Source organism: Rosettibacter primus, assembly GCF_036860675.1.
In the GTDB taxonomy this organism is placed as follows: Bacteria; Bacteroidota; Ignavibacteria; order Ignavibacteriales; family Melioribacteraceae; genus Rosettibacter; species Rosettibacter primus.
Genome location: NZ_JAYKGK010000005.1, coordinates 173,014 through 279,500 on the forward strand (window position 1 = coordinate 173,014; position 106,487 = coordinate 279,500).

Here is a 106,487-nt window from a genome sequence, read left to right on the forward strand (position 1 = left end):
AGTTATAGAGATATGAATGAATGAATGAATGAATGAATTGATTGATTGATTGATTGTCTTATTGGTTTATTTGTATAAGTTGGTTTATTGGTTGGTTTGTCCTCCACTGCTTTTTCCCTCTTATTTTTTGAACAAATTTATTCTGTGTCCTCTTTTTTTGTCAAGTATTTTTTTATAAAATATATTGTCATCACTTTTTCTGTTCTTCTCTATCTTTTCTTTCAAGATATTCTTTATTCCACTCTACCATATTTTTCATTTCCCCCTCTCTGATTATTTCTCCTTTTTCTCTCGATTTTTGCTCTATATTTCTTATGTACTCTGTTATCTTTTCTTCGATCTTCTTTGAACCAAGTTTTTTCATCGCTTCTAAATACAAAGGTTTATTTCTTAATTCTTGTTTATCATATTCTTCTTCTATTATCCCTAATGCTTCTATTATGTTATTCTCTATTACCATTCCTACTGCTTTTATTCTTACTACTTCATCTTCACTTCTTAATTCTTTGAGTATCTTTCCCTTGTCAATTTCCTGACCCTTTATTACTACAGATGTTAGTAGTATTATCCCTATTATTAATAATTTATTCCTCATTTTTTTTTACCCTTAATTTTTGTTTATCATTCTTTATTCTTTCAAATGAGATTCTTCATTTCTCCCTTTTCTATTCAGTTTTGTAAACATTGTCTATGGAAATAATTACACCTTTTAATTTTAATATTATTAGACTTTGCATACCAATGAAACAGTCTTTAATGTGACAAAATTATAACGATTCAAGAATTTTAATTAATCACTATCCTAACACAACTTCAACTTTATGTGTTTTACCATCATTTAAGTCGGGAATTTTATTTCCACTCATCAACTTACCATCAAGATATAAACTCTTTACACCTTTATTAATTTTATCCGGATTAGAAATTGTTATTTGATAAATACTATTTCGATATTTTCTTGTTACAGAAAATTTTTCCCAATTTGCTGGAATACATGGGTCAACAATTAAACCATCAAAATCGGGACGAATGCCAAGAATATATTGAGAGATTGCCACAAAAGACCATGCAGCTGTTCCAGTTAACCATGAATTTTTTCCTTCACCATAAGTAGGAGCATCTTTTCCTGCAGTCATTTGGCTGTAGACATAAGGTTCTGCTCTATAAATTTCAATTTGTTCTTCTTTGGTTGGTGGACAAATACTTTTATAATATTCCATTGCCTGGTCACCTCTTCCAAGTATTGTTTCTGCAATTTGAATCCAGGTATTATTGTGTGTAAATATTCCGGCATTTTCTTTATATCCTGGAGGATAAGAACTAACCTCACCTAAATAAACATAATATTTTGAATATGCTGGCTGCTGAAGTATAATTCCATTTGGAGTTGCAAGATATTTTTTAACGCTGTTTAGAGCTTTAAGTGCATAACCATTTTCTAATCCAACTCCGCCTAAAACGCACCAACCCTGGCTTTCAATAAAAATTTTTCCTTCTTCATTTTCTTTCGAACCAATTTTTCTGCTGAATGCATCATAAGCTCTAAGAAACCATTCACCGTCCCAGCCGTGTTCATAAATTGTTTTTTTCATGTTCTCTGCGTGTGTTAGATATTCATTAGCTTCATCAGTTTTCCCTATGAATTTTAGTATCCCTGCCATTTCACTGCATGCTTTGCAAAACAATCCTGCAATCATAACAGATTCTGCTACTCTGTCATTTTCTATATGTCCAGCTGTTTGAAAGCTTTCACCAGGTGTTGTGGAAAAACAATTTAGATTAAGGCAATCATTCCAATCAGCATGACCAATTAACGGCAAACCATGTGGTCCGCGATTGTTCAAAGTATACTTTAATGATAAATGTAAATGGTCTAACAATGTTGCATTTGAATTTTGAACATCTGCGTAGCCGCATTTTTCATTCAATATACTAATGTCGCCTGTTTCTTTGATGTAAGCTGCAGTAGATAAAATCAACCAAAGTGGATCATCATTAAATCCGCCGCCAATTTCTGTATTTCCTTTTTTCGTCAATGGTTGATATTGATGATAGCAGGTTCCATCAGAGAGTTGCGTGGAAGCTAAATCTAAAATTCGCTGTCGTGCTCTCGATGGAATCATATGCACAAATCCAAGTATATCCTGATTACTGTCGCGGTATCCCATTCCTCTTCCAATTCCAGATTCAAATAACGAAGCCGAGCGCGACATATTAAATGTAACCATGCATTGATATTGATTCCAGATATTCACCATTCGATTTACAATTACGTCTGGTGTATCAGTTTTATAAGATGATAATAAATCTTCCCAATAATTTTTTAATGAATCGAATGCGGCTAATACATTCGATGTATTTAAGAATTTTGATTTTACTTCTTCAAATTCATCTTTTCTGATTTTTCCATTGTTTAGATATTTTTTCTCATCTGGATTTTCTGCATAACCTAAAATGAAATTAACATCTTTTGATTCCCCAGGTTGAATTTCTAAATCGATTTGATGAACTCCAATTGGAACCCAACCATATGCTGTACTATTTTTACAATTTCCTTCTAAAACTGCTAAAGGTGATTCTAATCCATAATGCAAACCAACAAATGCATCTCTGCTGCTGTCATAACCTGAAACTTTTTCACTGCATGCAAAAAAGCCGTAATGATTTCTTCGTTCTCGATATTCAGTTATATGAAAAATTGTTCCATCTTCAATTTCAACCTGACCTGTTGAATAATTCCTTTGAAAGTTTGTCATATCATCATAAGCTTCCCATAGGCACCATTCAATAAAGCTCCACATTCTAATTTTCTTAATTGATTTAGAATGATTTGTTAATTTCACATGCCAAACTTCATTCCTATATCCAATTGGAACAAAATATAGAACTGAAACTTCGAGTTCGTTTTTTTGTCCTGTAATTTTTGTATATGCCAAACCATGACGACATTCATACTTATCGAGTGCAACACGCATTGGCTTCCACATTGGATTCCAAACAACATCACCATCTTTGATATACAAATAACGACCATTGCTGTCCATTGGAATATTATTATAACGATAGCGAGTTAAACGCAATTTTCGAGCATCTTTATAAAAACAATATCCGCCTGCAGTGTTTGAAATTATACCAAAAAAATTTTCTGTTCCTAAATAATTAATCCACGGCAATGGAGTATCTGGTCTATTAATTACATATTCTTTTTGATTATCATCAAAATATCCGTATTTCATTTTTACTCCTGTATTAAAATTATTTTTTAATCTATTAAGGAATCAAAAATTGGTTTGTTCAGTGATTTTATTTTGTTCCTAATTAACAATCCAGATTCAGTAAGGTCTGATTCTTCCCAATTACCATTTGGTTTATTATCAACTTTTAATGCTGCTGATGTTTCCTTTTTATCGGCAATAGACCAATTGCACCAGCTCAATTTATTTTCTTCCATAAAGTTTATCCATTTTTCTACTTCTTCATAATCGAGATAACCGCTACCAGTATATTCGCAAGTTCCAAATTCACTTACAAAAATTGCAATCCCATTATCAAGAGCTTTTTTGGCTTTGTCCCTTAATTCTTGTTTATGACTTGCTGAATAAAAATGGAGTGCATATGCAATATTGTCGAAATTAAGCGGGTCTTCTGAAGCAATATCAACATCCTGCGACCAAGTAGTAGTGCCAACAATTATAAGATTGTCTGAATCAATTTCTCGAATACTTTTAATAACAGCTTCAGCATAAGGTTTTACATCATCTTTCCAGGATACTTTCATTGGTTCATTATAAATTTCATAAATCAAATTCGGTTTATCGCCGTATAGTTCAGCTATTTGTTTGAAAAATTTAATTGCAAGTTCAGGATGTTTATGAGCATTATGGTCGTGCCAATCAACAATCACATAAATACCTAAATCAATGCATGCTTCTATTACATTTTTAACTTTCTCAAATTCAATTTCTGGATTTTCAATGTATCCCATCTTTCCATCTGCTTCTTCAATTCCCATCGATGCTCTAACCACAGTGCAATTCCAATCATCACGCAGCCATTTGATGCAATCATAATTATAATATTTCCCCATTAATTGACTCCAGAATAAACTCATTCCTCTTAATATCAAAGGATTACCATCTTTATCCAGAATTTTATTTTCTTCAACACGAATTTGACCAAATTTATCTACAATTGTCTTTGAGGTTTGTGGATATAAATTCATTGAAAGAATTATTATCAGAAAAATTATTAAAAAAGATTTTTTTAATGTAAAATTATGTGACAAATAATTTTGGGTTGAAAATTTTTCTTTTGAAATATTCATATCATCACCATTTACATTTCTTATAAAAAATTTTATTTAACAAACTTAAGTAAAAGAATAATAAATAATTATCTGCATGTTTTTTTATCTCTCACAGATTTCACTGATTTATGCAGATTTCCCGCTGAATTGCCGGGTAACTATAAATTAATTCACTATTCAAAATTTTATTTTTCTTCAACCAAAGCAGGTTCGATAGCTGGTATAATTAATTCAGTATGTTGCTGACCATAATTTTCTTCAAGTTTATTCCACCAGTTTAGTTTTAATATCAAAGAAGTTATTAATAGAACAGACAAACTAATTAACATAGATTTGAATTCACGTATAACCAAAAATACTGGGGTACACATCAATGTAATTTGCCATGCCATTCCAACAAGGATATTGAACATATCACGTTTGAAATTTTTATTTGCTTCGAATTGCGGATCTATCTTTTTTACTTTTTCATAAATTGGTTTCCAAAAACCCCATGGACGAACATTATGATAAAATTTCATCAATACTGTATCATCTTCAGGTTTAGTCAATAATGTTGCTACTACACATCCAACTATTGAATTAAAAAATATAATCGGGAATGAGTTCATACTCGGATTGGCAGGCAAGGGCCAATTATTTATGAATGTAATTAATCCAATTTTTTCCAGTAATAATAAAATTAAAGATGTTGACATACCTGCAACCATTCCCCAGAAATAACCATATCCATTAAATCGCCACCAGTACCATTTCAAAACATTAGCAGCAGTATAACCACCCCACAGCGATGCGACTATCCAAAGTGCAATTTGATTTATTGATTCAACAAAAAATCCAATGCTAATACCAACTATAACAACTCCAAGCGAAGCAAGGTAGCTCATTTTTACATACTTTTTGGGTTCTGCATTTGGCTTAATATAACGTTTATAAATATCATTAACAATGTAAGCTGGTGCAGCATTTACTGTTGCAGCAAAGTTGCTCATGAATGCAGCTATGAATCCAGCCATTAAAAGGCCAAGTAATCCTGCAGGAACATAATTAGCTAAAACTTCCGGCAAGATTGCCTCAAAGTCAGGACTTGTAATTGAACTTTTATATAATGAATCAAAATTTGTTAAAGCAAGTACTGTTAATCCAGCTGCCATAAAATATCGAGTTGGGTTAAGCACAACACTGACAAGTGAATTCATCTTTGCTGCTTCTTTAGGACTTCTTGTAGAAAGTATTCGTTGCATGTCATAATTTGGTGCTGGTCCAGCAGCAGCAACAAAAAATCCTTTAAATAACATCATGCCAAAAAATAATCCAAAGAGCGAGTAACCATCATTTGCTATCCAGTTATTGAAAGCTTTTACTTTTGTAGCCACAGCAGAATTTACAGTTGACCAATCCAATCCCAGATTCCATCCAAAAGCCATACTTTTCCAGCCTTCTGGGATTACACTATTAATCATTTCAGGAGAAACATGATACATTGCAATAATTCCAATTGCTATAGCAGATACTGAAAGAATGCAGTATTGCAAAACTTCTGTTGCAACAACACTCATCATCCCGCCTTTAACAACATACAGAGTTGTTAATCCCATTAAAATTAGTGCATAGAGATTAGCATTTATTTGAGGGTATTGAACCAATGTTTCTGGATTTGTAATTATAGGCGGCAAAAATGCAGCAGCAAATTTTCCAATACCTTTAAAACCATATGATAAAAATCCGATTACACTAATTAAAGCATAAATCACTACAATAAAATGTGAAAGGGTAGCTCCTTTATCTGTGCCAAACCTTGTTTTAATCCATTCAGCTCCAGTCATTACATTAGATCTTCTCAACCACGGTGATAAATAAACCATCAAAAATATTTGATTAAAGACAGGCCATATCCAAGGAATCCACATACTTTTTAATCCATAAACAGAAAGCCAGTAAACTATAAGCATTGTTCCTGCAATATCAAACATACCTGATGCATCTGATACTCCAAGCATCCACCAGGGAAGGCGATTACCTCCAAGAAAATAATTATGTATATCCTTAGAAGCTCTTTTTGAAATATAAAATCCTATAAAAATTGTCGTTGTTAAATAAAGCAGTATGATTGTGATATCAATAATATGAAGGTGCATGTTGAATACTCCAAAGATTGAAAAATTAATATAAAAAAAGTCTGTGCCTTTGCTTTTGGCAACAGGCACAGACAAGTATGCATCAATAACTAATTATTTGAGAAGCATCATCTTTCTAGCAACAGTTATATTGCCAGCATTAAGTTGATAGAAATAAACACCACTTGAAAGATTTTGAGCATTAAATTTAACTGTGTAAGTTCCTGCATCTTTTGTTTCGTTTACTAATTCAGCTACTTGATTACCTAAAATATCATAAACTGCAAGTTTTACTTTTTCTGTCTTTGGGATTGAAAATGTAATCTGTGTAGTCGGGTTAAATGGATTGGGATAATTTTGTTCGAGTCTGTAATCTGTAACAATTGGGTGAGATTTTTCTTGCACACCTACTACTAATGGAGCCCCAAGAACTGCAGTTCCAAATAATCTAGGTTCGAGCCATGAATTATCACCATTTTCCAGCCACCATTTATTAATTGATTCACGATGGTCTCCATCATTATCGTTCTGTTGAACTTCAAGACCAATCACAGTGCCTTCAACAGCCGGGATTAATAAATTCTCTAATGGAATTTTAAATTCTACATTATAACCTAAGTCGGTATCAACAATCTTGAATTCAATTCCATCAAATTTTTTCAGTCCTGCTGCGTTTATGTTATTTAGATTCCCGGCTTCATTACCAATAAATTCATGACGGAATGCAAGATGAATATCATCTTTATTATCATAGCTTGCACCTTTACTATTATCTGCATCGAAATATAATTCAACAGCATCTCTTTCCCAGCTATTGTTATGAACATCAATAATGACATCATCATATGCAATGCAAATTCCATAAATATTTTCATCATCATAAGCTAGATAAGTTCTTACAAATGCATCGTGTAAATCATCAGGGAATTTTTCTCCATTGCCATGTGAGTTTTGAGTGATATTATTAAGTTGAGAATAAATTTCGTCCAATTCACCATCTATTGTAATTGTAGTGCCTGCAGGTAATTTTTGAATTTCAAATTTATCACTTACAACTCTATCACTGAGTACTGCAGTTCCAAACAGTCTTGGTTCTAACCATGAGTTATCGCCTTGTTGTAACCACCATTTACTTATGTGTTCACGATGGTCACCGTCATTGTCATTTTGCTGCCATTCAATACCAATTAATGTTCCTGCTACAGGAGGAATTAAAAGATTTTCTAATGGGATTTTAAACTCAAGCCAGTATCCTCCCATTGATGTTGTGTCATCCAGAATTTTAAATTCAATTCCATCAAATTTTGTTAATCCTGCAGCATTAATATTTTTGTTCTGAACATTGGCTGCTTCATTATCAATAAATTCATGACGGAATGCAAGATGAATGTCATCTTTATTATCATAGCTTGCACCTTTACTATTATCTGCATCAGTATAAAACTCTATTGCATCTCTTTCCCATGAATTATTATGCACATCGACAATGATATCATCTTGAGCGTAGAAAAGACCATATAGATTATCATCATCCCACATTAATTTAGAAGCACCAAATAAATCTGCCCAGCTATCTGGCAATTTTTCTCCATTGCCGTATGAGGTCTGTAAATTCCAATCAAGAGTTTTCCATACTGCATCCTGTTTGCCATCAATTACAGGTGCGATTGTTGTTTTAGGAATTTCATAAAGCCAGCCGCCTTTAACTTTTGCAAGCTGACCATTCTGTGCATGTAAAATTCCCGCAGTGAAAACTATAAGAACAAATAATTGTAATAGTTTTTTGATTAACATAAAATAACCTCCCTATTGTTTTTGATTATTTTTTTAATTCAGGATTTTGAATAAAAGATTAATTTCTTAACACTTTTCATTAATTAATTTTATCTTCCTAAATAAGGTGCTCCATTTCTATCCATTCCCATTTTGTAAACTCTAACAGAATCTTTTAAGAGAGTACCTCGATTTAAGTAAACAAACCTGCTATTACCCCAAATAATTTGATCAACTCTTTGAGGTAAAATATTGTCTACATAGAATGGCGTTATTGTATTATCCTTTTCTAAAACAAAGATTGAGTAACTTGGATGATTTTTTAAGCATAGATATATTGAACCATCATTGCTTATTGTAAATGAACTTATATCACAATTACTGAATTCTGGATAACTTTTAATATCAATTATTAATTGTACTTCGCCAAGGTTACCTTTTGAATCAATGATTGGAATTTTATAAAGTGCTGATGAACTTGCTGCATAAACAAAACCATTGTAAACTCGCAATTCAACAATTGTAATTCCGTTAAGCTTTTGTGTAGTAATTATATTTTTATCAGGATTGACTACATAAATTCCATTTGCTTTTGCAGTGTATAAATTCCCTTTATCATCAAAATCTAATCTTGAGGTTACGTTTGGTAGAGTTACATATTTTTCAGTTTTCCATGCAGAAACATCCATGCGGTGAATATCTGTTTTATCAATTGGAATATAGAGATATCCTCCGGGTCCAAATTTCAGGTCAGTAATTCTTGCAAAGTCGTTGCTTAATTGAGGTGACTGAGTAATTTCCCTTCCATCGAATTTAAGTACATATCGGCGTGTTGCGATAAATAAATTTTCTTGCTTATCAACTTCTACAGCAAATAAATTATAAATATAGTTACTGAAATTACCATAGCGAATTACAGGTTGTTCTAATTTATAATTAATAATTTTTGCAGTACCAAGTGCATTAGGATTAAGGACACTTATATGAATAGGTTTGCCATATTTATCATCTGCTAAAGCAGGTCTATAAATTACAATTCTATCAGAAGAAATATTTTTAATCTTAGCCGGTTTTCCACCTATATAAACCCATGTTGTATCGCCTCCGCCAGTCGCAAAATCACTTCCTGCAATAATAATTTCACGAACACCAGCAATAGCAGAATCTTTAGGAATAACTCCTGTTACAACAGGGCTTTTTGAATATGTTTTATTCGGGTCATTTATTAAGCTCGGTTCCTCGTACTTGGTGCAGGCAAATACAAATGATAAAACAAAAAATATAGTTAGATATTTGATAAAAAATTTTCTTTTCATGATTTCACCTTCTATTTACAATGAAAAACGTGCTGTAAATCTTTGAACATTATTAAATACCCCAAATGGTGTATAAGCATAATCGAACTGGATGCCGAACGAAGAAATTCCCACTCCAAATGATACATTATTTTCATAGTTGCCAAAGATATAACCACCACGAAGTGAAAAAACATTCATGAAGTTATATTCCATACCAATCTTTAACTGTTCAGGATGTGAACGAGGATGTGTTGAATCGAGAGTAATAATTAACGACTGATTTTTTGTACCAATGTCAACAAAATCAAACAGATTGGCTGAGATACCTACTGTAAAAATTAATGGTAATTGAAAACCTTCTTCTTCGAATTTTATTTCAGAAGAAAAATTTCGAACTGACATACCAAATGCAAGGCTCTTAAAGCCAGTTTTATAGACAGTGCCAAAATCATATGCAATTGCTTTGGCTTTATTTTCTTTTATCTTTGTTGAATTTCCATCCGGAACAATACTTTCACCTAAAGATTGAACTGCATACCTAATTTGTGCACCAACTCCAAATTTATCATTTAACATTTTCGCATAACCAATACCAACTGCATAGGCTGATGGTTTAAGTATTTTTGTATCAATATAACCTTGTTCATTATTGGCAACGATTGTCCCTTCTACTTCACCGTAATCAACTGATTGAAAACTCAATCCAATTACACCATAATCTCCATAAAAAGGAGATATAATTATACTTGCCGAAATATGCTGTATATCCGCAATCCACTTATTCACACTAAAATTAGAGCTGATGAAATTAGGCATTTCGGCCATACTTGCCGGATTATGAAACAATGCTCCAGAATATCCTGAAAAAGAATTTACAGCCTCTCCCATTGCACTTGAACGAGCATCAGAAGTGACATTGAGAAAATTAAAGCCTGTTTGAGCTAATTTTACCTGGCCGAAAGAGAGTGTTGTAATGAATAAACTAAAAAGTATTAAATATAATTTTCTCACGATTATTTCTCCTCTTCAAAATTTTATAATCATCTTATAACTATAAACTTTTTGTATGTGTTATCACCTCTTCTAAAAATTATATTGCCCGAATCATCATAAATATCCTCTGTGACCTCAAAGTGAGCAATATACAATCCGCTGACAACAAGTTGTCTTGATGATGTTAATGAATGCCAGAGTTCATCACCGCTTCCATTAACATGGTCGATAGTTTCAATTAAATCTCCTGATTCTGTATAGATTCTAATTTTGCATTTAGGTGGAAGCCCATAGAACGCAATTCGATCCGGTGTATCAAGACCAAATTGAAGTTCTCTTGCTCTAATATTGTAAGGATTAGGAACAATCCTGATTCCTGAAAGATTATTTCCTGGAGGACGAGTTAAAAATGCTTCTCGATTTGTCATTGTATAATATTTACTGCTTACGAGAGGGACCCCTGGTTGAATATTGTTTGTAGAGCCATCATCTTTAGTTTGAATATAATAGAAGTAATTGAAACCGCGCTTTGCTGTCTTATCTTCAAATGTATTTACAACATTGTTTTTATCACATTCAAAGATCAATGAAAATGTTGTGTCGGTTCTGCCTTCTGCACGATAAATTCTATAGCCGTTAAAGTTTGGCCAGGTCTCTGCACTCTTAGACCACTTAAGTATTATTCTATCTCCACCAGAGTAAACATAAAATTGGTCTGGCGGTGGAGGTGGTTGTGGTATATTGTAATTACTTTTGAAATTTGCTATTGCTCTTCTAAATGCTTGAAATAAAGAATCTTTGCCGGTAAATACCCATGTATTTTTGTAAACATTACGGTCTGAGGTCTCTGTACCATTTGGAAGAATATAAGGTGGAGTTCTATTAAACCATTTATTAACTACTTCTCTATTTTTTACTCTGTCAATACCAGCAACAGCCTCAGCAATAACAATTCTCACACTGTCACCTGGTGCAATATTATAAGGACCAAATCCTAATGTAGCTGAATAACCACCAGCATCACTGCCCCAAGTATTTGCGAATGCAGTAGGCCAGCCTGTTTGAGGGTCTTTTCCAATTTCTTCGGCATGAGTTTTAGGTGGATGCCCACCTTTCAAAAATTCATTATACTTTCTTGTCATTAAATTTTCATTGTATTGGTCTGCAGGTTGAACAGGACTGTCAGAACCAGTATATATTGTTGTGATAAGTTTATCGGGGTCATTAGATTTATCTTGTGGTGATTTATCGGCGTGCAATACAACTACTCCAGCAAAATTTGTCCCGGCCATAATAGAACCATCTGTATGCCGCGGCAATCCAATATCTTCAGCTATGCCTGGCGAGCCAGACATAGGACCATAATATGACCATATTGCTTTAAAACCTTCCGGGTTAGGATGATTTGGGTCATGACCTATTGCATCATTAATTGTATTTCTCCCCCATGATGTTGAACCTGGTGCCCAGCCATTTAAATATGATTCACCTGCAAAAGCATATCTAAATTCCCAGAAAAATATCACATCTGTTAATGTTTTAGGCTGGTCAACTTTAACCAATCTTGGTGTTGGTTGAGAATTGTCTACTACAATGCCTGTATTCTTAAAAACATATTCATATATGATATAGTTATCGTGATATTGTTGTGAAAATGAAAGAATTTTTCTTGAAATTGTAATTCCAATATCTGTATGAACTTTATTTACTATCATTCTGTCGCATGGTAAATCCGGGTCAATTTTATCTAATTCGTCATCATAATCTCTGTAAGAAGCACTTGCATCGTCAACATAAACTGCAGGATGATCATATTTCCCTATTAGAGAAAATTCTTCTGAATAAACATCACTTCCAAGATAAATTTCTCTTGGTCCAATACAGAGAACTTTATAAGGAAATGTTTTACCCTTCAAGTTATCTACCATTTCTGTAAAATTTGTTGTGCCAATCCATAATGCCTTTGAAACATTTACACCTTTATTTCGTGTGTATTCAGAAGGCCATATTAAGCCATCCATCTGGTCAACATTGAGGAAACCTGATCGGCCTCTTCTGCCATATTCTACCTCGGCACCTGCACTGGAAATCCAATGACGAAGTGATGATGTAGAAAGCCATTTAACTTCCTGTTGTTGAGGACCCTCAATTTGTGCATATGTCACTTTATTAAAAAACATCATGAATACTATGTAAAGTGACAATCTTATTAATGCAGTAACTAAATTTTTCTTTATCATAACTCTATCACCTCTGATTTTCAATTTTTATAGATTAAATGAAATATTAATACCAAAGAATACCTGTCGTGGATTCAAAAAGTTGAAGGAAGTATTATTAGGCATATCTATATATGCTTTATCATCAAGAATTTTTTTCATTCTTCCGCTGTCAACTTCGGACCAAGCACCATTTACAAAGTTCATATATTTTTTATTTGTTTTATCATAATAAATCACAGAAGGATTTGGGTCTTTTACATCAGCTAAGTTTCCTATTTGTTCAATTGGTTGATAGGGAACTCCTTCTTTGCGATAATCACCTACACGGTCATTTCCTGGAATGTTATCATATGCAGGACTTTCAGGTAAATGTAATGATTGTAAATAGAACATCTGGTCAAAGCCATCATAAAAACCTGCCCCAGATAATCTTTTTATATTAAACACATTTCTTACATCAAGTAATAATGTTATTCTGAATTGCTTGATATCAAAAGTTTTGCTCAACAATAAATCAACATTGTAATAATCTGTCACCTGAACATTATTAATAATTTCACGAATGTTGTTAGGATTATAAGTTATAAACTCACCAGCTCTCCATTCAGCTAAAATATTCAGTGTCAAATCTCCAAAAGGTTTTAAACCTGCAAAGTCTGGTCCAAAATCTTTTGGTGTAAAGAATGTTAAACTTGCATTTGCACGAGGTTGCGGAACGGGTTTTTGTTGATATAAAATAATTGTGTTCTGGTCAATTAATTTTTGCTGACTTGGGTCTTCATTTATAGTTTGTTTACCGAAAGCTCCTCTTGTATTAACTTGATAGGTGTAATTAATAAACCCACGAACCCAGTTGCCTCCTGTTTTCTTTAAAGAAACTTCTAGACCACGAATATCTTCATAGCTATTGTTATTCGCTCTAAAGTAACCAATTCCTTTTCTATCACTAACATATTGAGTATAGGCTTGTTGATTACTTATATCATTATAAAAAGCAGCAATCTGTAACAGATAGGACCCAAAAAGAACATGGTCATAACCTAATTCATATGAAATTGTTTTTGCTTGAGATAAATTTGGGTCTCCATAATTTAACATATTACCTGATGCTGCTCTGCCAATTCTAAATATTTCTTCATATGCCGGAATTTGTTTGAAATGACCATAATTGAAATACAATTTTGAATTCTCTGTAATTGGGTGAGATATACCTAAGCGTGGACTTAAAGCAATATCAATTTTTGCTTTCTTTTTTGGATAATCTTTATTTGGATTATAACTTGATGAGAAGAATGATTTATCGAATGGATCAACATCATACCACTCTGTATTGGGATTACTCAAATCCATTCTGACACCTACATTGGCAATAAATCCCAGCATTTCGATTTTATCCTGAACATAAGCAGATAAACGATATGGTTTCCATCTTTCTTTTACATAATTGATATCATTGAAAAATAAGTTTACTGAACCATAATCCAGATTTAAATTATAGTATGAAAATTCAATTCCTGTTTTAATTAAATGTTCTCTTGTAACTTGACTGCTCAGATCTGCTTTAACGACATAAGAATAAAGTTTACTTGAATCTCTGATTGTAGAAGAATGCCCACCGAAGAACATACCTGTCAAACCAGTCTTAGGTGCACTATCAAAACCAAATGGTGCTTCATCAACAAAATATCCCGGAACAATCTCATATTTTTTAGTAGTATCTCTTTGACGGATTGGTCCAGTTAAATAACGACGTGCAACATGTTCAAAACTAATTTCATAAAAAGTTGAAGAAGAAATAAAGTTTGTAAGTTTACCGGATAATGTAAAATGTCCAACAACGGCCTGACTATACCAGGAATCTGTAAAAATTCTGCTTGGCCTTTGTTCATTTGTAATTTCAGCAATTTTATATGGAGTTCTCATATAATCTGTAGGATTCCAGAACTGAACCCCATTAATTCCCCATTGAGGATTATTAAACTGATTATCATCCCTGTTTAACGCTACATTATAAGATTTACCAGTAGTAGCATTTATCATCAACTTAGAATTCTGAGATAAATCTGAATTAAGTTTTAGAGACCAGTTATATTCTAAATAGTCAGGACGACTAAGCGGTATCAATAACATTTCTCTTTCATATCTAAAACTTGTAAAGAATCTCAGATTGCCAAGTGATTTTCCTATTAATGGTACAGGTCCTCCAAAACTTCCATCTATATTATAATCTGGAGCAATGGTTGGTCTTCTTCTTCTTTCCCACATCCAAACTTTTTGTGCAGCTGCCGGTGATAAATCATTTGTTGGGTCATCATCACTAAGCAATTTTTGGGATATTGCATTCCAGCCTTCAAAACGCGGATATTGCCTTTGTGTATACAAATCCCAAGCTCCACTTTGTGTACCTGTCCAGCATACTGCTGGGTCAAGATATGGTTTGTTCCACATCGAATTGGGGTCAAAAACTGAAATGCCAAAATGTTTTGGAGTTGGCGGGCTATATTTAACCTGCATTGCTCCATAATAATTAGTTAAGCTGCCCTCTCTTGCAATTATGTTAATTATACCTGAACGAACCTGTCCATACTCTGCATTAAATCCTCCTCTTTCAATTGATACTTCTTGAATTGAACTTAAGGCTACTGATGCTATTGGTTTATTATTTCTCGGGTCTCTTAAAGTTACTCCATCAAGTTGAAAAAGCAATTGGTCAGCTGAACCACCTCTAACTACAAGACCTTCTTCAATACCAGCTTGTAATCCAATTACATCATTCAATGATGTAACAGGCAAAGTTTGAATTTCATCTGGACGAACTGCTACAACACTTGTAGATACATCTTGTTTGACTAATTTTCTTTCTGCTGTAATAGTAATGCTTCCAAGTTCAATTGCTTCTGAAGCCATTTCAATATCTACAGTAGATGTTTGATCTATACGAACTTCAATATCAGAAACCGTTACTGTAGCATACCCCACCATACTTGCTACAATTGTCTGATTGCCCGGCGGAACATGCAGTATTACATAATATCCATTCAAATCAGTTGTTGCACCTAATGTTGTTCCTTTAACTACTACATTTACTCCAACGAGAGGTTCTTTTGTTTCTTTATCAATTATTCGTCCTGTAATTTTTCCTGTGGTACCAGGAAATACAATTTGAACAGACATCAGAATTATTATTATTGTTATCAATATTCTGTATTTCTTTAATCTCATCTCTTAAACTCCTTTTTATTTATCTTTCTAAATACTTATTATTTCAAAGAATCCTATTATTGCCAAGTAAACTGGAAGAGCAAGCAATATTTTTTTATCAGGCTTGCTTTTAAGAATTTTATTGGAAACCAACCCCCAGTTGATTTTATTGAGGAAAAACAAAGCAGCTGTACAGAATAGAAAAATGATAATTGTAAACTGAAGAAAATTAAAAGCTGTAAACCACTTGAGTATTACGCTACTATTATCATTCTCATAAAATAATTCATTGATAAATTTATAAATGATTAAAAATGAACTTAAACACAATATTACAAAAGATGTTCTTCCATTTATTCTTTCTGCTAATAATCCAATTATTAAGAAAGCAGATACAATCGCTGAGATATAAAAAAGCAAGTGAATTAATTTAAAATAAAGTTGCAGACTATTCGGTTTTGATACTGGAATTAGTAAAATTGCAACTAGAAGCAAAATTATAATTGTTATTCTTCCGACTAATACAAGTTCTCTATCTGAGGTATCTTTCTTAATAGTTTTATAAAAATCATATGTTATTAAACTTGAAGTGCTATTGAAAAAATTGGCAAATGTAGATGTTAATGCAAAAACAAGAGATAAAATTATACTTGATTGAAGCAATTCTGGTACAATACCTTTGAAAAAATTTTTAAGTATATATTCATGAGTATAATCTTTCCAGACATCAAAAATTAAATATAGTGGCAAAGAAAAAATTAAGACTGGAACGAATTGAAATATAATTGAGACAAATGAAGATTTTTTCGCTTGATTGATATTTTTTGCACTTAATGATTTTTGAACTATAATCTGGTCTGAACATATAAACCAGAATCCGATAATTGCAATGCTGATTAATGCTTCAAATGAAATTAATGATTGATTGAATTTGGGTGCTGCTGATGCAATAAATTCACTTAAGTTAAATTTTGTTTGAGTTTGTGTGATAAGCCATATTGTAAAATAAACAGTAACTATAGTAATAAATAAAACATGAATGGCACTTACAATAATTTCTGTTTTCAAGCCCCCAATTATTAAATATATACTCGTTATTACTAAAAAGAAAAGAAGTGAAAAGTAGGGGTCTAATTCTGTAAGGGTAGAAATTAAAATACTACCAGCAATCAAAGATAAAATCAATCTAATTCCAACATTCGATAGAATTAACAGAAGTGAAATAAAGTATCTGCATGAGCGTCCATATATTCTCTCAAAAAATTCTGAGATTGTTTTGATTTTTAATTTACTATAAACCGGTATGATAAATTTGCCTAAGATGTAAAATAGTATTGATGAAATAATTCCATAAAGAAAAACTAATTTTATAGAAAATCCTTCTAAAGTATATCCAAGAGCATAAGGGCTTATTAATGCTGAAGTCAGAAAAGACAAACCGAGTATAAACCAATTAATATTTTTCTCAGCAAAGAAATATCGTGATGAACTCATTTCCTTGCTTATAGAAAGGTAAACACTTAAGGAGATGAGTATAAGCGGATAAAAAATAAATAAAATAAATCCTGTCATCGATAATTCTAACAAAAATTTTCCCTTAAATTTTGCCCGAAAGCTTATAAATAGGTTTCAATGATTATACCAGCAGGAATGACATGCTTAATTAGTTGACTAAAACGATTAACTATTGAGAAACTTATTTAAATTGATAAAACCACAATACATTAGTTAAATCAAATTGATAAAATATTTCATTTGATTAGTGCTTTATGAATAATTAAAAAATCAAATAGAAAATTTTATTTATTACATCTAAAATTTTTCATAAAGTATTTTTATCAGTTTTATATATCATGCGAATACAAACTTTATCAGATTGATATAATTATAAATTCTTATGCATAAAATTTCATAAATAATTTAGTTATAAAATCAGGCACAATCATTGCCAGTAAGTAAATCATCATGTGATCTATTATCTGATTCAATAAAAAAATACTTTCATGCACTCCCCAATCGCCTGTGACTAAAAAATGTAAATAAGAAATTAGTTGCAGGCGATTTATTTTTGTAAATTGTTACAGAGAATATTACTCGAGTGGAAAATGAAATATAGAAGCATATGGTTTGTACTTTTTTTCATAATAGTGATTTCAGAAAATTTTATCATTAGTTCATTTTTAAGAGCTCAAGAAATCAATCAACCAAAAAAGCCAGAGTTTTCAATTCCTCGTGGATTTTATGAAAAAAGTTTTGATGTTGTGGTCAGTTCTCCAGAATCCGGGACACAAATTAAATATACACTTGATGGTTCAGACCCCATAACCTCTTCAACTGCAATTACTAAAATTTCTCCCGTAACTATTCGAATAGACCCTGAAAGTACAGAAGGAAATCGCGGCAAAACACCTGGAGTTGTTCTAAGAGCTAATAGTTTTCGCAATAATTCTTTTAGTGAAACTGTTACACATACTTATTTGTTCATTAACAAAATTGCAGAACTATCACCCGAAGGAAAAAAACCTGGACCCAATTGGCCGGAACCTACTCGTTCGGCAAATCCACAATTTATAGATTATGGATTAGCATCAGATGTTCTTAATAATCCTAAATACAAAGATTTAATTGACGATGCTTTTTTATCAATTCCAACTATTTCTATTGTTACCGATTTATCAAATTTATTTGACCTACAAACTGGAATTTACATGAATGCAATGCAGGATGGAATAGATTGGGAAAGACCTGCTTCAATTGAGTTAATTTATCCAGATGGAACTAAAGGATTTCAAATTAATGCAGGGATTAGAATTCGTGGTGGATGGAGTCGTCACGGAGATAATCCTAAACATGCATTTCGATTATTTTTTAGAAAAGAATACGGCAAAGGGAAATTAGAATATCCATTATTCGATGATGAAGGTGCTGCAGAGTTTGATAAAATTGATTTGCGAACAAGCCAAAATTATTCATGGAGTTATCCAGGTCATTTAAGCCAATATAATACAATGAACCGAGATGTTTTTTCACGCGACCTTCAAAGAGAAACCGGCCAGCCTTATACCCGCAGCAGATATTATCATCTTTACTTTAATGGTGTGTATTGGGGATTATATCAATCTCAAGAAAGAGCAGAAGCAAACTTTGCTGAAAGTTATCTTGGAGGAAAAGAAGAAGATTATGATGTAATAAAACCAGGGGACAACAATCATCAAGTTGAAGCTACCGATGGAAATATGGATGCATACGAAGAAATATGGAAAATGTGTTTGAAAGGTTTTAGTGCTAATGAAAATTATTTTAAATTGCTCGGCAGAAATCCCGACGACAGTCGAAATCCATCATACAAAGTTTTAGTTGATGTTGATAACCTCATCGATTTCATGTTGAACATTTTTTATACCGGAAATTTTGACAGTCCCACTTCTAAGTTTGGCGGCGATAATTTGCCTAATAACTTTTTCTGCATTTATAATCGCAATGGTGAATCTGGCTTTAAATTTTTAATTCATGATGCAGAACATATATTAAGAACAACAGCTGGTGAAGGACCTGGCATTGGTCTTTATGAAAACCGTGTATCGATAAATATGAATGTAACAAGTCTTGGTGGATTTCATCCCCAATGGCTTCATTATAAACTTACAAGCAACAAAGAGTATCGAACTCGTTTTTCTGATCATGTTTATAAACATTTTTTTAATGAAGGATGTATGACTCCTCAAAAGGCAACTGATTTATTTCTTGTACGTGCTAAAGAAATTGAAATGGCAATAATTGCAGAATCTGCAAGGTGGGGAAATACAACTCGAACACCATCATACACAAAAGATGATTGGCAATGGGCTATTAATGACATTGTAAATAATTATTTTCCTTATCGCACCAATATAGTATTAAATCAATTAAAAGCTGCAAATCTATATCCTAATATTAATCCGCCTATTTTCAAAAATAATAACAATGAAATTACTTCAACTTATTTAACTGTAAAACCCAATTATAAAATAAAATTGTTGAACTCAAATAATTCAAAAGGAACGATTAAATATACACTCGACGGAAGCGATCCAAGATTAATTGGTGGAAATGTATCAGGCTCTGCAATTGATGGGGGCAACGAAGCAGAATTAGAAATAAACTCGACAACCGTAATTAAAGCTCGAATATTAGACGGCACAACATGGAGTGCTCTTCATGAACTTACATTGTTTGCTGACAATAATTTTAGTAATCTTAAATTAACTGAAATACATTATCATCCTATTGATAACGATACAATTAATGATGATGAATATGAATTTATCGAACTAAAAAATATTGGCACTGCACCAATCAATTTATCAAATGCTTATTTTTCTTCCGGGATAAATTACACTTTTCCTTCCAACTCTGTAATAGAACCAAATAAGTTTATTGTATTAGCTTCCAATCGAAAGGAATTTAATAATCGTTATGGTTTTTATCCTTATGATGAATACAAGGGAAAATTAGATAACGGCGGCGAAACTTTAACACTTTTATCAGCAGCAAATGATACAATTTTTTCTGTTACTTATGATGATGTTTATCCCTGGTCTGTTGAAGCCGATGGACAGGGTTACTCCCTTGTTGCAAATGAAATAAATTCATCAGGAAATATGAATAACCCTGCATACTGGAGAAAATCATATTCACTTCATGGCTCACCAGGAAAAGATGATTTGCCAACTTCAGTTAATGATTTTACAAACTCTATAAAATTTGACTTTGAACTTTATCAAAATTATCCAAATCCTTTTAATATGTCTACAAAAGTTGTGTATGAACTTCCAAAAGATGGAGTGGTTAAGCTTTGTGTTTATGATATCTTAGGAAGAGAAATAAAGGTATTGGCAAATAAATTTCAATATGCAGGGAAATACACTGTCAATTTATCAATGAATGAATTTGTTAGCGGAATATATTTTTATCAACTAAAATTTGAGAATAAAATTATCACTAAAAAAATGATGCTTATTAAATAAACTGTGGCATCGATGTGTTTTTTGTTTCTCGCAGATTTATGCTGGTTCTATCTGCTGTCATCTGCAATAATTTGCGTTTATCTTCGTGAAACTATTTCCCGCATATTATTTTTCACAACATCTTGTGTCCATAATTTTTTAGCACACCGATTACACTGATAAAACAAGATTTTCTCAGATTTTATCTGGCGGTCATCTGTCTAATCTGTGTCGTCTGTGTTCATATACCTATTTATTTTTTTTGCACACAAGACTTTTACAAAATTTGATTTGGTTCTACAATTTTTTATGAATTATGTCTATCAAAATACAAATTCAATTTTTGCAAACCCTTTATTTTCTGAAGTTCATCAATTATCAATTTACTGTCAATATTTTTTCTTACTAGAAGATAAAATGTATATTCAATTATTCCCTCTGGTGTTGAACGAATATTAATTGTCTCATAACTTCTGCAATATTTCAAAAGTATTTCAGAAAATTTTTCTCCTAATGGCTCTTCATTTGAATAAGAAAATTGAAGCATATATTGATTAGAAAGAAAGAACTTGAAGTTTGCCTTTGAAAATAAAATTAGAATAACTCCAATCATTAGTGTGCCAACAATTGCTAATTTATGATAACCAACCCCAGCTGCCATTCCAATAGCTAATCCCAAAAAAATATAAACTATATCAACAGTATCTTTAATTGCCGTTCTAAAACGAATTATTGATAACGCGCCAACCAATCCAAAAGCACGGGCAAGATTATTACCAATTACCATTATAACAACAGATGTAATAACAGACAAATAAATTATCGAATGAACAAAACTTTCTGAATAACCAGGACCTTTATATGTGAATCGATAAATTAATGATATAATAAAACTGCATATCAGGCTAATTAAAATATTGCTTATTATTTCTGCAAGTGTTGGTGAAAAAACACTTACAGATTGTAAATTTTCAAGCATTCCTCTCTCTCAAACAGAATGTATGTTAATTTTGTTTTTTAAATGATTATCAATTGATAAAGCATATTTTGAAATTGCTTCTTTCCTTAAATTATATTTATTAATAACTCTTGGTATCCAAATTGGTAATGTTTTAAAATATTTTATCTCCAGAATAAAATGCTCAGGAAAAATTAGCTCTGATTCATCATTATTAAATAAAGCATTAAAAGTATGTGTCAAAAAACTTCTTAAGTTCATATCAAAAGTAAGTCTTAAGCCTGAACCATATTTGCACTCAAATGCTTCTCTTTCATAAATAACATTGATTATTGGTTTTAATTTATTATTGGTATAATAGAAGAAAAAATTCTTTGCAGCTTCAATTCGTCTCTCGTATTCAATTGTATGATTTCCAATTCTGGATAAATCAAAGTAATTTAAAAAATCATTCAAATCAGAATAAAGAATCGGAACTCTATCTTTTGAAACATAATTTTCATTTTTTCTTTTTATTTCTATAAATACTTTTACATCTTCTGTTAATTCATTATATCCTCTAATTCTAAATTTATTACGAATTTTAATACCAGATAATTTTTCGTAATACGTTGTTAGTTCCGGAGTATCCAGATAAATACTTCTTACAGTATATTGTTTTAATGGTCTTTTTTCGGAATAATAATCATATCGAAGATATGGCAATATATCTTCTTTCAATTCTTCTTTTAATTTCAGCGGGACAAGATATTTAAATTCAACTCTTGGCATTTTATGAACTCAGCAATCTTTGAATGTATTCAATTAAAGATATTTCTTTTATTTGTAATAAAGTTTCAAGTACCATGCCAGACAAAAGCTTTCCATTTCTATTATCTAATTTAATTGAAATAAAAACAACCTGTTGATTATTAATTAATTTTATCTCTTTATTTATGAAAACTATTTGTCCCTCATAATAATTACTATCAATTTGAAGCTTAATTGTATTTCCATTTTTTAAAAACTGCAGGTCAGAAATTTTTACAGGTGTGTGAAGAATTACTTCTCTATCATTAATCAAGGTCATCAATGTATCTTGAGAAAAAGCATTTAGAAGAGCTCCTGAAATGGGCGAGGTTATTGTTAAATCATTTTTTCTTTTTTTAAGAAAGTTCAATCTTGATTCAAGTGCAGAAATCTGGGACTTAAGCAATTTTATATCTTCTAATTTTACTCCTGTAGAAATATTTTCAAGTTGTGCTTTATAAATTTTTTTTTCTATTTCAAGTAAGTCAAGAATCCATTTTTGTGTTTCATAATCCTGTTGTGATATTAAATATTTGTCGTATAAAGATTTACTTCTATTAAATAAAATTCTTTGTTCATTTATTTTTTCATCTACATAATTTAATCTACTTTGTGCTTCTTTAATTAAAGCTTCCTTCTGCCCTGTGCTTTGTGAAATTAAATTTGCTTTTGCAATATTTAATTCTCCTTCGACAGTTACTAATCTATCTTCAACTTCACTTGAATAGATTGATAAAATAGTATCTCCTTTATTAAAGAATTTCTTTTCTTTAGGATTAAAAAAATATTTCAAAGAAATGAACTCACCACGCTCAAATTGATTAAGATTATATTGAACAGTTAAGCCACTTTCATAATCAATCATGTTCGAAATTAATTGACCATTTGTACCTCTAATTAACAGCCATTTTTCTTTAGGAAATACTTCACTTAATGTTTTGATTGTTAAGTTTGGTTTTATTAATAAATTTAACAGAAAAAATGTTAGAATAGTAATTAGGATTATAGGAATTAGAAAATGTTTTTTAGAAGTGTAAATCATGTAATGTTCTTTATAATCTCGCAATAAATATTTTCACTCCAAAAATAGTCAATAATATTATTGTAAGCATAACATAATTTAATCCATTATCAAAATACTAAGTAAAAAATTTCCGAAATATTGTTTTAAGAAAATCAGACTCTACTTAGTGCAGTTATCAGGCTGTCTAAAAAAATTAGAACACTGATTTTACAGATTATCACAGATTATATAAAAATTATTTAATGAGTGTCATTTTCTTAATTAATAGATAATTCTCAAATTGCAATTTGTAGAAATAAACGCTGCTTGATAATCTGCTCCCGTCAAATTTAACTTCGTAGGTTCCTGGAGTTTTTGGTTCATTGACAAGTATAGCAACTTCATTACCTAAAACATCATATACTTTTAAAGAGATTGGGTTCAATACCTCAACATTTGATGGAATTGAATATCTTATTGTTGTAACTGGATTAAATGGATTAGGATAATTTTGATATAATTCAAAATCGGTAATTTTATAATTATCATATTCTTCTTTTACAGAAACATAATTTCCTGGTTCAATTAAAATATATTGAACTGAACGGCTTGGTGAAGTAAATTTAATTTCACCTGAAGAAGTATAAGCTAAAGCAGGAATGTCTTCGAGATTATCAAGAGGTCCCCATGCTGCTCCAGTTGGTCCATTGCCATTAACATAAACATATTGTGAAAAATCCGCATTATCAGTTCCACCTGTTAATGAATAGATATAATATTTTTCACCAAATCCATAATTATTTGGTAAAATATTTACAACATATTCGTTCTTTGTTTTATTAATCACAACAACGCCGAGATGACCGGAACTAAAAGTTGTAGCATAAGCAAGAACATCTTTACTTCCTGTTACTGATGTTTTAATTGAATGGTCGCCTGTAAACTTTTGCAGATAATAGATGTAATAAAAATCTGGTCGCGGATTCCACTTTGGTATTTGAGAATTATTTCCTCTATAAAACATTCCATCGCTTTCCCAGTTTACAAGAAGCCATCGACAGGTCATTCCATAATTTTGTTTAATCCATTCATTAAATAAAATAACTGCCTGCATCCCATTTATAATTGATGTTTTTCCCAAATCAGAGCCAGATTGGTCCATATTCCACTCAGTAATTGCAATTGGTTTAGGAAAAGCATTTTTCTTTGCAATATCTTGAGTAATAAAATCCATCATTTGTTTTGGAACAATAGATGCAACATCAAGGAGTGATTTAGCATTTGCTCCGCTTCCGAAATAATTGTGAATAACATAAAAATCTGCAGCATCTCCAACTTCCTTAAAAAATCCTTCGTTCCATTTTCTATCAGCAATATTCCAGCTATTAGTTCCATCGTAATGAAGAATTTGTCCCCCTATATAAATTGTATTATCTCTTTCAGCTGCAGCAGCTCTCATTGAATCTGCAAAGATTTTAAAGTGTTTCCCATATAATTCACCTGTTATAATTTCAGGTTGATTATCTTTATTTAATACTGTATCAATTTTCCATCCAGCTTCCCAGGGTCCTCCATTTTCGTTACCAATTTCCCAGAATTTTGTACGGCCGTCATCATATCTTACCCATTCAGCAGCATAATGAGCTGCTTGTGCAACCGGATCAGTTCCTGTTCCATAACGCGCATAACCATAATTTATTGTAATTAATCCTTCGGTTCCTAATTGGTCTCGTAAATTGTAATAATTATCAACTGTAGTTGGCCAACTATTTTTTCCAAACTGCGGTGTAAATGTAACCCATTTACTTTGATTTCCATCCCAGACAGTTGGTGGAATATTTTCAGCTTTTCCATCCCAGAAAAAAATATCAGACCAGCTTCCTCCAGGATAACGAATTAATGTTGGAGAAAGTAATTGCACATTTCTAATAAATACTGGATCTCTTAACGGGTCATTTCCAATCCATGCTGCAAGTGCATTTCCAAAAATATATTTTGAAACCTTGCCAATTGTATCTGCTGCATTTAATGTTATTGTTATCGAAGGTGATGATGACGGTTTCTCAGCATTTTCAAAGGGTGGAATTGATGCATATTTCAATTCAAAATCTTCAAGAAAACAGTTTGGACTTCGTTGTGCATTGATTAGTAATGATTGAAAAATTAATAGCAGATAAATTTTTTTTACTATATTCATTTTAATTCACTCCCCAAATATTTTTACTTTGCTTCGATTTCTATCGAAGCCGGCAGTAAATTTTCTGATTTTGCTGTTAATTTGATTTTTCCAGCTTTACCACTTGATTGAATTACAGCAAGACACATTCCATTAAATGCTTTTCTATAATTTGCTTTGAAAGGTTCATGACTTGTTTGAGAACCATTATCAACTCCAGCTATTTTCCCTTCACCGGTAATTTCGAAATTAATTAAGTTATCTGCATATGGAACTAATGTGCCATCTTTATCAAGAATTTTTACTGTAACAAATGATAAATCTTTTCCATCTGCATTTATGATGTTGCGGTCAGCTTCAAGATAAATTTTATAAGGTTTATCTGCGGTTTTAATTTGACGCGTTAAAATTTCTTTTCCATCTTTTCGACCAACAGCTTTTAAAATTCCAGGAATAAATTTCAATCTCCACATTAAATGAATGTCGTCACCAGATTTTCTTTTTATGCCCATTGAATTTCCATTTAAGAATAATTCAACTTCATCACAATTTGTATAAGCCCATACATCAATTATTTGACCTTCTTTCCAATTCCAGTGAGGAAATACATGAAGAATTGGTTTATCAGTCCATTCACTTTGATACATGTAATATACATCTTTTGGAAATCCTGCTAAGTCAACTATACCAAAATAAGAACTGCGGGATGGCCAAGAATAAGGAGTAGGCTCGCCAAGATAATCGAAACCTGTCCATATAAACATACCGGATAGGAAATCATGTTTTTTAATGATTCTCCATGTTTCTTCGTGAGTCGAACCCCAGGGTGCACTGCAATTATCATATGCTGAACATGTATTATCTGGATTACCATCTTCAAGTGGTAAATCCCATCTTTTAGGCCATCTTCTTATGCTGTCTGATGGCATATCATAATGACCTCTTGTAGCAAGCGCAGATGTTGTTTCTGTAGCAATGAATTTTTTATTTGGATATGTTTTGGGAAAATCTTCGAAAAGATGATGATGATAATTAAACCCGATTAAATCCAGAACTTCAGCTTTAATTAGGGGATTTTCTGGTTCAGGTCCATTACAAGCTGCAGTTACAGGACGAGTTGAATCAAGGCTCTTAACAATTTTTGTTAATTCTTTTGTAAGAACAATTCCTATGCTGTCATCTCTAATCCATTGTTCCATTACTTCATTGCCGATACTCCAGATAATCACCGAAGGATGATTTCTATCACGAAGAATCATATCTTCTAAATCTCTTTTATACCATTTATCCCAATCCAATGCATAATCAAATTCAGTCTTTTTTGTTTTCCACATATCAAAAGCTTCGTCCATAACAATAAATCCCATTCTATCACATAAATTTAGCAATTCTGGTGCAGGCGGATTATGAGATGTTCTTATTGCATTTACTCCCATGTTTTTCAAAATCTCGAGTTGACGTTCCAGAGCTCTTTCATTAATTGCAGCACCAAGACATCCTAAATCGTGATGATTGCATACACCTTTAATTTTTACTTGCTTACCATTCAAGAAAAATCCTTTTTCCGCATTAAACTCAAAAGTTCTAATCCCAAAAATTGTTTCATAATCATCACACTGTTTCCCTTCAGATTCTATGATTGAAATTGCCCTATATAAATTTGGTTTTTCAATTGACCATAACTTTGGATTTTTTATTTCTACCTCTTGATGAATTTCAATTAATGCATTAGCATTCAAATTACTTTGACTTTCAACTTCACCTACCTTTTTATTTTCGCTATCAAAGATTTCTGTTATAATTTTTATAGGAACTGCTTTATCAAATATGTTTCTTACTTTTATTTGAATAGAAACTTTCGCAAAATATTCATTTACAGTTGGAGTTGTAATGAAAGTGCCCCAGTGTTCAACATAAATTTTATTTGTTTTAGTAAGCCATACATTTCTATAAATTCCTGAACCTGAATACCATCTTGAATTTGGTTGTTGTGAATTATCGACTTTAACAGCAATTACATTTTTATCACCAAATTTAAGATAAGGAGTAAGCTCATAACGAAATGAAATATAGCCGTAAGGGCGTTTCCCCAAGTAATTTCCATTAATCCAGACTTCGCTGTTCCGATAGATGCCATCAAAGTCGATAAAAAATAATTTTTCTTTTTCGGATTCAGGGACAAAAAAAGATTTTCGATACCAGCCAATTCCGCCGGGCAATGCACCTCCGCCTGGAGTTGCCGGATGGTCTTTACTGAATTCACCTTCAATACTCCAATCGTGCGGTAAATCGAGCTTGCGCCACTCATCATCATTTAAGGCAGGATCATTCCCATTAGCAATATCACCTAAATGAAATTTCCAATCATTACAAAAATTTTCTACACTTCTTACTTTTAACGATTGGGCATTCATTGTAAAAGCTAATCCCAAATAAATAAGAACGAAAATTCTGGACAATTGAAATAAAAATTTGTTTTTCATGCTCTCCTCTTAATAAAATTATTTTCAATTAATGATTAGAAAATTTAATTAACTAACAAACAGCAAAACATAGATTATGATAAATACATCATTAGATTATAAGAGAATTATTCACTAATAACAATTTTTTCTAATTCATTCTGATTATTTTCCTCTTCCCATCATAAAGAATTTTTACATCTGGCTCTTTTTCAAAATTAATTCCATATGATTTTTCTTTGCTAATCCAGATAATTTCAAAAGTTCTTGTTTTCAACATTCCGGGAAATTTTCCTTTTCTTTTTTCGATTGTAAGAATTTTTTCTTTTTCGTTGTAATTAAAATCAATTGTAGAATAAAGACCCTTTTCATAATTATAATTAACATTTTCATCTTCATAAAGAGTAAAAGAAGCATTACGACCTGTGTAGACATACAATCTAATTGGGTCAGCAGGTTTTTCATCTGTATATTGAATTTCCGGTCCAAATGGAATTATAGAACCTTCCTTTACAAAAATTGGAATATCAATGTAAGGCGCATCAGCAATAATAGTTTGACCGCCTTCATAATATTTGCCGGATTTCAAATCATACCATCCGCAACCTTTTGGTAAATAAACATTTCTTGACCTTGCTTTATATTCGGTGACTGGATTGATAAGCAATGAAGGACCGAACATAAATTGGTCGCCAATATTCAGAACATTTTTATCGTAACCAAAATCCATAACCAATGCTCTCATAATTGTATAATCTTGATGAGTTACCATCCCAGTAAGAGAATAAATGTATGGCATTAATCGATAACGAAGTTTGTCATAATTTAACATTGATTGATAAGCAGGATGATTTTCGGGAGCGATATTAAACATTTCACGATAAGGATATTGACCATGCACTCTAAAGAGAGGACAAAAAGTTCCAAACTGAAACCAGCGGGTATTTAATTCCCGCCATTCATCTAAATCAGAATCATTTGGTTTTTCATATCGAGGCTCAACAGCAAATCCGCCAATATCTGTTGTCCAGTATGGAATTCCTGAAAGAGAAAAATTCAGTCCAGCAGAAATTTGATTCTTGAGGTCGAACCATCTTGCTGCAACATCACCGCTCCAAGTTGCTGCTGAATATCTTTGTTGCCCCGCAAAAGCAGAACGAGTTAAAATAAAAACTCGTTGATTTGGTTTTGTTTTTCTCTGTCCTTCATAAACTGCTTTTGAATTCATTAAAGAATAAGTATTAAGATATCGAGCAGAAGTTCCTAATGCAGTTGGTCCAATTCTCAAAAGCCATTCATTAAATGAAAGATTTGATTGAAGGTCAGGTTCAGTCGAATCAAGCCACCATGCATCAAAACCAAGCGAGAAAAGCTTTTCATTAATTTGTTTCCAATAAAGTTTTCGTGCACCTTCACTGTATGGGTCATAAAAAGTTGATACATAACCGGGACCAACCCAATCTTTCTGGCCTACTTCAACATTTCGCATATACAGCCAGCCATTCTTCTTAAATTCTTCAAAATGTTTTGTGCCCACATAAAATTTTGGCCAGACAGAAATCATAATCCGAGTATGCAGTTTATTATGAAGTTCTTTTACCATTCCTTCAGGGTCAGGAAAACGTTCCTTATCAAATTCATGACTTCCCCATTGGTCTTCTTTCCAGTAAAACCAATCTTGAACAATATTATCAAGAGGAATTTTTCTTTTTCTAAATTCTTTTACAATAGAAAGTAATTCATCTTGAGTTTTATAACGTTCGCGGCACTGCCATAATCCCATTGCCCATTTAGGCATCATTGGAGCTTTGCCAGTTAAAATTCGATATCCATGAATTACATCATCAAGATTTTCACCATAGATGAAATAATAATCTATCTGATCGCCCACCTCGGAATAAAGTGAGAATGAATTTATAAAATCTTCTTTTGATGGACATAATGCTTTTAATCCTATATAGCCACCAGAATGAATCCATTCGATTTTGATTTTATGTTTTTCACCGGGTTTCATATTGATTTTGGGAAGATGCGTCCACGGCAGCCAATTCTGTCTCCATGAATCAACGATTAAAGAATCATCAATCCACATTTTTGTATAACCCGAACAATACAATCTAAGTTTGTGAATTCCTGATTCATTACTTTCAATCTCGCCGCTCCATCTTACAGCTTTAACTTTCTCATTAAATCCTTCAGGGAAAGGGTCATTCACATCAAGAAATTCATGCTCAATTTTTGATTCTATTTGTATAGCAAATAAATTTTTGAAGTCAACATCCTCAAAGTATTCAGCTGTCAGTCCACCTTCATTTCCTTTTTTATCATAAAGTTTGAAAACATTATGGAGTGACTGATATTCTCTGATATCTCCAAATTTTGTGCGTGAATAATTATCCCAAAGTATTCCATAATTTTTACTTGAGACAAGAAAGGGAATTACATCAACAATATTATATTGCCAGAGGTCAACATCGTGACCTTTATAATTCATAATTCCATTTTGATGTGCGCCCAAACCATAAAAAGCTTCGTCTTCTGAAGCATTAAATATTTGTCTTATGTGATAAGTTTGTTCACCCATCACTGCTGAAGGAATAATAATTTTGCTATCGTTTGCACTCTCATTTAAAATTAATTTTTCATTATTATCATAAAATGCAACTTTGCCATTTTCTGAATTTACTCTAACAATTAATTTAGAAGTAATAATATCAACAAAATTATTTTTGTCTTTTACAGACCAGCGGATAGGTTTCCAATCAATTTTTTCTACCACTAAACTTTTACGAGTTGAAAATGAATTTGTTGGTGAAGCTATAATACGGATAATATTTTCAGTGATGATCTGAACTTTTAGTAATTGCGCATCGGTATCTTTTTGTTTTTTCAGTTCGAATAAAACACCATCCTTTTGTTTTTCAAAAGCATATATGATTTGAAAAATCAATAAGAAAAAAAACAAATACTGAAATTTTACTTTCATGAATTTCTCCCCATTTGTCTTCACTTAATTTTAATTCGTTTATGCATTATTTATTAATGAATTCTCCCTTTGTCCCTCTCTTAGAAAGAGAGGGAACACACCCCTTCTCTTCCTAAGAGAAGGGGACGGGGGTTGAGTTAAAATATATTAATTATTTTCACACAACCTTATTACGATAAAAAGCAGATATTAAATTTATTACCTAAAAAAAATTATCATCTATTGTCTTCACTTAATTTTAATTCGTTTATGCATTATTTATTAATGAACTCTCCCTTTACCCCTCTCTTAGAAAGAGAAGGATTTTTTCACCCCTTCTCTTCCTAAGAGAAGGGGACGGGGGTTGAGTTATTATAATTATTCACAATTTCAATCAAAAAACAAAATTTTATTTTTTTCTCAATTTGTATGAAATAAAAAACTTATTACACAATAAAAATCTATTTATTTCGTCAATTCTTGATTATGGATTTTAATACAAAGAATATTTACTTCATCAAGTACAATAATTTCATTCTTTCAATTATTACTTCAAGTTCATTAAATTAATTAGTTTCTTTTCTTCTTTTAACCTCCATAATATGGTGCACTCTTTGAGCCCATATCAACACGAAAAACAGTCCATTCCTGTCCTGCTGTTGCATCACCAATTATCATATAAAGAAAACTTCCATTACCCCAATAAAAATTTTTACAATAAGGAGGAATAATATTCTTATAAAAATAATCCAATTGTTTAGATGCCATATCAAAAATTAAAATTGGATTAGAAGAATCGGTTGCAATAAACATAATACCATTTTCAGAAAATGCAAGACCTCTAATTAAGCGCGAAGAAAATTCACTGCTTGTACTTAAATCAAAAACTAATTCTTTGCTTCCTACATTACCATTACCATCAATTGAATGTCTCCATATTTTAGCAGGTTCTTGAGAACTTGCTTTTCGTGAAGCCACATATACATAACCATTAAAAACACGAATGGCAAGAATTTCATCAGTTGTATAAACACCGGCTGATTTAACTGATAAATCTGGAGCTATAATAACAAGGTCGCTGCGAGTGCCTCCCGTATAGAAATATCCATTGGCATCAAAATCGCCAAATTTAACAACTTTACCAGATGGAAGTCTTAACCATTCTTTTACTTCTCCTGTATATAAATCTACTACATCAATTGAACGATTATTACCTGGCATATAAAGTTTTCCACCGGGACCAACTTTAGCATCTGTGGGCGGTCTTGTTGCCAAACCAATAATTGACTTTTGACCAACCGGTGTAACTTTAACAATATTTCGAGAAGCTGCTTCGACCACGTAAAGATTTTCATTTTTATCAACTGCAAGAACACTCAATTGCAAATTATCTAAAAAAGAACCATAGCGATCTAAGACTTTATCAATTTTGTAAGGTCCATATTTTGCAACAGTAAGAGCCTGATTGGGAACTACTTTAATATAGCTTGATTCAGTAGCAAGATTTGGTCTTCTTACAACAATTTTAGTTAATGATACAGAAACCATTTCAGCTGATGTGTTATCAAAATAAACATTTGTTCCGCTAACGTCTAAATTCTCACCTTGAATTGTAATCGTATTGACTCCGGGCTTAGCCTGAATAGGGTCTACCTGAGTAATTTTGGGAATTGGTGCTTCGGGAAATTCTTTATCCCACATTGGCTCTGCTACATCATATTTACAAGCAGTCAAAAATTTAATCGATATGACTATGACCAAAGTTATAATTAAACTTTTTTGTTTCATAATAATTCTCCTTGATGCTCTAAAAATTTTATAGAACATAAACTTCAAATCAAATTAAAAAGAAAATCTTGCGGTAAATCTTTGTACTTTATCAAATACACCAAAAGGAGTATAAGCATAATCAATTGCAAAACCATAACTTGCGATACCCAATCCAAAAGTAAAGCCGCTTTCGAAATTATTTGATATATAACCACCTCGTAATGAAAAAGCATTGAATAATTTATAATCAATACCAATTTTAATTTGCTCGGGATGATCTCTATGATGACTTGCATCAATACTTAAGTATAATGATTGATTAAATGGCAGTTCTCCTATAAAATCTAAAAGATTCATTGAAATACCTAATGTAAAAACAAGCGGAGCCTGAAATCCTTCTTTTGCATATTTAACTTCTTTTGAAAAGTTCCGAACTGACATTCCAAATACTAAACTTTTAAATCCAGTTCTATATTGCGTACCGAAATCAAAAATAAATGGTGATAATTTATTGGAAACAGTTTTCTGTGTGGTATCTAACCCAACATTAATTACAGGTATAATGCTTTCTCCTAAATCCTGCCTTATCCAGCGAATTTGCCCGCCCACACTAAATTTATCGCTTAGTTGTTTTGCATAACCAAGGCCAACAGCAATTGCACTTAATTTAAAAATTCCAATATCTTCATAACCTAATGGAGAGGCTTTATTAACGCGTGTACCATAAAATTCACCATAGTCAACACTTTGAATTGTAAAACCAATTACACCGTAATTTCCATCGTAAGGATTTATTGCAAGACTCAAAGTGTAATGATTAATATCAGCAATCCATTTATTTGCACTTGCAGATACATCTATAAAAGTTTGCATGTCAGACATTCCGGCAGGATTAAAAAACAATGAACTAGAACCAAACTGAAGACTTGTCATAGCTTCTGCCATTGCAGCTGCACGAGCATCGGAAACAACACTTAGAAACTGAAATCCGCTTTGTGCTAATTTTTGTTTTTGCTGAGAATAATTAGAATTAAAGAAGATAAAGCATATTAACAATCCCGGCAAAAAATTCTTTAACAATGTTTTCATTTATAATCTCCTCCTTATCTAATTATCACGAATTTACGGAATACAGAACGACCATCAGGAGTTTCTACATAAAGAATATAAATACCGCTCGATACTATCTGTCCATATTTTGTTAACGAATCCCACAATTCATCTCCAGTTCCTTTTGTATGGTCTTTTTCCCATATCAAATCACCGCGTTCAGTAAATATCTTTAACTTGCATACCGGAGGCAATCCATAGAATGCAATTCTATCGTATTGTGATTTATCACCAAATTGAAATATCCTTGCCCGAATATCATACGGATTTGGAACAACTCTCACAGAATCTAAAGTTGTTGTAACTGGAGGACGCTGCAAAGTAGCTGGTCTATTTGTTACAGTCCAGAATGGACTGCTGTATAAAGGCTTACCCGGTTCAATATCATTCTGAGTGCCATCATCTTTTGTTTGAATATAATAGTAATAATCAAAACCTCTTTTGGCTGTTTTATCATCATAACTATGAACAACATTAGATTTATCACACTCAAAGATTTTTTCATATTTTGTTCTATAATCTAAAACTCTTCCTTCTGCTCTATAAATTACATAACCATTAAAATGAGGCCAAGAATCTGCATTATCAGACCATTCGAGTTTTATTCTATCTCCACCAGATGTAACTCTAAATGTTTTTGGAGGCGGTGGTGCTTGTGGTATTTTGAAATTAGATTGAAAATTTTTCATTGCATTTCTAAAACTTTTTAGTATAGAATCTTTTCCTGTATAAACCCACAACTTTTTATAAAGATTATGGTTTTGTGTTTGAGTTCCGTCTGGTAATAAAAGGGGTGGCTTGGTTGGTGAATTATTTCTCCATTGTAGCCAGTTATTTCCTATTTCTCTGCATTTTTCCCATGAAAGGCCATTAACAGCTTCTGCAAAAACAATTCTAACACTATCACCAGGTTCAAGAGTATAAGGCCCAAAACCCTGACCCTGACTTGTTCCGCCACCAGTTTGTCTTCTCGGGTCTGTGTAATTAATTGGATAATCATTTCCAACTACTTCATCGTGCTGTCGTGGTGCATGTCCTTCACTCATAATATCATATCTATCACCCATAAAAACTTCATCATATTGACTTACATTTGCTTGCATTGCTGTAATGTCGGAACCAATAAACCATGTAGTCTTAGGTTGAAAAACATCATCAGAGGGATTTTTAGGACTAACATCTGCATGAAGAGTCACACATCCAGCAAATTTAGCAGAACCAAGCACCCCATCTTCAGATTCGTTTGGACATCCCCAGTCTTCATCATAAGATACAGGTCTATCTTTATTTGGTCCATACCATGAATAAAATCCTCTCATATTATAAATTGGTGAATTTGGGTCAGTAAAATCAGGTGAAGAAGGATTTTGTCCAAATGCATGATTAATAGTACTATTTCCCCATGTCGATGAAAATGCACCCCATGTAGAACCAAAGCCAGAAGAAGTAACTCCTGCAAATGCATATCTATAAACAAAATAAAACCATACATCTTTCAGCGTTTGTTTATACACATCTCCAGCTTTGTTATAAATTCCAGTATTCTTAAAAATATATTCATGAATTATATAATCATCATGATTAGGCTGAGAAAATGCATAAACTTTTTTAGTAACTGAAATTCCTATTGAAGTATTAAATCTAACCAACACCATTCTATCGGATAAAAGATTTTCATCAAGGCTGTCGAGTTTATCATAATTATCAAGTGGACTTGCTTTCTGGTCATCGACTATTACAACCGGGTGTAAATTTTTTCCTACTAATTTTATTTCTTTTTCAAAAATTTGATTTACACGGTCGCTTGCATCTCGAGGTCCTGAGCCTATTACTTTAACACCTTTAAGTTTTTTTTCAACCGGGTCATAATAATCTTTGCAGCCTATCCATAATCCTCTCATACGACAAGTATTTTGATCAATCCCATACAATGCCGGCCAGGAAAAATAGTTTGTATTTCCTTCTGGAAATTCGTTTTCGTATTCTGCTCCAATTTCATTAATTGGTGTTTGCAGCTGTCCTATTCTCAGCCATCTAATATCCTGTGCAAGATTTATTGAATTTAGTCCTATGAAATAAAAAACAATAAAAAAGAAAATAGAGTTACTTCTAAACTTTTTCATAGACACCTCATTTCTTTTTAAAGATTGAATGTTAATCTTAATCCAAAGTAAAAGCTGCGCGGATTTAAGAACCAGAATGTTGATTGATTTGGCATATCAATGTAAGCTTTGTCTTCAAGAATTTTGTTAATTCTGTTCTGGTCAACCTCGCTCCATTGATTATTCACATATTCATAATATTTCGATGTGGTTCCTTCATAATAAATTACATTATTCTTGCCAGGTTTTGTTGGGTCAATCACTGCTTGATATTCCATAGGTTGGAATTCAACATTAGGTTTTCTATAATCACCAACTTTATCATTGCCTGGAATATTATCATAAGCTTCGCTCTTTGGAAGATGTAAAGATCTCAAATAATCCTGGTCTCCAGTATTCCACAAACGAAGTGTATTCAATACATTATAAACATCCATAAATAAATCAATTCTTAATTTCCCAACGTCAAACGATTTATTCAATCTTAGAGTTGTATTGAAATAATCAACTGATTGAACATTATAAGAAATATCAGGAAGACCTTTAGGATTCCAGGTTACCCAGCCACCTGCCTGCCAGTCAACAATTAAATTCAAAAGCCAACCTGCAAAAATTTTATGACCAAAAATTTCAGGTCCAAAATCATCAGGTGTAAAAAAGTTTAAATTAACTCTTGCAAATGGCTGAGGAATTGGTCTATCCTGATAAAGATTAACTGTTTGTTCATCCCAAGCTTTTTGCAATGATGGGTCATCATAAATTTGAGAACTGCCAAAATGCCCGCTTGTTCTAACTAAATAAGTATAATTTGCAAAACCTGACCACCATCTTCCTCGTGTTTTTCTAAGTGTTAATTCAAAACCTCGTGTATCTTCATAATTATTGTTAGTGGTTTTTGAATAAGAAAATCCTGCTGAGCTTGATATATATTGTGTATAATCCTGCTGGTCATAAATATCATTATAAAATGCTGCAACCTGAAGAAATATATCTTCTGTAATTAAATAATCGAAACCAAGTTCATAAGAAATTGTCTTTGCTAAAATTACATTTGGGTCTCCTATACTTGTCAGTGCTTTTAAAGAATTTCTTTGTATTCTGAATATGCTTTCATATTGGGGCAATTGTTTGAAGTGACCATAATTAAAAAATAGTTTTGCATTTTCGGTAATTGGATGAGCAATACCAAGTCGTGGAGAAATTTGCCATTGCGGTTTAGATTTTTCCAATGGAAAACTTCTGGATTCATTATACTTTGATGAATAAAAATAAACATCGAAGGGGTCAGTTAACCACCAATCTGTATTTGAGTTACTGTAATCTACTCTTAATCCAAGATTAACAGTTAAACCTTCGAATTCAAGCTTATCCTGAGCATAGAATGCTGCTCTTATTGGATTTACTCGTTGCTGAACTCTTACAGCATAAGTTTTTCCTGCAGTAGCAGATGCTATTGTTCCATAATCAAGATTCAAATCATTATATACAAATTCAAATCCTGTTTTAATCAGGTTATTAAAATTAATTTGACTTGTTAAATCGCCTTTAATAGTAGTTGAACTGACTTTACTAAAATCTCTTGCTTTAGCAACGTGTTGACCGCCAGTAATTAAAACACCTTTAGCTTCGTAAGGCCAATAACCAAATGGATTTTCATCTTCAAAAAATCCTGGAACAATTTCATATAACTTAGAAGTATCACGCCAGCGAGTAGGTCGAACATTATAATCACTTCTATAATGTTCAATTAATATTTCATAAAAAGTTTTGGAGCTTAAAGAATGAGTTAACTTCGAAGCAACAGATTGATGTCCAATATCTGCCAATGAAAAATTAAAATCGGAAAACATTGATATTAAATCAGAAGGAGCTCCAATATTACTTGCTACGCCTGCAATTTCATTTGGATATCTTGGATAATAATAGATTCCTGTAGCATCCCAATTGTGTCTAATTGTAAATTGTTTACCAATTAGAGTTGATATTCTAAGCTTCAAAGAAGGGGTTAAATCAGAGTTTAGTTGAATAGTCCAATCATAATCTCTGTAATCAGGTCTAGTCAGTGGGAATAAAAGCATTTCTCTATTACTTCTATAAGATGTAAAAAATCTCAAATCACCAAGGGCTTTACTTATAAATGGAACTGGGCCACCAAAACCAGCATCTATTTCATAATCAGGTTGGTTGTTTGGTTGTTTTTTTCTTGTTTCATACATAAAAACTCTTTGAGCACCTAATGGAGTTAAATCATTATTTGGGTCATTATCGCTGTTTAATTTTTTTGAAACTTCGTTCCAACCCATAAATTCAGGATATTGTTTTCTTGTATATTCATCCCAGGCACTTGTGCCTGTCCAGCATACTTGAGGGTCATAAAATGGTCTAAATATATATGAATATGGATCGTGAATATCTTTAATGCCTTCTCCGCGCCAATATTTAGGTCCAGGTGGTCTGTATCTGATTTGAATGCTTCCCGAATAATTTTGTCTGCTGCCTTCTCTAGTTACAACATTTACAATACCCGAACGTACCTGCCCATATTCTGCATTAAATCCACCTCTTTCAAGAGAAATTTCTTTAATTGAGCTTAGGGGAACACTTGCAGTTGGTAAATTATTTCTCGGGTCTCTTAGTGTTACTCCATCTAATAAAAACAAAAGTCTGTCACTGCCACCACCCCGTACAGTAAGACCTTGAACCCCTGCTTGCAAACCAATAACGCCAGCAACAGAATTGATTGGCAATTCTTGAACTTCTTTTTCTGATATAGCAACAACGCTTGTTGCAACGTCTGGCTTAATCAACTTACGTTCTGCGACAATTATCATTGCACCAAGTTCAATTGCTTCTGATTCAAGAGCAGCATCAATTCTTGTTGTTTGATCAATAAATACTCTTACATCATTAATTGTTAACTTTCTATAGCCAATGTAAGAAATCTGTATACTGTAAATACCGGGCGGAATATCAAGAATTGTGTAATGACCATTTACATCTGTAGCTGCACCTAAACTTGTCCCTGTTATAATTACATTAGCCCCAATAAGAGGTTCGCCGGTTGATTTGTCTGAAATTTTTCCTGCAATTTTGCCAGTTGTGCCTGCCAGGTATGTGGCCGCATACGCAATCGTTTGCAAATAAATAAATATTAATAGTAAGCTTACTTTTTTCATTAAAATGTTCTCCTACTATTTTTATTCTTTTATAAACTCTCTTATTAGTTTTCGATTTAATTTTTATGAGGGATTTTAAGCATTTTCTTTTAATGGACTTATTTAACTACAAATTTCAACACAATGATTATACCAGCAATTTTCTATTAAAAATTTTTTATAATATCCTATTCTTAGCTTATATGGGGAAAAAATATATAAAAATGATATGATAACTTGCCCTCGTTTTTATCATAATGATAATGTTTAATTAATTCTTATTTGTGTTTTTAATTCCTAACTTATTGCACATTCGATAGAAATTTGAGGGAGCCATGCCTAACAACCTTGCAGCTTCTGATTCCGATTTTGTTTTTTCTTTAACAAATGCAAAGTATTTACATCTGAACAGGCGTTCCATATCTCTCCATTTTAAAATCTTATTACCAAACCAAAATTCCGGTTCTGATAAATTTCTAATTCTGTTTACATCCAAAATATTTAATACATCCTCCTTTGTGATTACATTCTCACACGAGATTAATAGTCTTTGTATAACATTTTGAAGTTGACGAATATTTCCAGGCCATTCATATGACTGAAGTATTTCAATTGCATCCTTCTTAATTTCAGGGACAGGGATATCCATTTGTGCTGAATATTTTTTTATAAAGTAGTCTGTAAGCAAAGGTATATCTTCAATTCGTTCATTTAATTTAGGTGTGTAGATATTTATTACATTCAATCGATAATACAAATCTTCCCTAAATCTTTTTTCTTCTACTGCTTTTTCTAAATCTATGTTAGTAGCAGCAATTACGCGAACATCAACTTTCATGGTGCCTGTTCTTCCAATTTTATCAATTTCACCATCTTGCAAAACTCTCAGTAATTTTACTTGTGATGACATAGATAGTTCTGCAATTTCATCAAGAAAAATTGTTCCATTATTTGCTATTTCAAATAGACCTTTCTTGGCATTCATTGCACCAGTAAAAGAACCTTTTTCGAATCCAAACAATTCGCTCTCAATTAATTCTGAGGGAATACTACCTGCATTTACAGTTACAAAATTTTCATATTTTCTTTTGCTAAGGTAATGAATATGAGTTGCAACAAGTTCTTTACCTGTTCCCGAAGCCCCGTAGATCAATACTGTTGCATCTTTCATGGCTGCTTTTTCAATCTGTTTTATTAAATTTTTTACTGCAGTTGATTCACCTATTATTTTTTTCTCATTTAAAATATTATTAATTGATTGATTGAGCTGGATATTTGACTTTGCTTTTTCCTGACTTAATCTTTTCTTTTCATATGCATTTAAAATAGACAACAATAAATCAGTTGGCTGATAAACATAATCCTGTACGTCAGAAGGATATTTTGTACAGAACCACATTGCCCCTGCTTCAATTAATTTGTTGGCAAAATCAAAATCGGTTACATTAATTGTCATTTTAGTAATTACAATAATTTGAATGAATGGGTCGACGGATTTAATTTTTCTAATTAATTTTTCACCTGTTAGTGGACCAACTATTTGATAATCCATTATTATTACATCAAATTCATTCTCATGATTGGAGACCAATTCTACAGCTGATTGACCATCAGCAACAACATTTTTAATTTTTATCCATTCACTAAAGGGAGCTAAAGTTTTCTTAATTCTATTTACATCGTAAGATTCATCTTCAATCAATAAAATATTTATCTGTTTATTTAATTGCATAAAACAAAATCCTCCCTTTAATTATGTTTAATTATCAAAGTGTATTTACAACCCCCTTCTGATTTATTTTCTGCATCCAGAATCCATCCACATCTTTTTGACATTTCATATGCAATATAACAACCATATCCTCTGTTTCTATCTTCATCCTTCGTTGTAACATTTTCTAAAAATATTTTTTTGATTCCCAATTTACTTTTTTCAAGTAATTCCTCAGGTATACCCTTGCCATTATCTTCTATAGTTAACTCAGTAATTTTATTTTCAGAGAAGTATTTTGTACTTATTGTAATATTAACAACATCTATACCAGCATGGTCGATTGAATTTTGTACAAGTGGTTCAATTATTTCCCAGATTACAAATTCATTAATCATAAGGATTGGTAAATTTTCATCAAGATTAAGATGAAATTTTATAGTTTTAACTGGATTTGATAATCGAAGGAAAATGTTATCAACAACAAATTTTAACAACTCATTAAGGTTAGTTTTATAAATTGAATTTCGTATAGTTTGAATTGGTGGACTATACCATTTCATGTCATAAATTACTCGTGAAATAAAATTTGCATATTTTGATATACGATACTTTATTTCTTTTATATTGTTTTCGTCTGCTTGTTCTATATCTTCAATTATAAATCCCATTACTTTTTCTGCTTTATGATGGGTATGATAAATTCTTTTAGTAAATAAATGTTCTTTCTGCTGTGCAATTAATTTTTGAAGATGTTCTTCCCTTTCTTTATATAATAACTCACGAGCTTCGTCCCTTTCAATTATTGTATATGTTGAAATGTAAAACATTCCAAGCAATCCCAGCAGTATTAAGGACGAAAAAATCAATACTGTTTTATTAAAACTTGCTAATATTTGTTGACTTATAAAAGAAACATCTGGATGAACTTTAAGATAAACTGCACCGCTATATTCTCCGTATGGAACCAATGGAATAAAAACATGAAATATATTTTGTTCTTCCTGTAAGCTTGTTATCAATTCTGACTTAACCATTTTCTCGTGAAGTAATGCATATTTATTAACAGCATATCTATATTTGGGATTAATCGTGGTATCAAGTACTTCATGCTTATAAAAGTAATTGTATAATTCCTGTCCTAAATCGAGTGCTATAAATTTATTTTCATAAGGAAGAATAACACACATAGCTTCAACATTTCTTCTCATAAGTGGTTGTTTCAAAATGCTATTTAATGCATGAATTAAATTTTTTATTCTATATAATTTATCGGTTTCACTTTCTATTGGATCAGATTCAAGAATTAATTCAAGTGTAGAAGTAGTTAAATTTCCTATTTGCTCGGCAGAATTTTGTTTATACCAATCCATTGTGTCAGAAAGTAAATCTCTCAAAGTATTTTGTTGCAGGTGAGATACAAAAACTTGAAACATAATTAACACAAGAAAAATTATTAAAATATGCTTCCAGCCAAAATGTATCTCTTTAATTTTTTTTAATACTTTCATAACAACATACTCTCCTATTTTTTTACAATAGCTTTTTCATTATTAATTTGAGTGGAAGCATAGTCAAGTGCTTCTTGAATAGTAATTTCCTTTTTCAAAGCTTTATGGAATTGTCGTGCTAATATTTCAGAAATTCTCGTATAATTTTCCAGAAATGGTCTGTGTTTGCCCCATTTAAGTAAATTTTTTATTTGAACAAGTTCTTTATGATTTTTTAAATAAAGACTATCATTAAATACTTCTTCATTAACAGGTATTACACCACCTTCTTCATAAAGTATTTTTTGATTTTCTTTTTCGAACATAAATTTAATGAACTTAAGAGCTTCTTCTTTTCGATCCGAAAATTTCGATATCATCAAACTCCAGCCACCAAACACACCCGAAGTAGAACATCCCTTAAAATGCGGCAAAGGTGCTATTGCCAGATTTTTTACATTTGATGTATCTTTCAAAAAGTTTTTGTATTGTTTATGAAATCCAACCCACCCTCTTAAAAAAACTGCATTATTTTCATTTGCATATAAGTAACTCAAATATTCATCCATGCGGGTTACTTCATAAGGTGAATATTTATATTTATGAATCAAATCGACAAGTTGTTTTAAAGCCTTATGTGCGGCTTCTGTTCTAAGATCAATATGATAATTATTAAAAATTTTGTTGCTCTCTTCCTCACACAAAAGTTCATGAAAATTGCAAACCATTCCTTCAAATTCACCCCCTTGAAAAATATAAAATGGTTTTTCATATGAAGAAAATTTTTCTCCTAAAGAAAAAAATTCATCCCAGGTAAGTGAATTTTGTATTTTTTTTTCTATTTCCTTACCATTTGGAAGTTTAAGTATCAAATCCCTGCGATAGTAAAGCACACCAACATCGAGGAATAAAGGAAACGCTACAAGACTATCGTTCTGATAACCAGCTTTCAATGCCATTTTATTAACATTACTTAGAGTTTGTTCGTCAAAGTATTTATCCATTGAATAGCCCCATTTTGCAAATCGAGGTATCCAGATTAAATCTACTGCGAAAACATCTATTCCATCACTTCTATTTCTTAAAGAACGAGTGAGTATGGCTTTTCTGTCATTAGTAGTAAAATGATAGAATGGTAAATTAACAGGCACAACTTCAATTTCATTTTTGTGAAGTTTATTAAATCTATTTATGATTTTTAGATGTGCTGGTGATATATTATCAACATAATATATTTTTTTTACCGAACTTTTTGAAAATAAGTTTATTTGAAATGGCAAATAAATGAAGAAGAAGATTGCCACCAATGAAATAAAAATTGATATTAACCAAATTGATGATTCTTTGATGCTCTTAGTAATCTTTTTCACAGCCCCTCCCTTTTGTTCAAAGAAGTCATAATTAATTTATATACGAACAGAGATTTTCTCGATTACGTTTTAATATTTTTTGAAAAACAAATTCTATTCCAAATTTTATGCAGTTCATATAGTATCACTGCTCAACACAATTGCAGGAGAACAATAATCTATATTCGATATTTTCAAAATATTTTATATTGAGAAAAACCTTTAACGATTAATCAATGCGGGAGTTATTTAAATACTTTAATCAATTTAAAAAGTAACTATTAACACATTCTACTTCTAACTAATATTTTTCCTAAAAAATCTACAGCACCAAATTCAAAAACATTTATAAAATTAATTTCGCTTCAGCTAAATGTCTTTTTCAATGTTGGAGCCATTGGTTTTTACATTAACCCTGTATTTCATTTACAATTTATGAAATAGATAAGAGAAAATCATGGTATGAATTGCGTATAGGAAATATAACAATGATGGGTTTAGTTGTGTGAGCTCTTTCTTCGGGAAATAAATTTATAATTTACGGGAAAAAATTAAATGATTTCTTAAAGTTAAGCTAATTGTATTCAGTTTTATATTGCTTAGCCACAGAATTTTGAAAATTATTCACATTCCCTTTGGAAGAGAGACTTCATATTGTTAATTCTAAAATCAATTAACACAGATTATTTTGCAGGCTCTGTAAGTAAACTTAGCGGGTTCCGATAAATGAAAAATATTATTACAAAATTTGAACACTGAAGAGAATTTCTCTAATACATGGGAATTCTTAATTATAAGTATTTACGACATGAATAATTAATTCCTCTTTTTATTCTTTACAGGAGACTATTTTAACTGATTTTTATTATCATCTCGCACAATTTTTTTATATTACTAACCAATAAGCTTGTCTTTAGATTTATAATCAACAATTAAAGGATGGTAAATGACAGATAAAAAAGTCAAAACTTTCAAATATCTTGAACAATTTCTCACTGTAATTGAAAAAGTTGGTAATAAACTTCCTAACCCACCTACATTATTTGCATTGTTTGCTTTGGCTGTAATTATCCTATCAGGAATAGTTAGTCAATTTAATTTTTCTGTTGTTCATCCAGGTACAGGACAAGAAATCAAACCGATTAACTTAATGTCGCTTGAAGGATTACATAAAATAATTCTTAATCTTATTACAAATTTCACATCATTTGCACCACTGGGAACTGTACTGGTTTCAATATTAGGAATTGCTGTTGCAGAACATAGTGGACTGATAGGAACAGTATTAAGATTGCTTGTTCTTAAATCACCTAAAAAACTTTTGACATTTGTGATTGTATTTGCCGGAATACTTTCAAATACTGCAAGTGAAATCGGTTATGTTTTACTCGTTCCGCTTTCTGCGATTATATTTCTTTCAGCAGGCAGGCATCCAATTGCTGGTTTGGCTGCGGCATTCGCCGGTGTTTCAGGTGGTTATAGTGCAAATCTTTTGCTTGGAACAATTGATCCTCTACTTGCTGGTTTAACTCAGGAAGCAGCTCATATAATTGATAAGTCTTACGAGGTAACCGCTGCTGCGAATTATTACTTTATGTCTGTTTCTACTTTCTTCATTGCGGCTGCGGGAACTTATGTTACTGAAAAAATTATTGTACCCAGATTAGGAGAATATAAAGGTTCTATTCAACCAGATGAAATAAAACCTCTTTCAAAAGATGAAAAACGCGGTTTAATTTATTCTGGAGTTGCAACATTAATTTTTGTTGTAATAATTCTAGCAGGGTTGATTCCAGATAATGGTTTCCTTCGTGATCCAAAAACAAATGGAATTCTTAAGTCACCATTTTTAAGCGGAATAGTAACATTTATTTTCTTTGGTGGTGTTATATCCGGTATTGCTTTTGGAATTGGTGCTAAGACTATTAAATCAGATAATGACGTTATTAAAGGAATGAATAAATCAATGGAAACTCTCGCCTCATACATTGTACTGGTGTTTTTTGCTTCCCAATTTGTTGCATTTTTTAATTGGACAAATCTTGGATTGATTTTAGCTGTTGAAGGTGCAAATTTTCTTAAAGCCTCTGGTTTAGGTCCTGTGCCATTGCTCATTTCTTTCATAATTATTTCCGCTATTATCAATTTATTTATCGGAAGTGCTTCAGCTAAATGGGCTATTATGGCTCCGGTTTTTATCCCAATGTTTATGCTTCTGGGATATTCTCCAGAATTAGTTCAGGCAGCTTACAGAGTTGGTGATAGCGTAACAAATATAATCTCACCAATGATGTCTTACTTTGCTTTGATTATAGCTTTCGTTGCTAAATACAATCCAAAAGCTGGTATAGGAACTTTAATTGCCACAATGCTCCCTTACACAATTGTATTCTTAATCATCTGGGTTGCTTTATTTATAATTTGGTTTATTTTGGGCTTGCCAGTTGGACCAGGTGCAAAAATGTTTATTTAATGGAACAGTAACTTTTAATTTAAGTGGTTGACTAAAAATAAGGTCTTTATAAAATATGGAATTCTGAAAACACAGTTTTTAAAAGATTTTCACAGATTGTAAAATTGAAAATTACTTTTAGATAACCACTTTTTTATTGTTTACTAAATTCAAAATTTTGGGGATTGTAACCTTGTTCTCTAAGAATTCTGAAAATTTTTTCAAGCGTATCTTTTTCTAACTTTGGTGAACGACTTAATACCCAGCCATATTTTCTGCTTGGAGTTCCAACAATTGCCCATTGATAATTTGTATCTAATCCGATTATCCAGTAATCACCCCAAATTGGTCGCCAACCAAGAATACTAAAAAAACTTACTTCAAGTTTTGCATTCGATTTTTTATCCACAATTTTTGCTACTCCTTTGGCTTGGTTAGTTGAACCGTCTTCTTCAATACAAGAATTGATTACTTCAATTTCACCATTTTCACTCAGTGAATATTTTGCTGTGGTTCCTTTAACACAGTGACTTTGAAAGCGATTTGGTATCTTAGCAATCTCATACCAAAGTCCTAAGTATTTGTTTATATCAACATATTCAACTGTCTTAAGTGGTTGTGGCTGCGAAAAGATATTAATGCTTAAAATGATAAATAAAATTATTGCTTTCATAAACCCTCAATTATTTTAATAATATTATTTTATTGAAAACATAATACTCGCCTATTTTATCTCTCTAAAACTTAATGTCGAATTTTATTTATTATCTGTTAATTAATTTAATAAAATCACAATGTATTTTCATATAACTTTCACTTTTAAGATTTACTCTTTTTCTTCTCTATAAGATTTAATGCTGCAGGTTTTTATATAAGTTTGCATTTCATTTGTTTCTTAATAAGTTTATAACTTTAATATAGGCTCGTATAACTTTTCAATATTGTCTTTCACTAAATTAGGTCAATAACTATTTAGTATTTGAAAGTAAGATTTCCAACACAATATAATGTATTTGTATTTATGCTCACTTAAGCTTTTACTTCGAGGTTGTTGTTAATCTTTTTTAAGAATCTCATACTCTTCTAAAGCTAAATTTTTATCACCCATGAAATATAGTGCCCATATTAAAATGTGTTACTGCATAATCAACGTTTGGTATATATTGTTTTTTTGAATGTATTAGTGGCTTCTATTTATGGAAAAACAAAATCACATTTATCATTTACAACATCATAGGTGATATTGGTTTTTATATTTTATCCTACACATTTATTAATTCAAACTCTCTTATGTTTATACTTCTGATATTGCTGAAGGAATTTTTTAGTTTATTATACTAAAGAGTATCTGCACTTGTGTAATGAGTAAGAGGGTAATTTAGAATGCAGAAATTTCTACTTCAGTCAATTTACTTTTTCCTAAGGAATGGATTCTTTAAAACCAAAAAGCCTTGTAACTTATTTAATTACAAGGCTTTAACAAGCGGGGCCGACGAGACTCGAACTCGCGACCTCCTGCGTGACAGGCAGGCGTTCTAACCAAACTGAACTACGACCCCATTAAGAACTTTTATTAAAGGCGCACAAAAATAGTAATTATATATTATCCAAACAAGATTAAGTCATAATTTTTCTGTCCCAAAACTTACTCCTACCGCACTTGCTGCTAATACAGCCTGGTCATTTTGTTTAACTAATTTTTGTTTTGAAATAGCTTCAGAAATTGGAACACTCTTTATTTCGTTTCCCTTAAGAGCTACCATTCTTCCAAATTGCTTATTTATTGCAAGTTTAATTGCATATGTCCCAAATTTAGTAGATAAAATTCTATCAAATGGTGTAGGACTTCCACCTCTTTGTAAATGTCCAAGCACTGTATAGCGTGTTTCCAACCCGGTATCTTCACTTATTTTTTTTGCAACATATTCACCAATTCCACCTAATTGAATTGGGTCTGTTCTTTTTGCATCTTTACCTTTGATGATCATTCCTTCTCCTTTTGGTTTAGCTCCTTCTGCAACACATACAATACTAAATCTTTTTCCCATCATATTTCTCTCTAAAAGTTTATCATAAATTCTATCCCATATAAAAGGTAATTCAGGAATTAATATAACATCAGCTCCACCGGCAATTCCTCCATTAAGTGCTATCCAACCAGCGTATCTTCCCATTACTTCAATAACCATAACACGATGGTGAGAAGATGCAGTTGTATGCAGTCTATCCAGTGCTTCAGATACAACATAAACAGCAGAATCATGCCCAAATGTTAAGTCTGTTGCTTCTAAATCATTATCAATAGTTTTCGGAACTCCAACAATATTCATCCCCATATCAATTAATTTTTGTGAGATATGCATTGTTCCATCTCCACCTATTGCAATTACAGCATCAAGGTTCCATGCTTCGTAATTTTTAAGAGCATCTTTTGAGCGGTCAACAATTTTAATTTTGCCATTTACTTCTTCAGGCCAATGAAATGGATCCCCTTTGTTTGATGAACCGAGAATTGTTCCTCCGGTTGCGAGTATACCAGATACATCTTTGTTGTAAAGTTCAATTGCTTTTCCTTCTACCAATCCCTCAAATCCATCAAGTATGCCCAGTACAGTTAAGCCATTGTCCAGTGCAGGTTTTGTTACACCTCTAATAACTGCATTTAAGCCAGGACAATCACCTCCACCTGTAAGTATTCCAATCCTTTTTACTTTTGTTTTTGATGTCATATTTTAATCTCACTTTTTATTACACAAAAATAATATTTCTCTTCTTCTGAAGTCTAATCAATATTTTTTAATGTTTTAAAATGAAGTTTTGCATAACTTTTTAAATTTTCTTTGCCAATTTTTTTTATCAAATCAGCTACACACTCTTCAACTTTTTTTGATGAACCTTTAACTAAATTTATTCCCTTTTTTGATTGTTCTTTAAACCATTCATTAAGTTTATTTCTGGCAAGTATAGATGCGGCTGCAACACCAATATATTTTTCTGCTTTTGTGATTTGTAAGAATTCAATTGATGAATAATTTTTATCCAGGTGAATATTCAATTTTTGATTGCTGAATTTATCTGTGATAACTTTTTTGCATTCATTCTTCTTAAGAATATTTTCTATTGCTTTTGAATGTGCCCAGTTTAATAACTTGTTGAGATTTTTAAATTCACTATAAAGTTCATTGTATTTTGCAGGAGCAATGGTAACAATATTATAATTTTCACCAACAATTTTTATAATATTTTTTGACATATATGATATTTGTTCTTCTGATAAATCTTTGCTGTCTCTCACACCAAGTTGCTTTAATTTATTTCTTGTTTCATTATTAACAAAAACAGCTGCAACTACAAGCGGACCAAAAAAATCACCCTTACCGCTTTCATCTGTTCCGATATATTCATCGGGTTCAATAATTTCAATATCATTATCAGTTGACAGGTCTAATTCCATTTGTTCAAAAATTACTTTACGAATTTGCGAGTATTCTTTTGATTTTGTATCTCCCTGTAAAATAGTTCTCAACCCTTTTTTACCAAAATACACTAGAACTTTAACTTTCTTCTTATTAATACTTACAGTAAACTCATAATTATAATTTTTTTGTTCAATGTTTGTAGTTATGTAATTTAGTGCGGTTAGTTTTTTCTTAATTTGATTAATATAATCGTAAGCTTTTTTGGGAATATTCATTACGAATGATTTCAAAATTGTTTTGCAGAGTAAAAAATAGTAAATAATAATTACTTACCATAGAATTATTTTTTTTGAAAACCAAATCTGGCTCTAAGGAATTTATTGGATAAGAAATGAAGAATTAAAAAAAATTTTGTATAGTTGTAACCGAAATTTTTATGGTTCTTTAAAAATTTGGAATATCGCAGAGAGTGGTTTGGCAAAGCCATCCCTTTGGGAGAATACGGCGGTTTTGAAAAATTTTAAATTAATTTAAGAATTGGAGAGGTGGCAGAGTGGTTGAATGCGGCGGTCTTGAAAACCGTTGTCCGTGTAACGCGGACCGGGGGTTCGAATCCCTCCCTCTCCGCAAATCTTTGTTTTTAGCCTAAATTTACACTTTTATATTTTTTTCTTATCCTAATAAGTCATACTTAACATTCAAAAAAGTCATCACTATTGTCATCAATTTTGTCATCACTTTTTTGATGTTTTTTACTGATTCAAAGAACGTTTTATTAAATGGAAAAACCGCTCAGAGAAACTTGGGGCTTGGCTTCCCTAAAACTCTGAACGGTCTTCCATGTTAAACTTTTTCCACTACTACCAAGCTATTAAGTTTTTTGCAACTTAGTAAATGCTTTTACTTAATGCAAGAAAAATTTTTACCTTAGAATTTTTTGAGTCCCTAAAAAAGAAAATGCTGAATTTTTGAGTCCCTAAAAAGACAATATAAAAATAGCAGTTTAACCCAAGTTAAAAATTCGTTTTAATTGCATTTTAATTACTTATAAACCACTTTCATTACAGAGGATATATAAAATATTTGACAATTATTTTTTTTATTTATGGAGAGACAAACTTAGTGGTCTCAATTGGCAATTGGAGCCCGGCGGTTCTCCAACTATGTTTGGTTACTTTAATCAGAATGGAGTTTTAATTTCATAGTCAATAATATTTTCAACATTTGCTTTGCTTTTTGTAATTTTATTAGCAAATGAATGATTAAAATCCAGTTCAAACATTTTGCCACATTCATTCATTTCCAAAACAAAACTTCTGCCACTTTGTGAATGTCTTGAACTGTCAAGTTTAACTACAAAGTAATTATCTTTAACTAAAATTTTATTCGAACCAATATTTATTTGTTCAAGTCCAGCACGATAAGGATTAAAAATAGTGAAAATAAAATCGCTATCACGGGCTAAACCGATTGAATCGGCTAAATTAACTGAACTTGGTTCTTGGAATCCGTTTCTGTTTAGCTGACTTAACACAATTAGAACAATATTATTCTCTTTAGCAATAATTTTGAGTCGATTGCTTAACAAACTAATTTCTCTTTCTCTCGATTCGATTGATTTGTATTTAGAAAAATCATTTTTCATAAGTCCGATATAATCAATCATTACAACTTTCAAACCTTCAGCTTCTTTCAACTTTTTTATCGTAGCTTCAATTTCATTGAACGAAAGCAAATTATCTAAAATGAAAAGCTTTTTATCAGAAAATTTTTTTGTTACACGCATTAAATCAGCTCTTTGAGAATCACTTAACTTTTTTGGATTTCTCAAAAGTTCATAAGGTATATTTAACTCCATAGAAAGAATTTTCTCGGTAACTTCCTTTTCGGTCATTTCAAGAGAAAAAATTGCTGAGGGTAAGCCTTGAAAAATAAAGTCCATCATTAGATTTAATGCAAAAGAAGTCTTTCCATTTTTGAAAGCTCCAGCAATGCAAATTAGATTGCATTCGCTAAGTCCACCTGTAAAATTATTAAATGAAGGAAACCTCTCTGTTTTAATTAATGATTTACTACCTTTGATTTCCTCTTCAATTTCTTCTAAACATTCTTTAACTTTTTCGGCAAAGTTTTTTGGTTTTTCAAATCTTGAATATTTTTTTAACTCTGCTTTCAGTTTTTCCGAAGTTTCACTCAATAAATCCAAACCTTTAATAGAATCTTTAGCTTCTCCCAATGCTTCACGTAAAATTTTCTCAGTTTTTATGCTGTCAAATATGTCCAAAAATTCCTTTATTCTCAAAGAAATGTTTTGTGGCAAATTATAATCTGAAAAATCATTAAGAGAAAAACCATTTTTTTGAATTATATGATAAGCTGCAATATGGTCAAAATTGCATGACTGATAAAATTCATCAAAAACCGCTTGAAAAGGTTTCGGGAAAAGTTCGATAGGAATTGCGTTTTTAAGTTCGATAGTAGATTTAGGATTATACATAATTTCTGCGATTAACTGTTTGCACTTTTCATTAAGTAATTGTGATTTGTTTAACTTCATATTTTCAGCTCCAAAGTTTTTGGTCTATCGTTGATTTCATTTTTAGTTTCTCTATAAGAATTCGAATTTGACTTTAAAGGAAATAAACCTTGCCATTGATTGCGAATTGACTGATTTATAACTTCAATCGGATTAGGTTGTAATTCCAAAAATTTCAATTGCTTCTTAACTGAAAACTCAGTTAATTTCTTTTTAATTGACTTTCGATATTCAATCCATTCTTTCCAAACTTGAATAAATCCTTTTCTTTTTATTAAGCTTTCAGGTATAAGGTTTATAAAAAATGAATCCTCCTCTTTATTTATATTTTCTTTATTGTTTTCTTTATTGGTAATCGTTTTGATTACTCTACTGTAATTCTTTTGATTACTCTTAGTGTAATCTTTTTGATTACTCTTAGTGTAATCTTTTTGATTACACTCAACAAACCAATCATCATAATTCTTATTTATTGAAATTTCTCGTGGTTTAGAACCAATATAATCGTTCTCAATTTTCAAAACATTTTTATTACATAATTGCTTAATGATTTTCCTTAAATTTTGATAACGAATATTTGTTGCTTTCTCTAAATACCTAAGGGATATTTGGCATGCCTTTTTATTAAAACCATAACTAAAACGGATAACCGCTAATATTACCTTCAGCTCTCTACTCGAAAAATTTGCTCGAGTAATTGCTTCGAGTAACTCATTTGCGATTTTTGTGTAACCATTTTCACATTGAACATCAGCCATCTTCTTCTCTCAATGAATTAATTATATAATTTATATCTTCAGGATTATCGCAAGTAATTAAATCATAAACAGGATTAATAAAATCGAGTAAATCAGCTTGGCAAGTTTTTAAGTGCTCTGAAAAAATTTCACGAAGCTGAGAGTTTGAAATTTTTGAAATCTGTTTTTTCAAAAAATCAGTTTGAATCAAAATTGAACGCAAGTTCTCATATAAACCATAAAATTCATTATCATATTTCATTTTTTAACCTCTATAAATTCTTTAGTTTGTTGAAACATCATTTAATTTTTCAATTGCACCTCTTAAGTTGTCAGGCTGCAAGTGTGCATATATTTGAGTAACCGAAACGCTTGAATGTCCAAGCAATTTTTGAACTTCATAAATTGAAACACCTTTTTGAACTAACCAGCTCGCAAATGTATGTCTTAAAGAATGAAAGTTAAGTTTTGGATTTATGTTTGCTTTCAAAACATATTTATGAAATTTATGAGAAAGAAAATCTTGATTGATAGGTCTATCATTAATCGTAAATACAAACTCAGTTTTTTCTGTTAGTTGTCGTTCTGTAAGAATTTGTAACGCTTTGATTGATAATGGAATTGTTCGAACTTTTTTTGACTTAGTTATATTCGTTTGGTTATCCAAGATAATAAAACGGTCTTTGAAATTAATCTGATTCCACTTAAGATTTAATATTTCACTTTGTCGCATTCCTGTTTGAACTGCAAGAATTACAATATCACGAATTACTTTTGAATCAATAACACTTAGCAATAAATCAAATTGCAATTCGGTAAAGAAAAGAGGTTGCTTTTGTGGAATCTTAAACCTTTTGATATTATCACAAGGATTTTTGATAAGGTAACCTTCAGCAACTGCACGATTGAACATTGAATTAATGCAAATAAAATCTTTCCTTGCTTGGTAAAGTGAACTCGAATTAATTCTTTGAACGAAATAATCGTTCAGTTTAGCTGTAGTAATGTCTTTGATTGGAATATTGTCAAAGAATTCAAATAAAAATTTGAGAGTGATTTTATAACCTTTGAAAGTCTTAGGTTTGTGAACTGTTAAAGAGAATTGAAGGAAATCGTTAATCAACTGTTGAAGTGGAATTGATTTCAGCTTTTGAAGTTTTCGCTCTTCAAGTTCTCTTTGGAAATTAGCAAGGATTTTTAATGCTTCAGCTTTAGTTTTGCATTTAGTCGAAAATGAAGTTTCTTTACCATTTGACTGATAATGAATATAGTAATACCTATCTGAATGTTTTTTTAGAGAATTTACACTTTTAATTTTCGTGTAATTTTGATAATTTCGTATTGCCTTACAAATCATACTTTTTTACTTTTATACTTTCAAGCTGAAGGGTCGCAACCTTCAGCTTTTTTATTTTTAATTTTACTTACACTAAATAAAAAAGCCTTGCTTGAACAGAGCAACAAGCAAGGCTTTTTTGGTAGTGGAAACTTTATTGATTTTCTTAGCTTCCAGTCGCTCTGTTCAAAATTGCTAAGGTTTCAGAAAAAAAAGAACTAAACGAATATTGTTATATGCAAATTGGAAGCCACTTCCAATTTTATTGGTATTAGTAAGGTAATTTTGGTAGGTTTAAGTAGGTTTATAATCTGTTAATTAAGCAATCTATCTTCAATATTTAATTTTTTGCACCAATTCCTTGCTGTATGGTTACTAACACCTAATTGCTTTCCCATTTTGCTATAATTTATTTTACCGTTCTTTTTTATGCATTCTTTAGCAACAGATTTTATTTTATTTATAATTTCTGGTTTAATATTTGTCAGTATATTTATTGGGAATTCTTTGTGAGTTTCAGCTTTTCTTTTCTTTTTTAATTTCTCAAGTGCAATTGAATGTTCTCTGCTTAAGCTAATAAAATCGTTTTCCTTTCTTTGCAATTCCTTCTTTTTAATCTCATCTTCTTTTTTCAAAATCTCATTTGCTTTTTTCAAATTATTAGCAATTATGTAATGCTCGATATAATGAATGTTTAACACTTGCTTAATTTTTTGTTCACATCTTTCAATGCTAACTGATTGCTGAAAAATGTTATAATTAAACTCAATATTTATATTTTGATTCTCTGCATTGAATAATAATTTATCATAGCTGATTTTTGCTTTCAAAGATGTGATTATTTTACTTAAAATTTCATAAAGCATTCTATAAGCAAGTGAATATTGATAATCGATTATTAATAATTCGTATCCCTCTGAAGATGTTTTAGTATAGGCTAAATCATTTTCAGGTAAAATATATTTTTTATTCTCTTCAGTGATTTTTATATCAAATGCCTTTAAGAACTTTTCGAAATATTTATCGAATGTTTCTAAGAATTTATTTTTAGGAAAATATTTTTCGAATAAATAGATAAAAGCAAATTGAAGTTTATCAACATTACTTAAATTTTTTTGAATTTCTTTAGCAAATATAACATTATAATCTAAATTAGGATTTGATTCGAATCTTTCCTTTACTTTTGATTGAATGATTCCATAATCTAAATCAGGAACTGGGAATAATACTTTTTTTACTTCTTCGTAAATGAAAGAATATTTTTCGATTTTCATTCCACTACCATTATTAAAAAATCCACTTGAACCGCTATCAAACCGTTCACTGTCGGTCGTTCGCTTAGTGCGAACACGGTTCAAAGTGGATTTAATTTCAAAACTTGCTTCAGTGAATTATTTGATAGTTCGCTTATAACTTAAAAAAATCTTTTTTTTGATTCAATAATGCAAAACGAAACGAAATAGGTAAAAAAAAATTTGCTCATTCGTGACAAGTTGGGGTTTTAATTTAACCGCTCTCAAATACTCCAGAAAGAACCTAACCACTGATTATTTGTGTTATACTTGTGTTATTTATCCTATCTTGTAACAGTTTTTTTCAAAAACTCTTTTTATTTTCCTTTTGCTGCCTTCTAATCCATAAATATACTTATAATCAAAACTATCAGTTAATGCAATAGATAATAAAACTTGAATACCTTCAGCTTTTAAGTCTTGGATTAAGCTATCGGGAAATAATTCATTTCTTTTAATCCATTTTGCATTTTTGAATAATATTTTTTTTCTCATACTGCACCTTTAGTTTGTTGAAACATCATTTAATTTTTCAATTGCACCTCTTAAGTTGTCAGGCTGCAAGTGTGCATATATTTGAGTAACCGAAACGCTTGAATGTCCAAGCAATTTTTGAACTTCATAAATTGAAACACCTTTTTGAACTAACCAGCTCGCAAATGTATGTCTTAAAGAATGAAAGTTAAGTTTTGGATTTATGTTTGCTTTCAAAACATATTTATGAAATTTATGAGAAAGAAAATCTTGATTGATAGGTCTATCATTAATCGTAAATACAAACTCAGTTTTTTCTGTTAGTTGTCGTTCTGTAAGAATTTGTAACGCTTTGATTGATAATGGAATTGTTCGAACTTTTTTTGACTTAGTTATATTCGTTTGGTTATCCAAGATAATAAAACGGTCTTTGAAATTAATCTGATTCCACTTAAGATTTAATATTTCACTTTGTCGCATTCCTGTTTGAACTGCAAGAATTACAATATCACGAATTACTTTTGAATCAATAACACTTAGCAATAAATCAAATTGCAATTCGGTAAAGAAAAGAGGTTGCTTTTGTGGAATCTTAAACCTTTTGATATTATCACAAGGATTTTTGATAAGGTAACCTTCAGCAACTGCACGATTGAACATTGAATTAATGCAAATAAAATCTTTCCTTGCTTGGTAAAGTGAACTCGAATTAATTCTTTGAACGAAATAATCGTTCAGTTTAGCTGTAGTAATGTCTTTGATTGGAATATTGTCAAAGAATTCAAATAAAAATTTGAGAGTGATTTTATAACCTTTGAAAGTCTTAGGTTTGTGAACTGTTAAAGAGAATTGAAGGAAATCGTTAATCAACTGTTGAAGTGGAATTGATTTCAGCTTTTGAAGTTTTCGCTCTTCAAGATTTTTTTTGAAATTAGAAAAGAACTTCAATGCTTCAGCTTTAATTTTAGTGCCTGTAGAAATTGAAGTTCTTTTACCGTTAGACTGAAGGTAATAAACATAATAATAACCGTTCGAACGTTTAGAGAGAGTCATCTTAAGAACTCCCAAACGCTCAATGAATCAGTAAAAAATTAGAAATTTGTCATCAAAAAAGTCATCACAAGATAAAAAAACTTGGAAAATAGAATAAGAGTGGTTGAATGCGGCGGTCTTGAAAACCGTTGTCCGTGTAACGCGGACCGGGGGTTCGAATCCCTCCCTCTCCGCAAATCTACACCAAGGCTTCGATTGGCAAACTAAGTATAATTTAAACTTCACTTGACAAGTCACTCCTGTTAGTAGACAAAAATTCCATTCAATCCTCAGTTAATAAGCACATATAATTCAAGTTTTTAACTAACTTTACCAAAAACTTATATCGATTCATCAAATTCTCTATCCATTACAAATTCTTCTAAATTACATTTTCCTACATAAAAAATTATACTTTCCTTATCTTTATAAAAGTCAATCATTATTTTTAGAAAGTTATGTATATACTCGGCATATCAGCATACTATCATGATAGTGCAGCATGCATAATTAAAGACGGGGATATTATTGCAGCTGCTCAGGAAGAAAGATTTACACGCAAAAAGCATGACCACAGATTTCCAATTAATGCAATCAATTTTTGTATCTCATCAACAGGGATTAATGTTAATGAATTATCCTATGTTGCATTTTATGATAAACCTTTTCTAAAATTCGAAAGATTACTCGAAACATACCTCACATTTGCACCAAGAGGATTAAAATCTTTCCTCAAAGCAATGCCACTTTGGATTAAAGAAAAATTATGGATTAAAGAATTAATCAAAAAAGAAATTAACTTTGAAGGGGAAGTTATTTTTCCAGAACATCATGAATCTCATGCGGCATCTGCATTTTTTCCATCTCCTTTTAACGAAGCTGCTTTTCTAACACTCGATGGTGTTGGCGAATGGACAACTACAAGTTATGGCATCGGTCAAGAAAATAAAATCCAAATTTTAGCAGATATTAAATTCCCTCATTCACTTGGACTTCTTTACTCAGCTTTTACTTATTACACTGGATTCAAAGTAAATTCTGGTGAATACAAGGTGATGGGTTTGGCTCCTTATGGTGAACCCAAATATGTAAAATTAATTTATGACAATCTGATTGATGTAAAAGAAGATGGCTCGTTTAAACTAAACATGGATTATTTTGATTATTGTACTGGATTAACTATGACTAACGAAAAATTTCATAAACTATTTGGAGGTAAACCAAGAAAACCAGAATCAAAATTAACACAGCGAGAAATGGATATTGCTGCATCAATTCAAGTTGTTACAGAAGAAGTAATATTAAAAATGGTAAGGCATATTAAAAAAGAAACTAATATGAAATACCTATGTCTTGCAGGTGGTGTTGCACTAAATTGCGTAGCCAATGGAAAGATATTAAAAGAAAATTTATTCGAAGATATCTGGATACAACCAGCAGCTGGAGATGCTGGGGGTTCATTAGGAGCTGCCTTGTTTACGTGGTATCAATATTTAGATAATAAAAGAATTGTCGATAAAAATGATAAACAAAAAGGTTCATTCTTAGGACCTTCTTATGAAAATGGTTATATAGAAGAATTCTTAAATAAAAATAAAATTCCATACAAAAAAATTAATCAAGAAGAAATTGCAAAAATTGGAGCTGAATTAATTGCACAGGGAAATGTTGTTGGATGGTTTCAGGGAAGAATGGAGTTTGGACCACGAGCACTGGGGGCACGTTCAATTTTAGGAGATGCAAGATTTCCTGATATGCAGAAAAAAATTAATCTAAAAATAAAATTTAGAGAAAGTTTTAGACCCTTTGCACCTTCAGTTCTGGAAGAAAAAGTTTCTGAATATTTTAATCTCGACAGGCCAAGTCCTTATATGTTACTCGTTGCCGATGTTAAAGAAGAAAGAAGAAAAATGATGACAGAAGAACAAAAAAAATTATTTGGAATTGATAAATTGAATGTCGTAAGATCAGACATTCCTGCTGTAACACATGTTGACTATTCCGCACGAATACAGACTGTTAACAAAGAAACCAATCCTATTTATTATGATTTAATTAAAGAATATGAAAAATTAACCGGCTACAGTGTAATTGTTAATACATCTTTCAATGTAAGAGGAGAACCAATTGTCTGCAAGCCCGAAGAAGCTTATATTTGTTTTATGAGGACCAACATAGATTATCTGATAATGAGTAATTATTTGTTAGACAAAAAGGAACAAAAACCACTTTCAGAAGATGTTGAATGGAAAAAACAATTTGAACTGGATTAATTGTGATACTCGAAGAAATTAAAAATATTGATTGCAGCAAACGCGCATTAAAAAAATTTGGATTTACCTTTGCAGTAATCTCATTCTTAATTAGTATAATTTCATTTTTAAATCATTCAAAATTCTTTTTCTACTTTATTCTTGCTGGATTGCTGCTTTTAGTAATTTCTATTTCTATTCCCCAATCTCTAAAATATATTTACAAAATCTGGATGACCTTTGCATTAATCTTAGGAATTATAACAACGAATCTTATATTAACTATCCTTTTTTATGCAATCATTACTCCAATAGGATTAATTATCAAGTTAAGAGACAAAGACCTTCTTGACCTTAAATTTAAAAAAGATAGCAATACTTATTGGAATTACAGAAAGATTAAAGAATACAAAAGAGAATATTCCGAAAGACAATTTTAATGAGGCATATATGAGTAAAATATCTGTAGTCAAAGAGTTATGGGATTTTCTAAAAGAAAGAAAAAAATGGTGGCTTTTGCCAATTGTAATATTTCTAATAATAATAAGCGGATTAATTATTCTAACACAAGGTTCAGCATTAGCACCATTTATATATGCAATTTTTTAATTAAGACTTGATGAAATGAAGGCTGTCTTAAAAGTAGTTATTCAAAAAATATATCCGCGAAAATCCATTTTATCTTTACATCTGAATCTCATTATAAGTACTTTTTAAGATAGCCTTATTATCAAAATATTACATTTTTTTTTGACTATGTTGTATAGTATGGTCTGCATCTACATCATTAACAAACATAGTCAATGCTGCAGCAACAATCATTGATATTCCACCAAGAACAAGTGCATAAATTGCTTCTCCTTTGAACAATGTTCTAACAAAGAATCCTAAAATTGCAGCAGCAGTAATTTGAGGAATTACAATAAAGAAATTAAATATTCCCATATATACACCCATTTTTTTAGGTGGCAGTGAACCTGTTAATATTGCATACGGCATAGCTAAAATTGAAGCCCAAGCTAATCCAATTCCCAATTCTGAAATCAATAACATTTTGGGATCTTTAATAAAATAAAAAGATAGTAAACCCAATCCCCCACAAATTAAGCTTATTGAATGAACAGTTTTACGACTTGACTTTCTTGCTAAAGCAATTAATAAAAAAGCCATAACTGCTGCAAATCCATTATAAACTGACATTAAAACACCAACCCAGTTAGCTCCTTCATTATAGAGAGTTGAAGATGTATCCGTTGCACCATAAATATGATGTGTTACAGCGGGAGTTGTATATATCCACATTGCAAATAAAGCAAACCAGGAAAAAAATTGAACAAATGCTAATTGAATCATCGTTCTTGGCATATTATATAAATCATTAATAATTACAACAAGTCCATTTGACTTCTGCTTATTAACAAAAAAACTAACCAGTAACTGCAATAATCCAAAAGTAAAAATTCCAGAAAAGAATATAGCAAGCCCATAATCCATATAAATAAAAAATTTAAAAACTATAAAAAGCAGTAATCCTGCAGCGCTCCATTTAATTCCATTCAGAAAAAACTTTTTATATTCTGTTAAATCTCTTAAAGGATTTTCTTTTTCTTTTGAAGAATCAACACTTGATTTAGATTGAGAAAATTTTTCCAGTTCTTCTGGAGAATACTCTTTAGATTTTAAAACTGTCCAAAGAACCGCAAGAAAAAAAACTATTCCACCAATGTAAAATGAAAATTTTACACTGTCCGGAATTTCTCCTGGAGGAGCTGTGTTTTTAATCCCTAAAAAGTTTGTCATCAAATATGGTAATGCTGAAGCTATTACTGCACCCGTTCCAATAAAAAAGCTTTGCATAGAAAAGCCAAGAGTTCTTTGTGAAGAAGGGAGCATATCGCCAACAAACGCTCTAAAAGGTTCCATTGAGATATTAATTGATGCATCCATTATCCAAAGCATACCAGCTGCAACCCACAAAGCTGGTGAATTTGGCATAATCATTAATGCTATCGATGCAAGAATTGCTCCTGTAAGAAAATATGGCTTCCTTCTTCCTAATCTATTCCATGTATTATCACTCATGTGACCAATAATAGGTTGAACTATTAAACCAGTAACCGGTGCAGCAATCCAGAGTATTGGGATATCATCGATATTTGCACCAAGTGTTTCAAATATTCTACTTACATTTGCATTTTGAAGTGCAAAACCAAATTGAATTCCAAGGAATCCAAAACTCATATTCCAGATTTGCCAGAAACTTAAGCGCGGTTTTTCCATAAATTTTTCCTTTTTTATTTGACCTTAATTAAAACAATATATTCCCACGGCTGCAGTTCAAATTCTTGATTGGATTTAATTTCTACTTCTTCGCCTGTAAAATAATTTTTATATGTTCCTTTTAATTTTCCAAAATTTATTAATGCATGTTGATTCTTAGATGAAAAATTAAAAACAGAAATTACTTTGTTTTCTTTTTTCAATCGATAAAATGTCAATACATTATCTTCATTATCATTATTCAATAATTTTATTTCTCCACCATATTTACCATTCCAGAGTGATTTATTTTCTTTCTTTAACTTTATCAAATCAGAAAAGAATTTTTCATACTTCATGTCATTCCAGAAAATTGTATCTTTATCAAAAAAACGGAGTCTTTTGTTTAAGCCGGCTTCTTGCCCGCTATAAAGAAGAGGAATCCCTCGAGTAACAAAAATGAATGTATTAAAAGCATCTACTGCTTTTCCCAATCTTTCAAATTCAGTTCCACTCCAGGAGTTTTCGTCATGATTCGTAGTAAAGTTAAGCCGATATCCTTCTTCGGGGTAATTCTTTTTTTCATCTTTGATATGATTAATCAAAGCCCGTGCATTCAATTTTCCTATTGCTATATCATTCATTAAATCTTTTAATTGCCAGTTATAAGTAACATCAAATGCTTTGTGCAGATATGGTTCACTTGCTTCTGCAAGCATAAAGAGAGGTTTTATTTTTTGTAGTTTAGTTCTTGCTTCAATCCAAAATTCTATAGGAACCCCAACAGCATAATCACATCTGAAACCATCAACATTAAATTCTTTTACCCAGTATTCCATAGCATCAATCATTTTATTCCATAATTCTTTATTATCATAATTAAGATCAATTACATCACTCCAATCAGCAACAGGAGGATAAAATTCACCCTTTTCATTCTTGCTAAAAAAATCTGGATTAGTTTTTGTCCAAACATTATCCCATGATGTATGATTACCAACCCAATCAAGCATAACATACATTCCAAGTTGATGAATTTTTTCTACGAGTTCTTTAAAATCCTCTTCAGTTCCAAATTCTGGATTAATTGCTTTATAATCTTTGATAGAATAATAACTCCCTAAAGAACCTTTTCTGTTTTGTTCTCCAATTGGATGAATTGGCATAAACCACAAAACATCAATTCCCATCTTTTTTAATCTTGGCAGGTGTTTCTCGAATGCTTTAAATGTTCCTTCAGGTGTAAACTGTCTTACATTCACTTCGTATATAACAACATTCTTTGTCCACTCAGGAGGATTAAAAAGACTTTTCTCAAGTAACTTCTTTTCCTTTGGGAAAGAATTAACAAAAAGAACTAAAAATAATATATAAACTAAGTAAACAAAGTAATTATTTTTTTTAGAGCCGATAAACATAAATTCTCCTTTTTATTTTATGAAAAACTACACTATTTTTTTTTTGCGAACAAATGCAATTTAATAATGCTATTAATGATTATATTTGGTAACCAAGCTAATAATGATTAATAAATAAGAGGTTAGTATGAAATACAATCGTTCGGCTGGAATTTTGCTGCATCCTACTTCGTTGCCATCGAGATATGGAATTGGAGATTTTGGATATGATGCTTTTCGGTTTGTTGATTTTCTTGAAGAGGCAAAACAAACTTTGTGGCAAATTTTGCCTCTCGGTCCGACTGGTTATGGCAATTCACCTTATCAATGTTTTTCTGCATTTGCCGGAAATCCCCTGTTAATTAGTCCTGACAAATTAAAAGAAGAAAATTTACTTGAAGATAAAGATTTAGAAAATTCTCCTTCCTCAAATCCGCATCAAGTTGACTTCAGTGAAATAATCAATTATAAATTTACTCACTTAAAAAAAGCTTATAAAAATTTTATACAAAGAAAAGAACCCGAAGATTTTATAAAATTCAAAGAAAAAAATAAATTCTGGCTGGAAGATTTTGCATTATTTATGGCTCTCAAAAATTATCACAATGGAAATGTCTGGTCAAAATGGGAAACAGAAATTGCTTTTAGAAAAAAAGATGCAATAAAAAAATGGAAAGAAAAATTAAAAGAAGAAATTCAGTTTCATGAATTTGTTCAGTTTACATTTTTCAAACAATGGAAAGAAATAAAAAATTATGCGAACAGTAAGAAAATAAAAATTATTGGTGATGTCCCAATTTATATAGCATACGATAGTGCAGATTTGTGGTCAAACAGAAATTTATTCACTGTTGATGAAGAAGGCAATTTAGAATTTGTTGCAGGTGTTCCCCCTGATTATTTTAGTAAAACCGGACAGTTATGGGGAAATCCACTTTACAAATGGGATGAAATGGAAAAAACAAATTTTGATTGGTGGATAAAAAGATTTTCAAAAATGTTTGAACTGGTTGACATTGTCAGAATAGACCACTTTAGAGGTTTTGAAGCTTACTATAAAATTCCCGGCAATGCAAAAACTGCTGAACACGGCGAATGGGTTAAAGCACCTGGTGAAAAATTATTTAAAACAATAATTGATAAACTTGGTGATGTGCCAATTCTTGCTGAAGATTTGGGCGTAATTACAAAAGAAGTAAATGAATTGAGAATGAAATTTAATTTCCCCGGAATGAAAATATTACAATTTGCATTTGGCAAAACAGGCGAAAAAAGATTTCTTCCTCATAATCACGAAAAGAATTGTGTTGTCTATACCGGTTCACATGATAATGATACAACAAAAGGATTTTTTAGAAAAGAAAAAGAACTCAATTCTGATGTATTCAGACATGCACAATTTTATATGAACTACTTTGGCGATGATATGTGTTCAGCTTTAATAAGATTGGCTTATTCTTCTGTTGCTGATATTGTTGTAATTCCAATGCAAGATATTTTGAATCTTGATACTCATGCACGCATGAATTTTCCGGGAAAACCCGATGGCAACTGGTCATGGAGATTTACATGGGAACAAATTAATGAAGAACTTAAGAATCAAATTGCAAAACTCGTCTTGCTTTATGAAAGATATCAATTTGAGAATGAATACTCACATGTTGTATTTTAAGAAAAAATTATTTGCTTACAATATTCAATAATTCATTATATAAAACCTGTGCACCGGGATATCGGGAATCTAATTTGAGTAATTTCTTTACAGTTGTTAAAGCTTTGTTATATTCTTTGTTCAATGCATAAGCTCCGGAAAGATTATAAATTACCTGAGTATCAGTGCTGTCGTATAAAAATGATTCCTCTAGAAATTTTATAGCAGGTTGTATATTTCCAGAATTTAATTCAATTTGTCCAAGCCATTTTGATGAGAAAGAATTCGGTTTAATTTTATATTCTGCAATTAATATTTTATAAGCATTTTTATAATCTTGATTTTTAAGATACTTTACTGCCAAGATTTCAAGCTGATTAAAATTTTCCTTTATGAATGGATATTGATAAATTAAAGCAGAGATATGATTCAAAAAACCATCAAGATTATTTTTAATTAAATACTTATTTGCAGCTTTTTCATGTGCTTGTATCCATCTCAACTTGTTATCAAGATATTCAATTGCTATGGTATCAATAAATGTTTTGGGATTACATACTTCTTCAATAGTTTTTTTCTTTGAAGGATTAATAAATGGCCAATCATTTTTTAATAACTTTATTCTAAAATCAGCAATGGTTGAATCAAGTTCTGAAATAATAAAATTAGATACAGTAATACTATCTTGAATGCCATATTCATATTTAGGTTTTGAATTATCCGGTAAATAATTCATCTCGTTCATTTTATCATAAAAAAGTTTCCCAATTAATTGATAGCCCCTTAATGTTGGATGAAGATGGTCTGTCATTAAATTATTTCCAATAATATTATTGGGGCTGATAGAAGAAAATAACGAATCAACATCTATATAAGGCACATTATAAGTTTTAGATAAACTACGAATTATAGAATTAATCTCCTCAGGTGCTCTGAATCTTAATCCATCTAAATCTTTTGCAAATCTAAAAAGTGAATCTGCTTTTTTGAAATTTCCTTTATTATAAAACTGAATAGCTTCATTGTATACGCTTTGAGCAGTATAGTTTTTATATTTTGTAGATATAAACGGAGGCTGGTCTTTGATATTGCTTGCTACTGTCGAGATTATAACTGGAATTTTTCCTTCTTTAAGTTTTCTTAACACATCACCAATGTTTTCCTTAAATTGCTTTAATCCAGTTTTGTAAGTTTCAGAATTAAATGCAATATATTTTTCTTTTGCCATTCTCGACATCAAAGTTCCGGAAGAATACGGATTTTCAGGTTTGGCAATTAACGAAGTAATCCACCTAAGAAAATTTTTTATCAATTGAGTTGTTCTAAATTTGTTCAAAAATAGCATAGCATTGATAATCTCTCTTGAACCTGTTCCGGTTTCTAAGGAACCCACACCAAGAGCACCATAATATTCATTATGCCCTGCATAAATTAAAATGAGGTCGGGCTTTTGATTTATTACTTCAGGAATAAAATCTCTGATTGTAAAACTATTAGTTGCTGTAAGACTTAGATTAACAACTTCAATTTTTTTATGGGGATAATTTAATTCAAGTCTTCTGCGAATATATCTTGAAAAAGAACCCATTGGCATATATGGATAACCTGCTGCACTGCTTCCTCCAAGGACAAAAACTCTAAAAGCATCTTTATCTTTCACTTTATCAAACACATCTTCAATTGAAGAAGGAGTATTTTTAACATTAGAAAAATATCTTCTTGCTGCATCTGGATTCAGCATCAATTTACCTTGTGCAACTTCTTCCCACATACTCAAATCGTAGCCATAATTAAAAATTCTTAAACCCAATTCTAATACAATAAAAAACAGAAATGGAATAGAGATCATTATCAAATAAAAATAAAGCGGGCTTTTTGATGGTGGTTGATCAGTAAAAATTGATTTTTCTTTTTTTACTTTTCTTTTAGGAGTCATTAATAATATCAGCTAAGAAAATTATTCATCCTACTTTAGCTAAAATTAAATCTGCTAAAATTCTTGCACTTTCTTTTAATTCATAATCGCTAGTTATGGAAGATTGACTTTCTACTTCTTTTTTATCTTTAATATCAATGCCTGAAATTTTTGCTCTTTCTTCTTCTTTCTTTTTCTTTCGTTCTTCGGCTTTATTTCTTTCTTGTTTTCTTATTTCTTCATTCAAAGAGAAAACTTTTTTTGCTCTATTTTCTTTAAACTCTTCTATATCATCAAGAAGCAATTGATATTCAGGATCTTTTTTTGTTCGTTCATCATGCTTCTTAATTAGCAGGGAGATGAATTTTGAAAGGTCACCATATTTTTCATATTGTGCCGGTTGAATTTGGTCCCAAGGCAATGCACTTGGTTGAGAACTTTCTCCAAATTCTTCAGATGAATAAGGAGATGGAAATGTGATATCTGGCTGAACTCCTTTATGCTGTGTGCTGCTTCCATTAATTCTATAAAATTTTGCAATTGTAAGTTTTAGTTGACCGAGTTTTTTGTTGGCAATTGGAATATGTCTATTCAAATCAAGAAGATTCTGAACCGTGCCTTTACCATAAGTATTTTCTCCGATAACTATTCCTCTGCCATAATCTTGAATTGCAGCAGAAAAAATTTCGGAGGCAGATGCACTAAATCTATTTACAAGGACTGCAAGAGGGCCATCATAATGAATTTCTGGGTCGGGGTCTTTATCAACCTCAATAATGTTCATCATATTTTTTACTTGAACAACTGGTCCTTCTTTTATAAATAAGCCAGTAAGTTGAATAGCTTCCTGAAGTGAACCGCCGCCATTGTTTCTTAAATCAATAACAACACCATCAACTTTTTCTTCCTTGAATTTTTTTAAAATTTCTTTTACATCTCTTGTAGTACTTTTGTAATCGGGTTTGCCTTTCTGTTGAGCTTCAAAGTCTGTATAAAATGATGGTAGTTTTATAATTCCAAGTTTGAAATTGTATCCTTCATGTTGAATATTCATAATTTCACTTTTAGCAGCTTGTTCTTCAAGCTTAACTTCATCACGCACAAGTTTTATTTCTGTTGGGATGGCATTTGGTCCATCACTTGCTTTCAAAATTTGGAGACGAACAACAGTTCCTTTTTTCCCTCTAATTAATTGAATTACATCATCTAATCTCCAGCCAATAACATCAACCATCTCGCCATCTTCACCTTGAGCAACACCTACAATTTTGTCTTCTTCGTGCAGCAATCCACTTTTTGCTGCGGGTCCTCCCGGAACTATACCAGCAACTACAGTATAATCATTTTCCTGACGCAATGTTGCACCTATGCCTTCAAGTGAAAGCTTCATACTTATACTAAAATTTTCTGATGCCGCTGGCGAGAAATAATCAGTATGCGGGTCATACACCTGTGTAACAGAATTCATGAATAGAGAAAAAACATCTTCGGCTTCATATTGCAAAATTATTTTATGAAAATTTTGATAACGCTTGAGCAAAACTTCTGCAGCTCCTTTCCAATCTTTTCCTGAAAGAATTAGATTAAGCGCATCATTTTTCAATCTTAATCTCCAGATTTCATCAAGTTCTTCTTTTGATTTAGCCCAATCTGCTTTTTCTCTATCAGGTGAAAATGATTCATCAATCGAAAAATCAAATTCAGTTTGCAGGCATTTTTTTATGTAATTAATTCGTTCTCCTAATCTCTTTTTGTAAACATTAAATATTTCGAAAGGAATATTTAAGTCACCGCTGTTTAAGAAATCGTCAAATTGATAACGATATTTTTCAAATGCTTCTATGTCCTGCTTCAAAAAATATGATTTGGCATTATCAAGATTTTTAATGTATTCATCAAATATTACTGATGATAAAGAATCGTTTAATCTCTGTTTTTTATAATGATAATTTGAGAGAATTTGAACGATTACCTGATCAATTCGTTTATAAATTTCATCAGGTAATATTACCTTAGAAGAATCTATAGTATGATCTTTTTTCAGCACTTCTAAAGTATTTTGTGCAAAACATATGTTAATTGTCAAGATGACTAAAATTGCAATTAAATATTTTCTCATGTCGTTCCCATTCTAAATTTGATTTCTCATACACTAAGATAATGGTTTTGTTTCAAAAAAATTTAGTTTTAGTAAGATTAATTTCAGAAAATTTTACTCTACATAAAGATAACGTTTGATTTTTTGAGTGGGTGTTTTTTCGAAAGGTTCTCGTTGTTCAATCACTTTTGTTAATCGTGAAAATGTATTTACTCTTTCATTAACTTGATTTAATAAATCTGATAAAATTTTATTTATAATTTCTCGAGCAGAAGACTCATTTAATTTCTGTATCTTAAATTCATTATCTATTTCATCATAATTAAGATAAACCCTTGCAATCAATTGACCATTTCGTTCATGGACAAGAGACTCAAGTACATATTTCGATTCATTAATTATAGATTCAATTTCTTCGGGATAAATATTTTTACCATTAGAACCAATAATAACATTTTTCAATCTACCTTTAATAAAAAGATATCCATCTTTATCAATCAAACCCAAATCACCGCTTTTAAACCAGCCGTCTTCTGTAAATGTATTTTTTGTGCGCTCAGGGTCTTTATAATATCCTTTCATTACATTTGGACCTTTAATCAAAATTTCACCTTCACCTGTAATTGGGTCTGGATTATCAATTTTTACTCTTACAGTTGGCAATGGTTTTCCTGCGGAACGAAATCTAACTTCTTTTGGATTTGTTCCTGTAACAAGAGGGGATGTTTCTGTTAAACCATAACCAACAGCATAAGGAAATTCTGCTTCTTTCAAAAATAATTCTACATCAGCAGAAAGGGGAGCGCCTCCCAGACATAACATTTTTAATTCTCCCCCGAATGTATGCTTTAACTTTTTGCCTGCAATTTTATTTAGTTTTTTCCTGATATATGGAATTTTATATAAACTTCTTACAATTATTTTTTTATTAATCTCAGGCAAAACTTTCAGCTTATAAATTTTTTCAATAATTAAAGGAACTGCAAGAATTACTGTTGGTTTTATTTTTGATAATGCTGGAAGCAAAACAGCAGCAGTAGGAGGTTTGTTCAAATATGTTATAGATGCACCTGCAAGTACTGGTGTTACCAATCCAAGCGTTGATTCAATTGTATGAAACAGAGGCAGAATTGATAAAAGTCTATCTTCAGGTTTAACATCAACAATTTTCAATGTATCAATAGCATTCGATACAACATTTTTATGTGTTAGAACTACACCTTTAGAATGACCTGTAGTTCCAGATGTATAAAGAATCAAAGCAGGATTTTCTTCTTCAACTTCATCAGGAAAAATTCCAACAAGTTTAAGAGCTGCTTCTTTTATCTTTGCTAATTCTTTTTTTCCACTTGAAATTATTTCTTTTAATAAATCATTCTTTGTATGAAATGGTATAATTGAAAAATCATCAAGTAAAATTTGTAATTGAATATTACCTTCTTTGAAATCCTCAATTTTGTTGAATTGCTTTGCAGAAACAAAAATTGCTTTACTCTCAGAATGGCGCAACACATGATGAACTTCAGCAACACTAAATTCAGTCATAATTGGAACTGCAATTGCTCCCATTGAGGTAATTGCAAAATATGCTATAGCCCAGTTAGGCTGGTTTTCACTCAATATAGCAACTTTATCTCCCGAAATAATCCCTTCACTTTTCAGAAATGCAGAAACAGATTCAATTTTATTTTTAAATTCTCTGTATGTTAAAGGTTGAGAATCTATAAAAGAAATTGAGGGACGTTCAGAAAATTTTTCTGCACTATATCTTAATAAGTGCAGTAATGTAAGTTTCTTTAGTTCTTGCAATTAATCATCTTCTTTTTTTGATATAAAATTATAATGTCAATTAGTTAAGAGCAAGTGCAAAAATATGAAGCAAAAATATTGAGGTGAAGAAAAAATCATATTAATAAAATTTCATATTGGGTCTATGTGTACAAAAACTTTTTGGACTTCATCAATTTCTTCAAGAGCATAACGGACACGGTTGCCAATGTCATGGGAAAGTAAAGTCGGAATATTTTTATCTACTTCGATATGAATTTCGATATGGAATTTATTTCCCACATAATGTGAACGTAAATCATTAATTCCTTTTACTCCTTCAATATTCATTGTCACATTTTTAACTTTTTCTACAAATTCGTTGCTTGCTGACCTGCCCATAAGATAATCAATATTTTCTCTTCCAACTTCGTAACCAGATTTAAAAATAAACAGTGCTACCATTATACCTGCGATGCTGTCAAAATAATTAAGATTATAACTTGCACCAAAAACACCAAGCAATGCAATTGAAGATGCAAGAACATCATTTATGCTGTCTACCGATGCAGCTTTAATAGCAGGACTATTATACTTCCTGCTCACTTTTATTTGATATCTATTCAAAATAATTTTAGTAATTATTGTAACTATTAAAACAACATATACTTCAGGAATTGCGCGAATATTTTGTGGTTCAATTAATCTTTTAATTGATTCTTCAACAATGTTAATCCCGACGACAAAAGCAAACACAGAAAGAATAAATGCCGCAATTGGTTGGGCGGCATTGTGTCCAAATTGATGTTTTTGGTCTGGTTTATCGCGTGAAACCTTTACAGCTATTTTAATTCCTATTGATACAAGAATATCTGTAAATGAATTTAATGCTTCAGATATAACTGCAATTGAATTAGAAAGAATTCCAACTATTGCTTTAATTGCAAATAAAAAAATATTAATTCCTAAAGCAATATCAGTTGCACGTTTAAGTTGTTGAGGCATAAAGTATATTTCCTTCCTTAGTCTAAACTTAAGGATTGTTTCATAATTTCAAAAGTTAGCCACCAGTCTAATTCATTTAGTATTTCATTTTTATAATTTTTTTGCTGGAATTGTTCTATTAAGAACATAATCTTCTTTTTATTAATATAATCACACTCCTTAAATGTTCTTGAATTAACTAAATCATAAATGTAAGGAAATAATTTTCTAATAAGCATTACTTTCGATTCATCTATTTGTCTGTTTAATCGATTTTTTATGTAATTATAAATACGCATTTGAGTATTATTAAGCCAGTATGGATAAATAGTGTAGCCCTTAACCAAAGGATATTTAGTTAGCCGTTTATTATTATTCTTAAGTAGCAGTTTAAAAAGATTTCCATTTTTTCTAATAGTTAATGGAAGAATAAATATTTTTTCTAATAGAGACGTCTGGATAAAAGGCATATAGCATTTTATAATATTATCTAATCTTGATTGTTCATAGCAAAAATAATTTGGAAGCTTTGTTTTGATAGCAAATATTTCTATGAAATTATCAATACCTATTTTATGAGGTGATGGTAAATTGTCAAATAATATTTCGAGTTGTTCTTTACAGCCGTTTATCATTGTTTGAATAATATTTTCATTAAAAATGTTTGCTCGATTTACTCTCAAGTATTGTAAAATTTTATTAAAATCTTTTTCAAGAATATAGTTTGAACCAATAATCGAAAGTTTTGTAAAAAATCCTCTTCGCCATATTTCTCCAAACGCACCATCGATTATAATTTGGTTACTGTTTTTTAATTCTTTATAGTGTCTTAATTGAATGAAAGAGGAAACCGATACATTGCCAATTGTTTGCCCATTAAATTCTAAGAATTCATTCATAAACTGTTTTAATGGTGGGAACGGTGAATAAATTTGTTTGTGGGGTATTCCTAAATCGGAAGTTATTCTTTTAGCAATAATTGAATCAGGATGACTGGGTTCACCAAAGCTGTGGGTATCCCAGTTGTAATTTTTGTTTTTAAGCAGCAAAGAGAATAATAAACGTGAATCTAATCCCCCAGATAAACTTAATGATAATTTGTTTTCAATCAGTGGAAAGGATATAAGTTCATTTAATTGCTCGTGAAAATCTTGCAAGTTATAATGTTGCTCATTGAATAGAGGCAACCAATTTTTTTCTTTTATTTTAATCTCGTTTGTATTTTTATTAATTGTTACACTTTTGCCTGCGGTAATACGATTAATATTATTAAATACACAGTTAGTAGTCAATTGACTAAATAATAACCAGCGGCTCCCAAATTCCTTAAAATCAATTTTTAATGATGTTAATTTAGAAAGCCAATCAATTCTTGTTGAAAATAGGATGTTTCCCGATTTATCATTACAATAATAAAAATCCCGCAAACCCAAATTATCTGTAATAAATACAAGTTTATCTTTATTCCAGCTTATTAAAATGTAATGGCCATCAATATCAAATTTTTCTTCTTCGTTGTTAGCAACAATATTTTCCCAATCTAATTCTGATAAGAATTTCTTTTTATTGTTTTTAGAAATTCCTACACCTATGATTAGCCAATTTTTCTTTTCATTGTTAGAAGGATAGATTTTAAAATTGCAAGTATCAGGATTACCTCCTGCAGCAATAAATAATTTATCTTCAGAATGATTGAGCAATGGCTTATCTACAATTTTTAAAATAGTAGAAAAATAATCTTTATGGAAATTACCTATTCCACCCAAAAACCAACTCATAAACAGAGCTATAATCCCAAATTATTTTTTAGAATATTTCAAAATTGTAGAATAAATTACGATTTTTCTTCCCATACCTGTGCTAAAGTAACAATCATTTTTACTGCAGCTTCCATATCCTGAACTGCAACAAATTCAGTGTAAGCATGAAAATTATGTCCGCCAGCAAATAAATTCGGGGTTGGCAGTCCCATGTAACATAATCGTGAACCATCTGTGCCGCCGCGTATTGAAGATTTGATTGGTTTTATTCCAAGCCGTTCAAGTGCTTCTATTGCATAAGCTTCTACCTGAGGATGCTGGTCAAGAACATATTTCATATTTCGATATTGCTCAATTACTTCGAAATCGAATGTTGAACCAGGGAAATATCCAATTGCTTTATTACATAAATCCTTCAAGAGTGATTCATACTCTTTTAATTTTTCTGCATCAAAATCTCGTATAATAAATTTAATTGTTGTTTGAGTTTCATTTCCATTAATCGAAGTTGGATGGACATAGCCTTCTCGTTTTTCTGTGGTTTCAGGTGATAGAGAATCTTTTGGCAATAATTCTAAAAACTTTGCAGCAATTTTAATTGAATTAATCATCTTCCCTTTTGCATAACCGGGATGAACATTCTTACCATTAAACTTAATTACAACTGCATCTGCACTGAATGTTTCAGTTTCTACTTCTCCTCTTGTTCCTCCATCAATTGTGTAAGCATATTTAGCACCGAATTTTTTTACATCAAATTTTTCTGTGCCGCGCCCGACTTCCTCATCAGGAGTAAAACAAACTCGAATAGTTCCATGTTTAATTTCAGGATGTGTGATTAAATAATTCATAGCATCAACAATTTCTGCAATGCCAGCTTTATCATCTGCCCCAAGTAATGTTGTCCCATCGCTTGTAACAATATCATAGCCTATCATATCTTTTAGAACTGGATTACTTTCAACATCTATAACTTTTGTATTGTCAGCAGGTAAAACAATATTTCCACCCTGATAATTTTTGTGAATGATAGGATTTACATTTTTCCCGCTTACTGCTGGAGATGTATCAACATGTGCTATAAATCCAATTACAGGAACATCCTTTTCTGTATTTGATGGAAGAGTAGCCATAACATATCCGTATTCATCCATTTCAACATCCTTCATTCCAATTTCTTTTAGTTCTTCAACTAAAAGTTTAGAAAGTTCAAGCTGCTTTGGATTACTCGGAAATGTTTTTGATTCTTCATCGGAAGTAGTTTCTATTTTAACATATCTTAAGAAACGTTCTAACACTGTAAAATTATAGTTGTTATCAAACATAAAAACCTCTTTAAGAATTTTTTGTATTTGAAAGTTAATAGAAAATGAAGGAGAGTTTCAAGGAAAGATTTTCATAATTGAGAATCACAAGACTTTGTTAATATATATTTTCTCTGTTCTGTAAGATTATTTCACTTTTCATTTAACGGTAAATAAATTTATTTCATACAAATTACCACATTGTTTATTAACTTTGGGTTGACAAATTATTGTGGATAATTTCATGAATACAATTGAATTAATTCGCAAAAAAAGAGATGGCAAACAATTATCAAAAGAAGAAATTGAATTTCTTGTTATAAATTTCACAAAAGGAAAAATTCCAGATTATCAATTTTCTGCATTCTTAATGGCTGCATTTATAAATGGACTTGATAAAAAAGAAACAAATTATCTAACCCTATCAATGTTGAACAGCGGTAAAATTATTGACCTATCATCTATTAAAGGAAAAAAAGTAGATAAACATTCAACAGGCGGGGTTGGCGATAAAACTTCTTTAATAATTACTCCCATTGTTGCTGCTGCAGGAGTAAATGTTCCAATGATAAGTGGGAGAGGATTGGGACACACCGGTGGAACACTTGACAAACTCGAATCTATCCCCGGTTTCAATACAAATCTTAATTTAACTCAATACAAAAGAATTCTAAAAAAATGTAATGCAGTGATGATTGGTCAAACAAAAGAAATAGCTCCTGCTGATAAATTGATTTATGCATTAAGAGATGTAACTGCAACAGTTGAATCAATACCTTTAATTACTGCAAGTATTATGAGCAAAAAATTAGCTGAGGGAATTGATGGGCTTGTTCTTGATGTTAAAACCGGCTCGGGTGCATTCATGAAAAAATATGAAGATGCTCTCAAACTTGCTGATTCACTGACAATCACCGCAAAAGAATTTAAGAAAAATGTAATTGCATTTATAACTGATATGAATCAACCACTGGGGAATTATATTGGAAACTGGCTTGAAGTGTATGAATCAATTAAAATATTACAAGGAGAAAAAATAGAAAATTTACTTGAACTTAGTTTAACACTTGCCGGTGCTATGATTTATTTGGGAGACAAAGCTTCTTCTATTAATGAAGGGAAAGAAATTGCTCAAGAAATTATTATAAATGGAAAAGCTTTCAACAAATTTATTGAGATTGTTAAACTTCAGGGTGGTGATGTATATTACTTAAAAAATCCAGAAAAATATCCCAGAGCAAAATTTCATGAAAAAATTTATTCAGAAAAAACAGGATACGTTCAAAGTATCAATACTTACGAAATTGGAATTGTTTCGTCAGAGCTTGGCGCAGGAAGATTAACAAAAGAAGATAATATTGACCCTAAAGCAGGAATAATTTTTTATCCTAAGATTGGTGATAAAATTAAAAAAGGTGATATTATTGCAGAAATATTTACAGATAGAAAAGAATCCATTGACAATGCAACGAAAAAAATTTTATCATCAATAAAAATTTCAAAAAGTAAATCGAAGAAAGCTAAGCTGATTAAATTTATTATGACTTAATTTTTTTCAATAAATTAAATATGTTTAATAGCCTATTAAAAGTATCAATTAACAAAATTATAAAAAATTAATTATGGCAACACCAAAGAAAATAAAATTACATAAACAAGAGTACTTAGAAATTGAATGGGACAACGGCAAAGTTTATAAATATCCATTAAAATTTTTGCGCGATGAATCACCAGATGCGGGAAATAAAGGAGAAACAATTTTGTGGAGACACTATTCTCCACCACCACAAGAACCAAATAAATTAGGAAAATATGAAATCGAAAAAATTGACCTTGTTGGAAATTATGCTATCCAAATTACTTGGAAAGATGGATATAACTATGGAATTTATTCCTGGGATTTACTCGAACGATTTGGTGAATATCTCGAAGTAAAAAATAATTTGCATCAGGATTTCGAACACCACAATGAATAAAAAAGCCAGAGCTCAAAAATTACTCTGGCTTTATTTATCAACCTTAATCAATTACAACAAATATATTATAATCCCAGAATTCTCTTTATGTGATTTTCGTATGTAATCTTTGGGACCAAGCCTTCATAACTTGCAACAATTTTTCCTTCTTTATCAATTACAAAAGTTGTTGGGATAGCTCTAATTCCGCCATATTGCATGTATACAGTCTGATTGCCATAAACTACAGGATAATTAATTCCTTTTTCTTTTATGAAAGGAATTACCTCATCTTTAGTATCAGTATCTACTGAAACCCCGATAATTTCAACTCCTTTTGAGCCATAACGTTTTTTAATATCAATTAAATCAGGAATTCCTTTTCTACAAGGCGGGCACCAGGTAGCCCAGAAATCTATTATAACAACCTTACCTCTCAAACTGGAAAGTTTTAACATCTTGCCATCTGTAGTAGGCAATGTAAAATCGGGTGCAAGTGCACTGCTTTTTTGTGCAGCAGGAACATAGTTTGGAGGATAGGGTCCTTGTTCAGGTTCACTTCCACTGTTATTTACAACAAATAAAACAATAATTAATGCAATAAAAAAACCTGTATAAATCCAGCTGCGCTGTTTTTTAGTTAAGCCTTTTGAATTTTTTATCTTTTGTTGATTCATTGTTTTCTCTCTATTTTATTTAAAGTTATGTAACTAAAAATAAGAATTAAATTCCATTCAATGAAAGTATGATTTTTGCTCTTCAGATTTAATTAAACTGAAGCAATATACTTTTGATTTAATTCCTCAACAAATTTTTCAATATCATTATCGGCAAAACCTTTATCTTTAGCTGCCGTTTCTAATGTTCCCCAAATTGGTTCACCGCACTGTAAACAACGAATACCTTTTTCCATAAGATAAGTTACTGCTTCAGGAAAAAGTTCTACAAGATCTTCAATATAAATATCTTTAGTTATTTTCTGATTGTTCATCATCTTTCTTCTTACTAGGGATTGTCCATATTAAACCAATTAAAGCACCATACAATGTTGAAATATATGGATTACCGCTTATTGGGCATGCACCATTGTAACACCCAATAAAATAATAATATGCATAACCCAAAACAGCTCCAACAGCTACTGGAATTATTTTCTTAATATTTTTTTTGACAATCATACATTAACAATACTTAGTGCTTCTTTAACTTTATCGAGCACCATATATTCTGGTGCTGCTCCTTCAATAAATGTATTTTCATTGATGACTGTTCTTGGGACACCACGAACATTATATTTTTGAGATAAGTGAGGAAATTCTGTTGCTTCAATCATGTCACTTTTTATTTTATCATTTAAGTAAGCAAATTTATGAGCTGTAATAACTGCTTGAGGACAGTAAGGACATGTTGGTGTTACAAAAACCTGCATGTGAACATCATTATTAATTTTTTTGACATCCTCTTCAAATTCTTTAGAAAATCCTGTACTTCCTGTACCGAGCATCTTTATGTCTTCAAGAAGAGATGCAAATTCATAACCGCTTGGAATCCCATAAAATTTTATTCCATAATCTTTACCGTTCTCATCAAGCAATACAGTTGCCGGAATTTTATCAACTCCATATTTCGCTGCGTCTTCTTTGTCTATTACAAAATTTTTTACATCCAGAGAAAGTTTGTCTGAAACTTCAACAAGTTCAGAAAGAATTGCTCTGGTTTCTTTACAATACATGCATTCAAGTTCTTGTGTAAAGAAAACAATCTTAACATTCTTTGTTAGAACCGATAATACTTTCTTAAGTTCTTCCTTTAATTGATTGTCTATGTACATTTTTACCTCGTTTTATAATTTTCAAAACATTTGATGATAAAAACAAGAAAAGGGTTCAACGAATAATCACTTTTTACCATCACCCCACTTAAGCACTTCAATTTTTACTTTTGCTAAACCATCATTAACAAAATCAAGTTCTTTTGCTGCTGCATATGAAAGGTCAATTATTCTATCTTTAAATAAAGGCATTCTATCATTAATTCTTAATATAATACTTTTATTATTCGAAAGATTTGTGACTCTTACAATTGTATTCATTGGATAAGTGATATGTGCAGCTGAAATTTTGTTCATATCAAAAATTTCACCGGAATAAGTCATCCTGCCATGATATTTATCAGCATAAAAAGAAGCTGTTCCAAATGTAGTTTCAAGTGAAGGATAATCTGAGTACGTAGATAAATCTTCCAATACATAATTCTCGCTATCCATTTGATTACTGGAAGTAAAACGTGGAACAGAAGAACAAGCTGTAAAAATCAACAATATTGTTATGGCTTTTAATAGATTCATAATAAAATTTTGTAGCAATGCTTTACAATAAGATAAGAATTTTATTCCCTACAATAAATAAGTATTTGTTAATAAAAAATAATGTACCTCTTATTTAGATAATTATTAATGATTAGCATATTTCAAAAAAATTAAAATGAACTTTTAAGAATAATTACATGTTACAACATTTGTAATAATTAGAAATAAATTAATTTCAATAAAAAAAGGAGAACCAAAATGAAGAAAACATTATTTCTTTTAATCATAATGGCAGGATTTATAAATGCACAAACCAAATGGACTTTTGATAAATCACATTCAAAAGTTCAGTTCAAAGTAACTCATATGGTAATTTCTGAGGTTACAGGACAATTTAATAGTTATGATGGTACTGTAGAAACATCAAAAGATGATTTCACAGATGCTAAAATTAATTTCACAATTGATGTTAACAGCATTGACACTGATAATCAGCAGAGAGACACTCATCTTAAGTCAGATGATTTCTTCAATGCAGAAAAATTTCCAAAAATTACTTTTGTAAGTAAATCTTTCAAAAAAGTAAGTGATAAGAAATATAAACTTGTGGGTGATTTAACTATCAGAAATATTACAAAGCAAGTAGAACTTGATGTAGTTTATAATGGTACAGTAAAAGACCCATGGGGTAATACCAGAGCTGGATTCAAAGTTTTAGGACAGGTTAATCGTTTTGACTATGGCTTAAAATGGAATGCATTGCTCGAATTAGGCGGTGCAGTAGTTGGCGAAAATGTTGATATAATTATTGATATCGAATTAATTAAATCATAATGAAGCTTGAAGTAGAAATAAAGCAAAAAAAGTTCAGGAATGAATATCACAAACTTGCTGTAAATATTATTTATAGCTGCAGCTGGTTGCAGAATTATCATAAAATAATTTTTGACAAATTTGATTTAACAAGCAATCAATTTAATATTTTAAGAATATTGCGTGGCCAATATCCTGAACCAGCAAGTATTAATCTGCTTAAAGAACGAATGCTCGACAGAATGAGCGATGCTTCTCGTCTTGTTGATAGACTCGCAAAAAAAGAACTTGTTGAAAGAACTTATTCTAAGGAAGACAGAAGAAAGGTAAATGTGATAATTACAAAAAAGGGCTTAGAATTACTCAAAGAGATAGATAAATTAAATGATGATTTTGACAGCATATTTAAGCATATAAATAAAAAAGAGGCTAAAATTATTAACGACCTTCTTGATAAAATGCGAGGTTAAAAAAATTCGAACTTCATTTAGGCAGATTTAATAGAACCGCAGAGTTAGAAATGATTTATGAATATTCATTATAACCCTGCGGTTTTTTATTTATTCAAATTATATTTTACAGAGTTTGCTATAAAAGTAAAAAATTTTTGTTATTAACTTTACAAACAAAAACAGGGGCTACTATTTTGTATTACTGTTAAAGCTTTCTTTTTCAAATCTTTCTGAGTTTAGTTTTTTTACAAAAGATTCTTCACTTCATTAAGAATGATTTTTTATTCTTTAAAATTTCATAGCTTATTTAATTCTCTTCCTTTTCTTCAATAAAGTGATAGATATCTAGAATCCATATAGCGAAATAAACAGGTTTATTACCGCACAGTTGTTTTATAAATTATAATAAGGAAATACTAACTTTTATTTTCTTAATAAATCTTTCAATTGATTAATTTCATGTTACACATAATTATTTTCAAGAGAACATTGCTTTCCGTAATGATTTTTCTATTGCACTTTTAAAGTTGCTAAGATTTACCGGTTTTTGAAAAATAAATTCTATACCGAGACTTCTATATTCTTCTTCTATTGACTTGTTTATATCACTGCTTAAGACAATAACAGGTGGACGAAATTTCAAATCAGAAATTAAAAGTTGTTTTACCAAATCATATCCACTCATAACAGGCATTTTATGGTCTGTTATAACAAGTGCAGGTGAATGCTGCTTTATAATTTCAAGTGCTTGTTTTCCATTTTCTGCTTCCAGAATTGAATAACCCGAAATTAAACTCTTTATCAATTTAGAATAAAGTATTCTATCATATCGAATATCATCGACAAGTAAAATTGAAGTTGAAGAAACAGGAATTGTAAAAATAAATTTCGAACCTTTGCCGTATTCACTTTCAACATGAATTTCACCGCCATGTTTTTGAATAATTTCGTGTACCAGTGATAAACCAAGCCCGCTGCCCTTTTCTCCTGCTGTTCCTGTTGTTGTAAATTTAGCATCAACTTTGAAAAGCTTTGGCAAATCTTCTTTTTTTATTCCAATTCCATTATCCTCAACAACAAATTGAACATTTCTTTTAACAACATCAGCTTTTGCAGAAACGACAATTTTTCCTCCCGGCTTTGTAAACTTTATCGAATTGGAAATCAAATTGCTAAAAGCCTGGATAAGCAAATTTTCATCTGCATGAATAAATAAATCATTTTCAACTTCTGAAATAAGCTGAATATTTTTTTGTAATGCAGCACCTGACAAAATTTGAATTGTCTTATCAATCAACAACTTTGCATTTATTTTTTGTGGCTCAAATTTTATTCTTCCTGTTTGAAGTCTTGTCCAATCAAGCAATGCATTTACCAGACTCAGCATACTCTTTGCCGATTCCTGAATAAATTCGATATACTGCCTTTGCTTTTCGGGTGAAAGGTCTTTCTCATTTAACAAGAAATCTGTAAAGCCCAGTATCGAACTGAAAGGAGTTCTAAGATCATGTGAAATTATTGAAATAAATCTGTCCTTTGCTTCGTTTAATTCTTTTAATTCCTGTGCAGATTTTTTTAATTCTTCTTCAGCTTTTTTGGATAGAGTAACATCACTTACAATCCCAAAGATTTTTTGAATTTCTCCTTTTGAATCTCGTTGAACATTAATTTTATTTTCAATCCAGATGATATTGCCAAGAGAATCAATTATTCTGTATTCAAGAGTTTCAGAATTTCTTGCAGTATCATTGTAGAATCTATTGAGTTTTTCTATTGTTTCATTCACATCATCAGGATGAATAATCTTTCTCCACAGCATTGGGTCATTTAAAAAAGATTCGGGTGAATATCCTGTAATTTTTTTAATTGCAGGTGTATAAAAAACTTCCTTCAGTTTGCCATCAATTCTTTCTGCAGTCCAGAAACTCTCATTAATATTTTCATAAATACTTCTATATCTTTCCTCTGATAACTGTAAAGCTTCTTTTGATTTTTTTTCTTCTGTTATATCACGCAGAATCCACACAATGAATTTTTCATTTTCTACTTCATAAGAGGAAACAGAATTTTCTAATTCTATAATTGAATTATTTTTTGTAATTCCTGTAAATGATAATCTCGTTGATGTTATTTTCCCTTCTTCCAGTTCTTGAATTAATTTTGCAACTTTTACAATGCTGTTGTTTTCAACAAAATTTAGCGGGTCATGACCAATTACTTCGCTTGCACTTTTGTATCCGAACATTTTAACAAAAGAATCATTAACAAGAAAAATTTTTCTTTTGCTTATCAAAGCAATTCCATCGAGTGAGGCTTCGAATATCGAGCGAATAAGCAGAAGGTCCTTTTCAAATTCTTTCTTTTGAGTTATATCTGTTAAAATTACATTGTAATACAAAGGAGAATTTGATTCATCACGAACAACTGAAAAACTTGCGAGTGTGTAAATTGTCTGCCGATTTTTTGTAATCAGCGGGAGTTCAATTGACTGGATAACATCATTCTTTACATCGTTGAGATTAAATCCGACATTCATTAAATAATATGAATCTATCAAATCTATGAAGAATAATTTTTTGATTTCTTCTTCTGTATAATTAAAAACCTCAAGCAAATATGGGTTTGCATAAATTATTTTTCCTGTTAAATCAAGTATACAAATAAATTCGTGTGAATTGATTACAATGTTTCTAAATCTTTCTTCTGACCTTCGTAAGTCTTCTTCTAATTTTGCTTTCTGCGTTATATTCGTGCAGAGAAGAATGTAACTTTCTTCTTCTTTTTCCTTCAATATTCCAATTCTTATTGAATAAAATTCAGAAATGCTTTCATCTTCTCCTATTTTAATTACTGTTTCTTTGAATTTATTTTCTTTGAGTTCCTGTTCAAGTTTTTTTAGGAAATCTTCATTGAGTTCGGGAAATATTTTCCAAATTGGTTTACCATAAACTTCGCTTCTTGTAAGACCAAATAATTTTGCAGAACCTTCATTCCAGAAAAATATTTTTCCGTCTTTTTTAATACCTATTAAACCATCTATAAAATTTGATGAGATAAATTCATATCTCTTTAACTCATTAATTTCTTCATCTACATCTCGATTTTCATAAACATTTTTTGAGATTAATACTATAAATATTTCGTCTGCAGTGTCTTCTGAACCGAGAGGAACAATTGCTAAATTTAACTTTTGTTCTATCGAATCTTTCAGAAATGGAATTTCTGTCCATATAGTTTTTTTTGTTTGTGCTGATTGCTCAATTAATTTTTTAAACAGCAGGCCTGAAAGTTTTTTAGGCTTTTTTCCATAAACAGTTGTTTCTAATTCCAGCAGAAAATTATACTTATCAAATACTTCTTCAGATGAAAACTTTATTTCACCTGTTTTATTTACTACAAAAACTGCTTCGCTAATTTTTGAAAGAAAGTTCAGAAAATTCTGTGAATCTGTTAGAGAAATTTTTTCTTGTGAAGATGGATATTTTATATCTTCAAGAATTAAAATGCCTCCTTCAAATTGATTATCAACAACAATTGGAACGCATTTTAGAAGAACAGAAATTTTATCACCGGAAATTGTTTTTAATTCAGCTAATTCTTTTTCAAATGAAACAAAGTTTTTTAATTCTATCAAATCTTTTCTTAAGTCAAGATTTTCAAAAATTCTGTACTCATAAATACTTTTGCCAATTAAAATTTCAGGGGAAGATTCTACAACTCCTGCAAATTTGAAAAAGTTGTTATTTATAAACTCAACTCTGTAATCTTTAGAAAAAATCAATATACCTACAGGAGCGAATTCTAAAATATCTTTAAAACCAAATTTTGTTTTTGTATTAAACGATTTTTCAGATGACATATTCATAAGTATATTATCAATAAACTTAACTACAATTTATGAAATAGAAGTTAGAAATTCATGGTATTAAATAGATACTGTTCATAAAGAAAAAATGTATTTTTTGTGCTTTTACTGATTAAAACAAAAACCCATCACAAAATTTATGCAGTTATAAAAATTTTATCCTTTTTCTCACAAAATTTTTTCAATGAACAAACTTTTGCATTATAACTATTGGTTATGATTTATAAGTGTTTTATTTTTTCAATACAATAATATATCATTACACAATTTTAGGTGTTATATGAAAAAATCATTTCTAAGTCTTTCAGTAATATTTTTTCTCTTTACATTTTTCATCTCAATTAATGCACAAATTAAATTAGATACTGTAAAAGCACAGCGTTTTGATACCGGCAAAATGTGGTCGTTCGATTATCCGCCGGTTGATTATATCAAAACAACATATGGAATTGATGTTGACGAAGAATGGTTTGAGGATGTTCGTCTATCTGCACTCAGATTATCAAATTGCACAGCATCATTTGTTTCTGAAGATGGTTTGATAATGACAAATCATCATTGTGCTCGTGGAATTTTAGAACGTCTTTCAAAAGAAGGCGAGGATTTAGTCAAGGATGGTTTTTATGCTAAAACTCTGGAAGAAGAAAGAAAGATTCCAAATTATTATGCTGACCAGCTTATTTTAATCAAAGATGTAACAGAAGAAGTTAAAAAAGCTGCAGAAACCGGCTCAACCCCTGAAGAAAAAGCAAAGAATAAAGAAGGAAAAATTAAAGAACTCACAGATAATTTAACAAAAGAGACTGGTCTTGTTGCTCAGGTTGTTTCACTATTTAATGGCGCTAAATATTCTTTGTATGGATATAAACGATATAATGATATACGTCTTGTTTTTGCACCTGATATGCAAATAGCCTACTTCGGCGGAGATTTTGATAATTTTACATATCCACGCTACAATCTTGATTTTACTTTTTACAGAGCTTATGAAAATGATAAACCAGTAAAAGTAAATAACTTCTTCAATTTTACTTTGAAGGGTATTGACCCAAACGAACCAATTTTCACAGTTGGAAATCCAGGAACAACTCAAAGACTTAAAACAGTTGCTCAACTCGAATACATGCGCGACATAGTTTATAAAAACAATGCATTTCTGCTTGATACATATTACAATGCACTCGAAGAACTCAAAAAAGTTGAGCCAAAACGAGCTGATGAATTTGAAAAAATCAGAGTAAATATTGGCAACAGCCAAAAAGTAATTACAACTATTTACAAAGGATTATCAGACCCTTATTTAATGGCAAGAAAAAAAGATTTCCAGAGAAAATTGCAGGAAGCTGTTTGGAATAATCCAGATTTAAAAAATAAATATGGAACTGTCTGGGAAAACATTGAAAAGACACAGATGGAAATGAGAAACTATGGACCAAAAATTGCGGCATACACAATTAATCCAAGGTTCACGCCTGTATATTTTTCAATTGCAAAAAAATTAATTGACCTTGCAAAAGAATTAGGCAAACCTGAAAGTGAACGCTCTCCAGAACACAAAGGTGAAAAACTTGACTCGACAATTTTTTCAATTTATCCAGAAAAAATTGATAAACTTCTCGAAAACACAAAACTCTGGATTTGGGCTGATTTTATGAGAATGAATTTAGGTGACAATGATAATTACATTCAAAATCTCTTTGGCAACAAAAAAGGAAAAGCTGCCGGTGAACATCTTTTAGCAAAATCAATTATTGCTGATAGAGACAAAGTTCTTGACCTTGCAAAAAAAGGAGCAGATGCAATTTTGAATTCGTCTGACCCTTTGATTCAATTTATAAAAGAATCTCAAGAAAAATTACCTGAACTGCAAAAACTTGCCCGTGAAATTTCGAACACAACTCAAGTTTATGATGATATGCTCGGTCAGGCACTCTTCAGTGTTTATGGAACATCTATTCCCCCTGATGCTAATTTTACATTAAGAATTAGTGATGGTAAGCTTGCAAGTTTTGATTACAATGGAACAAAAGCTCCTCTCTTCACAACATTCTATGGTTTATATGATAGATGGTATTCATTCAACAAAGAATATCCCTGGGATTTACACGAAAGATGGACAAAAATCCCATCTGATTTTGACCTTTCCACTCCATTTAATTTCATTTCAACAAATGACATTGTAGGTGGAAACTCAGGAAGCGCTATTATCAATAAAAATGCAGAGGTAGTTGGTCTTGCCTTCGATGGAAATATGGATAGTATAGTTGGTAATTTTATTTACATGCCGCATAACAACCGCTGTGTGGGTGTTGATGCAAGAGCAATTGTTCATGCTGCAGAAAAAATTTATAAGGCAGATAGAATAGTTTATGAATTAAAAGAAGGTAAAATTAAGAAGTAAATTTTAACAGGGGTTGTCTAAAAAGTAATTTAAAAGTTGGACACTGAAAACACATGTTTTTAAAAACTTAATAATGAAAAATTACTTTTTAGACACCCTTTTTCAATAAATAAATTTCGAGAATATCCTTTCGAGCTGAGCAAACTCAATCAAAAAAGCATCATGTCCAACATCAGATTCAATTTCTGCATATTCTGCACCTGAAATTTGAGAAGCAATTTCTTTTTGTTCTTCTGCAGGATATAAAATATCGGAATTAATTCCAATGCACAAAGTTTTTGCTGTAATTGAAGAGAGTGCTTTTTTAATTCCGCCTCTCATATAACCAACATCGTGCAAATCCATAGCCCATGTAATATACAAATAAGAATTTGCATCAAATCTGTTAACAAGTTTTTCACCCTGATAATCAAGGTAGCTTTGTACCTGAAATTTATTCGATGGATTTAATTCATCATTCTCATTTACTCTATCTCGATTAAATCTTTTCTGGAAAGAAATCATTGTTCTATAACTAATCATTCCAATTTTTCTTGCATTGGAAAGTCCTGCCTTTGGTTGAATTTCATAATTTCCATTCATCCAATTTGGGTCATTCATAATTGAAGAGCGAGCAATATCATTTAGTGCAACTGCCCAAGCTGAATGTGCTGCCGAAGCTCCAATTGGAATTATTTTTTCAACAAATCCTGGATACATAATTGCAAGTTCAAGTGTTTGCATTCCACCAAGTGAGCCCCCAGTGGCTACTTTGATTTTTTTTACACCAAGGTAATCAGCTAATTCCTTTTGAACATTAACCATATCTCTAACTGTAACAACAGGAAAATCTAATCCATATTTTTTATTAGTTAATGGATTAATATCTGATGGCCCAGTTGTTCCATAACAGCCGCCTAAAAAATTACTGCATACCACAAAAAATTTATTAGTATCAAAAATTTTTCCAGGACCAATTAGTGCATCCCACCAGCCGGTTTTTCCAAGAAACATTTTATTATACTTTGTTAGAAATTCATACGAAGAGGAATTTTGAATTTCCTCTTCGGTTACAATACCAGCTGCATGAGAATTACCCGTAAGAGCATGAAAAATCCAGACAGCATTATCGCCAGCTTTATTTAATTGACCATAAGTTTGATAAGCAACTCTAATGTTTTTAAGTTGCTTCCCATTTAACAGCATCAAAGGTTTATCTTTGAACAGCTCAACAAATTTAGTTTTAGGTTTTAACATTCTGTTAACTCTTTAATCAAAAAAATTCTTTGAAATTACTTCAGCTGCATGCTTTATCGAGTGCTTGATCAAAGTCTTCAATTATGTCATCAATATGTTCAAGTCCAACAGAAACGCGAATCATATCATCGGTTACACCTGCAGCCTGTTGTTCTTCTTTAGATAATTGTTGATGTGTGGTAGATGCAGGATGAATAACAAGAGTTTTAGCATCACCAACATTAGCAAGTAAACTTGCAAGTTCAACGCTGTCAACAAATTTTTTGCCGGCTTCCAATCCGCCTTTAATTCCAAAAGCAAGCATTGAACCAAATAAATTATGATTCAAATATTTCTTAGCCTGTTCATGATATGGATGGTCTTTCAATCCTGGATACCAAACCCATGTTACTCTTTTATCATTTTTTAACCATTCAGCAAGTTTCATTGCATTTTGAGAATGTCTTTCTACTCGCAGAGAAAGAGTTTCGAGTCCCTGTAAGAACAAGAAAGCATTAAATGGACTCAAGCATGGTCCTATATCTCGCAATCCTTCCACTCTTGCTCGAATTATGAATGCGATATTTCCAAAAGGAGAATCTTTTCCAAAAATATCCCAGAATTTTAATCCATGATAACCAGGACTTGGTTCTGTAAACATTGGAAAATTTCCGTTCCCCCAATCAAATTTTCCTGAATCAATAATAATTCCGCCAATTGATGTTCCATGCCCGCCAATCCATTTTGTAGCAGAAGCAACTACAATATCAGCTCCATGTCTTATCGGAGTTGCAAGATAACCAGCTGCACCAAAAGTATTATCTACAATTAAAGGAATTTTGTAAGAATGTGCTAAATCGGCAATTGCTTTAATATCTGGAACATTTAATTTGGGATTACCAATAGTTTCAATAAAAATTGCTTTTGTTTTTTTGTCGATTGCTTTCTCAAATTCTTCTGGTTCATCTGAGTTTACAAATTTTACATTAATTCCCAAACGAGGCAGAGTAACTTTAAATAAATTATAAGTTCCTCCGTATAAAAAACTTGTTGAAACTATATTATCACCGGCTTGAGCAATATTAGTGATAGTTAAAGTTTCAGCTGCTTGGCCTGAAGATGTTGCAAGAGCGGCAATGCCCTCTTCAAGAGCAGCAACTCTTTTTTCAAACACATCAGTAGTTGGATTCATTATACGTGTATAAATATTTCCGAACTCCTGCAGGCCAAAAAGTTTAGCTGCGTGGTCAGCACTATTAAATACATAAGAAGTTGTTTGATATATAGGAACTGCACGAGCATTAGTTGTTTTATCTGGTTCTTGACCTGCATGTAATTGCAAAGTTTCGAATCGATATTTTTTATTCATTTATTTCTCCTATTTGTTTTTATGTAAAAAAAAACCTCTTCGGGAAGATCCAGAAGAGGTTTATGAAAAATTCTCTTTCTCATCTTTCCCGCAACATAAAGTTGGGGCAGGATTTGGCACCTTTCCCAATTAGGGATGGTTGCCAAGGTGTCATCGGGCCTGTTCCCTCGACCTTTCTTGATGATACTTAATTATAAAGAACAAAATTTATTTGCGGCAAAAATATACTTTTAATGTTCGCTTGTCAAGTATTGGCGCAAATTTATTAATAATTATGAATTTTTATTCATATATCAAATTACAATTTCCTGGCTGAAAATAATTCATCATGAAGAACATTCAGTGCTTTCTTAAGATGTTCTTTTTTAATTACAATAGTAAGATTCAATTGAGATGAACCTTGCGCAATTGCAATTGTATTTATTCCATTTTGTCCCAGTGCAGATAAAACCATACCGGGAACACCGGGTGTATTCAATAAATCTTCTCCAACCACAGCAAGCATCGAAAGATTTTCAATTATTTCCACTCTTTTTACCTGTTGTTCAAATATTTCTAATTTGAGTTCATTCTCAATTGCTCTTTTAGCCTTAATACTATCTGATGGAAAAACTGCCAGACAAATTGTATGTCCCGAAGAACCTTGAGTAATTAAAAGTACTCTTATTTTTTCTTTTGCAAGAGCATTAAAAATACGAGCAGAAATTCCTTCTATACCAATCAACCCGCTTCCTTCTACCTGAAGCATATGAATATCATCAATCGAAGAAATTCCTTTCATGTTAAATTTAATATTGGGTTCACGAGGCAATATTAATGTTCCTTTGAAAGATGGATTGAATGTGTTCTTGATTCTTATTTTTATTTTCTTTTGAAGAGCCGGAAGTAACGTAGGAGAATAAATTACCTTAGCACCAAAGTGCGACATTTCCATTGCTTCTTCGTAAGTAACAGCTTTTAACGGAAATGCATTTTGTACTTTTCGCGGGTCTGCTGTCATTATACCATTAACATCTGTCCATATCTCAATTTCATCTACATTAAGTATTGCTCCAATTATTGAGGCAGTAAAATCTGAGCCGCCTCTTCCTAATGTGGTTGTTTCCCCATTAATTGTTGATGCAATAAATCCTGTAATTATCTGCAACTTTTTATGTTTTGAAAAATATTCTTTAATCAATTTTGTAGTAACTTCATAATTAACTTTTGCATTGCCAAATTGTTCATCAGTTTTTATAATTTTTCTTGCATCTAAAAATTCACACTTTATTCCTCTTGTGCTCATTGTTTCTGCTATGATATAACATGATAAATATTCACCAAAACTCATCACTTTATCGAGTGTTCGAGCTGTAAGTTCTTTCAGCAGAAAAACACTTTTTAATATTGAATACAGTTCCTGTAGTGTTTGTTCAACAAATATTTTGGGTTTTTCAACTTTGGAATTTGTAATTAAATCATTTAGTGTAGTTAAATGTTTTTCTTTTATCTTCAAAAAATTTTCTTCAAATGTTTCATCTCCTTTAGCTGCTTTTTTAGCCACATTGATTAAATCGTCAGTTACTCCTGACATAGCAGAACAAACCACAGTAATTTTTTCTTTTCTCTTCAAATAATCAGAAATAATTTCGATTACAGAATTTATGCTTTGAGAATTTCCAACTGATGTTCCGCCAAATTTTAATACTTTCATTTTTTCTTACCTCAATAAAAAATTTCATGTAAAAATATCTTGAGAATATTTGGAATTATTTATCAGGATTATTGAATTTTCTTTGATAGGCAAAATCAACTATCATTTTCAAAACTGTATCATAAGAATAACCTGCATGAGACGCAGACCTCATAAAACCAGCATCTTCCTGTAAATCTGGATTTGGATTGACTTCGAGAACGAAAAGTTTGTTGTCTTTCGAAAGACGCATATCCACTCTTGCATAATCTCTGCAACCTAAAGCATAAAAACATTTTAATGCAATTTTTTCTGCTTCTTTTCTAATTTTATCATCAAGCAGTGCAGGACAAACAGGAACTGTTTTATGATAAGCTATATGATAAGGGTCCCACTTTGCCTGAAAACTTACAATAGGATGCAAATCATCAGGCAACTCTGAAAAATCTATTTCACTTATCGGAAGAACTTCAGGTTTTTTATCTCCAAAGATTGCAACATTCAATTCTCTTCCCCAGATAAATTCTTCAATCAGAACTGGCTGATTAAGATAATCAAAAAGATATTGTACTCTCTTTCTTAAAGAATCTAAATCATAAACTACTGCATTGTTATCAATTCCAACACTTGCATCTTCGAAAGCAGGTTTTACAATCAATGGGTAATGTAAATTGTGTTTTATAGATTCATCTGAGGATTTAATAATTCTAAAGCGAGGAGTTTTAATTCTTATTGAACTTAAAATTCGCTTGGTCAAAACTTTGTTCTGACATGTTCCCAGTGTAATTGGTGGAGCTCCGGTATAAGCAAGATTCAATAGCTCTAATAAACCTGTAAAATTCATTTCGAGTTTGGGTTGGTCTTTATATAGTTCCACAAGATTAAAAATTACATCTGGCTTATTCCTCTCCAGATCTTCTATAAATAAATTTAAATTGTCTTTTATATTCAGTAGATATGCATCATAACCTGACTTTTTAAGTGAATTCACTATTTTTTCATATTCATGGAAGGGATGTGTATCTTCAATTTCAAAATATGGTGTAAAATCCAAATTTTTTCTCTTTTCTTCATTTTTATAAGTATAAGTCTCAACTTCGTTAAAAACTACTGCTACTTTCATAGGTTTGAAAAATTTTTTTTACAAAGAAAATAAAAAAGTTGGGGATTACAAAACTTTTATTATTTTTGCTGCGGATTGAAAACAGGTATTAAAATTTGAGTTTTTACCCACAGCCTAATAAATATCAGTGTGGTCCCTTTGCTCTTAAATATGCCCTCGTCATGCTTGGAATTTTTAAGGACGAAGACCAAATAGGCATTATTGCCGGAAGCACATGGTGGGCTGGAACTGATGAATTTGGACTTGCTCGTGCTGCAAGAAGATTTAACTGCAGAATGAAACATTTTCAATCCAGTAATCCAGATGATGCCCGTCGGTTGCTGATTCAAAATCTTAAAAAAGGTTATCCATGCATTCTTAGTGTTAAAAATTGGGAACACTGGAACACTGTAGTAAGCTATCAAAAAGGAAAATTTGTTGTAATAGATAGTGAATTGGAAAAAGTTGTTAGTGTTGTTACATCAACACAATTATTGAGAAACTGGAAATACGTCGAAAAAGGAACAGATATTGTTAGTTATGACGGTTATGCATTAATCCCAAAATTTAAAGTTCATACGAGAGCAAAATTTACTCCCGAAAAAGCAATTCAATTAATGTATGATAAAAACGAAGACCTTGCCCGCAAGTGGGATCAATATACTAATGACTTAATAACAATTTGTAAACCTCGCACAAAACTAAGTTACAATGTAATTACATTCACAGAATTTTTAAGACGCAATGAATTAAATCTTGTAAAACGAGTTGCAAACTGGCACGGCGAACCAACATATTCAGAACTAAAAAAAATTCTCATGAATATGAAATTTGTTGCAGAAGTCTATGACCTTGTAATTCCAGAAGACGAGGAAAAAAGAGCAGCAATTGATGTTGCATCTATTTTAATGATGTATTCCTGCGGCAAATATGGAATGACATCTATTTATTAAAATTTATTTAAGATACTTTTTCGGATATTCGAACAAAAAAATTTCTCCAGTGCCCCTTTCAACTTCTTTCCATTTTTTTAATCTAAATTCTAAACCTACAATGCCGCATGTGGGAATATTATCTATGTATTTATTCCCAAGAAAATTCGCAAAAGCTGTTAACCCTGGATTGTGACCTACAATCATTACTGAGAAATATTCATCGGGAATATCATTTACCACATTACAAAGTTCTTTTATTTTAGCTTCATAAATTTTTTCTTCAACAATAAAATTTTCTTTTTTGATATTTAATTCTTTTGAAAATATTTCTGCAGTTTTCAATGCACGTAATGCATTGCTCGAATAAATTGCATCAATTAAAATTTCTCTTTGCCTGATTAATTTTGCCATGAAAGGAGCGTCGCGTTTCCCTCTTTTATTCAGCGGGCGTTCAATATCTGAAAGAGTTGAATCTTCCCAGCTTGATTTTGCGTGTCTTAAAAGAAATAATTTTTTCATCAACTAGATTTATGAAAGTTTTCTTAACTCTTCTTTCAATTTCTCTAAATTTCTACTCTTTTGAGCATCATATTCTCTTCTCGCAAATTCTGTAAAGAATTTATGATTATTCAAAAAATCAATGCTTTTCTTTATCCATTCAGCTTCTGTTAATTGTCTTCCAAAATAAAATTCAAATTCTTCGCGGAATAAATCATTGCGATGCTTAAAACTTTTTTTACCAAGATGAGATAAATCAGCATCACATATAACTTCCTCTAAAATATTTTGAGGATTTTGAGGAACCTTTGTAGCCAAAATACACTTTTTAATTTTTTCTATTTTTTCAATGGGATAATTCTCTTTTAAAAGAAATTCTTCTGCAAATTCAGCACTTATTTCTTCATGACCTTCTACTTTTTCAACATAACCTAAATCGTGGAACCATGCTGCAATTATTACAATCTCAAGTTCTTCATTGCTTAGGTTTGATGCTCTTCCAATAATTTCAGTTGCTTCTGCTACATTTCGTGTATGGTCAACATCATGATAAACATGGTTTGAAGAAATTCTCGATTGAAGGAGTGACAGAACATATTCCTTAACTTTTTCTATTAATTCATAATTCATACATATCTCAATTAATCTTCAATAAAAAATAATAATTTTTTTCTCATACTAAAATTTATTTTCTATGATTTGAATCATAAAAAAGATAGTTAATTTTAATAAACAAATTTATGAGGTTTTTATGCAGTCATTAAAAGGAAAAATTGTTTTTATAACAGGGGCTACTTCCGGAATCGGCAAAGCATGTGCTTATGCTTTTGCAAAGGAAGGAGCAAATATTATAATTAATGCACGAAGATTAGAACTGTTAAACGAAATTGCTGAAGACATAAGAAAAAAATACAATGTTAAAGTCTATTCATTTAAGCTGAATGTTCAAAATCGTGAAGAAGTTTTTAACTCAATTAATTCATTGCCTGATGAATGGAATAGAATAGACATACTAATTAATAATGCCGGCCTTGCACGTGGACTAAATAAATTTTATGAGGATAATCCAGATAACTGGGAAGAAATGATTGATACAAATATCAAAGGATTGCTTTATGTTACATATGCAATATTGCCCGGAATGATTGAAAGAAAATCTGGCCATATAATTAATATTGGTTCAATTGCAGGACACGAAGCTTACCCCCGAGGTGCAGTATACTGTGCAACAAAACATGCAGTCGATGCAATAACTAAATCCTTGAGAATGGATACAATAGATAAAAATATTTTGGTCAGTACAATTGACCCAGGACTTGTAGAAACAAATTTTAGCAGAGTTCGATTTGATGGAGACGAAGAAAAAGCAAAAGCAGTTTACAAAGGTTTAACTCCATTAACAGGGGAAGATGTGGCTGATGCAGTTATTTTCTGTGCTACCCGTCCTCCTCATGTAAATGTAGCACAAATAACTTTACTTGCAGCTCAACAGGCTTCTGCAACAATAGTTTACAGAAAAGAATAAAAATATAAATCTTTCTAAAAAGTAAAATATTTTAGAAATGATTATGAGAATTCATGGATTTCAGTGAAAGGGGTCGTCTAAAAAGTTTTGTTTTAAAAAAGTAGAACGCAGATGACTCAGATTGTAAAAGATTTTCACAGATATTATAGTTGTATAATTACTTTTTAGACACCCCATAATTTTAACGTATTTCAATACTTAAAAAACTTTTCGTATAACACCTATTAAACTAAACAAACATACTTACATCTCCTGCACCAACACGAATAATTTCGGGTTCTTCCTGACTTAAATCTATGATACTCGATGGCTCACCTTCGAGGGCACCAGTGGATAACATTAAATCAACTTTTGTGTTAAAAATTAATCGAATTTCTTCAGGGTCATACAAAATTTCTCCTTTGCGATTAGTAACACTTGTGCTTACAATTGGATTTCCAAGTTCTTTAGCAAGCATAAGAGCAACTTTATGGTCAGGAATTCTTATGCCAACCGTTTTTCGCTTTGTCCATAACTTTTTCGGAACTTCTTTTGCAGCAGGAAGAACAAATGTATAAGGACCCGGCAATAACTTCTTCATTATTTTATAAGCATAGTCAGATACTTTTGCATATTTCGAAATATCCTTCAAATCAGGACAAATAAAACTATAAAGTTTTGTGCCAGTTTCATGTTTTATTTCATAAATTCTTTCGAGAGCTTCATGATTATAAATATCACAACCAATTCCATAAACTGTATCGGTAGGATAAATTATTACACCACCTTTTTTTAATACTTCTACAGCTTTGTGAATATAACGCAGTTGAGGTGTAACGGGATGTAATTCATAAAATTCCATAGTTCCTCCTTTATTATTTGGGAGAAAATTTTGAAAGATATACTTCCCCAAGCATATTAATGAGTAAGTAATGAATTGACATTATAAATGTTAAAAGTTATTTGTTAATAGTCAACTCAAAAATATTTCTTAGATTTGTTTATTAAATTTTATCAAACATGAAAAAGAAAATTCCTCGAGCAGTTGTAATTCTTGGACTAATCAGCTTTTTTACAGATTTTGCAAGCGAGATGCTTTATCCCATCACTCCATTTTTTTTAACCTCTGTTCTTGGCTCATCAATGACTGTTGTTGGATTAATTGAAGGCATAGCAGAAGTCACAGCAGGATTATTAAAAGGTTACTTCGGGGCTTTGTCTGACAAATTAAGAAAAAGGTCAATTTTTGTAACTATTGGATATGGAATTTCCGGCATAGTAAAACCTTTGCCCGGAATTTTACCTTACATATCAACTGTAATTTTTTCGAGGGTAACCGACCGAATTGGAAAAGGCATTAGAACAGCACCTCGCGATGCTCTTTTAAGCAGTTATTCAACTGATAATAATTCCGGTTCAATTTTTGGTTTTCATCGTGCAATGGACACACTTGGGGCGGTAGCAGGACCTCTTGCAGCAATTTCTCTCTTAAAAATATATCCTGAAAATTATAAGCTTATTTTTATTCTTGCTTTTATTCCATCAGTATTTGCAATTGCTTTTACACTTTTTGTAAAAGATGTTCCTGCAAAATCTTTTGTAAACCCAAAAAATATCCTTAAAAATTTCTGGAAAACTTCACCTAAAAATTATAAAATCATTTTATTTCTGTTAACAATATTTTCGATTGTAAACAGTAGCGATGTATTTTTAATTCTAAGGTCAAAAAATATTTCACACTCAGATACCACAGCAATAATGGGATACATTTTTTATAATATAATTTATGCATTGTCATCTTATCCAGTAGGAAATTTATCCGATAGATTCGGCAAGAAAAAAATTTTTGCAACTGGTTTATTTATTTTTTCGATTGTTTACTTCGTATTTGCATTTAACACAAAACCATTTGTAATCTGGATATGTTTTGCACTATATGGAATCTATGCCGCATCAACAGAAGGAATTGCAAAGGCATGGATAAGCGATATTATCGATGTTAACTTCCGTGGTTCAGCAATTGGTCTTCTTACAACTCTTATGAGTTTGGGTGTAATGTGCGGTTCAATAATTACAGGATTTTTATGGGATAAATTTGGAGCTTCAATTCCTTTCTTGATTTCTTCTATAGTGAGTTTAATTATTGCATTTACTATTATAATCTGGAAAAAAATTTAGAAAGATTTCCTGCATTAAAAGTAATCTTCTAATTCTTTCTTTATCAAAAGCTAATTTGCTATTTTTTCAATAATAATTAATAGAAATAAGATATGATAAAAAATAAAATTGCAGTTGCATCTTTAAGCGGAGGAATGGACAGCTGTGTAACAGCCGCGATAGCAAATCAGGAATATGAACTTGCTCTTGTTCATATCAATTATGGGCAAAGAACAGAAAAACGAGAACTCAAAGCTTTTAATGACATTGCAGATTTTTACGGTGTTGAAAAAAGATTAATAATTGATTTCACACACTTTTCTAAGATCGGTGGCTCATCCTTAACTGATTATAATATTGAAGTATCAAAAGCAAATCTGCAAAGCAAAGAAATTCCAACTTCATATGTTCCTTTCAGAAATGCAAACATACTTTCTGTTTGTGTAAGCTGGGCAGAAGTCTTAAAAGCAGAAGCAGTTTTTATTGGCGCTGTTTATGAAGATGCAAGCGGATATCCCGATTGTCGGCCTGAATTTTTCGAAGCATTTGAAAAAATGGTTGACCTTGGAACTAAACCCGAAACAAAAATAAAAATCGTCACTCCAATTATTCATTTTTCAAAAGCAGAAATTGTTAAGAAAGGAATTGAATTAGGTGCACCGCTGCATTTAACATGGTCATGTTATCAAAATGAAGATGAAGCTTGCGGAGTATGCGATAGCTGCGCATTTCGACTGCGTGGCTTTCAATTAGCTGAAGTTGAAGACCCAATACCATACAAAGTAAAACCTAAATATGTTTAACAAAAAATTTAAGACTATGAACGAGAAACAAAAAATACTCGAGACATTTCCAAATCCTAATCCTGAAAGGGATTACATCATAATTCACACTGCGCCGGAATTTACTTCCCTCTGTCCTAAAACCGGACAGCCCGATTTTGCTACAATAATTCTTGAATATATTCCAGATAAACTTTGTGTTGAACTAAAATCCTACAAGTTCTATCTTCAGTCTTATCGCAATGATGGAATTTATTTTGAAGCTGTTACCAATAAAATTTTGAACGACCTTGTAGAAGTTTTGCAGCCTCGTTACATGAAAATTACTGCTAAGTTCAACACACGCGGTGGAATTCATTCTGATGTTATTGTTGAATATAAAAAGAAATAATAGCCAAAAGCTACCAAACTAAAAAATATGAGGTCACACAATGGCTAAAAAAATTATCAAGAAAAGCTGGGCAGAACCTTTTAAAATAAAAATGGTCGAGCCCGTTAAAATTACAACCAGAGAATATCGTGAAAAATGCATCAAAGAAGCTGGTTACAATACTTTCCTTTTAAGGTCTGAAGATGTATATATTGATTTACTTACAGACAGCGGAACAAATGCAATGAGTGATTATCAATGGGCTGGTTTAATGATGGGAGACGAAGCTTATGCAGGCAGCAGAAATTTTTATTACTTATGGGATAATGTAAAGAAATATTATGGTATGCCTTATTTCGTGCCAACTCATCAAGGGCGAGCAGCTGAACATATCATTTCAAAAATTCTAATTAAACCCGGTGATTATATTCCAGGGAATATGTATTTCACAACAACAAGATTACATCAAGAATTAGCAGGCGGAACTTTTGTAGATGTTATCATTGACGAAGCCCATGACCCGCAAAACAGACATCCATTCAAGGGCAATGTTGATTTAAACAAACTTGAAGACCTAATTAAAAAAGTTGGCGCTAAAAAAATTCCTTATGTAAGTATTGCAGGCCCTGTAAATATGGCAGGCGGTCAACCAATTTCAATGGAAAATTTAAAAGAAGTTCATGCTCTTTCCCAAAAATATGGAATTAAACTCTGGTTCGATGCTACTCGTGCAACTGAAAATGCCTATTTCATAAAAATGAGAGAAAAAGGATACGAAAACAAAACCATTGCACAAATTTTAAAAGAAATGTGTTCATATTTTGATGGATTATGGGTAAGTGCAAAAAAAGATTTGATGGTGAACATAGGAGGTTTTCTTGCAACACGAAATAAAAAAGTTTATGAAGAAGCCCGTAATCTCGTTGTGGTTTATGAAGGTCTCCACACATATGGCGGATTAGCTGGAAGAGATATGGAAGCAATGGCAAGAGGAATAGAAGAAATGGTAAAATTTGAAAACATCAGTTCAAGAATTGGACAAATTGAATATTGCGGCAATCAACTTGAAAAATATGGCATTCCTCTTGTTTATCCTTTTGGTGGCCATGCTATATTTCTTGATGCAAAAAAATTTTTACCACATATCAAACAGGATTATTTCCCGGCTCAGGCATTAGCAGCAGAAATTTATATTGATAGCGGTGTAAGAGGAATGGAACGCGGAATTGTTTCTGCCGGAAGAGACCCCAAAACAGGACTAAACCGCTATCCCAAACTTGAACTTGTAAGATTAACATTTCCACGCCGCGTTTATACACAATCACACATTGATGTTACTGTTGAATCAATTGCTCAGGTTTATCAGGATAGAAAAAAAATTAAAGGTCTTAAAATGGTTTACGAACCAAAGTATCTTCGTTTCTTCCAGGCAAAATTTGTTAAATTATAATTGCAGATTATAGAATTAATATGAGTGACGCACTTAAACTCAAAGAATATTTTTTAGAGGACAGAAACTTACTTTTTAACAACACTGAAATTCTCAAAGACCCCTTTAAATTCTGTAAAGAATGGAGTGTTCTTGTTGAAGAGTATATTTTGAAAGCACTTAAAGAAATAAAAATTAACTGTGCTATTGCATCAGTGGGAAGTTTTGCAAGACGCGAACTTTCTCCTTATTCAGATATTGATATAATGTTCATTTTTGAAAAAGTTGATAATGATGATAACATAGTTAAAAAATGTATTACAATTTTATGGGATACTGGAATTGAAGTATCCCATACAGTTAGAGAGTTTTCAGATATAAAAAAATTTCTTAAAGAAGACTTGCATGCTTTTACACAATTTTTTGAAACAAGATTTTTATGTGGCAACGAAAAAATTTACAATGAATGGAATAAAAAAGTATTAAGCATATTAAAAGACAACCACAAAAAAACTCTTATAAATGAGTTCTTTGAAGATACACGTCTTCGATACCAAAAATATGGGGCCTCTGCAAAAGTATTAGAACCAAATGTTAAATTTACTGCGGGAGGTTTACGCGACCTTCAGGTAGTTGAGTGGATTTATTCATTAAAAAACAGCATAATACTTAATTCACAAAATGAAATAACTCAAACAGAAAACTTCATTAATATTCTGAAAGAAAATAAAATTCTTATCCCCCGTGCAGCTGCAAGAATACTGGAAAGTTATAAATTTATACTCAATACACGTAATCATCTGCATTTAATTTCTGGACACAAAAATGACAGACTTGAATTTGCGGACCAGGAAAAAATTGCTTACCGCCATGGATATTCTGAAAGTAACTGGCAGAACTACATGAGAAAATATTTTGAGTCTGCCAACATTATCAAAAGATTTGCTACTACAATGACAAAAAGGTTTGAAGAAGAACTTTCAAAGCCAATTTCGGATTATCTATCAATTCCATTAGATGATGATTTTACGCTTAAAGGTAATTTTATTTATTTAACAAAAAATATTGAACTCACAATGTCAACAATACTGCGTGCATTTTATTACAGAGGTTTATACGATGCACGCTTTGATGATAATTTGAGGTCACAAATTATTGAAGCTGTTGTTGACCATGAAGATACTCAAAATCTGGAACATCAATCTTCTGTCTTCTTTAGAGAAATTTTAAAGCTCCCCAAAAATGTAAGCAAAACTTTGAACGCAATGAACGAACTCGGAGTGCTTGGAGCTTTTCTGCCAGAGTTCAAAGAAATGATAAATTTCTTTCAACCCGGAGTTTACCATTGTTACACTGCTGATGAACATACTCTTGTTGCTTTGTCTAATCTCGAAAATTTGAATAATGAAAATAATTTCATGGGACGACTTTTCCAGAGCATAAAAGAAAAAGATGTTTTATATCTGGCTGTCATCTTTCACGATATTGCAAAACCAATTACAGTTTCGGGCCATGAAATAATTGGTGCTGAAATTGCAAATTCCGTAATGGAAAGATTAGGATATGGTCAGAGTGAAATTCAAAAAGTAAAATTTCTTGTGCGGCATCATTTAACAATGGAACAGGTTGCATTCAGGCGTAATCTTAATGACGCTACTACACTTAATATTTTTGCTGATATCTTCCCTTCATCAGAATTGATTGACCTTTTATATTTACTGACATATGCAGATTTGTCTGCTGTATCACCTGTCGTATGGACTCAATGGAAAAATGAACTATTATATGAACTTTATTATAAAACAAAGAGAATGGTTGAAGAAAGAATTACCGGACAAGAATTGCTGGCAATTAGTATGGAAGAAATTATGAAAACTTCTGATATCTTTACAGACGAAACCGTAAGAAATCATATTGATTCAATTGATGACCTTGGATATTTACAATATTTTACAGCAGAAGAAATTAATCAGCATATCGAAGAAATCAACAAAGGATTGCCTGTTTCTGTATTCTTCAAAGAAGAAGGAGGTTACACTTCCATTACAGTAATTACAAAAGATTCTGAAGCACTTTTATCCCGTCTTTGCGGTGCTCTCTCTATTAACGACCTTAACATTCACGATGCAAAAATTTTTACAAGAAAAGATGGTGTTGTGATTGATAATTTCAATGTAACTGATTTTAGAACAAACAGCGTTGTTAATGATTCAAGATATCCAAAAATTGTTGAAGACATCAAACTTGCTGTATCCAATGAACTGCAGATTGTAAAAGAATTTAACAGAATTAAGTCAAAATGGTGGAGAATTGAAAATAAATTATTCAAAAGAAAAGGTGAGGTAAAGGTATCTTTCGAAAAGCATGATAGGTTCACAATAATTGATATTTCTTCGCCTGACCGACTTGGACTTTTATATCAGATAACAAAAAAGATGAATGAACTCGGCCTTTCAATTTATTTTGCAAAAATTAATACCAAAGCTGATGATATCGTGGATTCATTTTATGTACTTGATAGAAACAAGAAAAAAGTTTCTACTAATTCTTATGAATTAATTAAATACGAACTTACCAGAACAATTGAAGAAATGTTATAGGAAATATTATGAACTTTATGAACAGAACTAATCCAATTGGATTCTTTGATTCCGGAATAGGAGGATTAACAGTAGTAAAATCTGTAATTGAACTCCTTCCAAATGAAAACATTGTTTACTTTGGAGATACTGCAAGAGTGCCTTATGGCAGCAAGTCAAACGAAACTGTAATTGAATACACACTCCAAGCTGCTAATTTTCTATTAAGAAAAAACATAAAATTACTCGTTGTTGCATGTAACACTGCATCATCAGTTGCACTAAAGGAACTAAAAAGATTTCTTACAATTCCTGTTATTGGAATGATAGAACCTGGTTCAAAAATGGCATTGCAGGAAACAAAGAAAGGAATAATTGGAGTTATAGGCACACGTTCAACAATTAATAACAAAGCATATTCAAACGAAATAAAAAAATTAAATCCAAAAGTTAAGGTCATCGAAAAAGCATGTCCTCTTTTTGTTCCTTTAGCAGAAGAAGGATGGATTAACCACAAAGCTACTGAATTAATTGCAAAAGAGTATTTAACAGAATTAAAAGAAAAGAAAATAGATACACTTGTTTTAGCCTGCACACATTATCCTATTCTCTCAGATGTAATTCAAAAAGTTATGGGCAAAAATGTAAAACTTGTTCATTCAGGAGACCCCGCTGCAAAAATTATTGAAGAATATTTGAATGGACGTGGATTAAGAAATAATTCAAACCATCTTGGAAAAAGAGAATTTTATGTGAGTGATGTTCCAACAAAATTCCATGAAGTTGCAGAACGATTTTTAGGAAAAAAAATTACTCACCTGCAAAAAGTTGAATTAGAAGAATTAACGAATGAATAATTGGTTGCAGGTTTTTCAGTTGATTTTTTGTGATTATTAAATGTGATTCAAAAGCTGTGATTAATTAATCATTCAATATCTTTATTTAATTTTAGCATTGTTATTCCGCATATCGTTTTTGCATCAACTATTTCACCATTTTTAATTTTTTCTTCAATCTCATCAATCGAAAGTTCTATTAATTCCATTCCTTCTTCACCTTCTTCACGATTATGTTTGCCAGCACCCAAATCTTTTGCTAAGTAAATATGCAGAACTTCATTACAAAATCCAGGTGTTGTATAAATTTTTCCGAGCTTAATGATATTATTTGTAGTATAACCTGTTTCTTCTTTTAATTCTCGAATTGCACAATTTAATGGGTCTTCATCTTTATCCAATTTACCTGCTGGCAGTTCAAGAATAATTTCATTATGAGGATAACGATATTGTTTGACTAAAATTATTTTCCCGTTATTTAAAACAGGAACAATAACAGCACCCCCTGGATGAACAGCTACCTGTCGTGTTGCTAAATTTTTAGAACCATTGTATTGAATATCGTCAACTCGGACATTAAATACTTTCCCTTCAAATACAATATTGCTTTTGATTACTTTGAAATTCATTTTGTTCTCTATTAATTATTCGTTGCAAAATTACACAATTACAGAATCATATTTAATTTTTTAAGAACACTGATGACACTGATAAGACATGATTTTCACAGATTTATCTCGTGGTCATCTGTCAAATCTGTGTCACCTGCCTGCGGCATGCAGGTCTGTGTTCTATTTTTTTAATAAATCTTGTTTGTTTGTCAGCTTCAACATTTCATACTGATTAGACTTGATTTGACAGATAACTTTCCAAACCCATTTGTTCAATTTGTGCTCGTTGAGTTTCAGCCCAATCAACATGTCCTTCTTCCATCTTCAAAATCTTTGTTAATAACTCAGCAGTAGATTCATCATTAACTTCACGAGCAAGTGTAATTGCTTTGTTATATGCCTTAATTGCATCTGCTTCTGCTTCTTGGTCATTATTAATAAAATCTAAAACTGATTTACCAATTTTCATCTCTCTTAATTTAGATACTACTGGAGTTCCTTCAAGAAATAAAATTCTTTGAATGAGCCATTCTGCATGATGCATTTCATCAATTGCTTGTTTTTCGATTGCTTCGTGAAGTTTACTATAGCCCCAATTATCACACATTTCTGAGTGAACCATGTACTGACTGATAGCAGTTAATTCATCAGCTAAAAGTTCATTTAAGGTATCAATTAATTTTTGATTGCCTTTCATAATTACTCCTAAATTAGTTAGAAATTTATTCCGATAAAATTTTCTCTATTTCGTTTAATTCATCCTTGCTAAATTGTAAATTATTAAGTGTACCAACGGCATCATCAATTTGTTCAACACGACTTGCACCAATCAAAGCAGAAGTTACAACTGGTTTTCTTAAAACCCAGGCTAGAGCCATTTGAGCTAAAGATTGATTTCTCTTTTTAGCAATTGCATTGAGTTTTTTTACTTTGTCTAATTTATCATTTGTAATCTGTTCGATTTTCAAAAATCCCCAGGGTTTTGAAGCACGAGAACCTTCTGGAATTCCAGTTAAATATTTATCTGTTAATAATCCTTGAGCTAAAGGAGAAAATACAATGCAGCCAATCCCTTCTTTTTCGAGCACATCAGTTAATCCATCTTCAATCCATCGGTCAAACATATTGTAACGCGGTTGATGAATTAATAAATGATGACCCATTTGTTTTAGAATGTCTGCAGCTTTTTTTGTTTCTTCGGGTTTGTATTGAGAAATACCAACATAAAGTGCTTTGCCGCTTCGAACTATCTGGTCTAATGCACCCATTGTTTCTTCAAGTGGTGTTTCTGGATCGGGACGATGATGATAAAAAATATCTACGTAATCTAAACCCATTCTTTTAAGACTCTGGTCTAATGATGCAATTAAATATTTTTTTGAACCCCAATCACCGTAAGGTCCAGGCCACATACCCCAGCCGGCTTTTGTAGATATTATCATTTCATCACGATAGCCTTTGAAATCTTTTTTAAGAATGATTCCAAAATTTTCTTCTGCAGAACCTGGAGGCGGTCCATAATTATTTGCTAAATCAAAATGAGTTATACCTAAATCGAATGCACGATGTATTATTGCTCTTCCATTTTCAAATACATCAACACCGCCAAAGTTATGCCACAAACCCAAAGAAATTGCAGGAAGTTTTAATCCACTTTTCCCGCTGCGGTTGTATTTCATTGAATCATAACGACTATCTGAAGGTGTGTAATTCAATTTTTTCTCCTGAAATTTTTTGTGAACTTAAATTGAATAATTCAATATAAAAAAAATTCTTCGTTTTATTTAGTGGTTATTTATTACAAAAGCATTTCGAAAAGTAATTGTAAAATTAAATCTTTTTTAGAACACTGATGACACTGATAAGACAAGATTTTCACAGATTTATCTCGTGTGGTCGTCTGTGTTCCTTGTTATGAACTATAATAAAATAAGATGAATATATTCCTATCAGAGCCATAATAATAAATGCTCCTATTTTGATTAATGTATAAGAATCTTTTAGGAAAACAGTACGAAAAGGAATATCATAGAGAATAAAAATTTATCAAAACGAATTCTATAATACTTTCATGATAAAATTTAATTTTATCTTTAAATTTTTCCCTAACTAAAATAGTTATAATCCCACAAAGCATCGGAATAACAGAGACGGGAATAGCTAAGATAATGGTCTTATTCTCATTCATTAAATAAATATTAGCAAAGATGCCATAAAACAAATTAACAACCAGAAAGAAATATGAAATCGTTTATTGTTTTTATATTCATATTCTCTTTAGAAATAAATTATAAAATACAATCTGTATAAACGCAGCATTACATAACCAATAATTTACATCTTTATCCCCAATAATCTTTTCCATCTGAAGTTGATTTAGTTCTTTCATATTTCACCTCCATTAATTTAGTTATTAATTTCCCCTGCGGCAAAGGGGATTAATTAATTTTTCTCTTATTTATATTGGGGAATGTTGAATTCTCAAGTATTACAACCATGAAAGAATATCGTCATTACATTTTTTATCTGTTGTTAGATCTATGAATATTTCTTCAAGTGATTGGTATGTCTCTCTTGTTACTTCGTCTTTTATTTTATTACGGATATCTCTCGTTTCCGATTGATAAACAATTTTACCCTTGTTTATAATAGCTACTTCATCACAAAAATCCTCCACTTCAGCTAAAGCGTGAGAAGTAATTAAAATAGTTGTACCTTTCTCTTTCATTCTTTTTAGTATATTTTTCATTTTCCTACGTGAAAGTGGGTCAATATTTTCAAATGGTTCATCTAAAATTATGATTTCCGGGAGGTGGATTATCGCAGCAATAAATGCTACTTTCTTGCGCATCCCGGTTGAATATTCCCACAACAACTTTTCTTTTTCTTGTAAGATATCAAATGTTTTTAACAAGGAATTTATTCGATTTTCTATCTGAAATCTATTAACATTATAAATTTGTGCCACAAAGTTTAGATATCTAAAATCCGATATAGGACATTAAAAAGTAGATTTTTTCTATAATGTGGTCAA

General features: G+C 31.2%; 78 protein-coding genes, 3 tRNA genes and 1 riboswitch. Of the genes, 21 read left to right on the forward strand and 60 right to left on the reverse strand.

What is annotated here, in order from left to right:
• Positions 1–190: 190 nt before the first annotated feature.
• The 10 genes from VJY32_RS08335 to VJY32_RS08380 all read right to left on the reverse strand — a co-directional run bounded on the left by VJY32_RS08335 (position 191) and on the right by VJY32_RS08380 (position 17,497).
• On the reverse strand, positions 191–595 hold the full coding sequence (locus VJY32_RS08335) for a hypothetical protein (RefSeq protein ID WP_353677452.1): 405 nt from the start codon (positions 593–595) through the stop codon (positions 191–193).
• A gap of 202 nt (positions 596–797) precedes the next feature.
• Entirely contained in the window at positions 798–3,236 is a 2,439-nt protein-coding gene (locus VJY32_RS08340) for a glycoside hydrolase family 94 protein (protein WP_353677453.1), read from the reverse strand.
• 26 nt (positions 3,237–3,262) lie between these two features.
• Positions 3,263–4,324: a glycoside hydrolase family 5 protein gene (locus VJY32_RS08345; protein WP_353677454.1), complete on the reverse strand. Its 1,062-nt coding sequence runs from the start codon at positions 4,322–4,324 to the stop codon at positions 3,263–3,265.
• 167 nt (positions 4,325–4,491) lie between these two features.
• On the reverse strand, positions 4,492–6,444 hold the full coding sequence (locus VJY32_RS08350; RefSeq protein ID WP_353677455.1) for a sodium:solute symporter family protein: 1,953 nt from the start codon (positions 6,442–6,444) through the stop codon (positions 4,492–4,494).
• 93 nt (positions 6,445–6,537) lie between these two features.
• Positions 6,538–8,217: a T9SS type A sorting domain-containing protein gene (locus tag VJY32_RS08355; RefSeq protein WP_353677456.1), complete on the reverse strand. Its 1,680-nt coding sequence runs from the start codon at positions 8,215–8,217 to the stop codon at positions 6,538–6,540.
• A gap of 89 nt (positions 8,218–8,306) precedes the next feature.
• Positions 8,307–9,512 carry an IPT/TIG domain-containing protein gene (locus VJY32_RS08360; protein WP_353677457.1) on the reverse strand — a complete coding sequence of 402 codons (1,206 nt, stop codon included), beginning with the start codon at positions 9,510–9,512 and terminating at the stop codon, positions 8,307–8,309.
• 15 nt (positions 9,513–9,527) lie between these two features.
• Positions 9,528–10,505 (reverse strand): PorV/PorQ family protein, encoded by a 978-nt coding sequence (locus VJY32_RS08365; protein ID WP_353677458.1) that lies wholly within the window; start codon positions 10,503–10,505, stop codon positions 9,528–9,530.
• A gap of 29 nt (positions 10,506–10,534) precedes the next feature.
• Complete coding sequence (locus tag VJY32_RS08370; protein ID WP_353677459.1) at positions 10,535–12,727, reverse strand: hypothetical protein; 2,193 nt, start codon at positions 12,725–12,727, stop codon at positions 10,535–10,537.
• Between the two features lie 27 nt (positions 12,728–12,754).
• Positions 12,755–15,931, reverse strand: a complete 3,177-nt coding sequence (locus tag VJY32_RS08375) for a TonB-dependent receptor (protein ID WP_353677460.1) — start codon at positions 15,929–15,931, stop codon at positions 12,755–12,757.
• A 27-nt stretch (positions 15,932–15,958) separates the two neighbouring features.
• Positions 15,959–17,497: a sodium:solute symporter family transporter gene (locus VJY32_RS08380; RefSeq protein WP_353677461.1), complete on the reverse strand. Its 1,539-nt coding sequence runs from the start codon at positions 17,495–17,497 to the stop codon at positions 15,959–15,961.
• 518 nt (positions 17,498–18,015) lie between these two features.
• Between VJY32_RS08380 and VJY32_RS08385 the strand changes: the two genes are divergently transcribed.
• Complete coding sequence (locus VJY32_RS08385) at positions 18,016–20,916, forward strand: CotH kinase family protein (RefSeq protein ID WP_353677462.1); 2,901 nt, start codon at positions 18,016–18,018, stop codon at positions 20,914–20,916.
• Between the two features lie 286 nt (positions 20,917–21,202).
• On the opposite strand, the gene VJY32_RS08390 is transcribed toward VJY32_RS08385, so the two are convergent.
• From VJY32_RS08390 to VJY32_RS08450, 13 genes are all read right to left on the reverse strand, one after another.
• Positions 21,203–21,874: a DUF4956 domain-containing protein gene (locus tag VJY32_RS08390; RefSeq protein ID WP_353677463.1), complete on the reverse strand. Its 672-nt coding sequence runs from the start codon at positions 21,872–21,874 to the stop codon at positions 21,203–21,205.
• Between the two features lie 9 nt (positions 21,875–21,883).
• Positions 21,884–22,624: a VTC domain-containing protein gene (locus tag VJY32_RS08395; protein WP_353677464.1), complete on the reverse strand. Its 741-nt coding sequence runs from the start codon at positions 22,622–22,624 to the stop codon at positions 21,884–21,886.
• A 1-nt stretch (position 22,625) separates the two neighbouring features.
• Positions 22,626–23,708: an HlyD family secretion protein gene (locus tag VJY32_RS08400; protein ID WP_353677465.1), complete on the reverse strand. Its 1,083-nt coding sequence runs from the start codon at positions 23,706–23,708 to the stop codon at positions 22,626–22,628.
• 193 nt (positions 23,709–23,901) lie between these two features.
• Complete coding sequence (locus VJY32_RS08405; RefSeq protein ID WP_353677466.1) at positions 23,902–25,842, reverse strand: T9SS type A sorting domain-containing protein; 1,941 nt, start codon at positions 25,840–25,842, stop codon at positions 23,902–23,904.
• Between the two features lie 23 nt (positions 25,843–25,865).
• A complete protein-coding gene (gene galB, locus VJY32_RS08410; protein ID WP_353677467.1) occupies positions 25,866–28,304 on the reverse strand; it encodes a beta-galactosidase GalB in 2,439 nt (812 codons plus the stop codon).
• Positions 28,305–28,434: 130 nt separating this feature from the next.
• A complete protein-coding gene (locus tag VJY32_RS08415) occupies positions 28,435–31,269 on the reverse strand; it encodes a TIM-barrel domain-containing protein (protein ID WP_353677468.1) in 2,835 nt (944 codons plus the stop codon).
• 567 nt (positions 31,270–31,836) lie between these two features.
• The gene (locus VJY32_RS08420; RefSeq protein WP_353677469.1) at positions 31,837–33,036 is read right to left on the reverse strand and encodes an IPT/TIG domain-containing protein; all 1,200 of its coding nucleotides are present in this window, start codon (positions 33,034–33,036) and stop codon (positions 31,837–31,839) included.
• Between the two features lie 54 nt (positions 33,037–33,090).
• Positions 33,091–34,107 carry a PorV/PorQ family protein gene (locus tag VJY32_RS08425; RefSeq protein WP_353677470.1) on the reverse strand — a complete coding sequence of 339 codons (1,017 nt, stop codon included), beginning with the start codon at positions 34,105–34,107 and terminating at the stop codon, positions 33,091–33,093.
• 14 nt (positions 34,108–34,121) lie between these two features.
• On the reverse strand, positions 34,122–36,251 hold the full coding sequence (locus VJY32_RS08430) for a hypothetical protein (protein WP_353677471.1): 2,130 nt from the start codon (positions 36,249–36,251) through the stop codon (positions 34,122–34,124).
• Between the two features lie 17 nt (positions 36,252–36,268).
• Positions 36,269–39,406, reverse strand: coding sequence for a TonB-dependent receptor (locus VJY32_RS08435; protein WP_353677472.1), 3,138 nt, complete (start codon positions 39,404–39,406; stop codon positions 36,269–36,271).
• Between the two features lie 250 nt (positions 39,407–39,656).
• Positions 39,657–41,117, reverse strand: coding sequence for a sigma-54-dependent transcriptional regulator (locus VJY32_RS08440; protein WP_353677473.1), 1,461 nt, complete (start codon positions 41,115–41,117; stop codon positions 39,657–39,659).
• Between the two features lie 17 nt (positions 41,118–41,134).
• On the reverse strand, positions 41,135–42,607 hold the full coding sequence (locus VJY32_RS08445) for an ATP-binding protein (protein WP_353677474.1): 1,473 nt from the start codon (positions 42,605–42,607) through the stop codon (positions 41,135–41,137).
• Positions 42,608–42,621: 14 nt separating this feature from the next.
• The gene (locus VJY32_RS08450; RefSeq protein ID WP_353677475.1) at positions 42,622–43,956 is read right to left on the reverse strand and encodes an extracellular solute-binding protein; all 1,335 of its coding nucleotides are present in this window, start codon (positions 43,954–43,956) and stop codon (positions 42,622–42,624) included.
• 925 nt (positions 43,957–44,881) lie between these two features.
• Between VJY32_RS08450 and VJY32_RS08455 the strand changes: the two genes are divergently transcribed.
• Positions 44,882–46,408 carry an AbgT family transporter gene (locus VJY32_RS08455; protein WP_353677476.1) on the forward strand — a complete coding sequence of 509 codons (1,527 nt, stop codon included), beginning with the start codon at positions 44,882–44,884 and terminating at the stop codon, positions 46,406–46,408.
• A gap of 133 nt (positions 46,409–46,541) precedes the next feature.
• On the opposite strand, the gene VJY32_RS08460 is transcribed toward VJY32_RS08455, so the two are convergent.
• The 4 genes from VJY32_RS08460 to rnhC form a co-directional block, all read right to left on the reverse strand.
• Positions 46,542–47,060, reverse strand: a complete 519-nt coding sequence (locus VJY32_RS08460) for a lipocalin family protein (RefSeq protein ID WP_353677477.1) — start codon at positions 47,058–47,060, stop codon at positions 46,542–46,544.
• An 811-nt stretch (positions 47,061–47,871) separates the two neighbouring features.
• Positions 47,872–47,946 (reverse strand) — tRNA-Asp (locus VJY32_RS08465).
• 63 nt (positions 47,947–48,009) lie between these two features.
• Positions 48,010–49,116 carry a 6-phosphofructokinase gene (locus tag VJY32_RS08470; RefSeq protein ID WP_353677478.1) on the reverse strand — a complete coding sequence of 369 codons (1,107 nt, stop codon included), beginning with the start codon at positions 49,114–49,116 and terminating at the stop codon, positions 48,010–48,012.
• A 53-nt stretch (positions 49,117–49,169) separates the two neighbouring features.
• On the reverse strand, positions 49,170–50,096 hold the full coding sequence (gene rnhC / locus VJY32_RS08475) for a ribonuclease HIII (RefSeq protein WP_353677479.1): 927 nt from the start codon (positions 50,094–50,096) through the stop codon (positions 49,170–49,172).
• A 249-nt stretch (positions 50,097–50,345) separates the two neighbouring features.
• On the opposite strand from rnhC, the gene VJY32_RS08480 reads away from it, so the two are divergent.
• Positions 50,346–50,433, forward strand: a tRNA-Ser gene (locus VJY32_RS08480).
• 553 nt (positions 50,434–50,986) lie between these two features.
• On the opposite strand, the gene VJY32_RS08485 is transcribed toward VJY32_RS08480, so the two are convergent.
• From VJY32_RS08485 to VJY32_RS08515, 7 genes are all read right to left on the reverse strand, one after another.
• Entirely contained in the window at positions 50,987–52,363 is a 1,377-nt protein-coding gene (locus VJY32_RS08485; protein WP_353677480.1) for a DnaB-like helicase C-terminal domain-containing protein, read from the reverse strand.
• Complete coding sequence (locus VJY32_RS08490) at positions 52,360–53,100, reverse strand: replication protein (RefSeq protein WP_353677481.1); 741 nt, start codon at positions 53,098–53,100, stop codon at positions 52,360–52,362. Before VJY32_RS08490 ends, VJY32_RS08485 begins: the two co-directional genes overlap by 4 nt.
• Positions 53,093–53,341, reverse strand: a complete 249-nt coding sequence (locus VJY32_RS08495) for a hypothetical protein (protein ID WP_353677482.1) — start codon at positions 53,339–53,341, stop codon at positions 53,093–53,095. The genes VJY32_RS08490 and VJY32_RS08495 overlap by 8 nt, the downstream gene beginning before the upstream one ends.
• Positions 53,342–53,362: 21 nt before the next feature.
• Positions 53,363–54,436, reverse strand: coding sequence for a tyrosine-type recombinase/integrase (locus tag VJY32_RS08500; RefSeq protein ID WP_353677483.1), 1,074 nt, complete (start codon positions 54,434–54,436; stop codon positions 53,363–53,365).
• A gap of 293 nt (positions 54,437–54,729) precedes the next feature.
• Entirely contained in the window at positions 54,730–55,689 is a 960-nt protein-coding gene (locus VJY32_RS08505) for a hypothetical protein (RefSeq protein WP_353677484.1), read from the reverse strand.
• 297 nt (positions 55,690–55,986) lie between these two features.
• Positions 55,987–56,202, reverse strand: coding sequence for a hypothetical protein (locus VJY32_RS08510; protein ID WP_353677485.1), 216 nt, complete (start codon positions 56,200–56,202; stop codon positions 55,987–55,989).
• Positions 56,203–56,211: 9 nt separating this feature from the next.
• Positions 56,212–57,234 (reverse strand): tyrosine-type recombinase/integrase, encoded by a 1,023-nt coding sequence (locus tag VJY32_RS08515; RefSeq protein ID WP_353677486.1) that lies wholly within the window; start codon positions 57,232–57,234, stop codon positions 56,212–56,214.
• An 83-nt stretch (positions 57,235–57,317) separates the two neighbouring features.
• Between VJY32_RS08515 and VJY32_RS08520 the strand changes: the two genes are divergently transcribed.
• From VJY32_RS08520 to VJY32_RS08535, 4 genes are all read left to right on the forward strand, one after another.
• Positions 57,318–57,407 (forward strand) — tRNA-Ser (locus VJY32_RS08520).
• Positions 57,408–57,671: 264 nt separating this feature from the next.
• Positions 57,672–59,486: a carbamoyltransferase family protein gene (locus tag VJY32_RS08525; RefSeq protein WP_353677487.1), complete on the forward strand. Its 1,815-nt coding sequence runs from the start codon at positions 57,672–57,674 to the stop codon at positions 59,484–59,486.
• Between the two features lie 2 nt (positions 59,487–59,488).
• On the forward strand, positions 59,489–59,905 hold the full coding sequence (locus tag VJY32_RS08530; RefSeq protein ID WP_353677488.1) for an SxtJ family membrane protein: 417 nt from the start codon (positions 59,489–59,491) through the stop codon (positions 59,903–59,905).
• 10 nt (positions 59,906–59,915) lie between these two features.
• Positions 59,916–60,074 carry a DUF5989 family protein gene (locus VJY32_RS08535; protein ID WP_353677489.1) on the forward strand — a complete coding sequence of 53 codons (159 nt, stop codon included), beginning with the start codon at positions 59,916–59,918 and terminating at the stop codon, positions 60,072–60,074.
• Positions 60,075–60,203: 129 nt separating this feature from the next.
• Here the strand turns inward: VJY32_RS08535 and VJY32_RS08540 are convergent, their stop codons facing one another.
• On the reverse strand, positions 60,204–61,745 hold the full coding sequence (locus VJY32_RS08540) for an MFS transporter (RefSeq protein WP_353677490.1): 1,542 nt from the start codon (positions 61,743–61,745) through the stop codon (positions 60,204–60,206).
• A gap of 14 nt (positions 61,746–61,759) precedes the next feature.
• Positions 61,760–63,142: an alpha-amylase family glycosyl hydrolase gene (locus VJY32_RS08545; protein ID WP_353677491.1), complete on the reverse strand. Its 1,383-nt coding sequence runs from the start codon at positions 63,140–63,142 to the stop codon at positions 61,760–61,762.
• Between the two features lie 127 nt (positions 63,143–63,269).
• On the opposite strand from VJY32_RS08545, the gene malQ reads away from it, so the two are divergent.
• Positions 63,270–64,793 (forward strand): 4-alpha-glucanotransferase, encoded by a 1,524-nt coding sequence (malQ, locus tag VJY32_RS08550; protein WP_353677492.1) that lies wholly within the window; start codon positions 63,270–63,272, stop codon positions 64,791–64,793.
• 7 nt (positions 64,794–64,800) lie between these two features.
• Here the strand turns inward: malQ and VJY32_RS08555 are convergent, their stop codons facing one another.
• The 6 genes from VJY32_RS08555 to pepT all read right to left on the reverse strand — a co-directional run bounded on the left by VJY32_RS08555 (position 64,801) and on the right by pepT (position 74,621).
• The gene (locus tag VJY32_RS08555; protein WP_353677493.1) at positions 64,801–66,708 is read right to left on the reverse strand and encodes an SGNH/GDSL hydrolase family protein; all 1,908 of its coding nucleotides are present in this window, start codon (positions 66,706–66,708) and stop codon (positions 64,801–64,803) included.
• 25 nt (positions 66,709–66,733) lie between these two features.
• Positions 66,734–68,806 carry a carboxy terminal-processing peptidase gene (locus VJY32_RS08560; protein WP_353677494.1) on the reverse strand — a complete coding sequence of 691 codons (2,073 nt, stop codon included), beginning with the start codon at positions 68,804–68,806 and terminating at the stop codon, positions 66,734–66,736.
• A gap of 93 nt (positions 68,807–68,899) precedes the next feature.
• Positions 68,900–70,594 carry an AMP-binding protein gene (locus VJY32_RS08565; protein ID WP_353677495.1) on the reverse strand — a complete coding sequence of 565 codons (1,695 nt, stop codon included), beginning with the start codon at positions 70,592–70,594 and terminating at the stop codon, positions 68,900–68,902.
• A 111-nt stretch (positions 70,595–70,705) separates the two neighbouring features.
• Entirely contained in the window at positions 70,706–71,557 is an 852-nt protein-coding gene (locus VJY32_RS08570) for a cation diffusion facilitator family transporter (RefSeq protein ID WP_353677496.1), read from the reverse strand.
• Between the two features lie 17 nt (positions 71,558–71,574).
• Positions 71,575–73,314 (reverse strand): asparagine synthase (glutamine-hydrolyzing), encoded by a 1,740-nt coding sequence (locus tag VJY32_RS08575; protein WP_353677497.1) that lies wholly within the window; start codon positions 73,312–73,314, stop codon positions 71,575–71,577.
• Positions 73,315–73,370: 56 nt separating this feature from the next.
• Positions 73,371–74,621, reverse strand: coding sequence for a peptidase T (pepT, locus tag VJY32_RS08580; protein WP_353677498.1), 1,251 nt, complete (start codon positions 74,619–74,621; stop codon positions 73,371–73,373).
• Between the two features lie 223 nt (positions 74,622–74,844).
• Between pepT and VJY32_RS08585 the strand changes: the two genes are divergently transcribed.
• Together VJY32_RS08585 and VJY32_RS08590 are read left to right on the forward strand one after the other, a co-directional pair.
• Positions 74,845–76,149: a thymidine phosphorylase gene (locus tag VJY32_RS08585; RefSeq protein ID WP_353677499.1), complete on the forward strand. Its 1,305-nt coding sequence runs from the start codon at positions 74,845–74,847 to the stop codon at positions 76,147–76,149.
• A 73-nt stretch (positions 76,150–76,222) separates the two neighbouring features.
• The gene (locus VJY32_RS08590) at positions 76,223–76,576 is read left to right on the forward strand and encodes a gamma-butyrobetaine hydroxylase family protein (protein ID WP_353677500.1); all 354 of its coding nucleotides are present in this window, start codon (positions 76,223–76,225) and stop codon (positions 76,574–76,576) included.
• A gap of 65 nt (positions 76,577–76,641) precedes the next feature.
• Here VJY32_RS08590 and VJY32_RS08595 read toward each other — a convergent pair whose 3' ends face one another.
• From VJY32_RS08595 to VJY32_RS08615, 5 genes are all read right to left on the reverse strand, one after another.
• On the reverse strand, positions 76,642–77,232 hold the full coding sequence (locus VJY32_RS08595; RefSeq protein WP_353677501.1) for a peroxiredoxin family protein: 591 nt from the start codon (positions 77,230–77,232) through the stop codon (positions 76,642–76,644).
• Positions 77,233–77,324: 92 nt separating this feature from the next.
• The gene (locus VJY32_RS08600) at positions 77,325–77,549 is read right to left on the reverse strand and encodes a DUF1858 domain-containing protein (RefSeq protein WP_353677502.1); all 225 of its coding nucleotides are present in this window, start codon (positions 77,547–77,549) and stop codon (positions 77,325–77,327) included.
• Entirely contained in the window at positions 77,524–77,733 is a 210-nt protein-coding gene (locus VJY32_RS08605) for a DUF6132 family protein (RefSeq protein ID WP_353677503.1), read from the reverse strand. The genes VJY32_RS08600 and VJY32_RS08605 overlap by 26 nt, the downstream gene beginning before the upstream one ends.
• Positions 77,730–78,386: a protein disulfide oxidoreductase gene (gene pdo, locus VJY32_RS08610; RefSeq protein WP_353677504.1), complete on the reverse strand. Its 657-nt coding sequence runs from the start codon at positions 78,384–78,386 to the stop codon at positions 77,730–77,732. Before pdo ends, VJY32_RS08605 begins: the two co-directional genes overlap by 4 nt.
• A 66-nt stretch (positions 78,387–78,452) precedes the next feature.
• Entirely contained in the window at positions 78,453–78,902 is a 450-nt protein-coding gene (locus VJY32_RS08615) for a septal ring lytic transglycosylase RlpA family protein (protein ID WP_353677505.1), read from the reverse strand.
• Between the two features lie 219 nt (positions 78,903–79,121).
• Between VJY32_RS08615 and VJY32_RS08620 the strand changes: the two genes are divergently transcribed.
• On the forward strand, positions 79,122–79,697 hold the full coding sequence (locus VJY32_RS08620; protein WP_353677506.1) for a YceI family protein: 576 nt from the start codon (positions 79,122–79,124) through the stop codon (positions 79,695–79,697).
• Complete coding sequence (locus tag VJY32_RS08625) at positions 79,697–80,146, forward strand: MarR family winged helix-turn-helix transcriptional regulator (RefSeq protein WP_353677507.1); 450 nt, start codon at positions 79,697–79,699, stop codon at positions 80,144–80,146. Before VJY32_RS08620 ends, VJY32_RS08625 begins: the two co-directional genes overlap by 1 nt.
• Before the next feature lie 460 nt (positions 80,147–80,606).
• On the opposite strand, the gene VJY32_RS08630 is transcribed toward VJY32_RS08625, so the two are convergent.
• Positions 80,607–83,987, reverse strand: coding sequence for a PAS domain S-box protein (locus VJY32_RS08630; RefSeq protein WP_353677508.1), 3,381 nt, complete (start codon positions 83,985–83,987; stop codon positions 80,607–80,609).
• A gap of 286 nt (positions 83,988–84,273) precedes the next feature.
• Between VJY32_RS08630 and VJY32_RS08635 the strand changes: the two genes are divergently transcribed.
• On the forward strand, positions 84,274–86,394 hold the full coding sequence (locus tag VJY32_RS08635; protein WP_353677509.1) for a S46 family peptidase: 2,121 nt from the start codon (positions 84,274–84,276) through the stop codon (positions 86,392–86,394).
• 102 nt (positions 86,395–86,496) lie between these two features.
• Here VJY32_RS08635 and metX read toward each other — a convergent pair whose 3' ends face one another.
• The 4 genes from metX to VJY32_RS08655 form a co-directional block, all read right to left on the reverse strand.
• Complete coding sequence (gene metX, locus VJY32_RS08640; RefSeq protein WP_353677510.1) at positions 86,497–87,630, reverse strand: homoserine O-acetyltransferase MetX; 1,134 nt, start codon at positions 87,628–87,630, stop codon at positions 86,497–86,499.
• A 40-nt stretch (positions 87,631–87,670) separates the two neighbouring features.
• Entirely contained in the window at positions 87,671–88,978 is a 1,308-nt protein-coding gene (locus VJY32_RS08645) for an O-acetylhomoserine aminocarboxypropyltransferase/cysteine synthase family protein (RefSeq protein WP_353677511.1), read from the reverse strand.
• Positions 88,979–89,054: 76 nt separating this feature from the next.
• Positions 89,055–89,165: riboswitch (SAM riboswitch) on the reverse strand.
• 111 nt (positions 89,166–89,276) lie between these two features.
• Positions 89,277–90,671 (reverse strand): aspartate kinase, encoded by a 1,395-nt coding sequence (locus VJY32_RS08650; protein WP_353677512.1) that lies wholly within the window; start codon positions 90,669–90,671, stop codon positions 89,277–89,279.
• 55 nt (positions 90,672–90,726) lie between these two features.
• Positions 90,727–91,773, reverse strand: coding sequence for a D-alanine--D-alanine ligase family protein (locus tag VJY32_RS08655; RefSeq protein WP_353677513.1), 1,047 nt, complete (start codon positions 91,771–91,773; stop codon positions 90,727–90,729).
• 95 nt (positions 91,774–91,868) lie between these two features.
• Here VJY32_RS08655 and VJY32_RS08660 point away from each other — a divergent pair, with 95 nt between their 5' ends.
• The gene (locus tag VJY32_RS08660; protein WP_353677514.1) at positions 91,869–92,705 is read left to right on the forward strand and encodes a cysteine peptidase family C39 domain-containing protein; all 837 of its coding nucleotides are present in this window, start codon (positions 91,869–91,871) and stop codon (positions 92,703–92,705) included.
• Positions 92,706–92,708: 3 nt separating this feature from the next.
• Here VJY32_RS08660 and VJY32_RS08665 read toward each other — a convergent pair whose 3' ends face one another.
• Positions 92,709–93,206, reverse strand: coding sequence for a SixA phosphatase family protein (locus VJY32_RS08665; RefSeq protein ID WP_353677515.1), 498 nt, complete (start codon positions 93,204–93,206; stop codon positions 92,709–92,711).
• Between the two features lie 9 nt (positions 93,207–93,215).
• Positions 93,216–93,815 (reverse strand): HD domain-containing protein, encoded by a 600-nt coding sequence (locus VJY32_RS08670; protein WP_353677516.1) that lies wholly within the window; start codon positions 93,813–93,815, stop codon positions 93,216–93,218.
• A gap of 121 nt (positions 93,816–93,936) precedes the next feature.
• On the opposite strand from VJY32_RS08670, the gene VJY32_RS08675 reads away from it, so the two are divergent.
• Positions 93,937–94,710 carry an SDR family NAD(P)-dependent oxidoreductase gene (locus VJY32_RS08675; protein ID WP_353677517.1) on the forward strand — a complete coding sequence of 258 codons (774 nt, stop codon included), beginning with the start codon at positions 93,937–93,939 and terminating at the stop codon, positions 94,708–94,710.
• 229 nt (positions 94,711–94,939) lie between these two features.
• On the opposite strand, the gene VJY32_RS08680 is transcribed toward VJY32_RS08675, so the two are convergent.
• Complete coding sequence (locus VJY32_RS08680) at positions 94,940–95,551, reverse strand: L-threonylcarbamoyladenylate synthase (protein ID WP_353677518.1); 612 nt, start codon at positions 95,549–95,551, stop codon at positions 94,940–94,942.
• Positions 95,552–95,709: 158 nt separating this feature from the next.
• Between VJY32_RS08680 and VJY32_RS08685 the strand changes: the two genes are divergently transcribed.
• From VJY32_RS08685 to murI, 6 genes are all read left to right on the forward strand, one after another.
• A complete protein-coding gene (locus tag VJY32_RS08685; protein ID WP_353677519.1) occupies positions 95,710–96,867 on the forward strand; it encodes an MFS transporter in 1,158 nt (385 codons plus the stop codon).
• A gap of 92 nt (positions 96,868–96,959) precedes the next feature.
• Entirely contained in the window at positions 96,960–97,649 is a 690-nt protein-coding gene (gene queC / locus VJY32_RS08690; protein ID WP_353677520.1) for a 7-cyano-7-deazaguanine synthase QueC, read from the forward strand.
• A 16-nt stretch (positions 97,650–97,665) separates the two neighbouring features.
• Positions 97,666–98,019: a preQ(1) synthase gene (queF, locus tag VJY32_RS08695; protein WP_353677521.1), complete on the forward strand. Its 354-nt coding sequence runs from the start codon at positions 97,666–97,668 to the stop codon at positions 98,017–98,019.
• Positions 98,020–98,059: 40 nt separating this feature from the next.
• Entirely contained in the window at positions 98,060–99,448 is a 1,389-nt protein-coding gene (locus tag VJY32_RS08700; protein WP_353677522.1) for a tyrosine phenol-lyase, read from the forward strand.
• Positions 99,449–99,468: 20 nt separating this feature from the next.
• The gene (gene glnD / locus VJY32_RS08705) at positions 99,469–102,027 is read left to right on the forward strand and encodes a [protein-PII] uridylyltransferase (protein ID WP_353677523.1); all 2,559 of its coding nucleotides are present in this window, start codon (positions 99,469–99,471) and stop codon (positions 102,025–102,027) included.
• 8 nt (positions 102,028–102,035) lie between these two features.
• Positions 102,036–102,863, forward strand: coding sequence for a glutamate racemase (gene murI, locus VJY32_RS08710; protein ID WP_353677524.1), 828 nt, complete (start codon positions 102,036–102,038; stop codon positions 102,861–102,863).
• 68 nt (positions 102,864–102,931) lie between these two features.
• Here the strand turns inward: murI and VJY32_RS08715 are convergent, their stop codons facing one another.
• The 5 genes from VJY32_RS08715 to VJY32_RS08735 form a co-directional block, all read right to left on the reverse strand.
• Positions 102,932–103,471, reverse strand: coding sequence for an NUDIX hydrolase (locus tag VJY32_RS08715; RefSeq protein ID WP_353677525.1), 540 nt, complete (start codon positions 103,469–103,471; stop codon positions 102,932–102,934).
• Positions 103,472–103,685: 214 nt separating this feature from the next.
• On the reverse strand, positions 103,686–104,150 hold the full coding sequence (gene bfr / locus VJY32_RS08720) for a bacterioferritin (protein WP_353677526.1): 465 nt from the start codon (positions 104,148–104,150) through the stop codon (positions 103,686–103,688).
• Positions 104,151–104,175: 25 nt separating this feature from the next.
• Entirely contained in the window at positions 104,176–105,168 is a 993-nt protein-coding gene (mgrA, locus tag VJY32_RS08725; RefSeq protein WP_353677527.1) for an L-glyceraldehyde 3-phosphate reductase, read from the reverse strand.
• Between the two features lie 551 nt (positions 105,169–105,719).
• Positions 105,720–105,842: a hypothetical protein gene (locus tag VJY32_RS08730; RefSeq protein ID WP_353677528.1), complete on the reverse strand. Its 123-nt coding sequence runs from the start codon at positions 105,840–105,842 to the stop codon at positions 105,720–105,722.
• Positions 105,843–105,941: 99 nt separating this feature from the next.
• Positions 105,942–106,421 (reverse strand): AAA family ATPase, encoded by a 480-nt coding sequence (locus VJY32_RS08735; protein ID WP_353677529.1) that lies wholly within the window; start codon positions 106,419–106,421, stop codon positions 105,942–105,944.
• Positions 106,422–106,487: the final 66 nt, after the last annotated feature.

Excerpts from the sequence above, each read along its gene's own strand:
- VJY32_RS08615 (WP_353677505.1), bottom strand. The coding sequence starts at position 78,902 with ATGAATCTATTAAAAGCCATAACAATATTGTTGATTTTTACAGCTTGT.
- VJY32_RS08430 (WP_353677471.1), bottom strand. The coding sequence starts at position 36,251 with ATGAAAAAGTTTAGAAGTAACTCTATTTTCTTTTTTATTGTTTTTTAT.
- VJY32_RS08420 (WP_353677469.1), bottom strand. The coding sequence starts at position 33,036 with ATGAAACAAAAAAGTTTAATTATAACTTTGGTCATAGTCATATCGATT.
- metX (WP_353677510.1), bottom strand. The coding sequence starts at position 87,630 with ATGTTAAAACCTAAAACTAAATTTGTTGAGCTGTTCAAAGATAAACCT.
- VJY32_RS08405 (WP_353677466.1), bottom strand. The coding sequence starts at position 25,842 with ATGAATATAGTAAAAAAAATTTATCTGCTATTAATTTTTCAATCATTA.
- VJY32_RS08620 (WP_353677506.1), top strand. The coding sequence starts at position 79,122 with ATGAAGAAAACATTATTTCTTTTAATCATAATGGCAGGATTTATAAAT.
- VJY32_RS08425 (WP_353677470.1), bottom strand. The coding sequence starts at position 34,107 with ATGAAAACATTGTTAAAGAATTTTTTGCCGGGATTGTTAATATGCTTT.
- VJY32_RS08500 (WP_353677483.1), bottom strand. The coding sequence starts at position 54,436 with ATGATTTGTAAGGCAATACGAAATTATCAAAATTACACGAAAATTAAA.
- VJY32_RS08650 (WP_353677512.1), bottom strand. The coding sequence starts at position 90,671 with ATGAAAGTATTAAAATTTGGCGGAACATCAGTTGGAAATTCTCAAAGC.
- VJY32_RS08340 (WP_353677453.1), bottom strand. The coding sequence starts at position 3,236 with ATGAAATACGGATATTTTGATGATAATCAAAAAGAATATGTAATTAAT.
- VJY32_RS08415 (WP_353677468.1), bottom strand. The coding sequence starts at position 31,269 with ATGAAAGTAAAATTTCAGTATTTGTTTTTTTTCTTATTGATTTTTCAA.
- VJY32_RS08675 (WP_353677517.1), top strand. The coding sequence starts at position 93,937 with ATGCAGTCATTAAAAGGAAAAATTGTTTTTATAACAGGGGCTACTTCC.
- VJY32_RS08515 (WP_353677486.1), bottom strand. The coding sequence starts at position 57,234 with ATGACTCTCTCTAAACGTTCGAACGGTTATTATTATGTTTATTACCTT.
- VJY32_RS08540 (WP_353677490.1), bottom strand. The coding sequence starts at position 61,745 with ATGGAAAAACCGCGCTTAAGTTTCTGGCAAATCTGGAATATGAGTTTT.
- VJY32_RS08665 (WP_353677515.1), bottom strand. The coding sequence starts at position 93,206 with ATGAAAAAATTATTTCTTTTAAGACACGCAAAATCAAGCTGGGAAGAT.
- queF (WP_353677521.1), top strand. The coding sequence starts at position 97,666 with ATGAACGAGAAACAAAAAATACTCGAGACATTTCCAAATCCTAATCCT.
- VJY32_RS08355 (WP_353677456.1), bottom strand. The coding sequence starts at position 8,217 with ATGTTAATCAAAAAACTATTACAATTATTTGTTCTTATAGTTTTCACT.
- VJY32_RS08730 (WP_353677528.1), bottom strand. The coding sequence starts at position 105,842 with ATGAAAGAACTAAATCAACTTCAGATGGAAAAGATTATTGGGGATAAA.
- VJY32_RS08715 (WP_353677525.1), bottom strand. The coding sequence starts at position 103,471 with ATGAATTTCAAAGTAATCAAAAGCAATATTGTATTTGAAGGGAAAGTA.
- galB (WP_353677467.1), bottom strand. The coding sequence starts at position 28,304 with ATGAAAAACAAATTTTTATTTCAATTGTCCAGAATTTTCGTTCTTATT.
- VJY32_RS08590 (WP_353677500.1), top strand. The coding sequence starts at position 76,223 with ATGGCAACACCAAAGAAAATAAAATTACATAAACAAGAGTACTTAGAA.
- VJY32_RS08535 (WP_353677489.1), top strand. The coding sequence starts at position 59,916 with ATGAGTAAAATATCTGTAGTCAAAGAGTTATGGGATTTTCTAAAAGAA.
- VJY32_RS08385 (WP_353677462.1), top strand. The coding sequence starts at position 18,016 with ATGAAATATAGAAGCATATGGTTTGTACTTTTTTTCATAATAGTGATT.
- malQ (WP_353677492.1), top strand. The coding sequence starts at position 63,270 with ATGAAATACAATCGTTCGGCTGGAATTTTGCTGCATCCTACTTCGTTG.
- VJY32_RS08625 (WP_353677507.1), top strand. The coding sequence starts at position 79,697 with ATGAAGCTTGAAGTAGAAATAAAGCAAAAAAAGTTCAGGAATGAATAT.
- VJY32_RS08395 (WP_353677464.1), bottom strand. The coding sequence starts at position 22,624 with ATGCCAAGAGTTGAATTTAAATATCTTGTCCCGCTGAAATTAAAAGAA.
- VJY32_RS08595 (WP_353677501.1), bottom strand. The coding sequence starts at position 77,232 with ATGAATCAACAAAAGATAAAAAATTCAAAAGGCTTAACTAAAAAACAG.
- VJY32_RS08555 (WP_353677493.1), bottom strand. The coding sequence starts at position 66,708 with ATGACTCCTAAAAGAAAAGTAAAAAAAGAAAAATCAATTTTTACTGAT.
- VJY32_RS08345 (WP_353677454.1), bottom strand. The coding sequence starts at position 4,324 with ATGAATATTTCAAAAGAAAAATTTTCAACCCAAAATTATTTGTCACAT.
- VJY32_RS08435 (WP_353677472.1), bottom strand. The coding sequence starts at position 39,406 with ATGAAAAAAGTAAGCTTACTATTAATATTTATTTATTTGCAAACGATT.
- VJY32_RS08630 (WP_353677508.1), bottom strand. The coding sequence starts at position 83,987 with ATGTCATCTGAAAAATCGTTTAATACAAAAACAAAATTTGGTTTTAAA.
- pdo (WP_353677504.1), bottom strand. The coding sequence starts at position 78,386 with ATGTACATAGACAATCAATTAAAGGAAGAACTTAAGAAAGTATTATCG.
- VJY32_RS08370 (WP_353677459.1), bottom strand. The coding sequence starts at position 12,727 with ATGATAAAGAAAAATTTAGTTACTGCATTAATAAGATTGTCACTTTAC.
- VJY32_RS08510 (WP_353677485.1), bottom strand. The coding sequence starts at position 56,202 with ATGAGAAAAAAAATATTATTCAAAAATGCAAAATGGATTAAAAGAAAT.
- VJY32_RS08680 (WP_353677518.1), bottom strand. The coding sequence starts at position 95,551 with ATGGAATTTTATGAATTACATCCCGTTACACCTCAACTGCGTTATATT.
- VJY32_RS08440 (WP_353677473.1), bottom strand. The coding sequence starts at position 41,117 with ATGCAATTAAATAAACAGATAAATATTTTATTGATTGAAGATGAATCT.
- pepT (WP_353677498.1), bottom strand. The coding sequence starts at position 74,621 with ATGTTTGATAACAACTATAATTTTACAGTGTTAGAACGTTTCTTAAGA.
- VJY32_RS08655 (WP_353677513.1), bottom strand. The coding sequence starts at position 91,773 with ATGAAAGTAGCAGTAGTTTTTAACGAAGTTGAGACTTATACTTATAAA.
- VJY32_RS08645 (WP_353677511.1), bottom strand. The coding sequence starts at position 88,978 with ATGAATAAAAAATATCGATTCGAAACTTTGCAATTACATGCAGGTCAA.
- glnD (WP_353677523.1), top strand. The coding sequence starts at position 99,469 with ATGAGTGACGCACTTAAACTCAAAGAATATTTTTTAGAGGACAGAAAC.
- VJY32_RS08455 (WP_353677476.1), top strand. The coding sequence starts at position 44,882 with ATGACAGATAAAAAAGTCAAAACTTTCAAATATCTTGAACAATTTCTC.
- VJY32_RS08525 (WP_353677487.1), top strand. The coding sequence starts at position 57,672 with ATGTATATACTCGGCATATCAGCATACTATCATGATAGTGCAGCATGC.
- bfr (WP_353677526.1), bottom strand. The coding sequence starts at position 104,150 with ATGAAAGGCAATCAAAAATTAATTGATACCTTAAATGAACTTTTAGCT.
- VJY32_RS08545 (WP_353677491.1), bottom strand. The coding sequence starts at position 63,142 with ATGTTTATCGGCTCTAAAAAAAATAATTACTTTGTTTACTTAGTTTAT.
- VJY32_RS08605 (WP_353677503.1), bottom strand. The coding sequence starts at position 77,733 with ATGATTGTCAAAAAAAATATTAAGAAAATAATTCCAGTAGCTGTTGGA.
- VJY32_RS08670 (WP_353677516.1), bottom strand. The coding sequence starts at position 93,815 with ATGAATTATGAATTAATAGAAAAAGTTAAGGAATATGTTCTGTCACTC.
- VJY32_RS08375 (WP_353677460.1), bottom strand. The coding sequence starts at position 15,931 with ATGAGATTAAAGAAATACAGAATATTGATAACAATAATAATAATTCTG.
- VJY32_RS08570 (WP_353677496.1), bottom strand. The coding sequence starts at position 71,557 with ATGCCTCAACAACTTAAACGTGCAACTGATATTGCTTTAGGAATTAAT.
- queC (WP_353677520.1), top strand. The coding sequence starts at position 96,960 with ATGATAAAAAATAAAATTGCAGTTGCATCTTTAAGCGGAGGAATGGAC.
- VJY32_RS08470 (WP_353677478.1), bottom strand. The coding sequence starts at position 49,116 with ATGACATCAAAAACAAAAGTAAAAAGGATTGGAATACTTACAGGTGGA.
- VJY32_RS08490 (WP_353677481.1), bottom strand. The coding sequence starts at position 53,100 with ATGGCTGATGTTCAATGTGAAAATGGTTACACAAAAATCGCAAATGAG.
- VJY32_RS08585 (WP_353677499.1), top strand. The coding sequence starts at position 74,845 with ATGAATACAATTGAATTAATTCGCAAAAAAAGAGATGGCAAACAATTA.
- VJY32_RS08360 (WP_353677457.1), bottom strand. The coding sequence starts at position 9,512 with ATGAAAAGAAAATTTTTTATCAAATATCTAACTATATTTTTTGTTTTA.
- VJY32_RS08635 (WP_353677509.1), top strand. The coding sequence starts at position 84,274 with ATGAAAAAATCATTTCTAAGTCTTTCAGTAATATTTTTTCTCTTTACA.
- VJY32_RS08700 (WP_353677522.1), top strand. The coding sequence starts at position 98,060 with ATGGCTAAAAAAATTATCAAGAAAAGCTGGGCAGAACCTTTTAAAATA.
- VJY32_RS08460 (WP_353677477.1), bottom strand. The coding sequence starts at position 47,060 with ATGAAAGCAATAATTTTATTTATCATTTTAAGCATTAATATCTTTTCG.
- VJY32_RS08335 (WP_353677452.1), bottom strand. The coding sequence starts at position 595 with ATGAGGAATAAATTATTAATAATAGGGATAATACTACTAACATCTGTA.
- VJY32_RS08600 (WP_353677502.1), bottom strand. The coding sequence starts at position 77,549 with ATGATGAACAATCAGAAAATAACTAAAGATATTTATATTGAAGATCTT.
- murI (WP_353677524.1), top strand. The coding sequence starts at position 102,036 with ATGAACTTTATGAACAGAACTAATCCAATTGGATTCTTTGATTCCGGA.
- VJY32_RS08560 (WP_353677494.1), bottom strand. The coding sequence starts at position 68,806 with ATGAGAAAATATTTAATTGCAATTTTAGTCATCTTGACAATTAACATA.
- VJY32_RS08575 (WP_353677497.1), bottom strand. The coding sequence starts at position 73,314 with ATGAGTTGGTTTTTGGGTGGAATAGGTAATTTCCATAAAGATTATTTT.
- VJY32_RS08495 (WP_353677482.1), bottom strand. The coding sequence starts at position 53,341 with ATGAAATATGATAATGAATTTTATGGTTTATATGAGAACTTGCGTTCA.
- VJY32_RS08445 (WP_353677474.1), bottom strand. The coding sequence starts at position 42,607 with ATGAAAGTATTAAAAAAAATTAAAGAGATACATTTTGGCTGGAAGCAT.
- VJY32_RS08685 (WP_353677519.1), top strand. The coding sequence starts at position 95,710 with ATGAAAAAGAAAATTCCTCGAGCAGTTGTAATTCTTGGACTAATCAGC.
- VJY32_RS08350 (WP_353677455.1), bottom strand. The coding sequence starts at position 6,444 with ATGCACCTTCATATTATTGATATCACAATCATACTGCTTTATTTAACA.
- VJY32_RS08485 (WP_353677480.1), bottom strand. The coding sequence starts at position 52,363 with ATGAAGTTAAACAAATCACAATTACTTAATGAAAAGTGCAAACAGTTA.
- VJY32_RS08505 (WP_353677484.1), bottom strand. The coding sequence starts at position 55,689 with ATGAAAATCGAAAAATATTCTTTCATTTACGAAGAAGTAAAAAAAGTA.
- VJY32_RS08390 (WP_353677463.1), bottom strand. The coding sequence starts at position 21,874 with ATGCTTGAAAATTTACAATCTGTAAGTGTTTTTTCACCAACACTTGCA.